The organism is Pseudomonas sp. P9_31, assembly GCF_034008235.1.
Classification (GTDB): domain Bacteria; phylum Pseudomonadota; class Gammaproteobacteria; order Pseudomonadales; family Pseudomonadaceae; genus Aquipseudomonas.
The window spans coordinates 1898908-2011048 of the sequence record NZ_CP125375.1; the positions used below are offsets into that span (position 1 = coordinate 1898908).

109 protein-coding genes and 1 pseudogene (2 of these 110 running past the window's edge) are annotated in these 112141 nt (G+C 58.7%); 69 read left to right on the plus strand and 41 right to left on the minus strand.

What is annotated here, in order from left to right:
* From pheA to QMK51_RS08720, 22 genes are all read left to right on the plus strand, one after another.
* Positions 1 to 518, plus strand: the end of a protein-coding gene (pheA, locus tag QMK51_RS08615; RefSeq protein ID WP_007899727.1) for a prephenate dehydratase. It extends 577 nt beyond the left edge of the window; 518 of the gene's 1095 nt are visible here — the last part of the coding sequence; its start codon lies beyond the left edge, outside the window; it ends in the stop codon at positions 516 to 518.
* Between the two features lie 12 nt (positions 519 to 530).
* Positions 531 to 1643: a histidinol-phosphate transaminase gene (gene hisC / locus QMK51_RS08620; RefSeq protein ID WP_320393748.1), complete on the plus strand. Its 1113-nt coding sequence runs from the start codon at positions 531 to 533 to the stop codon at positions 1641 to 1643.
* Positions 1644 to 1671: 28 nt separating this feature from the next.
* The gene (locus QMK51_RS08625) at positions 1672 to 3879 is read left to right on the plus strand and encodes a bifunctional prephenate dehydrogenase/3-phosphoshikimate 1-carboxyvinyltransferase (RefSeq protein ID WP_320394493.1); all 2208 of its coding nucleotides are present in this window, start codon (positions 1672 to 1674) and stop codon (positions 3877 to 3879) included.
* Entirely contained in the window at positions 3876 to 4565 is a 690-nt protein-coding gene (gene cmk / locus QMK51_RS08630) for a (d)CMP kinase (RefSeq protein WP_258699690.1), read from the plus strand. Before QMK51_RS08625 ends, cmk begins: the two co-directional genes overlap by 4 nt.
* Before the next feature lie 120 nt (positions 4566 to 4685).
* Entirely contained in the window at positions 4686 to 6377 is a 1692-nt protein-coding gene (gene rpsA / locus QMK51_RS08635; RefSeq protein ID WP_258699691.1) for a 30S ribosomal protein S1, read from the plus strand.
* A 216-nt stretch (positions 6378 to 6593) separates the two neighbouring features.
* Positions 6594 to 6872: a hypothetical protein gene (locus QMK51_RS08640; protein ID WP_258699692.1), complete on the plus strand. Its 279-nt coding sequence runs from the start codon at positions 6594 to 6596 to the stop codon at positions 6870 to 6872.
* A 150-nt stretch (positions 6873 to 7022) separates the two neighbouring features.
* Positions 7023 to 7319: an integration host factor subunit beta gene (gene ihfB / locus QMK51_RS08645; RefSeq protein ID WP_020299643.1), complete on the plus strand. Its 297-nt coding sequence runs from the start codon at positions 7023 to 7025 to the stop codon at positions 7317 to 7319.
* Between the two features lie 27 nt (positions 7320 to 7346).
* Positions 7347 to 7586, plus strand: a complete 240-nt coding sequence (locus QMK51_RS08650; RefSeq protein WP_320393749.1) for a LapA family protein — start codon at positions 7347 to 7349, stop codon at positions 7584 to 7586.
* A 226-nt stretch (positions 7587 to 7812) separates the two neighbouring features.
* Positions 7813 to 8889 (plus strand): dTDP-glucose 4,6-dehydratase, encoded by a 1077-nt coding sequence (rfbB, locus tag QMK51_RS08655; RefSeq protein ID WP_258699694.1) that lies wholly within the window; start codon positions 7813 to 7815, stop codon positions 8887 to 8889.
* Complete coding sequence (gene rfbD / locus QMK51_RS08660; RefSeq protein WP_320393750.1) at positions 8886 to 9779, plus strand: dTDP-4-dehydrorhamnose reductase; 894 nt, start codon at positions 8886 to 8888, stop codon at positions 9777 to 9779. The genes rfbB and rfbD overlap by 4 nt, the downstream gene beginning before the upstream one ends.
* Positions 9776 to 10666 (plus strand): glucose-1-phosphate thymidylyltransferase RfbA, encoded by an 891-nt coding sequence (gene rfbA / locus QMK51_RS08665; RefSeq protein WP_258699696.1) that lies wholly within the window; start codon positions 9776 to 9778, stop codon positions 10664 to 10666. Before rfbD ends, rfbA begins: the two co-directional genes overlap by 4 nt.
* 56 nt (positions 10667 to 10722) lie before the next feature.
* Positions 10723 to 11646, plus strand: coding sequence for a glycosyltransferase (locus tag QMK51_RS08670; protein ID WP_258699697.1), 924 nt, complete (start codon positions 10723 to 10725; stop codon positions 11644 to 11646).
* Positions 11643 to 12605, plus strand: a complete 963-nt coding sequence (locus QMK51_RS08675; RefSeq protein WP_320393751.1) for an SDR family oxidoreductase — start codon at positions 11643 to 11645, stop codon at positions 12603 to 12605. The genes QMK51_RS08670 and QMK51_RS08675 overlap by 4 nt, the downstream gene beginning before the upstream one ends.
* Positions 12602 to 13603, plus strand: a complete 1002-nt coding sequence (locus tag QMK51_RS08680) for a glycosyltransferase family 4 protein (RefSeq protein WP_320393752.1) — start codon at positions 12602 to 12604, stop codon at positions 13601 to 13603. The genes QMK51_RS08675 and QMK51_RS08680 overlap by 4 nt, the downstream gene beginning before the upstream one ends.
* A gap of 165 nt (positions 13604 to 13768) precedes the next feature.
* Positions 13769 to 14659, plus strand: a complete 891-nt coding sequence (locus QMK51_RS08685; protein WP_320393753.1) for an ABC transporter permease — start codon at positions 13769 to 13771, stop codon at positions 14657 to 14659.
* Positions 14649 to 15854, plus strand: a complete 1206-nt coding sequence (locus QMK51_RS08690) for an ABC transporter ATP-binding protein (protein WP_320393754.1) — start codon at positions 14649 to 14651, stop codon at positions 15852 to 15854. The genes QMK51_RS08685 and QMK51_RS08690 overlap by 11 nt, the downstream gene beginning before the upstream one ends.
* 2 nt (positions 15855 to 15856) lie before the next feature.
* Positions 15857 to 16621: a TylF/MycF family methyltransferase gene (locus QMK51_RS08695; protein ID WP_258699702.1), complete on the plus strand. Its 765-nt coding sequence runs from the start codon at positions 15857 to 15859 to the stop codon at positions 16619 to 16621.
* A complete protein-coding gene (locus QMK51_RS08700) occupies positions 16621 to 17247 on the plus strand; it encodes an acyltransferase (RefSeq protein ID WP_258699703.1) in 627 nt (208 codons plus the stop codon). The genes QMK51_RS08695 and QMK51_RS08700 overlap by 1 nt, the downstream gene beginning before the upstream one ends.
* A 502-nt stretch (positions 17248 to 17749) precedes the next feature.
* Positions 17750 to 20173 (plus strand): hypothetical protein, encoded by a 2424-nt coding sequence (locus QMK51_RS08705; protein ID WP_320393755.1) that lies wholly within the window; start codon positions 17750 to 17752, stop codon positions 20171 to 20173.
* A 217-nt stretch (positions 20174 to 20390) separates the two neighbouring features.
* A complete protein-coding gene (locus QMK51_RS08710; RefSeq protein ID WP_258699705.1) occupies positions 20391 to 21335 on the plus strand; it encodes a glycosyltransferase in 945 nt (314 codons plus the stop codon).
* A complete protein-coding gene (locus tag QMK51_RS08715; RefSeq protein ID WP_320393756.1) occupies positions 21332 to 22462 on the plus strand; it encodes a glycosyltransferase in 1131 nt (376 codons plus the stop codon). Before QMK51_RS08710 ends, QMK51_RS08715 begins: the two co-directional genes overlap by 4 nt.
* Positions 22463 to 22610: 148 nt before the next feature.
* Positions 22611 to 23498, plus strand: a complete 888-nt coding sequence (locus QMK51_RS08720; protein ID WP_320393757.1) for a glycosyltransferase — start codon at positions 22611 to 22613, stop codon at positions 23496 to 23498.
* Between the two features lie 59 nt (positions 23499 to 23557).
* On the opposite strand, the gene QMK51_RS08725 is transcribed toward QMK51_RS08720, so the two are convergent.
* Positions 23558 to 24553, minus strand: a complete 996-nt coding sequence (locus QMK51_RS08725) for a glycosyltransferase family 2 protein (protein ID WP_320393758.1) — start codon at positions 24551 to 24553, stop codon at positions 23558 to 23560.
* Positions 24554 to 24851: 298 nt separating this feature from the next.
* Between QMK51_RS08725 and QMK51_RS08730 the strand changes: the two genes are divergently transcribed.
* The 6 genes from QMK51_RS08730 (at position 24852) to QMK51_RS08755 (ending at position 31196) form a co-directional block, all read left to right on the plus strand.
* Positions 24852 to 26846 carry a nucleoside-diphosphate sugar epimerase/dehydratase gene (locus QMK51_RS08730; protein ID WP_320393759.1) on the plus strand — a complete coding sequence of 665 codons (1995 nt, stop codon included), beginning with the start codon at positions 24852 to 24854 and terminating at the stop codon, positions 26844 to 26846.
* 113 nt (positions 26847 to 26959) lie between these two features.
* Complete coding sequence (locus QMK51_RS08735) at positions 26960 to 27295, plus strand: helix-hairpin-helix domain-containing protein (RefSeq protein WP_320393760.1); 336 nt, start codon at positions 26960 to 26962, stop codon at positions 27293 to 27295.
* Positions 27296 to 27502: 207 nt separating this feature from the next.
* The gene (locus tag QMK51_RS08740) at positions 27503 to 28297 is read left to right on the plus strand and encodes an SDR family oxidoreductase (RefSeq protein WP_320393761.1); all 795 of its coding nucleotides are present in this window, start codon (positions 27503 to 27505) and stop codon (positions 28295 to 28297) included.
* Positions 28298 to 28329: 32 nt separating this feature from the next.
* On the plus strand, positions 28330 to 29604 hold the full coding sequence (fabF, locus tag QMK51_RS08745) for a beta-ketoacyl-ACP synthase II (RefSeq protein WP_320393762.1): 1275 nt from the start codon (positions 28330 to 28332) through the stop codon (positions 29602 to 29604).
* Positions 29605 to 29674: 70 nt separating this feature from the next.
* Positions 29675 to 30328, plus strand: coding sequence for a GntR family transcriptional regulator (locus QMK51_RS08750; RefSeq protein WP_320393763.1), 654 nt, complete (start codon positions 29675 to 29677; stop codon positions 30326 to 30328).
* Positions 30329 to 30344: 16 nt separating this feature from the next.
* Positions 30345 to 31196 (plus strand): urea carboxylase-associated family protein, encoded by an 852-nt coding sequence (locus tag QMK51_RS08755; RefSeq protein ID WP_320393764.1) that lies wholly within the window; start codon positions 30345 to 30347, stop codon positions 31194 to 31196.
* Positions 31197 to 31294: 98 nt separating this feature from the next.
* Here the strand turns inward: QMK51_RS08755 and QMK51_RS08760 are convergent, their stop codons facing one another.
* Entirely contained in the window at positions 31295 to 31462 is a 168-nt protein-coding gene (locus QMK51_RS08760; RefSeq protein WP_080932608.1) for a DUF2897 family protein, read from the minus strand.
* A 144-nt stretch (positions 31463 to 31606) separates the two neighbouring features.
* Positions 31607 to 32971 carry an ethanolamine permease gene (gene eat / locus QMK51_RS08765; RefSeq protein ID WP_320393765.1) on the minus strand — a complete coding sequence of 455 codons (1365 nt, stop codon included), beginning with the start codon at positions 32969 to 32971 and terminating at the stop codon, positions 31607 to 31609.
* 474 nt (positions 32972 to 33445) lie between these two features.
* On the opposite strand from eat, the gene kdpF reads away from it, so the two are divergent.
* From kdpF to QMK51_RS08795, 6 genes are all read left to right on the plus strand, one after another.
* Entirely contained in the window at positions 33446 to 33535 is a 90-nt protein-coding gene (gene kdpF / locus QMK51_RS08770) for a K(+)-transporting ATPase subunit F (protein WP_007899818.1), read from the plus strand.
* 8 nt (positions 33536 to 33543) lie between these two features.
* Positions 33544 to 35238, plus strand: coding sequence for a potassium-transporting ATPase subunit KdpA (gene kdpA / locus QMK51_RS08775; RefSeq protein WP_320393766.1), 1695 nt, complete (start codon positions 33544 to 33546; stop codon positions 35236 to 35238).
* A gap of 10 nt (positions 35239 to 35248) precedes the next feature.
* Positions 35249 to 37306: a potassium-transporting ATPase subunit KdpB gene (gene kdpB, locus QMK51_RS08780; protein ID WP_320393767.1), complete on the plus strand. Its 2058-nt coding sequence runs from the start codon at positions 35249 to 35251 to the stop codon at positions 37304 to 37306.
* Between the two features lie 212 nt (positions 37307 to 37518).
* On the plus strand, positions 37519 to 38064 hold the full coding sequence (gene kdpC, locus QMK51_RS08785) for a potassium-transporting ATPase subunit KdpC (protein ID WP_320393768.1): 546 nt from the start codon (positions 37519 to 37521) through the stop codon (positions 38062 to 38064).
* A 159-nt stretch (positions 38065 to 38223) separates the two neighbouring features.
* Entirely contained in the window at positions 38224 to 40875 is a 2652-nt protein-coding gene (locus QMK51_RS08790) for a sensor histidine kinase KdpD (RefSeq protein WP_320393769.1), read from the plus strand.
* Between the two features lie 48 nt (positions 40876 to 40923).
* Entirely contained in the window at positions 40924 to 41622 is a 699-nt protein-coding gene (locus QMK51_RS08795; protein WP_320393770.1) for a response regulator, read from the plus strand.
* Between the two features lie 143 nt (positions 41623 to 41765).
* Here QMK51_RS08795 and QMK51_RS08800 read toward each other — a convergent pair whose 3' ends face one another.
* Positions 41766 to 42806 (minus strand): patatin-like phospholipase family protein, encoded by a 1041-nt coding sequence (locus QMK51_RS08800; RefSeq protein WP_320393771.1) that lies wholly within the window; start codon positions 42804 to 42806, stop codon positions 41766 to 41768.
* 221 nt (positions 42807 to 43027) lie between these two features.
* Here QMK51_RS08800 and QMK51_RS08805 point away from each other — a divergent pair, with 221 nt between their 5' ends.
* The 3 genes from QMK51_RS08805 (at position 43028) to QMK51_RS08815 (ending at position 45166) form a co-directional block, all read left to right on the plus strand.
* Entirely contained in the window at positions 43028 to 43306 is a 279-nt protein-coding gene (locus tag QMK51_RS08805) for a hypothetical protein (protein WP_258699722.1), read from the plus strand.
* 46 nt (positions 43307 to 43352) lie between these two features.
* Positions 43353 to 44120: a CHAD domain-containing protein gene (locus QMK51_RS08810; protein ID WP_320393772.1), complete on the plus strand. Its 768-nt coding sequence runs from the start codon at positions 43353 to 43355 to the stop codon at positions 44118 to 44120.
* Positions 44121 to 44344: 224 nt separating this feature from the next.
* On the plus strand, positions 44345 to 45166 hold the full coding sequence (locus QMK51_RS08815) for a thioesterase family protein (protein ID WP_320393773.1): 822 nt from the start codon (positions 44345 to 44347) through the stop codon (positions 45164 to 45166).
* On the opposite strand, the gene QMK51_RS08820 is transcribed toward QMK51_RS08815, so the two are convergent.
* From QMK51_RS08820 to QMK51_RS08830, 3 genes are all read right to left on the minus strand, one after another.
* A complete protein-coding gene (locus QMK51_RS08820; protein WP_258699783.1) occupies positions 45167 to 45535 on the minus strand; it encodes a terminase in 369 nt (122 codons plus the stop codon). It lies immediately after the preceding gene.
* 217 nt (positions 45536 to 45752) lie between these two features.
* Entirely contained in the window at positions 45753 to 47234 is a 1482-nt protein-coding gene (locus QMK51_RS08825) for a methyl-accepting chemotaxis protein (protein ID WP_320393774.1), read from the minus strand.
* Positions 47235 to 47439: 205 nt separating this feature from the next.
* Entirely contained in the window at positions 47440 to 48249 is an 810-nt protein-coding gene (locus QMK51_RS08830) for a TatD family hydrolase (protein ID WP_320393775.1), read from the minus strand.
* A 235-nt stretch (positions 48250 to 48484) separates the two neighbouring features.
* Here QMK51_RS08830 and QMK51_RS08835 point away from each other — a divergent pair, with 235 nt between their 5' ends.
* The 3 genes from QMK51_RS08835 to QMK51_RS08845 all read left to right on the plus strand — a co-directional run bounded on the left by QMK51_RS08835 (position 48485) and on the right by QMK51_RS08845 (position 51012).
* A complete protein-coding gene (locus QMK51_RS08835; protein WP_320393776.1) occupies positions 48485 to 49906 on the plus strand; it encodes a transglycosylase SLT domain-containing protein in 1422 nt (473 codons plus the stop codon).
* Between the two features lie 103 nt (positions 49907 to 50009).
* Positions 50010 to 50444, plus strand: coding sequence for a DoxX family protein (locus tag QMK51_RS08840; protein ID WP_258699788.1), 435 nt, complete (start codon positions 50010 to 50012; stop codon positions 50442 to 50444).
* Between the two features lie 259 nt (positions 50445 to 50703).
* A complete protein-coding gene (locus tag QMK51_RS08845; protein WP_258699789.1) occupies positions 50704 to 51012 on the plus strand; it encodes a class I SAM-dependent methyltransferase in 309 nt (102 codons plus the stop codon).
* A gap of 18 nt (positions 51013 to 51030) precedes the next feature.
* Here the strand turns inward: QMK51_RS08845 and greB are convergent, their stop codons facing one another.
* Genes greB through QMK51_RS08860 form a run of 3 tightly spaced genes read right to left on the minus strand, consistent with a single transcriptional unit; the run spans position 51031 to position 54754 of the window.
* The gene (greB, locus tag QMK51_RS08850) at positions 51031 to 51528 is read right to left on the minus strand and encodes a transcription elongation factor GreB (protein WP_258699790.1); all 498 of its coding nucleotides are present in this window, start codon (positions 51526 to 51528) and stop codon (positions 51031 to 51033) included.
* A 38-nt stretch (positions 51529 to 51566) separates the two neighbouring features.
* Entirely contained in the window at positions 51567 to 54071 is a 2505-nt protein-coding gene (locus QMK51_RS08855) for an ABC transporter permease (RefSeq protein ID WP_320393777.1), read from the minus strand.
* Complete coding sequence (locus QMK51_RS08860) at positions 54071 to 54754, minus strand: ABC transporter ATP-binding protein (protein ID WP_007899869.1); 684 nt, start codon at positions 54752 to 54754, stop codon at positions 54071 to 54073. Before QMK51_RS08860 ends, QMK51_RS08855 begins: the two co-directional genes overlap by 1 nt.
* A 10-nt stretch (positions 54755 to 54764) precedes the next feature.
* Between QMK51_RS08860 and QMK51_RS08865 the strand changes: the two genes are divergently transcribed.
* The 3 genes from QMK51_RS08865 (at position 54765) to QMK51_RS08875 (ending at position 56981) form a co-directional block, all read left to right on the plus strand.
* Entirely contained in the window at positions 54765 to 55370 is a 606-nt protein-coding gene (locus tag QMK51_RS08865; RefSeq protein WP_258699792.1) for an arylesterase, read from the plus strand.
* A gap of 56 nt (positions 55371 to 55426) precedes the next feature.
* Positions 55427 to 55720: a hypothetical protein gene (locus QMK51_RS08870; RefSeq protein WP_007899882.1), complete on the plus strand. Its 294-nt coding sequence runs from the start codon at positions 55427 to 55429 to the stop codon at positions 55718 to 55720.
* A gap of 289 nt (positions 55721 to 56009) precedes the next feature.
* Positions 56010 to 56981 carry a L,D-transpeptidase family protein gene (locus QMK51_RS08875; protein WP_320393778.1) on the plus strand — a complete coding sequence of 324 codons (972 nt, stop codon included), beginning with the start codon at positions 56010 to 56012 and terminating at the stop codon, positions 56979 to 56981.
* 123 nt (positions 56982 to 57104) lie between these two features.
* Here QMK51_RS08875 and oprI read toward each other — a convergent pair whose 3' ends face one another.
* Positions 57105 to 57356, minus strand: coding sequence for an outer membrane lipoprotei OprI (oprI, locus tag QMK51_RS08880; RefSeq protein ID WP_003172710.1), 252 nt, complete (start codon positions 57354 to 57356; stop codon positions 57105 to 57107).
* A gap of 632 nt (positions 57357 to 57988) precedes the next feature.
* Here oprI and QMK51_RS08885 point away from each other — a divergent pair.
* Positions 57989 to 58270, plus strand: coding sequence for a GNAT family N-acetyltransferase (locus QMK51_RS08885; protein WP_007939987.1), 282 nt, complete (start codon positions 57989 to 57991; stop codon positions 58268 to 58270).
* Between the two features lie 65 nt (positions 58271 to 58335).
* On the opposite strand, the gene QMK51_RS08890 is transcribed toward QMK51_RS08885, so the two are convergent.
* Both QMK51_RS08890 and QMK51_RS08895 read right to left on the minus strand, forming a co-directional pair.
* Positions 58336 to 59412, minus strand: a complete 1077-nt coding sequence (locus tag QMK51_RS08890) for a 3-deoxy-7-phosphoheptulonate synthase (RefSeq protein ID WP_320393779.1) — start codon at positions 59410 to 59412, stop codon at positions 58336 to 58338.
* Between the two features lie 185 nt (positions 59413 to 59597).
* Positions 59598 to 60041 carry a PilZ domain-containing protein gene (locus QMK51_RS08895; protein WP_320393780.1) on the minus strand — a complete coding sequence of 148 codons (444 nt, stop codon included), beginning with the start codon at positions 60039 to 60041 and terminating at the stop codon, positions 59598 to 59600.
* Between QMK51_RS08895 and QMK51_RS08900 the strand changes: the two genes are divergently transcribed.
* The 5 genes from QMK51_RS08900 (at position 60040) to cysB (ending at position 63998) form a co-directional block, all read left to right on the plus strand.
* Positions 60040 to 60426 (plus strand): thioredoxin family protein, encoded by a 387-nt coding sequence (locus QMK51_RS08900; RefSeq protein WP_258699796.1) that lies wholly within the window; start codon positions 60040 to 60042, stop codon positions 60424 to 60426. The genes QMK51_RS08895 and QMK51_RS08900 overlap by 2 nt on opposite strands.
* A complete protein-coding gene (locus QMK51_RS08905; RefSeq protein WP_320393781.1) occupies positions 60423 to 61379 on the plus strand; it encodes a putative 2-dehydropantoate 2-reductase in 957 nt (318 codons plus the stop codon). Before QMK51_RS08900 ends, QMK51_RS08905 begins: the two co-directional genes overlap by 4 nt.
* Before the next feature lie 25 nt (positions 61380 to 61404).
* On the plus strand, positions 61405 to 62310 hold the full coding sequence (locus QMK51_RS08910; protein ID WP_320393782.1) for a 5'-nucleotidase: 906 nt from the start codon (positions 61405 to 61407) through the stop codon (positions 62308 to 62310).
* A gap of 97 nt (positions 62311 to 62407) precedes the next feature.
* Complete coding sequence (locus QMK51_RS08915; protein WP_258699799.1) at positions 62408 to 62911, plus strand: universal stress protein; 504 nt, start codon at positions 62408 to 62410, stop codon at positions 62909 to 62911.
* Positions 62912 to 63023: 112 nt separating this feature from the next.
* Positions 63024 to 63998 carry an HTH-type transcriptional regulator CysB gene (cysB, locus tag QMK51_RS08920; RefSeq protein WP_007899921.1) on the plus strand — a complete coding sequence of 325 codons (975 nt, stop codon included), beginning with the start codon at positions 63024 to 63026 and terminating at the stop codon, positions 63996 to 63998.
* Between the two features lie 3 nt (positions 63999 to 64001).
* Here the strand turns inward: cysB and QMK51_RS08925 are convergent, their stop codons facing one another.
* Both QMK51_RS08925 and QMK51_RS08930 read right to left on the minus strand, forming a co-directional pair.
* Positions 64002 to 64484, minus strand: coding sequence for a transcription elongation factor GreAB (locus QMK51_RS08925; RefSeq protein ID WP_258699800.1), 483 nt, complete (start codon positions 64482 to 64484; stop codon positions 64002 to 64004).
* Between the two features lie 14 nt (positions 64485 to 64498).
* The gene (locus QMK51_RS08930; RefSeq protein WP_258699801.1) at positions 64499 to 64897 is read right to left on the minus strand and encodes a hypothetical protein; all 399 of its coding nucleotides are present in this window, start codon (positions 64895 to 64897) and stop codon (positions 64499 to 64501) included.
* A 123-nt stretch (positions 64898 to 65020) separates the two neighbouring features.
* Between QMK51_RS08930 and earP the strand changes: the two genes are divergently transcribed.
* Together earP and QMK51_RS08940 are read left to right on the plus strand one after the other, a co-directional pair.
* Positions 65021 to 66163 carry an elongation factor P maturation arginine rhamnosyltransferase EarP gene (gene earP / locus QMK51_RS08935; protein ID WP_320393783.1) on the plus strand — a complete coding sequence of 381 codons (1143 nt, stop codon included), beginning with the start codon at positions 65021 to 65023 and terminating at the stop codon, positions 66161 to 66163.
* Positions 66164 to 66211: 48 nt separating this feature from the next.
* On the plus strand, positions 66212 to 66781 hold the full coding sequence (locus QMK51_RS08940; protein ID WP_223483792.1) for an elongation factor P: 570 nt from the start codon (positions 66212 to 66214) through the stop codon (positions 66779 to 66781).
* Positions 66782 to 66966: 185 nt separating this feature from the next.
* On the opposite strand, the gene QMK51_RS08945 is transcribed toward QMK51_RS08940, so the two are convergent.
* The 4 genes from QMK51_RS08945 to QMK51_RS08960 form a co-directional block, all read right to left on the minus strand.
* Positions 66967 to 67980 (minus strand): alpha/beta hydrolase, encoded by a 1014-nt coding sequence (locus tag QMK51_RS08945; RefSeq protein WP_320393784.1) that lies wholly within the window; start codon positions 67978 to 67980, stop codon positions 66967 to 66969.
* Positions 67981 to 68014: 34 nt separating this feature from the next.
* Positions 68015 to 68434, minus strand: a complete 420-nt coding sequence (locus tag QMK51_RS08950) for an organic hydroperoxide resistance protein (RefSeq protein WP_008009416.1) — start codon at positions 68432 to 68434, stop codon at positions 68015 to 68017.
* 354 nt (positions 68435 to 68788) lie between these two features.
* Positions 68789 to 69250 (minus strand): MarR family winged helix-turn-helix transcriptional regulator, encoded by a 462-nt coding sequence (locus QMK51_RS08955; RefSeq protein ID WP_192344150.1) that lies wholly within the window; start codon positions 69248 to 69250, stop codon positions 68789 to 68791.
* Between the two features lie 69 nt (positions 69251 to 69319).
* Entirely contained in the window at positions 69320 to 70276 is a 957-nt protein-coding gene (locus tag QMK51_RS08960; protein WP_258699805.1) for a LysR family transcriptional regulator, read from the minus strand.
* A 125-nt stretch (positions 70277 to 70401) separates the two neighbouring features.
* Between QMK51_RS08960 and QMK51_RS08965 the strand changes: the two genes are divergently transcribed.
* Positions 70402 to 71136, plus strand: a complete 735-nt coding sequence (locus QMK51_RS08965) for a sulfite exporter TauE/SafE family protein (protein WP_258700689.1) — start codon at positions 70402 to 70404, stop codon at positions 71134 to 71136.
* Here QMK51_RS08965 and QMK51_RS08970 read toward each other — a convergent pair.
* The gene (locus QMK51_RS08970; RefSeq protein WP_105343280.1) at positions 71126 to 71980 is read right to left on the minus strand and encodes a LysR substrate-binding domain-containing protein; all 855 of its coding nucleotides are present in this window, start codon (positions 71978 to 71980) and stop codon (positions 71126 to 71128) included. The genes QMK51_RS08965 and QMK51_RS08970 overlap by 11 nt on opposite strands.
* A 96-nt stretch (positions 71981 to 72076) precedes the next feature.
* Between QMK51_RS08970 and QMK51_RS08975 the strand changes: the two genes are divergently transcribed.
* On the plus strand, positions 72077 to 72292 hold the full coding sequence (locus tag QMK51_RS08975; protein ID WP_258699807.1) for a DUF1127 domain-containing protein: 216 nt from the start codon (positions 72077 to 72079) through the stop codon (positions 72290 to 72292).
* Positions 72293 to 72356: 64 nt separating this feature from the next.
* Complete coding sequence (locus tag QMK51_RS08980; RefSeq protein ID WP_320393785.1) at positions 72357 to 73586, plus strand: winged helix-turn-helix domain-containing protein; 1230 nt, start codon at positions 72357 to 72359, stop codon at positions 73584 to 73586.
* Positions 73587 to 73717: 131 nt separating this feature from the next.
* Here QMK51_RS08980 and QMK51_RS08985 read toward each other — a convergent pair whose 3' ends face one another.
* Positions 73718 to 75064, minus strand: coding sequence for a class II 3-deoxy-7-phosphoheptulonate synthase (locus tag QMK51_RS08985; RefSeq protein WP_258699809.1), 1347 nt, complete (start codon positions 75062 to 75064; stop codon positions 73718 to 73720).
* Positions 75065 to 75212: 148 nt separating this feature from the next.
* Between QMK51_RS08985 and QMK51_RS08990 the strand changes: the two genes are divergently transcribed.
* Positions 75213 to 75968, plus strand: a complete 756-nt coding sequence (locus QMK51_RS08990) for a spermidine synthase (protein ID WP_258699810.1) — start codon at positions 75213 to 75215, stop codon at positions 75966 to 75968.
* A gap of 138 nt (positions 75969 to 76106) precedes the next feature.
* Here QMK51_RS08990 and QMK51_RS08995 read toward each other — a convergent pair whose 3' ends face one another.
* Positions 76107 to 76898 carry a crotonase/enoyl-CoA hydratase family protein gene (locus QMK51_RS08995; protein WP_320393786.1) on the minus strand — a complete coding sequence of 264 codons (792 nt, stop codon included), beginning with the start codon at positions 76896 to 76898 and terminating at the stop codon, positions 76107 to 76109.
* A gap of 386 nt (positions 76899 to 77284) precedes the next feature.
* Here QMK51_RS08995 and QMK51_RS09000 point away from each other — a divergent pair.
* Positions 77285 to 78992: pseudogene (locus QMK51_RS09000) on the plus strand (DEAD/DEAH box helicase).
* A 186-nt stretch (positions 78993 to 79178) separates the two neighbouring features.
* Here QMK51_RS09000 and QMK51_RS09005 read toward each other — a convergent pair.
* Complete coding sequence (locus QMK51_RS09005) at positions 79179 to 79946, minus strand: class III extradiol ring-cleavage dioxygenase (RefSeq protein ID WP_320393787.1); 768 nt, start codon at positions 79944 to 79946, stop codon at positions 79179 to 79181.
* 103 nt (positions 79947 to 80049) lie between these two features.
* Between QMK51_RS09005 and QMK51_RS09010 the strand changes: the two genes are divergently transcribed.
* The gene (locus tag QMK51_RS09010; protein ID WP_258699813.1) at positions 80050 to 80706 is read left to right on the plus strand and encodes a thiopurine S-methyltransferase; all 657 of its coding nucleotides are present in this window, start codon (positions 80050 to 80052) and stop codon (positions 80704 to 80706) included.
* 189 nt (positions 80707 to 80895) lie between these two features.
* Here QMK51_RS09010 and htpX read toward each other — a convergent pair whose 3' ends face one another.
* Together htpX and QMK51_RS09020 are read right to left on the minus strand one after the other, a co-directional pair.
* A complete protein-coding gene (htpX, locus tag QMK51_RS09015; RefSeq protein WP_007940016.1) occupies positions 80896 to 81783 on the minus strand; it encodes a protease HtpX in 888 nt (295 codons plus the stop codon).
* 316 nt (positions 81784 to 82099) lie between these two features.
* Positions 82100 to 83311: a pyridoxal phosphate-dependent aminotransferase gene (locus QMK51_RS09020; protein ID WP_258700690.1), complete on the minus strand. Its 1212-nt coding sequence runs from the start codon at positions 83309 to 83311 to the stop codon at positions 82100 to 82102.
* A gap of 226 nt (positions 83312 to 83537) precedes the next feature.
* Here QMK51_RS09020 and msrB point away from each other — a divergent pair, with 226 nt between their 5' ends.
* The 3 genes from msrB to QMK51_RS09035 all read left to right on the plus strand — a co-directional run bounded on the left by msrB (position 83538) and on the right by QMK51_RS09035 (position 85015).
* The gene (msrB, locus tag QMK51_RS09025; protein ID WP_258699814.1) at positions 83538 to 83933 is read left to right on the plus strand and encodes a peptide-methionine (R)-S-oxide reductase MsrB; all 396 of its coding nucleotides are present in this window, start codon (positions 83538 to 83540) and stop codon (positions 83931 to 83933) included.
* 138 nt (positions 83934 to 84071) lie between these two features.
* Positions 84072 to 84557, plus strand: coding sequence for a glutathione peroxidase (locus QMK51_RS09030; protein WP_258699815.1), 486 nt, complete (start codon positions 84072 to 84074; stop codon positions 84555 to 84557).
* A complete protein-coding gene (locus QMK51_RS09035; protein WP_258699816.1) occupies positions 84554 to 85015 on the plus strand; it encodes a MarR family winged helix-turn-helix transcriptional regulator in 462 nt (153 codons plus the stop codon). The genes QMK51_RS09030 and QMK51_RS09035 overlap by 4 nt, the downstream gene beginning before the upstream one ends.
* On the opposite strand, the gene QMK51_RS09040 is transcribed toward QMK51_RS09035, so the two are convergent.
* Positions 84999 to 87320 (minus strand): response regulator, encoded by a 2322-nt coding sequence (locus QMK51_RS09040; RefSeq protein WP_258699817.1) that lies wholly within the window; start codon positions 87318 to 87320, stop codon positions 84999 to 85001. The two genes, QMK51_RS09035 and QMK51_RS09040, sit on opposite strands and share 17 nt — an antisense overlap.
* 166 nt (positions 87321 to 87486) lie before the next feature.
* Here QMK51_RS09040 and QMK51_RS09045 point away from each other — a divergent pair, with 166 nt between their 5' ends.
* Complete coding sequence (locus QMK51_RS09045; protein WP_320393788.1) at positions 87487 to 88377, plus strand: ATP-binding protein; 891 nt, start codon at positions 87487 to 87489, stop codon at positions 88375 to 88377.
* Positions 88374 to 88856 (plus strand): GAF domain-containing protein, encoded by a 483-nt coding sequence (locus QMK51_RS09050; protein ID WP_320393789.1) that lies wholly within the window; start codon positions 88374 to 88376, stop codon positions 88854 to 88856. Before QMK51_RS09045 ends, QMK51_RS09050 begins: the two co-directional genes overlap by 4 nt.
* Here the strand turns inward: QMK51_RS09050 and QMK51_RS09055 are convergent, their stop codons facing one another.
* The 3 genes from QMK51_RS09055 to QMK51_RS09065 are packed head-to-tail and all read right to left on the minus strand — an operon-like array spanning position 88857 to position 95729.
* Entirely contained in the window at positions 88857 to 91802 is a 2946-nt protein-coding gene (locus QMK51_RS09055; RefSeq protein WP_320393790.1) for an HD domain-containing phosphohydrolase, read from the minus strand.
* A 49-nt stretch (positions 91803 to 91851) separates the two neighbouring features.
* A complete protein-coding gene (locus tag QMK51_RS09060) occupies positions 91852 to 95094 on the minus strand; it encodes a transporter substrate-binding domain-containing protein (protein ID WP_320393791.1) in 3243 nt (1080 codons plus the stop codon).
* A gap of 8 nt (positions 95095 to 95102) precedes the next feature.
* Entirely contained in the window at positions 95103 to 95729 is a 627-nt protein-coding gene (locus tag QMK51_RS09065) for a response regulator transcription factor (protein WP_258699822.1), read from the minus strand.
* Between the two features lie 103 nt (positions 95730 to 95832).
* Here QMK51_RS09065 and QMK51_RS09070 point away from each other — a divergent pair, with 103 nt between their 5' ends.
* From QMK51_RS09070 to QMK51_RS09095, 6 genes are all read left to right on the plus strand, one after another.
* Positions 95833 to 96120 (plus strand): hypothetical protein, encoded by a 288-nt coding sequence (locus QMK51_RS09070; RefSeq protein WP_320393792.1) that lies wholly within the window; start codon positions 95833 to 95835, stop codon positions 96118 to 96120.
* 237 nt (positions 96121 to 96357) lie between these two features.
* Complete coding sequence (locus QMK51_RS09075) at positions 96358 to 98151, plus strand: primase-helicase family protein (RefSeq protein WP_320393793.1); 1794 nt, start codon at positions 96358 to 96360, stop codon at positions 98149 to 98151.
* On the plus strand, positions 98141 to 98512 hold the full coding sequence (locus QMK51_RS09080; RefSeq protein WP_320393794.1) for a hypothetical protein: 372 nt from the start codon (positions 98141 to 98143) through the stop codon (positions 98510 to 98512). Before QMK51_RS09075 ends, QMK51_RS09080 begins: the two co-directional genes overlap by 11 nt.
* A gap of 452 nt (positions 98513 to 98964) precedes the next feature.
* Positions 98965 to 99189, plus strand: coding sequence for a hypothetical protein (locus QMK51_RS09085; RefSeq protein ID WP_320393795.1), 225 nt, complete (start codon positions 98965 to 98967; stop codon positions 99187 to 99189).
* A 74-nt stretch (positions 99190 to 99263) separates the two neighbouring features.
* Positions 99264 to 99449 carry a YodC family protein gene (locus QMK51_RS09090; RefSeq protein WP_320393796.1) on the plus strand — a complete coding sequence of 62 codons (186 nt, stop codon included), beginning with the start codon at positions 99264 to 99266 and terminating at the stop codon, positions 99447 to 99449.
* Between the two features lies 1 nt (position 99450).
* The gene (locus tag QMK51_RS09095) at positions 99451 to 99717 is read left to right on the plus strand and encodes a DUF6953 family protein (protein WP_320393797.1); all 267 of its coding nucleotides are present in this window, start codon (positions 99451 to 99453) and stop codon (positions 99715 to 99717) included.
* Positions 99718 to 99781: 64 nt separating this feature from the next.
* Here the strand turns inward: QMK51_RS09095 and QMK51_RS09100 are convergent, their stop codons facing one another.
* The 9 genes from QMK51_RS09100 to QMK51_RS09140 are packed head-to-tail and all read right to left on the minus strand — an operon-like array spanning position 99782 to position 107008.
* Entirely contained in the window at positions 99782 to 99922 is a 141-nt protein-coding gene (locus QMK51_RS09100; RefSeq protein WP_320393798.1) for a hypothetical protein, read from the minus strand.
* Between the two features lies 1 nt (position 99923).
* On the minus strand, positions 99924 to 100166 hold the full coding sequence (locus tag QMK51_RS09105; protein ID WP_320393799.1) for a hypothetical protein: 243 nt from the start codon (positions 100164 to 100166) through the stop codon (positions 99924 to 99926).
* Between the two features lie 12 nt (positions 100167 to 100178).
* The gene (locus QMK51_RS09110) at positions 100179 to 101129 is read right to left on the minus strand and encodes a hypothetical protein (protein ID WP_320393800.1); all 951 of its coding nucleotides are present in this window, start codon (positions 101127 to 101129) and stop codon (positions 100179 to 100181) included.
* Positions 101126 to 101668 (minus strand): hypothetical protein, encoded by a 543-nt coding sequence (locus tag QMK51_RS09115; RefSeq protein ID WP_320393801.1) that lies wholly within the window; start codon positions 101666 to 101668, stop codon positions 101126 to 101128. The genes QMK51_RS09110 and QMK51_RS09115 overlap by 4 nt, the downstream gene beginning before the upstream one ends.
* Positions 101661 to 101900 (minus strand): hypothetical protein, encoded by a 240-nt coding sequence (locus tag QMK51_RS09120; protein WP_320393802.1) that lies wholly within the window; start codon positions 101898 to 101900, stop codon positions 101661 to 101663. The genes QMK51_RS09115 and QMK51_RS09120 overlap by 8 nt, the downstream gene beginning before the upstream one ends.
* Entirely contained in the window at positions 101897 to 105340 is a 3444-nt protein-coding gene (locus tag QMK51_RS09125) for a hypothetical protein (RefSeq protein ID WP_320393803.1), read from the minus strand. Before QMK51_RS09125 ends, QMK51_RS09120 begins: the two co-directional genes overlap by 4 nt.
* 6 nt (positions 105341 to 105346) lie before the next feature.
* A complete protein-coding gene (locus tag QMK51_RS09130) occupies positions 105347 to 106282 on the minus strand; it encodes a hypothetical protein (protein WP_320393804.1) in 936 nt (311 codons plus the stop codon).
* Positions 106283 to 106316: 34 nt separating this feature from the next.
* Positions 106317 to 106553 (minus strand): hypothetical protein, encoded by a 237-nt coding sequence (locus tag QMK51_RS09135; RefSeq protein ID WP_320393805.1) that lies wholly within the window; start codon positions 106551 to 106553, stop codon positions 106317 to 106319.
* A complete protein-coding gene (locus QMK51_RS09140) occupies positions 106550 to 107008 on the minus strand; it encodes a hypothetical protein (protein ID WP_320393806.1) in 459 nt (152 codons plus the stop codon). The genes QMK51_RS09135 and QMK51_RS09140 overlap by 4 nt, the downstream gene beginning before the upstream one ends.
* Before the next feature lie 616 nt (positions 107009 to 107624).
* On the opposite strand from QMK51_RS09140, the gene QMK51_RS09145 reads away from it, so the two are divergent.
* On the plus strand, positions 107625 to 108347 hold the full coding sequence (locus QMK51_RS09145) for a recombinase family protein (protein WP_320393807.1): 723 nt from the start codon (positions 107625 to 107627) through the stop codon (positions 108345 to 108347).
* A 451-nt stretch (positions 108348 to 108798) separates the two neighbouring features.
* Here QMK51_RS09145 and QMK51_RS09150 read toward each other — a convergent pair whose 3' ends face one another.
* The 3 genes from QMK51_RS09150 to QMK51_RS09160 form a co-directional block, all read right to left on the minus strand.
* Positions 108799 to 110118 carry a tyrosine-type recombinase/integrase gene (locus QMK51_RS09150; protein ID WP_320393808.1) on the minus strand — a complete coding sequence of 440 codons (1320 nt, stop codon included), beginning with the start codon at positions 110116 to 110118 and terminating at the stop codon, positions 108799 to 108801.
* Positions 110119 to 110545: 427 nt separating this feature from the next.
* Positions 110546 to 110947: a response regulator gene (locus QMK51_RS09155; protein ID WP_320393809.1), complete on the minus strand. Its 402-nt coding sequence runs from the start codon at positions 110945 to 110947 to the stop codon at positions 110546 to 110548.
* A 171-nt stretch (positions 110948 to 111118) separates the two neighbouring features.
* Positions 111119 to 112141, minus strand: partial view of a deoxyguanosinetriphosphate triphosphohydrolase gene (locus QMK51_RS09160; RefSeq protein WP_258699824.1) — the 3' portion only. Its footprint extends 309 nt past the window's final position; only the last 1023 of its 1332 coding nucleotides appear in the window; the start codon falls outside the window, past its right edge — the gene reads right to left on this strand; it ends in the stop codon at positions 111119 to 111121.

The following is a 112141-nucleotide window of genomic DNA, read 5'->3' on the forward strand; positions in this document are numbered from 1 at the left end:
TCTATTCCCACGCTCAGTCCCTGGCCCAGTGCCGCAAGTGGCTGGACGCCCATTACCCGAATGTCGAGCGCGTGGCGGTGTCCAGCAACGCCGAAGCGGCCAAGCGGGTCAAGGGTGAGTGGAACTCGGCGGCGATTGCCGGCGACATGGCGGCAGGCTTGTACGGGTTGACCCGTCTGGCCGAGAAAATCGAGGATCGCCCGGACAACTCCACGCGATTCCTGATGATCGGCAGCCAGGAAGTGCCGCCGACCGGCGACGACAAGACCTCGATCATCGTTTCCATGAGCAACAAACCCGGCGCGCTCCACGAATTGCTGGTGCCGTTCCACGACAATGGCATCGATCTGACACGGATCGAGACCCGTCCGTCGCGCAGCGGTAAATGGACCTACGTGTTCTTCATCGACTTCGTCGGCCACCACCGCGACCCGCTGGTCAAAGGTGTGTTGGAAAAGATCAGTCAGGAAGCAGTGGCACTCAAAGTGCTGGGTTCCTACCCGAAAGCAGTTCTCTAAGGGCGGTAGCAAATGAGTGGCAACTTCCTCGCTCTGGCACAGCCGGGCGTGCAACAACTTTCGCCTTACGTTCCGGGCAAGCCTGTGGACGAACTGGCCCGTGAGCTGGATCTCGATCCGGCCAGCATCGTCAAACTGGCGAGCAACGAGAACCCGTTGGGCGCCAGTCCCAAGGCGCTGGCAGCGATTCGCGAAGCGCTGGCCGAGCTGACCCGCTATCCGGATGGCAATGGCTTTGCGCTCAAGACCCTGCTGGCCGAGCAGTGCCGCGTCGAGCTGAGCCAGGTGACGCTGGGCAACGGCTCCAACGACATTCTGGAGTTGGTGGCGCGTGCCTATCTGGCGCCGGGCCTGAACGCGGTGTTCAGCGAGCATGCGTTTGCGGTCTATCCGATCGTGACCCAGGCCGTTGGCGCCCAGGCAAAGGTGATTCCGGCCAAAGATTGGGGGCATGATCTGCCGGCCATGCTGGCCGCGATCGATGCCGATACCCGCGTGGTGTTCATCGCCAACCCGAACAACCCGACCGGGACCTGGTTCGACGCCGAAGCGCTGGATGAATTCCTGCAGGACGTACCGGAGCATGTGCTGGTGGTGCTGGACGAGGCCTACATCGAGTACGCCGAAGGCGGTGACTTGCCGGATGGTCTGGATTATCTGGCGGCCTATCCGAACCTGTTGGTGTTGCGCACCTTCTCCAAAGCCTATGGTCTGGCATCGCTGCGAGTCGGTTATGGCTTGTCCACTGTCGTGGTCGCGGATGTGCTGAATCGCGTGCGGCAGCCGTTCAACGTCAACAGCCTTGCATTGGCCGCTGCTTGCGCGGCGCTGCAAGACACCGATTACCTGGCAGAAAGCCGTCGTCTGAATGAATCCGGCATGCTGCAGCTGGAAGCGGGTTTCCGTGAGTTGGGGCTGAGCTGGATTCCATCCAGAGGCAACTTCATCTGTGTCGATCTGGGTCGTGTTGCTGCTCCGGTATTCCAGGGGTTGCTGCGCGAAGGTGTGATCGTGCGTCCGGTGGCCAACTATGGCATGCCGAACCACCTGCGCATCACCATCGGTTTGCCAGCGGAAAACAGCCGCTTCCTTGAGGCGCTGACCAAGGTTATGGCTCGTGGTTGATGTCACTGCACTGCAATCTGCTGAACCTATGATCGGTCGCCTGGTGGTGGTCGGTCTGGGGTTGATCGGCGGTTCGTTTGCCAAGGGCTTGCGCGAAAGCGGTTTGTGCCGCGAAGTGGTCGGGGTCGATCTCGACCCGCAGTCGCGCAAGCTGGCGGTCGAGTTGGGTGTGGTGGATCGCTGCGAAGATGACCTGGCGAAGGCTTGCCAGGGCGCTGATGTGATTCAGCTGGCGGTACCGATTCTGGCCATGGAGAAGTTGCTCGCGTTGTTGGCGGGCATGGATCTGGGGCAAGCGATTCTGACCGACGTCGGTAGCGCCAAGGGCAATGTGGTGCGCGCGGCGACCGAAGCGTTTGGCGGCATGCCGACGCGTTTCGTGCCGGGGCATCCGATTGCCGGTTCCGAGCAGAGCGGGGTGGAAGCCTCCAATGCCGAACTGTTCCGTCGCCATAAGGTGATTCTGACGCCGCTGGATCAGACTGATCCGGACGCCCTTGCCGTGGTCGACCGGCTGTGGCGCGAATTGGGTGCCGACGTCGAGCACATGCAGGTCGAGCGTCACGACGAAGTGTTGGCGGCAACCAGCCATTTGCCGCACTTGCTGGCGTTCGGTTTGGTCGATTCGTTGGCCAAACGCAATGAAAATCTTGAGATCTTCCGTTACGCTGCGGGCGGTTTCCGCGATTTCACAAGAATCGCCGGTAGCGACCCGGTCATGTGGCACGACATCTTCCTCGCCAACCGCGAAGCTGTCCTGCGCACACTCGATACATTTCGCAGCGACCTCGACGCCTTGCGCGACGCGGTCGATGCAGGGGATGGGCACCAATTATTGGGCGTGTTCACGCGCGCCCGGGTTGCCCGCGAGCATTTCAGTAAAATCCTGGCCCGCCGGGCCTATGTGGACGCTATGAATTCCAACGATCTGATTTTCCTGGCACAACCTGGTGGCCGCCTGACTGGGCGGATTCGTGTACCGGGCGACAAATCGATTTCCCACCGCTCGATCATGCTCGGTTCCCTGGCCGAAGGCGTCACCGAAGTGGAAGGTTTCCTCGAGGGCGAAGACGCCCTGGCGACCCTGCAAGCTTTCCGAGACATGGGCGTGGTCATCGAAGGCCCGCACCACGGTCGTGTGACCATTCACGGCGTCGGTCTGCATGGCCTGAAGCCTGCGCCGGGCCCAATCTATCTGGGCAACTCCGGCACCTCGATGCGTCTGCTGTCTGGCCTGTTGGCTGCGCAGAACTTCGACAGCACCCTGACTGGCGACGCTTCGCTGTCCAAGCGTCCGATGAATCGCGTGGCCAATCCGCTACGTGAAATGGGTGCAGTCATCGAGACCGCCGCTGAAGGCCGTCCACCGATGACCATTCGTGGTGGCAACAAGCTCAAGGGGCTGACTTACACCATGCCGATGGCCAGTGCCCAGGTTAAATCCTGCCTGCTGCTGGCAGGTCTGTACGCCGAAGGCAAGACCACCGTCACCGAGCCGGCCCCGACCCGCGACCACACCGAGCGCATGCTGCGCGGCTTTGGCTACCCGGTGACCGTCAACGGCGCCACCGCCTCGGTCGAGTCCGGCCACAAGTTGACCGCGACCCACATTGAGGTGCCGGGCGATATCTCGTCGTCGGCGTTCTTCCTGGTGGCGGCGTCGATCGCCGAAGGTTCGGAACTGGTGCTTGAGCACGTCGGCATCAACCCGACCCGTACCGGCGTGATCGACATCCTGCGCTTGATGGGCGCTGACATCACCCTGGAAAACCAGCGTGAAGTCGGCGGCGAGCCGGTAGCGGATCTGCGCGTACGGGCAGCTAAACTCAAAGGTATCGAGATCCCTGAGGCACTGGTGCCACTGGCCATCGACGAGTTCCCGGTGCTGTTCGTGGCCGCTGCGTGTGCCGAAGGGCGCACCGTGCTGCGTGGCGCCGAAGAGCTGCGCGTGAAGGAGTCGGACCGGATCCAGGTCATGGCGGATGGTTTGCTGGCGTTGGGCGTCAAGTGCGAGCCAACCCCGGATGGCATCATCATCGATGGCGGCCAGATCGGCGGCGGCGAAGTGCACGGTCACGGCGATCACCGGATTGCCATGGCGTTCAGCGTGGCTTCGCTGCGCGCCACCGCACCGATCCGCATCCATGATTGCGCCAACGTTGCGACCTCGTTCCCGAACTTCCTCGCGCTGTGTGCGCAGGTCGGTATCCGTGTTGCACAAGAGGCTCAGTCGTGATCAGCATCGCACCGGTCATCACCATTGATGGGCCAAGCGGCTCTGGCAAGGGTACTGTCGCCGGAATGCTGGCCAAGCGCCTGGGTTGGAACCTGCTGGATTCCGGTGCGCTTTATCGATTGCTGGCTTTCGCGGCGCATAACCATGGCGTCGATCTGACCAATGAGGAATTGCTCAAGAAGCTCGCCGCTCATCTGGATGTGCAATTCATTGCGGCGACCGACGGTCAACTGCAGCGCATTATTCTGGAAGGTGATGAAGTCAGTGATGTCATCCGTACCGAAAGTATCGGCTCGGGTGCCTCGCAGGTCGCGGCGTTGCCCGCCGTTCGTGAGGCGTTGCTGCAGCGCCAGCGGGCCTTTCGAGAATCGCCGGGTCTGGTGGCTGATGGCCGCGACATGGGTACGGTGGTATTTCCCGACGCGCCATTGAAGATTTTCCTCACGGCCAGTGCCGAGGAGCGTGCGCGCCGCCGATACTTGCAGTTGAAGGGCAAAGTCGATGGTGTTAGTCTGTCGAGTCTGCTAGATGAGATACGTGCGCGCGATGAGCGTGACACCCAGCGAGCGGTAGCCCCGCTCAAGCCGGCGGCTGACGCCATACAGCTGGATTCCACGGAATTGTCCATCGATCAGGTGCTGGAACGCATCATGAGCGAGATCGCCATTCGCGATATCGCCGGGTGACCAAGAAGCGACCCAGGGGACCAGTCATAGTCCTGCGTTGTTTCTTTAAATGAACGTAACCCACATCGTCTGGGATGTGGAGATGGGCGTATCCTTCGCCCTTATTCAACAGGAATTAAAATGAGCGAAAGCTTTGCGGAACTCTTTGAAGAAAGCCTAAAAACCCTGAACCTTCAGGCAGGCTCCATCATCACCGGTGTTATCGTTGATATCGATTACCAGGCTCGCTGGGTAACCGTTCACGCTGGCCTGAAGTCTGAAGCACTCATCCCGCTTGAGCAGTTCTACAACGACGCTGGCGATCTGACTATCAATGTCGGTGACGAAGTTCACGTTGCTCTGGACTCGGTTGAAGACGGCTTTGGTGAAACCAAGCTGTCCCGTGAAAAAGCCAAGCGCGCTGAATGCTGGATTGTTCTGGAAGCAGCCTTCGCAGCCGAAGAAGTGGTCAAGGGCGTTATCAACGGTAAGGTTAAAGGCGGCTTCACTGTCGACGTTAACGGCATCCGTGCGTTCCTGCCAGGTTCTCTGGTTGACGTCCGTCCAGTGCGCGACACCACGCACCTGGAAGGCAAAGAGCTGGAATTCAAGGTCATCAAACTCGACCAGAAACGCAACAACGTTGTCGTTTCCCGTCGCAGCGTCCTCGAAGCCGAGAACTCCGCCGAGCGTGAAGCTCTGCTGGAATCCCTGCAGGAAGGCCAACAAGTCAAAGGTATCGTCAAGAACCTCACTGATTACGGCGCATTCGTCGATCTGGGTGGCGTCGATGGCCTGCTGCACATTACCGACATGGCTTGGAAGCGTATCAAGCATCCTTCCGAAATCGTCAACGTTGGCGACGAGATCGATGTCAAGGTTCTGAAGTACGATCGCGAGCGCAATCGTGTTTCCCTGGGCCTCAAGCAGCTGGGCGAAGATCCATGGGTCGCTATCAAAGCCCGTTACCCAGAAAGCACTCGCGTTACCGCTCGTGTAACCAACCTGACCGACTACGGCTGCTTCGCTGAGCTGGAAGAAGGCGTTGAAGGTCTGGTACACGTTTCCGAAATGGACTGGACCAACAAGAACATCCACCCTTCGAAAGTCGTACAAGTCGGCGACGAAGTGGAAGTCATGGTTCTGGACATCGACGAAGAGCGTCGTCGTATCTCCCTCGGCATCAAGCAGTGCAAATCTAACCCATGGGAAGATTTCTCTGGCCAGTTCAACAAGGGCGATAAAATCTCCGGCACCATCAAGTCGATCACCGATTTCGGTATCTTCATTGGTCTGGACGGCGGCATCGACGGTCTGGTTCACCTGTCCGACATCTCCTGGAACGAAGTGGGCGAAGAAGCCGTTCGCCGCTTCAAGAAGGGCGACGAGCTGGACACCGTTATCCTGTCGGTTGACCCAGAGCGCGAGCGCATCTCCCTGGGTATCAAGCAACTGGAAAGCGATCCGTTCTCCGAGTACGTTCAAGAGAACGACAAAGGCGCCATCGTTAAAGGCATCGTGAAAGAAGTTGACGCTAAAGGCGCCATCATCACTCTGGCCGACGATATCGAAGCGACTCTGAAAGCCTCTGAAATCAGCCGTGACCGCGTTGAAGACGCGCGCAACGTTCTGAAAGAAGGCGAAGAAGTAGAAGCCAAGATCATCAGCGTTGACCGCAAGAGCCGCGTAATCCAGCTCTCGATCAAGTCGAAAGACGTTGAAGACGAGAAAGAAGCCATCCAGAGCTTGAAAGACAAGCCTTCGGATAGCATCGCTGCTGGTCCTACCACTCTGGGCGACCTGTTGCGTGCACAAATGGAAAAACAGAACTGAGTTCTGTCAGACCATAGAAAAAGGGCGACTTCGGTCGCCCTTTTTTGTGTCTGTGATTTGGTTAATCCCAAGCTTGTTGATGCTGCAATATTTCTTCGTGAAACCAATGATATGCATGAGTTGTCTGTTTCTTTATACAGGTTAATCGTCTATTCAGGGCTAGGCTTAGTCTGAAGTGAACGGCCGCTGGGTAATGCTCCCGGCATAAGGAAGTGAATGAACAAGCTCATTGTCGTGATAGCAGTAATGACATTGGCGGGCTGTACCACCAGCGCGAAGACTCATGCGGTGCGTGGCGTCAGTGGCATAGAGATCGATTGTTCGGGATTGGGCTCGGGATGGGAGAGGTGTCACAAGCGAGCGGCCAGGGAGTGCAAGGGCGCAGGTTATAAAGTCGTCGTAAGGTCCGATGATGCGAAGGAGGAGGATGAGTTCCCTTTCGGCTTCAATCCCGCGGGTTATCTGACGCGCACCATGCTGGTTATCTGCAGATGACTGTGGGGGTTGAGCGGTGTTCCGGTGCTCTGAAATTGGGCATCTCATTGCCGGGAAATATATGTCAAGAACTCGGGCTGTTCAAATTCCTCCGGGCATGCTAAAACCTTTGAAGCGCTGATCTAGCTGCTTGAAAAAGAAGGGAAAAATATGACGAAGTCGGAGTTGATCGAACGAATTGTCACCCATCAAGGGCTACTCTCATCCAAGGATGTGGAGCTGGCCATCAAGACCATGCTTGAGCAAATGTCCCAATGTCTGGCCACTGGTGATCGAATCGAGATCCGTGGTTTTGGCAGCTTTTCCTTGCACTATCGCGCGCCGCGCGTAGGTCGCAATCCGAAAACCGGTCAGTCCGTCAGTCTCGACGGCAAGTTCGTACCTCATTTCAAACCGGGCAAAGAACTGCGTGATCGCGTGAACGAGGAAGAGGAGGAGGGGTTTTGACAGCTGCTGCACTTCAAGGAGTCGCTGATGCGTAACCTCAAGCGCGTACTTCTCGCTATATTTGTCCTGTTGCTCGTTCTGGCGATCCTGGCGTTCGTTCTTGAGAACCAGCAGGGTGTGTCGCTGTTGTTCCTGGGGTGGTCGGGCCCACAGTTGCCGGTGTCGCTGATCATGGTGATCGCGCTGCTGGTCGGCATGGTGGTCGGGCCGATTCTCGGCTGGTTTCTGGGGCGTACATCCAGAGCCTCACGCAAGCGCCTTACCTGATTGTGACAAACCCTTTGTGTGTATCGAATTTGTGTCGCAGCTTGTCCATATCCATTAGTAAAACCTTCATTAAGCTGTAAAATGCTGCGCTTGATCGATAGGGCATTCCCTAATCGGTTCAGACTGACTCTGTCAGAAGCCTCGGCGAACTTGATGGCTTTTGCATTCATGGATTCGACAGTGCGCGGTTGGCGGCCCTGTCAGTAACTTAAGGGTATGGTTTCGCGTGAAAATTCTAGTAACCGGCGGCGCCGGATTTATCGGCTCGGCAGTCATTCGTCATATCATCTCCAGCACTGCCGACTCTGTCGTTAACGTCGATAAACTGACTTATGCCGGTAACCTTGAGTCGCTGGCTGAAGTCAGCCAGAACTCGCGTTACGTGTTCGAGCGCGTCGACATCTGCGACCGTGATCAAGTGGACCGTGTCCTGCGTGAGCATCAACCGGATGCCATCATGCACCTGGCCGCAGAGTCCCACGTTGACCGCTCGATCTCCGGTCCGTCTGAATTCATCCAGACCAATATCATCGGTACTTACACCTTGCTGGAAGCTGCACGCCATTATTGGGCTGCACTGGATGATGCGCGTAAAGCCAACTTCCGCTTCCACCATATTTCCACCGACGAAGTCTACGGAGACCTCGAAGGTCCGGAAGACCTTTTCACCGAAACCACGCCGTATCAGCCAAGCTCGCCGTACTCGGCCAGCAAGGCCAGTTCCGATCACCTGGTTCGCGCCTGGGCTCGTACTTACGGCCTGCCGACCCTGGTTACCAATTGCTCGAACAACTATGGCCCATGCCATTTCCCTGAGAAGTTGATCCCGCTGATCATTCTCAATGCGCTGGAAGGCAAGCCGCTGCCGGTCTACGGCAAAGGTAACCAGGTCCGTGATTGGCTTTACGTCGAAGACCATGCCCGTGCACTGTACAAAGTCGTGACCGAAGGTGTGATCGGCGAGACCTACAACATCGGCGGCCATAATGAGAAGCAAAACATCGAAGTGGTGCATACCCTTTGCGCACTGCTCGACGAACTGCGTCCAGACTCCGCTCATCGTCCACACGCCAGCCTGATCACCTACGTTCAGGATCGCCCGGGCCACGACCAGCGTTACGCGATCGACGCCAGCAAAATCCAGCGCGAGCTGGGTTGGACACCGGAAGAGACCTTTGAAACCGGCATCCGCAAGACCGTCGAGTGGTACCTCAACAACACTGAGTGGGTGGCTCACGTGAAGAGCGGTAGCTACCAGCAATGGATCGACCAGAACTACGCGGATCGTTCGGACAACGCATGAAAATCCTCCTGTTGGGAAAAAACGGCCAGGTAGGCTGGGAGCTACAGCGCTCCCTGGCGCCGCTTGGCGAGTTGATCGCCCTGGACCGTCACTCGGTCGATGGTTTGAGCGGCGACCTGTCTGACCTTGATGCCTTGCGTGCGACGATTCGTCAGGTCAAGCCCGATGTCATCGTCAACGCTGCGGCCTACACTGCGGTCGATAAAGCTGAATCCGAGACTGAGCTGGCCGATCGCGTGAACGGTCAAGCCAGCCGGATCATGGCTGAAGAGGCAGCATCCCTGGGTGCCTGGCTGATTCACTATTCGACCGACTACGTGTTCAGCGGTGAAGGCTTGAAACCATGGCAGGAGGCAGATGCTGTCGCCCCGGTGAATCACTACGGCGCCAGCAAACTGGCCGGCGAGCAAGCGATTACTACCTCGGGCTGCAAGCACCTGATCTTCCGTACCAGCTGGGTCTATGGCGCGCGCGGCAACAACTTTGCCAAGACCATGCTGCGTCTGGCCAAGGATCGCGACACCCTGAGCGTCATCGCCGACCAGATAGGCGCCCCGACCGGCGCAGATTTGATTGCCGATGTGACGGCGCTGGCCATTCAGCAAGTCATGCAGCGTCCTGCACTGGCGGGCCTGTATCACCTGGCAGCCGCTGGCGAAGTGTCCTGGCACGGCTATGCCAGTCATGTGATTGGTTTTGCCAAGGCCATCGGTGAAGAGCTCGCCGTCACGGCGATCAATCCGATAGACACAACCGCCTACCCAACACCAGCGCGTCGCCCTCTGAATTCCCGGTTGAATACTCAGAAGCTGCGCGACAATTTTTCTCTACACTTGCCGGATTGGCAAAGTGGTGTCACCCGAATGCTTAGGGAAGTTCTGAATAAATGACCACGACAAATCGTAAAGGCATCATCCTCGCTGGTGGTTCGGGCACTCGTCTGCACCCGTTGACCCTCGGTGTGTCCAAGCAGATGCTGCCGATCTACGACAAGCCGATGATCTTCTATCCGCTGTCGGTGCTGATGCTCGCCGGTATGCGCGAAATCCTGATTATCTCCACCCCTGAAGACTTGCCGTGCTTCCGTAAGTTGTTGGGTGACGGCAGCCTGTACGGCATCAAGCTGACGTATGCCGAGCAGCCTAGCCCGGACGGCTTGGCACAAGCCTTCATCATTGGCGAAGAATTCATTGGCAAGGATCCTTGCTGCCTGATCCTGGGCGACAACATCTTTTACGGTCAGCACTTCTCGGACAACCTGCGTTCCGCCAGTGCTCAAGAGCACGGCGCGACTGTATTTGGTTACCACGTGTCGGATCCGGAGCGTTTCGGTGTGGTTGAGTTCGACGCTTCCGGCCGTGCCTTGAGCATCGAGGAGAAGCCGCTGAAGCCTAAATCCAGCTATGCGGTGACTGGCTTGTACTTCTACGACAACCAGGTCGTCGAGATCGCCAAGAACATCAAGCCATCCGAACGTGGCGAGCTGGAAATCACTGACGTTAACCGCGCGTACCTTGAGCAGAAAACCCTCAACGTTGAAATGCTCGGCCGAGGCTTCGCCTGGCTGGATACCGGTACCCATGATTCACTGCTGGAAGCCAGTCACTTCGTGCATACCATTGAGCAGCGCCAAGGCCTGAAAGTGGCGTGCCTCGAAGAGATCGCCTATCACAATGGCTGGATCACAGCCGAGCAGTTGAGTACTCAGGCTGATGCCCTGAAGAAGACGGGCTACGGTCAGTATCTACAGAAACTCCTGGACTCGCCTTCCCACTGATTCGACGGCTCAAACCTTTCGAACAGTAGCGATTAACCGGTCCAGGCAGGAATGGCATGCCAGTAAAACATCCCAAGGTTGCAGTTTTGCTGGCTGCCTACAATGGCATGCAGTGGATCGAGGAGCAGTTGGCCTCGATCCTCAGTCAGTCAGCTGTCGACGTAACCGTTCATATCAGTATCGACCCTTCCACCGATGGTACCGAGGCTTGGTGCGCGGCTTATGCCGCTCAGCACCCAAGCGTTATCGTGCTGCCCGCTGCTGGCACATTCGGTGGGGCTTCGCGCAACTTCTTCAGGTTGATCCGCGATGTTGATTTTGATGAGTACGAGTTTGTCGCCTTTGCCGATCAGGATGACGTATGGCACGCGGATAAGCTTCAGCGCGCGACCGATGCGATTCAGGCTCGTAAGGTAGATGCCTACTCCAGCAACGTCACCGCTTTTTGGTCGAACGGCAGGACACAGTTGCTGGACAAGGCCCAACCTCAGGTTGCCTGGGACTTCTTGTTTGAAGCGGCTGGGCCAGGTTGCACGTATGTGATGAGCCAGAAAATGGTGGTGCTTTTAAAGGCGTCCATGTTGGTTAATTGGGCTGGCTTGCAAGGTGTGAGTTTGCATGACTGGTACTTCTATGCCTTTGCGCGCAGCCGTGGCTTCAAGTGGTTTATCGACCCGCAGCCGTCCATGCAATATCGCCAACACGAGCGAAATCAGGTTGGGGCCAACACGGGTCTCAGTCCTTTGATTGCACGCTACAAGACGATTCATGACGGCTGGTGGTTCTCCCAGGTCCGGCTAATTGCATGTCAGGTAGGACTGGATGCTGATCCTTTCGTTCGGCGTTGGCTACGTCTGGGGCGCAGGCAGTTATTGAGGCTCTCTTTAAGTGCCTGGAAGTGTCGCCGGCGCGCGCGGGATAAAGTGTTCTTCTTTTTGATTTGTTGGACTACTGCATTGATCGGAAGTAAATCCAAATGAGCGGTCCGCGGGTTTTAGTGACAGGCGCGACGGGGTTTGTCGGCGAGGCCGTGGTCTTCAGGTTGTTGCTCGATAAGAAGTTCACTCCCGTCGCCGCTGTTCGCGCAAGCACACGATTGAGCGGTTTGTGCCGGGTCGTTCCCTTCGATCTCGATCTGCCGACTGCTCTGCCTGTACTGGAGGGCGTTGCCGTCGTCATTCATTGTGCGGCCAGAGTGCACGTCATGAGCGAAACGGCTGTGGACAGCCTCGCAGCGTTTCGTAAAGCCAACGTCGAGGGGACTGTCCGGCTGGCCAGGCGTGCGGCGGAGTCCGGCGTGAAACGTTTTATTTTTATCAGCTCGATCAAGGTGAATGGCGAAAGTACAGGTCGCAACATGCCTTTCAAGGCGACGGATTTGCCTGCGCCAATCGATCCTTATGGGGTGTCCAAGCACGAGGCAGAGATTGCGTTACGGCAAATCAGCCTGGAAACCGGGATGGAGGTTGTTGTTATCCGTCCGCCTCTCGTTTACGGGCCGGGTGTCAAAGCCAATTTCCTCAGCATGATGCGTTGGCTGGATCGCGGCGTGCCTTTGCCATTGGGCGCCATTGATAATCAGCGCAGTCTGGTTGCACTCGGAAATCTCACGGACCTCGTGGTGGCCTGCATTGACAGCCCTGCCGCCGCCGGTCAGGTCTTTCTGGTTAGCGATGGCGAAGACCTGTCCACTACCCAGTTGCTGCGCCGTATGGCGTTTGCGTTGGGCAAAGTCGCGAGACTGCTGCCAGTGCCCGTGGGGCTGTTGAGAGTGGTGGCCTCGATGATGGGCAAGTCAGGGGTTGTCGAGCGGTTGTGTGGTTCTTTGCAGGTGGATATCCGGCACACGCGTGAGGTGCTTGGGTGGCATCCGCCTGTCAGTGCAGAAAGGGCTTTGCGTCAGGCGGCCGATCATTATCGGGATAAACAGACAAGATGATTTTTGCGTTATTGGTGGTGGTGTTTGCCGTTTCATGGGGGTTGACCCGGGTTTTGCGCCGGTATGCCTTGTCCCGAAGTCTCATGGATATTCCGAACGAGCGTAGTGCTCATTCGGTTCCCACGCCCCGCGGTGGCGGCGTATCAATCGTTGTCGCTTTTTTGCTCGCGCTTCCGGTCCTGTCGTTGTTGGGGGTGTTGCCCCTGCCTGCGCTGATGGCATTGGTTGGGGCGGGCGTTCTGATTGCGGTGATTGGCTTTGCCGACGACCATGGCCATATCGCTGCGAGGTGGCGGTTGCTGGGGCACTTTATCGCGGCGGCCTGGGTGTTGTTCTGGCTCAATGGGCTCGCACCCATTTCTTTGTTGGGCGTTTCGCTGGATCTGGGGTGGGTCGGTTCCATCCTCGGGGCGATTTATCTGGTCTGGATGCTCAATCTCTATAACTTCATGGACGGCATCGATGGTTTGGCCAGCGTTGAAGCCATCACCGTGTGCCTGGGAATATGTCTGGTTTATGGGGTTGCTGGCACGGCTGAGTTGGTATGGGCGCCGTTGATGCTGGTTGTGGCCGTTGCAGGTTTCCTGTGCTGGAATTTTCCACCTGCCCGGATCTTCATGGGCGATGCGGGGAGCGGCTTTCTCGGCATCATTCTCGGAGCAATGGCGCTTCAGGCGGCCTGGAGCAAGCCGGAACTGATCTGGAGCTGGTTGATTCTGCTGGGGGTTTTTATTGTCGATGCGACATGGACGCTCGTTCGGCGCCTGATCGGCGGAGATAAGGTGTATCAGGCCCATAGCAGCCATGCCTATCAGAAAGCGGCACGTCGTTGGGGTCATAAAGCGGTGACGATAAGTGTGGCAGTCATCAATGTTGTTTTTCTGCTGCCGCTTTCGATCCTGGTTGTACTCGGCCATTTTAATGTCGTGGCGGGGATGTGTATGGCGTATGCGCCACTTGTTTGTGCTGCGTATTTGTTAAAGGCGGGCAGGGCGTAAGCATAGGTTATGCGGCGTATGGGTATTGTCTCATTAGTGATCGAGACGGATCAGAACTCGGCTCGTTAAAACGGGTGGGCTGGCGGGTTGGGGAGGGGGCGGGCTTGGGAGTTGCGAGTGGTGCAGGCTGATGAATAGTTCAGTCGTGTGGTCGGGATCCTCTGTATGGCAGGGTGTGATCATGCTCGCTTTTTGGGCAGTGTTTCCTTATACTCCCGCGCTTGTGAATATTTGAACTGGATATTTTTTGTATCCTTTTTTGGGGTTTTTATGAAGTTCGCAGAGTGCTTTAGGCTAGCATGGGATTTGGCAAGACGCGACTTGCAGGCTAAATACAAAAGATCTTTTCTGGGTATCTTTTGGATGGTTTTGACGCCGCTATGTTTGTTGTTTGTTTATACTGTTGTCTTTGGCGGCATATTAAAAGTAAGTTGGACTGAGCCTGGCTCTAATGTTTCTGTTGGTTTTGTATTGCCATTTTTTATTGGCTTGTCAATCTATTTGCTGATCTCCGATGTTGTCAATTCATCTACCGTGATTTACGCAAGTAAAAGAACTTATGTCGTCAAGTCACCCTTTCCTTTGTGGGTGCTCTGGCTTGCGAACCTCATGCGTGCCTATGTCCACGGTGTGATATACGCTGCAATGGTGTTGGTTTTGTGCTTGGCATTTTCTGTTGTCAGTTTGAACGGCGTTGCCTGGGCGGTGGTCTTGTTAGCGCTGTCGTTGGCTATTATTTCCGCGGTTTCTTTGATTTTATCGATGATTGGGCCTTTTATAGGGGATATTTCAGAGGCCGTAAGGCTGTTGATGCGCGTGCTTTTTTACGCTGCTCCTATCTCGTATCCAGTCAGTCTTGCACCTGAAGCGTATCGTTTCATTCTTTGGCTTAATCCGCTGACCGTTATAATCGAACCCATAAGGGAAGCCTTGGTATTTGGTAAGGGGCCTTCTCTGGTTGTGTTTCTTTCTCTTATGTCGTCGGCGCTTGTTTTAAGTATGTTTTCTGTCTGGCTATTTAACAGAATCAAAGGGGTGGTCGCCGATGTCGTCTAATGTTGAGCGCAATCGCCTGCTTCTTGAAGCGTCAAACATAAGCAAAAGCTATGCAAGTTCCTTGCGCCCAATGGCTGTCTTTCTCGATGCGCTGCTGAAGCGAACGTCAACGGGGGTGGGTGGTAAAAAGGTTCTTGATGGCATTAGTCTCGATGTCCGCAGTGGCGAAACGGTGGGTATCATCGGGCGCAACGGTGCCGGCAAGTCGACGTTGCTTGGTATTTTGGGCAATGTGATCGAGCCCACTGAGGGGCAGGTATCGCGCTACGGCCGTATCGCCACATTGCTTGGCCTCACTGCCGGCTTTAACATGAGTTTTACCGGTAGAGAAAACGCCTATCTTTTTTGCAGTATTCAAGGCATCAACAAGCAAGGCACTGATCGCAGGATAGCTGACATCATAGCGTTTGCCGATTTGGGTGAGTACTTTGATCAGCCTATGCGAACCTATTCGTCTGGGATGCAGTCTCGCCTTGCTTTCGCTTGCGCGGTTCATGTTGATGCGGACCTGATCATTATCGATGAGACGTTGGCTGTCGGCGATGCAAACTTTCGTATGAAGTGCTATGACCGTATCAGGCAAATGCGTGATTCGGGTCAGACCTTCCTGCTGGTGACGCATAACCAGAATTTGCTAGCGAATTTTTGTACCCGGGCTGTCGTCATTGAGGGCGGTAAAAAAATCCACGATGGATCCGTCTTTGAGGCCATTGAGGTGTACAAGAGTGTGCGAAGCGAACAGCACCCGAAAGCTCGGCCGGTGGGCAAGTCGGCGAACAGTAAGGGCTCCTCGGCTCCTGAAATGATTAAGGATTTTTCCTTGGAATATAAAGCTCATACAAATCAGTATGTGTTCAAGGCTAAATTTTCAGCTACCAGTTCGGCGGAGTGTATAGCTTTTAACTTTGGTATCAGAAACAGTTCTGGTATTACTGTTTGTTCAATTGATGGGGCGGAGTGCGGTCCACTTCTGCGTGATGTGGTTGAAGGGGATGAGTACCACTTGGAGTTTTCATTTAATAACTACTTGCTCGGTGGGAAGTATTTCTTGAGCTATATTGTCAATGAAGTGGTAGGGGATGCCGCGGTGCCGCTAGAGATGTCGCAAAACTTTTTTAATTTCGATGTTGCTTCGGTGTCAGGCCAGACTGGCATCGTTGACTTGGGCTTGGCCCTTTCCAGTTCGAGGGTATAAAAATGTCCAATAACGGTACCGTGAAGAAAAAGAAGCTTAAATTCAATGCTTCGCTTGAGTTTCCACATGTTCCGCCATTTCCCGATGTTTTTTTCGAGCGGGTTCCTGTGCTTCATGGCTTTCAAATAGCCATTGCCAATTTTCTCCGCAGTGAAAAGCAGAAAAAGAAAGGCAATCCCTGGGGTGATTTTTTCTGGAATAAAGGTGTCCGCAGGCTCTCCAGGTTCAATGCAGTGGAATGCGGTGTATTTACAGGTAGCAGCCTTGTGGCGTGCGCAAAATATGCGCATGAGAGCGGTATACCTTTTAAAATGCTGGGCCTGGATACATTCACCGGCCTGCCACCTCTTTCGGATCAAGACAAGCTGTTCGCGCCGACTGATGCGGGTTATCTGAATAAGACTGTATTTACCGAGACCTCTCTTGCCGGGGTTCAAGCTCTGATAGATCGGGCTGGCTTGGGGAGCTCCGTCGAGTTACACGAAGGCCTTTTCAGTCACTCACTGCCGTTGCTGGAAGAACAGCGATATCACTTCGTTAATATCGATTGTGATTTGTTCGAGCCACACATTGAGTGTTTGGAGTACTTCTACCCTCGTATGGTTCGGGGTGGCGTGATCTTTTTTGATGACTGCAACTCTGTAGAGTACCCGATGGCGGGCAAGGCTATCGATCAGTTTTTTAAAGATAAGCCTGAGACACTCGCTCAAATCCGATACGGGGATGATGCGCCAAACAGGACGAAAGCATACGTAGTAAAATATTGATGAACAGCATTCTGTCCAAGATAAGGCGGTTCTTTTCTTCCTCAAGTAAAATTGAGGAGGAAGCATCCGTCTCATTTGCTGAAGGTGTTCAGGTTGCGCCGGATGCTTTTTTTGACGGGTGCCTTTCAAATATCGTGATTGGAAAGAGGGTGGTCATAAAGTCCGGCGCGCGACTGATTTGCACCAACGCTGATTCAGCCATTGTTATAGGCGACGGAAGCATACTCCACCACGGCGCTATTCTGGACACCGGACCAGGGGGGCGAATAGAGTTGGGTAAATCCAATTCGGTTAACCCCTATTGCGTACTTTATGGCCATGGCGGGCTGAAAACCGGGGACTATGTGCGGATTGCCGCGCATACCGTTGTCATTCCTGCCAATCACATTTTTGACGATCCTACAGTGCCTATCGCCAAGCAGGGCCTCACTCGAAAAGGCATTCAGATGGGCAGTGACATATGGATCGGGACAGGGTGTCGTATTCTGGATGGGGTCACGGTTCATGATGGTTCCGTTATCGCTGCGGGATCGGTTGTCAATAAAACCGTTGATCGGGGGGCCATCGTGGGTGGTGTGCCTGCAAAAGTGATCAAATATCGTCCTGGCTTTGATAAGCCGGATTGACAAAAACTGTCAGCATCCCATAGGCCCCATCTATTCAAAAATAGTTGGTGTGCCACATCAGGCTATACTGATGAGCAATTCCTCGGCCGCAAGGTTCCTGGTCTTCGGCCGACGCCGCCCATCGTGGGCGGTAAAAGGCGTGTCAGTCGCACATAGAGTTCTTGGTCGTTGGCTCTGGCCTTGTCGAGCAAGCTGGTCTGTTTGACGCATGTCATGATCTGCGGATGAATATCGTTCAGAATGCCTTGCGTCAAAAAAAGCCCGCGAATCGGTAGGTGTTCGGTAGAATGCGCGGTTATGACTCGCGTCCGGATTGAGCTTGCGCTGCATGGGCAGACCCTCTGATTCAGGTCGTGAGCGTGGCACTGCGGGCCCGTATTTATGCGTGGGCGCGGATTGCCGTGTCTCTTTTTCATCGGTTTTTTTGTTTTTATTTATTAGCCGGTCCGTTTGTTATTGCATTGACCGAAGGGCGGGGAAGTGTTCAGAGATGGGAAGTCTTATGGATAGACGTCAGATAAACGTGGGCTGGTGCGTTGCCTCACTGTCGCTCGACATGGCCAGTGTGCGCTACCGGGCATTGCTTCCTTTGTTGGCGCTCGAAGCGCAAGGCTTTATCTGCAGTCTGTTTACCAGTCGAGGTCCTGTCAATCTTGAAAGCCTTGATGCCCTTGTCGTCGTCAAAGCCTTTTCTCTTGAAAGCCTTGCATTGGTTCAGCGTGCCCGGGCACTGGACATGCCCGTCATCATCGATCTGTGTGACAACGTTTTTGTGCCTGGTTATGGCAAGGGGCCATTGGGCACGCATGGCGAAATGTTCACCAGAATGGCCCAACTCGCAACTGCCGTCGTGACAACCACCGAACCTTTGGCAGACGTTATAAAGGCTCATGTACCGGGCGTTGTCGTGCACGTCATTCCCGATGGTCTGGCTTCGGAAACGGTAACGGACGCAGGCAGCAAGCTCATCGAAGACGCCAGGGCGATTGAAAAATCCATGGCTTCATCCTTGTGGCGCAGCCGGTTGAAGAAGTTGTCGAATGAGTTCAAGGATTCAGGAGTCATCTACACGCTCAAGCGCTTGCTGGAAAAACAACTGCAACGCGTCAGAAAAAAGCGTGGCAGGGATGGTTCGGTCGCGACGGTCATGGCCATTGCGGGGGCACTCTTGCGCCCGTTCCGGAAACAAATGGCCGGCTTAAAAAAGGCCCCGGTCGTCGCTGCTCCCGCGCTGCGCCCCGTCATTTCAGATGCGCTGCCCCGCGATCCGTCGAACACCATGTATTTGCTGTGGTTCGGTAATCACGGCGCCGATTACGCCGACTTCGGCATGCTGGACTTGCTTCTCATCCAGGATGCACTGGAAGCAATCGCGCTGGAATATCCGGTTGAGCTTGTGGTGATCAGCAACAATGCTGCCAAGTACGAGCGCTTTATCAAGCCGATGGCAATTGCTTCACGCTATGTGGAGTGGTCGATCAACGTTGTAGACGATTGGATGGCTGTTTCACGGGTTGTTCTGATCCCCAACTCTTGCGATCCATTCAGCGTCTGCAAGTCCGCCAATCGAACGGTTCATGCCCTGACCCAAGGCACTCCTGTCGTCGCTACCGCAACGCCTGCACTGTCGCCGCTGGCTGGCAGCATCATGACCGGTGATTTTTTGCAGGGGCTGCGTCGTTATCTGTCGAGCGCCGAAAATGGTCGCAAGGACATAGCACTCGCAAGGACGCTGATTGAGCAGCACTTCAGCTCTGCTGTCATTGGCTCTCTGTGGCGGGATGCGCTGCAATCGGTCATCGCCCAACGCTCTGGCGCAGCAGACGTCCACGAAGCGGAGGTCCTTGTGGTACTGCACCTGGTCCAGGATCTGGATCTTGCGCTGCCCATCATCCTTGAACTCAAACAGCGCGAGATAGCAGTACAAGTAGTCTGCAGCCACGCATTGCTCAAGGCTTCTCCTCGAGTAATGAAAACCCTGTCACTTCATCGGATCAATGTCCGGGTGGTGTCGGCTGCCGAGCCATTGTCTTCATTCCGCTTCGGTTCCCGGACCAGAGCGCTGCTGACGGTGTCGGAAACCAATCTCAGTCCTCATCTATTCAGTCGCACGCTTACCGAAGCGGCGAAGGCCGCCGGCATCATGACCGCGACCTTGCAACATGGGCTCGAGAATGTGGGGTTGACCTACAGCGACGAGATCCATTCGATAGACCGGATCAATTTCGCCGCCGACAGGATCTACCTTTGGGGCGGGCTGGACACGTTGCACGCAGATATCAGCGCAGCCACTCGCGCAAAATGCGTTGCGATAGGTTGCTCCAAGGTTGGCCGGGATGAACGCGCCGATCTGGATGCGTTGATCGCTCCCGAGGCCTGTGTGATCGGTGTCTTCGAAAACCTGCACTGGCATCGTTACTCTGAAGAGTATCGACAATTTTTTCTTGAGGGAGTGACCGCGCTGGCGGAGCAATTCCCTTCTGTCACCTTTTTGATCAAGCCTCATCATGCGGGCCTGTGGCTGACTTCCCGTTACAAAGGAGACAAGCCCGTCGGCTCGAACCTGATCATCGCCGATCCCAAGCAGGCTGAATGGGAGCGTTATACCGCTGGCGGCCTGTTGGGTCGAATGAAAGCGGTCATTACCAGCCCCTCTACCGTGGCCCTAGATGCTGCAGCGCGGGGGTTGCCGGTTGCGGTGGTCAAGGGAGATCTCGACACTGAAACCTATGCCCCACTTTATACCATCGAGCAGATGGCGAACTGGTCCGCGTTCATCGAACGCGTTCTGGATGAAAGCCAAGCGCCAGAGCTCAAGCATCTTTCCGAGTGCTTTGTAAACCGTATGGTCTTGGAAGGCGATGCCGCCGCCCGATTGGTTGACGACTTGCTCTCTACGTCAATTCTTAATGAAGTCAGTTCTTGAAGGTAGCAGCCGATGCGCATCTCGGGAATAAATGACAGCACCTATAAAATAACCGGACAACTTCGAGCCGGTGATATTCGCTATGCGTGCTCCAGCAACGTCACCCCTGCAGAGCCTTGGACCAGAGCTTCAAATGAGTATCCGGTCCACTATAGGCATCTTGTACGATGGTCGATAGTTGATTTTCAGAGTGCTAACGTTTTAAGAGGAATTTCCCATGGTTGATGGTGACGAAGTAATACGGGTATATGTAGGTGTCGATCGTTCGCAATTGCTCGCCGTTCCTGTTCTTGAATACTCCATCAAACGCCACACGACTGCAAATGTTGAAGTCATTCCGATGTTGGATCTCCCGGTTCCCGAGCCACTGGATCCGCGCAATGGTCAACGTACCGGTTTTTCATTCAGTCGTTTCTGCATTCCAAAGCTTTGTGGCTACAAGGGCAAGGCCATCTACATGGACGCAGACATGTTGGTGTTTCGCGATATTCGTGAGTTGTGGAACATTCCGTTCGACGGTGCGAAAATTATAATCCAGCAAGAAGTCAAGTTTGCCGAAGCGTCGACCGACAAGGTCGGGGCGCCGAAAACTCGCAAGAAACAATGCGCCGTCATGCTGCTTGACTGCGAAAAGCTGGACTGGGAAATTGAAACCATCGTTCAAGAAATGGATGAGGGCAAGTACAATTATGACCAGCTAATGTGGGAGTTGATCATTCTCGAGGAAAAATACGTCAAGTATGGCGTGCCTTTTGAGTGGAACAGCCTCGAGCATTTGGATAAAGACACTCGGTTGATTCATTACACCGACGTTTATACTCAGCCTTGGTCTGCTTGTGCAAATAAAAATGCCTGGCCGTGGTTCGCGGAAGTTCGGTTGATGCTTAAAAATGGGGCGTTGACCGAGGCGGAAATCCAAAAAGAGATCGACCTTGGTTATTTCCGACCTTCATTGATTCGTGATATCAAATATCGTCATCTTATTCCCTCGTTTCTCCATAGTCTTTGGGATAAGAAGAATGCGGCTCGGGACAAGCTTGCCGGCTATGTTCCTCATAAAGCCGTTTACGAAGCCAAGCGGCGCCGTCAGCAGGTTATCAAGGACTACGAAGCCAGGCTCCCAGCCAGCGACTCTAACGGGCAAAAGGCTTCAAACGCATGATTACGTTGCTCAAGGCGCTTTTCAAAAAGCGCCATATCATCGCGCCGAATGAGTTTGATGTCCTCCTCGACGGGAACCCGAAGGGGAGGAATATTCTTATATTCACAGAGCAGGTGAATGCCACGTATTTCATTAGCTTTGATATCCCTCTGCGCGAGATGCATCAGCGAGGAGAGGTCAATGTCGCTGTGGTGTCGCAAAAACTGGTTTCGCAAAAGGGGGCTGGTTGCTGGGAACAGTGGAACGATAGCTTTAAACCTGAGTTGGTCATATTTACTCGATATGGTCAACCGTTTGGTTTGGATATACTCAAGTTCTTTAAAGCACAGAATGTTCCCGTTATCTATCACATTGATGATAACTTGCTTGAACTGCCCCCTTCTCTAGGGGCTGAAATTCAGAAACGTCAAGGCGCTAAAGACGTCATTGATGCGCGTCGAAATCTGCTGGCGCAATGTGACCTGATTTATGCGTCGACCCCTCACCTTGCCGAACTGCTCAAAAGTCTGTTTCCGATGCAGCATGTTTTTACTGGAGAATATTTTCCGTACATGGGGCAGCGGGTGACGGTTAATCGACAAGAACGGCAGTACCAGACTATTGGGTATATGGGATCAAAAGGGCACCAGGAAGATCTGAATTTGGTGGTTCCGGTGCTGGAACGATTACTCGAAGAGCGGCCAAAATTGCACTTTGAAGTATTCGGGACGATACAGATGCCCGATCGTCTTTTGCGCTTTGGAGACAGGGTGAAAAGCCATAAAGTCAACAAGTCTTATACTGAGTTTTTATCAGTCCTGGCTGGGTTGAATTGGGATATCGGTCTCGCTCCATTGGTCAATGAGGAGTTCAACCTTTGCAAGGCTCCCACGAAGTTTCTTGAATACACTGCCGCCGGTATTCCCGTGGTGGCTTCGAACATTCCGGTTTACAGCATGATCATTCCGGAAGGTGCTGGGGTCTTGGTAAATGAAGATTGGTATTCAACGTTGGCACTCTATCTTGACTCGGAAGGCGCTAGAAAACGGCTGGTTGAGATAGCTCAGGCTTATTGTTCTGAGCGCTATTCGCTTCATAAGCTTGAACAACAATTAACCACGATTTTTGATACGGTCAGCGTATGTTGAGGTCTCATGGAATTTTTTGAGGCGGTTGCAAGCGTTGAATAGTTTTAGGGCGTAGGAATAATTGAGGCGCCGAATGGTTGAATTGGGGGTTTGGCGCCGCGTTGTCTTAAGTGCTTTTTAATTTGTAGTTTTGCAAGGTGTTGTGAGAATGGGAAATCGGACCGCTGTCGCACCTGTACGGGTTTTTGTAGCCGCCACTCCGGCGGAATGGCTGCCAATGCGGGTGCTGGAATTCTCGATCCGGGAGCGGTCTTCCCTGCCGGTCGAACTGTCGGCGATTTATAGCCATCAGCGACCAATACCGCAGCCTAAAGGTATGGAAAACCGGGCGCGTACACCGTTTTCGTTTCAGCGGTTCCTTATCCCGGAGTTGTGTCAGTTCAAGGGGCGAGCCATTTACATGGACGCCGACATGCAAGTCTTTGAGGATATTGAAGGGCTTTGGAATCAGCCGTTCGGCGACAATCATCTGTTGACGGTGGCAAGCGGCACCCAGGGGCGCCGTTCGCAATTCAGCGTCATGGTCCTGGACTGTGAGCAGCTGGCCTGGAATATCGAAGACATCGTTGCGGATCTGGACAGCGGGGCACTTGAGTACCGCTCATTGATGTTCGAGATGAGCGTCGCGAAACAGGTTGGCTACTCGGTGCCGGTGACGTGGAACTCTCTGGAGCACTACTCGGCCGGACAGACGTCATTGCTGCATTACACCGACATGAACACTCAGCCATGGGTGTCTCTTGAGAATCCCAATGGCCATGTCTGGATGGCATGCCTTAGAAGAGCCATCGCAAGCGGCTTTATCAGCCGTGCCGAGGTTGCCAGGGAGGTTGCCCAGCATCATGTAAGGCCTACGCTGTTGGCCCAGATCGACGCAGGCATGGATCGTACTTCTGAGTTGAGCGTCACTGCGGTGATTCGTGATCTTGCATTTCAGGCGCCTTATCACAAGTTGGGCAAGAAATGGCTGGGTCGACTCAGAACCCGCACGTTGTATTACGTACGTCTGTGCCGATACATCATTAAAAAATTGTAAGCGGTGCGGGCAGCGTTTTTTTGAAGAGGGCACCTTGTATCGGTGCCCTTTGTGTCGATTTAAATCTTGTTCAGGCAGATGGCCAGAATGAGGCTGATGTTGCCCGCCAGGGTCTGGCGATAAACACCTGATTTTTTCATGAGGCGAAACCTCTTGAAAATAGAGCTTTGACGCCCTTGTCTGAAGTCATTCAATGTCTGCCTATTCACCGGGGTCAGCTCCCCTTCAAGCAACTCAAGAATCTGCACATTCGAATCACTCCAGCGGCTGAAGCGTCCGTCGATCAACTTACCGATACGTATCATGCGTTCTTTGAAGCCGGAGTTGGCACCGATGACATTGCCACCGTGCTGGCGATAGTCCAGCGTCGGCTCTGAATCGTAGATGACGTTTCCACCACAGGCTGTCGTCAAAAGATAGGTAAGCCAGTCGTGCGCAACGATGGTCATGGCGTGTGGAATCTTGTTCAAGAGGTCCCGTGCTGCACCATTGAGGAGCATAGTATTGGCACCGGCGATGCTTTGGATCAGCGCATTCTGGAAGACCGGGGTTCGTTTGAAGTCGGGTGAAAAACCAATGATTTTCCGGTTTTCATCGATCAGGCGAGTGCGGGAGCAGTACAGGGCCGGCAGATGGGTGGGCAACGACTCCAATTGTCGGATGCTTCTTTCCAGCTTGTTATTGAACCAGATATCGTCCTGATCGCTGAATGCGAAAAAGTCAGCTTTTATATTCTCGTTTCTTACCAGCGACATGAAGTTTTCAGCAAAACCGGCGCGTGGACCGCTGAACACTTGTATGCGTTGCGTGTTGATCAGGTCCTGGTAATTTTCCAGCAGTGCAAGGGTTCCATCGGTAGAGCCATCATCAGAAATGTATAGCGTCCATTTTTGATGGGTCTGGGCAATGAAAGAATCAATTTGCTCTTTGAGAAATGTGTAGCCGTTAAACGTGCACAGAAGTATCGCTACTTCAGGAGAGGTCGGTGAATTCCTCGAGTTTTCGACGAATAGCTCAGCGTCTGATCTACCGGACAGGGGCGGTTGCTGGTCCATGCGTCCTCGCATCGTGGGTTTAAAAATAGCATTGTCAGTGTGTAAAAAAAGACTGATGCCTACTTGACATCATCCCGAGTGATAGAACCGGCATCGGGGATGCGCACAGGACGTGCATTTTATCTGTCTGGAAGGTTTAATCTCTACTCTTTTACGCTCTACTAGCGACTAGAGTGAATGCGCGATGCGCGCCCGGGCACCTGGCGCCTGCTTCGCTTGTCGAAGGAATTGTTCTGTGACTGTGGTGCAATCCCTGCATGGTTTGGACTAACTGAGATCAAAAATGGAAGGAAGGGGAATGGACAGACTGCGGATATTCCTTTTGGGAATGCCTCGTCAGAGAAAGCGACTGATTCAGGTGATCATGGACGTGTTCCTGGTCTGGATCTCGCTGTGGGGTTCGTTCGTGGTTCGTTTGGGTATAGACGACCTGCTTGAGCCTCTGAGGGCTCACCTGTGGTTGTTTCTCAGCGCGCCGGTGATTGCGATTCCTCTGTTCATTCGGTTTGGCATGTATCGGGCAGTCATGCGCTACTTTGGCAATGATGCGCTGATTGCCATTATCAAGGCGGTCAGCCTTTCTGCGCTCATCCTGGCGGTGGTCGTTTTCTGGTATAGCAACCACCAGGCCGTCGTCCCGCGTTCCATCATCTTCAATTACTGGTGGCTAAGCCTCGTCATCATCGGCGGCCTGCGCCTGTGCATGCGCCAATACTTCATGGGCGACTGGTTCACCGCCGCCCAGCACGTACCGTTCACCAATCGCGACGATGGTCTGACGAAAGTCGCCATCTATGGTGCGGGCGTCGCAGGTAACCAGCTCGTAGCGGCACTTCGCATGGGCCGGGTGATGCGCCCAGTGGCCTTTATCGACGACGACCCCAGTATCGCTGATCGCTCTATTTCGGGTTTGCAAGTCTACAAACCCAGACACATCCAACAAATGATCGACGTCACCGGCGCCCAGGAAATCCTCTTGGCCCTGCCGTCATCTACCCGCGCACGACGCCGGGAAATTCTCAATCTGCTGGAGGCTTACCCCCTTCACGTGCGAAGTGTTCCGAACTTCACCGATCTGGCCAGCGGTCGGGTCAAGGTTGAAGACATTCAGGAAGTGGATATTGCCGATTTGCTGGGCCGGGATGCCGTGCCAGCCCAGGCCGATTTGCTCGAGCGCTGTATCAAAGGCAAGACAGTGATGGTCACTGGCGCTGGCGGATCGATCGGTTCGGAGCTGTGCCGGCAGATTTTCTCCCTTGGCCCGACCACGCTTATTCTGTTCGAACACGGCGAGTTCAACCTCTACAGCATCCTGTCGGAACTGGAGCAGCGCGGCTGCCGTGATTCGGTGTCGGTCAAGTTGCTGCCCATCCTCGGCTCCATCCGTCACCCGCACAAACTGCTCGATGTGATGAAGACCTGGCGCGTGGATACCGTTTATCACGCGGCCGCTTATAAACATGTGCCAATGGTCGAGCACAATATCGCTGAAGGCGTGCTCAACAATGTCATGGGTACCTTGAACACCGCTCAGGCTGCCTTGCAGTCGGGTGTGGCCAACTTCGTGCTGATCTCCACCGACAAGGCCGTACGCCCGACCAACATCATGGGCAGCACCAAGCGTCTGGCGGAGTTGACCCTTCAGGCCCTCAGTCGTGAACTCGCCCCGGTACTGTTCGGTGACAAGGCTAACGTATCCAGGGTCAACAAAACCCGTTTCACGATGGTCCGCTTTGGCAACGTGTTGGGATCGTCCGGTTCGGTGATCCCGTTGTTCCACAGCCAGATCAAGTCCGGTGGGCCATTGACGGTCACGCACCCGAAAATCACCCGCTACTTCATGACCATTCCCGAAGCCGCGCAGCTGGTGATCCAGGCCGGTTCCATGGGGCAGGGCGGCGACGTGTTCGTGCTGGACATGGGCGAACCGGTGAAGATTGTCGAACTGGCGGAGAAGATGATTCACCTGTCCGGTTTGAGCATCCGTTCCGAGCGAAATCCCCAAGGCGATATTTCGATCGAGTTTACGGGCCTGCGTCCGGGAGAGAAGCTCTACGAAGAGTTACTGATCGGCGATAACGTTGCAGCGACGCCACATCCGATGATCATGACCGCCAACGAAGACCATTTGCCCTGGGACGTGCTCAAGGGCCGTTTGACTGAGCTGTTGTTGGCTGTCGAGGAGGATGATTACTCCCGCGTGCGCCAGCTCCTGCGCGAAACGGTCAGCGGCTACACCCCCGACGGTGAGATCGTCGACTGGATCCACCAGCAACGTCGCCTCGAGCCCTGATTGTTTCACATCCTGTAACGGACACATTTTTGACAGCTCCATCACATCGCCTAAGTTTGGGAGGCAGCTTCGGAAAAGCTGCTTCTTCCAATTGATGTCATGGAGCTTCATTTATGCGTACTGGCTATTTCTACTCTCTGGTTTTTGCCCTGCTCACCAGCGCCTCCATTGCGGCCATCGCTGCGCCGACGGCTGCGCCAGAGGCTGCCAAGGCTCCCTTGATGCTGGACGTTGCCGCCAAGGCTCTAACCGCCAAGGTCGATCTCAATGGGGCCGATGCGTCGACCCTGCAACGTGAGTTGTCCGGGATCGGTGAGGCGAAGGCCAAGGCGATTGTTGCTTATCGTGAGAGTAATGGGCCATTTTCGTCTGTCGACGAATTGCTGGAAGTGAAGGGGATCGGCAAAGCCATTCTGGACAAGAATCGCGAGAGGCTGGAAGTGAACTAAGCTTGTAAGTCCACGCCAAGAGGCCGGTCATTGACCGGCCTTTTTTGCTTATTGCCGCAGCGAACCACCTGGCACCTTCCATCGGAATGCAAAAAATTACGGCTATCATATGTCGTATGTATTATGCCTATAATAAAATCGTCATTCGCTGAAGCACCCTGATATTCGGGCCTTCGCCTTCCTCAAGTATCCTCCAGGAGCACTGTCATGAATTCTGTCCAGACCCAAGGTACGGCCCTTGTCACCGGTGCTTCTTCCGGTATCGGTGCGGTTTACGCGCAACGGTTGGCGGCGCGTGGTTTTGATTTGTTGCTGGTGGCCCGTGATCAGGAACGGCTGGAGGCTGCAGCGACCAAGTTGCGCGCCGAGCATGGTGTTCAGGTGGAGGTGCTCAAGGCGGATCTGACGCAAAAGGATGATGTATTGAAGCTTGAGCAGCGTCTGCGCAGCGATTCGAGTATCAGTCTGTTGCTCAATAACGCCGGTGTCGCGGCGGATGGTTTGCTCGCCAACGCCGACATGGATCAGCTGGAGCGTTTGATTCAGTTGAACGTCACCACGGTGACGCGGCTGGCCTCGGCAGCGGCGGCCGGTTTTTCCAAGGCCGGTCGCGGGACGATCATCAATATTGCCTCCGTGGTGGCGTTGATTCCTGAGCGGTTCAACGCGACGTATAGCGCGAGCAAGGCTTATGTGTTGAGCCTGACTCAGTCGTTGAACGCCGAGCTTGCGGGCACGGGGGTACAGGTTCAAGCGGTGTTGCCGGGCGTAACGCGTACCGAGATCCTGGAGCGTTCCGGTATCGATGCGACCCAGATTCCGGCGGACATGATCATGGAAGCGGGGGAGATGGTCGACGCGGCGTTATCGGGTCTGGACCAGGGTGAGTTGATCACCATTCCTTCGTTACCGAATGCTTCCGAGTGGGAGGCTTTTATGGCGGCGCGTCATGCGATGGCGCCGAATCTGTCCAGAAGCACGGCCGCAACGCGCTACAAGTGAGGCACCATGAATCGGCTTGAGGTATTTGCGTTATGAGTAATCGTCGAGTGGTGGTCACGGGCATGGGCCTGGTGTCGCCGTTGGGTAGTGGCGTCGAAGCGGTTTGGGCGCGTCTGTTGGCCGGGCGCTCCGGGTTGCGGGCGTTGCCGGACGAGGTGGTTGTCGATCTGCCGGCCAAGGTCGGAGGCGCGGTGCAAACCCTGGCGGAAGATCCCGAGGCGGGTTTTGATCCGGATCGGGCGACGTCGCCCAAAGAGCAGAAGAAGATGGACCGCTTCATCCTGTTTGCCATGGAGGCGGCGCGTCAGGCGCTGGAGCAGGCCGATTGGCAAGCGCTGGATGCCAATGCCCAGGAGCGCACGGCCACCATCATCGGCTCGGGCGTGGGTGGTTTTGGCGCGATTGCCGACGCGGTGCGCACCACTGACAGCCGTGGCCCGCGACGTTTGTCGCCGTTCACCATCCCTTCGTTTCTGGTCAACCTCGCGGCGGGGCATGTGTCGATCCAGCACGGTTTCAAAGGCCCGTTGGGGGCTCCGGTAACGGCGTGCGCGGCCGGGGTTCAGGCGATTGGTGACGCGGCGCGGTTGATTCGATGTGGCGAGGCGGACATTGCGGTGTGTGGCGGTGCGGAGGCGGCGATCGATCGTGTCAGCCTCGCCGGGTTTGCGGCGGCTCGAGCCTTGTCCAGCGGTTACAACGACACACCGGAGCGCGCCTCGCGGCCGTTCGACAGTGGCCGCGATGGCTTTGTGATGGGCGAGGGCTCGGGCCTTCTGGTGATCGAATCCCTGGAGCATGCCCTGGCGCGGGGGGCTCAGCCATTGGCCGAGCTGGTCGGTTACGGCACCAGCGCCGATGCCTATCACCTGACCGCGGGGCCGGAGGATGGCAGTGGCGCGCGTCGGGCGATGTCGCTGGCGTTGGCCCAGGCGGGCATTTCGCCGGCGCAGGTGCAGCATCTCAACGCTCACGCGACCTCGACTCCGGTCGGGGATTTGGGGGAATTGGCGGCCATCAAGTCGTTGTTCGGCTCGGACAATAAGATAGCCGTGACATCGACCAAGTCCGCGACCGGGCATTTGCTCGGCGCCGCTGGCGGGATCGAGGCGATCTTTACCCTGTTGGCGATCCGCGATCAGGTTGCGCCGGCGACGCTCAATTTCGATAACCCGGATCCGGCGGCGCAAGGGGTGGACATCGTTCACGGTCAGGCACGTCCGATGGCCATCGAGTACGCGTTGTCCAACGGCTTCGGATTTGGCGGCGTGAACGCCAGTGTGTTGTTCAAACGCTGGGAGGGCTAGTTCACAGGGATGGCACGAATAGTGATTACTCATTCGCTGACGATTGTTGAACAATCACGAGGCATTGAGTATGAGCAGCGGACTGTCCCTGGCCGACCACATCACATTGGAGTTACGCGCTGACATCATCGGTGGTCGTTTGCTGCCTGGCATGGCGCTGGTGGAAAACGATCTGGTGTCGGCTTATAACGCCTCGCGAAACACGATTCGCGAGGCGTTGCACCGTCTGGGGCAGGAAGGGCTGACCCGTTATGTCCGCAACAAGGGCGTGATGGTGCGCAGGCTGGGAGTCGATGATGTGCGCGATCTGTTCAAGGTCCGTCGCACTCTGGAACTGCAAGCCATCAGCGCCAGTCAGCCACTGCGTGAGTATCAGTCCGACCGGATGCTCGAAGCCCTGGAGGCCACCGAGTTGGCCCGGGAGCGTGAGGACTGGCGCGCGGTCGGCACCCACAGCCTGGCATTTCACCAACACATCGTCGGATTGCTGCGCAGTCCATTGTTCGATGAGTTCTTCACCAACGTCGTTGCGCAACTGCGCCTGGTGTTTTGCACCGCTCCCGATGAATCACGTTTTCAAGCGCCCTGGCTGGCGCGCGACCGGCAGATACATGACTTGTTGGCCGACGGTGACAAACGTGCGGCAGAGGAGGCCATGGGCCTTTATCTCGACGACTCCGAACAGCTCCTGTTGCAGATGCTTGCTCCTTCTTCCCATCACTGATCGAGGATTTTGTGCCATGTACAAAGACTATCCGGCGGCCTATCAAGTCAGCAAAGGCTCGGCCTTGCAGGTGGACACAGCCTTCTACGAGAGAGTCCGGGACAAAAAGGAGGGGCGCACGCTTATCGAGCAGTTTGAAGTGCCGATCCGCACCGGCCGCGCCTGGAATGTGCCGGCGGGGCATGTGTTCAGGGTCACGACGCCTGTCGGCCCGCAAGTCGGAGACTTCAATGTCTGGAATGCCCACGACCCGCGCGAACGCTTGTGGGCCGCGCGGACCCGGCAGTTGCAAGGGGCGCATGTCAGCACCCATGACCGGCTCTGGTCGAACCTGCCCTTTTTACGACCGCTGGTGACCATTACCGACGACAGCCTGGCGGGTTACGGCATCGACGAACATGGCGGGCGTTTGCACGATTTGCTGGGGACGCGCTGCGATCCCTATGTGAACAAAATGCTCACGGGCGAGGATTTCCATCATCACTGCCACTCCAATCTGACTCGCGCAGTGTTGCCCCATGGCCTGACCGAGTTCGACGTGCATGATGTGCTGAACATTTTTCAGTGCACCGGCCTGAATCACGACGACATGTACTTCATGAAAGCCTGCCCGGCACAGAAGGGCGATTACCTGGAGTTCTTTGCCGAGATTGATTTGCTGTGCGCGCTCTCGACTTGCCCGGGTGGCGATTTGTCACTGGCCATGTGGGGACCGGATGCACAGGACCCGCTGAGCGTGTGTCGCCCGCTGGGGGTGGAGATTTATCGGTTGGAGGATTCGTTGCTTGAGGGCTGGAGCCAGCCGGAGCGTGCGGCTTACAAAGGGTTGCATGGCTTGCACATTGCCAAGGCCGATTGGGAAAAATAAGAGCTAATAGCAAGAGCAAAAAGACCGCAGCCTTCGGTAGCTCCTACAGGGAAACGCATATTCCGCGTAGGAGCTGCCGAAGGCTGCGATCTTTTGATCTAGCGGTCCTGCGCATCCTTGGCATCCGCTTCCGCGTTTCGTTCGGCGACGCGTTTACGTTGCTCTTCAGTCAATTCGACCTTGTCGGCGGTGTCGCGCAGCATCATCAAACCGCCAACGATCGAGCCTATGGCAACGATCAGAATCAACCAGGCATACCAAGGCATAGGAGTTCTCCTTAAGGGCAAACCGGTGGGCAAGGGTTTCGCCAACCGATCGTGCTTACCACTTTTGAGCGATCAATTTTCGCAGTGGTTCCATTCTATGCCTGATATGCCGTAGCCGCCGCACAACCTTGACACGGCGACTGTTTAAAGTCCCGTCAACATCGCATCCGCCGGCGCATCGGCACGTAGTTGCGCGGTGAGCATGAAGTACACGAAACCCACCGCCATGAATCCAAGGAAGATCAACCCGATCAAGGTGTTGAACCAGGCCATCGCCACCAGGCAAACCACCGCCAGCACCAGCGCAATGAATGGCAGCAACGGGTAGCAGGGTGCGCGGAAAGTGCGTTCCAGGTTCGGTTCGGTTTTGCGCAGTTTAAACAGGCTGAGCATGCTCATGATGTACATCACGATCGCGCCGAATACCGCCATGGTGATCATCGCCGCCGTCAGTGTCATGCCGCCGAGGTTGATCAGGCCGTCGCTGTAGATCGCCGCGATGCCGATCACACCACCGGCGATGATTGCCCGGTGTGGGGTCTGGAAGCGCGACAGTTTGGCCAGGGAGGCCGGCAGGTAACCGGCCCGGGCCAGCGCAAAGAACTGCCGCGAGTAGCCGAGGATGATCCCGTGGAAACTCGCCACCAGGCCAAACAGGCCGATCCACACCAGCATGTGCAACCAGCCGGAGCTTTCGCCGACCACGGCTTTCATGGCTTGTGGCAGCGGATCGTTGATGTTCGACAGGGTGCGCCAGTCGCCGACACCACCGGCAAAGAACATCACGCCCATCGCCAGTAGCACCAAAGTCAGAATGCCGCTGATGTAGGCCTTGGGAATCGTGCGTTTCGGGTCCTTGGCTTCTTCGGCGGCCATGGCGGCGCCTTCGATGGCCAGGAAGAACCAGATGGCAAACGGAATCGCCGCGAACATCCCGGCAATCGCCGGCGCACTGAACACATCAGAACCGGCCCAGCCATTGAGCGCGAAGTTACTGAAGCTGAACGCCGGGGCGACCACGCCCATGAATACCAGCAATTCCACAACCGCCAGCACGCAGACCACCAGTTCGAAGGTAGCGGCCAGTTTCACGCCGAGGATGTTCAGGCCCATGAACACGATGTAGGCGCCGACCGCTGCGTGTTTCGGGTCGAGGGCAGGAAATTGCACGTTCAGGTAGGCACCGATCGCCAGGGCAATCGCCGGTGGGGCGAAAACGAATTCGATCAGGGTCGCCAGCCCGGCAATCAATCCACCTTTTTCGCCAAAGGCGCGGCGGCTGTAGGCAAAGGGACCACCGGCATGGGGAATCGCCGTGGTCAGTTCGGTGAAACTGAAGATGAAGCAGGTGTACATCGTGGCGACCATGAACGAGGTCACCAGAAAACCGAGTGTGCCGGCCACGCCCCAGCCGTAACTCCAGCCGAAGTACTCACCGGAAATCACCAGCCCGACCGCGATACCCCACAGGTGCAGCGTGCCCAGCGTGGGTTTGAGTTGTGTGTTCATGTGTTGCCCCCTGAACGGTTTGGAAAAGCTCGGGGGAGGGCGTGTGCAGCGGGCGTGCCATTTTTCAGATGGGCGTCGTAAAGCGCTGGAAGCTGTCGTATCGAGGATGTTCGCGGCTGGATGGGCGCTTTTTGTGCGCCAGTTGGGGGCGTTGTCGGCCGTTATGCCGTCTTCGCGGGCAAGCCTCGCTCCTACAGGGGACGGTGGTGCATCGACAAACGCATATCCTTGTGGACCGCCATCGCGGGCAATCCCGCTCCCACAATGGAATGCGTTTGCCCGGAAATCACAAAAACCTGTGGGAGCGGGCTTGCCCGCGATGAGGCCCGCCCGAACACCGCTGTAACAAAGCCATAAAACCCACTCTTTACGCATTCTTTATGCCCCGCCACCTCCCTCGATCTCGCGCCTTTACAGCCTCCCTGCAGACAATCACTCCACACGCGGCAATACGCCGTAACACGGAGAACTTCCATGAGCGTTCTGGACGGAGTGTCACTGCTATTGGCAGTGGGGCTGTTCATTTATCTGTTGGTTGCGCTGTTGCGCGCGGACCGGAACTAGGAGCGGCTATGCACAGTTATGACTATTGGCTGATCCTCGCCTTCTTCGCCGTGGTGCTGATTCCGGCACCGTTTCTGGGGCGCTTCTACTACAAGGTGATGGAAGGGCAGCGCACCTGGCTTTCGCCGATTCTTGGCCCGGTGGAGCGTGGTTGCTATCGGGTGGCCGGCGTCGATCCGCAGGCCGAGCAGAGCTGGCAGAAATACACCCTGGCCTTGCTCGCGTTCAACCTCGCGGGCTTTTTGCTGTTGTTCGCGATCCTGCTGTTTCAGGACCACTTGCCGCTGAACCCGCAAAACCTGCCGGGTCAAGAGTGGACGCTGGCGTTCAACACCGCTGTCAGCTTCATGACCAACACCAACTGGCAGGCTTACAGCGGCGAAGCATCCCTGAGCTACTTGAGCCAGATGGTCGGCCTCACCGTGCAGAACTTCGTCAGCGCCGCCACTGGTTTGGCGGTGTTGGTTGCGCTGTGTCGCGGCATTGGTCGCAAGTCGACCAAAACCCTGGGCAACTTCTGGGTCGACATGACTCGCGCCACCCTCTACGGGCTGTTGCCATTGTGCTTACTGCTGGCGCTGTACCTGGTGTGGCAGGGTGTGCCGCAAACCTTCGCGCAGTATGTGAATGCCGTGACCATGCAGGGCGTCGATCAGGTGATCCCGCTCGGCCCGGCTGCCAGCCAAATCGCGATCAAGCAACTGGGCACCAACGGCGGTGGCTTCTTCGGCGTCAACTCGGCGCACCCGTTCGAGAACCCGACGGCGTGGAGCAACCTGTTCGAAGTCGCCTCGATCATTCTGATCCCGGTGGCACTGGTGTTCACTTTTGGCCATTACGTGAAAGACCTGCGTCAGAGCCGCGCGATCATCGCCTGCATGCTGGCGTTGTTTTTGATCGGCGGTGCGACGTCGTTGTGGGCTGAATATCAACCCAATCCGACCCTGGCCAACGTCGCCGTCGAACAGACCGCGCCGCTGGAAGGCAAGGAAGCGCGCTTTGGCACCACCGCCACCGTGCTGTGGTCGGTCACCACTACCGCGGCGTCGAACGGTTCGGTCAACGGCATGCACGACAGCCTCAACCCGCTGAGCGGCATGGTCGCGATGGTCAACATGATGGTCGGCGAAGTGATCTTCGGCGGCGTCGGCGCCGGGCTCTACGGCATGTTGCTTAACGTGCTGATCGCGGTGTTCCTCGCCGGGCTGATGATCGGCCGCACCCCGGAATACCTTGGCAAGAAACTGCAAGCGAAGGAAGTTCAGTTGCTGGTGGTGACCTTGTTGGTGATGCCGGTGGGCGTGCTGGTGCTGGGGGCGATTGCCGCCAGCTTGCCTGGCCCGGTGGCGGCGGTGAGCAACCCCGGCGCTCACGGTTTTAGCCAGTTGCTTTATGCCTACACCTCGGCCAGTGCCAACAACGGTTCGGCGTTTGGTGGCTTCGGGGCGAACACCGCGTTCCACAACCTGATGCTGGGGCTGGGCATGTTGATCGGGCGCTTCGGCTACATCCTTCCGGTACTGGCCCTGGCCGGCAGCCTGGCGATGAAGAAAACCGCCCCTATCGGTCAGAACAGCTTCCCGACCCATGGCCCGCTGTTCGTGACCTTGCTGACCGTGACCATTTTGCTGGTGGGTGGTTTGACCTTCCTGCCGACTTTGGCGCTGGGTCCTATTGCTGAACACCTGAGCCTGGGCTTCTAAGGAGTCAATGATGAATATGCCCGCAACGAAAGCCGCCGTCGTCAAGGCGCCGGAACAACCGAAAACTGCGATCTCGGCCCTCTGGCGCCCGGCGCTGGTGCAAGCGTTCGTCAAGCTCGACCCACGGCAATTGCAGCGTGCGCCGGTGATGCTGGTGGTGGAACTGACCGCGATCCTCACCACCGTGCTGTGCTTCATTCCCGACACTGCCGTGTCGACCTTCGTCGCCGCGCAAATCGCGTTGTGGCTGTGGTTCACCGTGCTGTTCGCCAACTTCGCCGAAGCACTGGCCGAAGGTCGCGGCAAGGCCCGCGCAGACAGCCTCAAGGCCGGCAGCGAAGGCTTGAGCGCCCGGCGCAAAAATGCCAATGGCAGCTTCCAGGTGGTGCCCGCCACCAGCCTGCGCAAGGGCGATGTGGTGCGCGTCGAAGCGGGGGAGATGATTCCCGGTGACGGCGAGGTGATCGAGGGCATCGCGGCGGTCAATGAAGCGGCGATTACCGGTGAATCGGCCCCCGTGATTCGCGAGTCCGGCGGCGACCGCTCGGCCGTCACCGGCAACACTCGATTGGTGTCCGATTGGCTGCTGGTGCGCATCACTGCCAACCCCGGCGAGTCGACCCTGGACCGCATGATCGCGCTGGTCGAAGGCGCCAAACGCCAGAAAACCCCCAACGAAGTCGCGCTGGATATCCTGCTGATCGGCCTGACCCTGATCTTTCTGCTGGTGGTAGTGACCCTGCAACCGTTCGCCCACTTCGCCAACGGCAACCTGCCGCTGGTGTTCCTGGTGGCGCTATTGGTGACGCTGATTCCGACCACCATTGGTGGCTTGCTGTCGGCCATCGGGATTGCCGGTATGGACCGCCTGGTGCGACTGAACGTGATCGCCAAATCCGGTCGCGCCGTGGAAGCGGCGGGTGACGTACACGTCCTGCTGCTGGACAAGACCGGCACCATCACCTTCGGCAATCGTCGCTGCTCCGCGGTCTATGCCGCGCCTGGCGTCAGCGCCAGGGAACTGGCCGAAGGTGCGTTGTTCGCTTCCCTGGCCGATGACACGGCTGAAGGCAAATCCATCGTCGACTACCTGCGCGGCCTTCACCCGCAACCCGAGCCGTCCGCCGAGCTGCTGACCGCTGTGCCGTTCAGCGCGGAAACCCGCCTGTCCGGTGTCGACTATCAGGGCCGGGTCTATCGCAAGGGCGCGGTGGATTCGCTGCTGGCCTTCGTCGGCCTGAAACGCGCCGATCTGGCAGCACCTCTGTCCCGGGAAATCGACAAGATCGCTCAGAGCGGTGGTACGCCGTTGCTGGTGTGCGCCGACGGCAAATTGCTCGGTGTCATTCACCTCAAGGACGTGGTTAAACCCGGTATTCGTGAGCGTTTCGCCGAGCTGCGCAAACTGGGGATTCGCACCGTCATGGTGACCGGTGACAACCCGCTGACCGCCGCCGCGATTGCCGCCGAAGCGGGCGTGGATGATGTGCTGGCCGAAGCCACGCCGGAGAAAAAACTGGCGCGCATTCGCCATGAGCAGAACGACGGTCGGCTGGTTGCCATGTGCGGCGACGGCGCCAACGACGCCCCGGCCCTGGCCCAGGCGGACGTCGGTATGGCGATGAACGACGGTACGCAAGCGGCGCGCGAGGCGGCCAACATGGTCGACCTCGACAGCGACCCGACCAAGCTGCTGGATGTGGTGCAAATCGGCAAGGAGTTGCTGGTGACCCGCGGTGCGCTCACCACCTTTTCCATCGCCAACGATGTGGCCAAGTACTTCGCGATCCTGCCCGCGCTGTTCGCCTCGATCTATCCCCAACTGGGTGTGCTCAACGTCATGCACCTGAGCAGTCCGCAGAGCGCGATTCTCTCGGCGATTGTGTTCAACGCCTTGATCATCGTCGTGCTGATTCCATTGGCGCTGCGGGGGGTGCGAGTTCAAGCGGCGAGTGCGGCGGCGTTGCTGCGGCGCAATCTGCTGATCTATGGACTGGGCGGGATTCTGGTGCCGTTCGTGGGGATCAAGGCGATCGACATGTTGCTGACGGCGTTGCATCTGGTTTAGCGGTTGTTGCTTGAGGCAGGGGCTTTTTGTGGCGAGGGAGCTTGCTCCCGCAGGGCTGCGAAGCGGCCCCACCTCAGGCCACCGTGTTTATTCAGGCACAGCGCATTCACCGGGTTTACGACTGCTGCGCAGCCGAGCGGGAGCAAGCTCCCTCGCCACAGGTGATGTGTGCCTTCCGAGTGATGAGTATTCTTCGAATCGAGGATTTTGAAATGTCCACACTGATACGTCCGGCCCTGAGCCTGCTAGTGCTGATGACCCTGATCACCGGCGTCGCCTATCCCTTGGTGGTGACCGGCGTCGCCCAGGTTGCCTTCCCGGACCAGGCCAATGGCAGCCTGGTGCGCGACGCTGACGGCAAGGTCCGCGGCTCGTCGCTGATCGCCCAGGATTTCGTCGGCGACGCCTGGTTCCATCCACGGCCATCGGCCGGTGCCTTTGCCACCGTGTCGAGCAGCGCCAGCAACTTCTCGCCGAGCAATCCGGCGCTGGCCACTCGGGTTATCGACGAGGCCAATAAATTGCAGGTGCCAGGCCAGGGCCCGGTGCCGTTGGCCTTGCTGACCACTTCCGGCAGCGGCCTCGATCCGCACTTGCCACCGGCCGCGATTGCCTATCAACTGGCGCGTGTCGCGGCGGCACGCAATCTGCCGGTGACTACGCTTGAACAACTGCTGGACGCGCACATCGAGCAGCCGTTGGTGGGGCCGCCGGTGGTGAATGTGTTGGCGTTGAATAGGGCGTTGGAAAAGTTGTAAGTCGGTGGCGCTGGCAATCGCGAGCAGGCTCGCTCCCACAGGGGATCTTCGTTGACCACAAATTGTGCGTACGACAGCTATCTAATTGTGGGAGCGAGCCTGCTCGCGATGACGGCTCAAAGGCACCACATCAACATCTGAAAAAAGAGAGCTTCAAGCATGAGTGACTCCGGCCGCGCCGATGCGCTGTTAGCAGACCTGCCCCGCGATGGCCGTGGCCGGCTCAAGGTGTTCCTTGGCGCGGCCCCGGGCGTCGGCAAGACCTACGCCATGCTGCAAGCTGCCCACACTCAACTGCGTCAGGGCGTGAAAGTCATGGCCGGGGTTGTTGAAACCCACGGCCGCGCCGAAACCGAAGCGCTACTCGCGGGTTTACCGCAGCAACCGTTGGTGCGCTCGGAATACCGCGGTGTGATGCTCGAAGAAATGGACCTCGACGGCTTGCTCGCCGCCAAACCGAAACTGGTGCTGGTCGACGAACTGGCCCACAGCAATGCCCCCGGCAGTCGTCACACCAAACGCTGGCAAGACATCCAGGAGCTGCTGGCCGCCGGCATCGACGTGTTCACCACGGTCAACGTCCAGCATCTGGAAAGTCTCAACGATCAGGTGCGCGGCATCACCGGCGTACAGGTGCGCGAAACCCTGCCGGACTGGGTGTTGCAAGAAGCCTACGAACTGCTGTTGATCGACCTGCCGCCGCGTGAATTGCTGGAGCGTCTGCGCGACGGCAAAGTCTACGTGCCGGAGCAGGCGCGGGCGGCCATCGATGCATTCTTCACCCAGACCAACCTCACCGCCCTGCGCGAACTGGCGATGCAAACCGCTGCGGCTCAAGTCGATGACGATCTGGCCCAGGGTTATCGCCAGTTGGGACAGGCCGCACCGGCCGTGCGCGGTCGTTTGCTGGTGGGGGTCGATGGCGATGCTCAGGCCGAGCGTCTGGTGCGTCACGCCAGTCGCGTCGCCCAGCGCCGGCATCTGCCGTGGAGCCTGGTGCATGTGGACAACGGCCGCGTGCGCGACGAGCAGTCGCGCCTGCGCCTGCAAAACGCTCAGCAACTGGCCGAACGCCTCGGGGGGGAAGTGGTGTTGCTGCGCGCCGGTGAGGTGGTGAAAACCTTGATCCAGCACGCCGCCGAACGTCGCGCCAGTCTGATATTGGTGGGGCAGTCCCGCCAGCGTTTGCGTCGACGGTTGTTCGGCGGTGGTCTGGCCTCACGTTTACTGCGTGATGCCCGCGGGCTGGAAATCAACGTGCTCGACAGCGATCACGAACAGCATCAGCCGCGCCAACGCTCGGCGCAATCGCTGGTCTGGTTCGACTACGCGTTGGCGCTGGTGGCGACGCTGCTCGCCAGTGCCCTGGCTTGGGCGGTGTCGAGCGTTTTGCCGTTGCCCAACATTTCGCTGGTGTTCCTCGCGGCGGTGTTGCTGGTGGCGGTGCGCAGCAGCCTCGGCCCGGCGCTGGCCTGCGCGGCGCTGTCGTTTCTGACCTATGACTTTCTGTTCATTCCACCGAAATTCTCATTTGCCATCCAGCGCGAAGAAGACGTGCTGACCTTGCTGTTCTTCCTGTTGATGGCGGCCCTCACCGGCAACCTGGCGGCGCGACAACGGCGGCAATTGCAGGCGTTGCGCGACACTCAGGAAGAAACCAGCGAACTGCTCGACCTGTCGCGCAAACTCACCGCCGCCACCGACCGTCAGGCGGTGGTCAGCGCTGCGGCGCAGCACCTCAATGGCTGGACCGACCTGAAACTGTGCCTGCTCAATCGCGATGGACAGAGCGGCTGGAAAGTCGAAACCGGTGGGCCGCTGGAGTTTTCCGAAGCCGAGCGCGCCGCCGCCGATTGGGCCTGGCAACACGACCAACCGGCCGGCGCGGGCACCGGTACCTTGCCGTTCGGGCGCTGGTGGTGGTGGCCGTTGTCGGTGGACGACGGGCCGCTGGCGCTGCTCGGCGTGTGTGCCAAAGAGGGCCAGACCCTGAGTGGCCAGCGTCGGCGTTTGCTGACCGCGCTGAGCCAACCGCTGGCCCAGGCGTTGGCCCGGGCGCAACTGGCCGATGACCTTGAAGCGGCGCGCTTGCATGGCGAAACCGAGCAACTGCGCAGCGCGCTGCTGGCCTCGGTGTCCCACGATTTGCGTACACCGCTGACTTCCATGCGCGGCAGCATCGACAGCCTGCTGGCGCTGGGCGAGGCGATTCCGCTTGCGGACCGCCGCGAACTGCTCGAAGGCACCCGTGATGAAGCCGAACGGCTGGATCGCTACATTCAAAACCTGCTGGACATGACTCGCCTCGGTCACGGCGCCCTGAAGCTGGCGCGGGACTGGGTGTCGCCGGCAGACATCGTCGGCAGTTCGCTCAATCGTCTGCGCGCGGTGCTGGCGTCGTTGCAAGTCATTACCGAAGTGCCGGCCGAGCTGCCGCTGCTCTATGTGCATGCCGCGTTGATCGAACAAGCACTGGTCAACGTGCTGGAAAACGCCGCACGTTTCTCACCGCCCCACGGGCGTCTTGAATTGCGTGCCGGCACCACTGACAGCGAATTGTTTTTTTCGGTGAGCGATGAGGGGCCGGGGATTCCGGAGGAGGAACGGGCGAAGGTTTTCGACATGTTCTACACCGCCGCGCGCGGCGATCGCGGCGGGCAGGGCACCGGGCTGGGGCTGGCGATCTGTCAGGGCATGGTCGGTGCCCATGGCGGGCGGATCAGCATCGCCGACGGTATTGAAGGGCGCGGCACCTGCATCACGCTGCACCTGCCGTTGCAGACTCAGCCGGGATTGGACAGTGAAGCCTGAACCCGCCTGCGCTACTCTCTTGCCACCTCTTTGTGTTGATGTGAATTCATGAGCCAGACCGCGACCATTTTGGTCATCGACGACGAACCGCAGATCCGCAAATTCCTGCGCATCAGCCTGGCCTCCCAAGGCTACAAAGTGCTGGAAGCCGGCACCGGCACGGAAGGCCTGGCCCAGGCCGCGTTGAACAAACCCGACCTGCTGGTGCTCGACCTCGGCCTCCCGGACATGGACGGCCAACAGGTGCTGCGCGAGTTTCGCGAATGGTCGACGGTGCCAGTGCTGGTGCTCTCGGTGCGCGCCAGCGAAGGGCAGAAAGTCCAAGCCCTGGACGGTGGCGCCAACGACTACGTGACCAAGCCGTTCGGCATCCAGGAATTTCTGGCCCGCGTGCGCGCCTTGTTGCGTCAGGCACCGACGGGAGAGGCCCAGGAAGCGGCGCTCTATTTCGGCCCGCTCACCGTGGACCTGGCTTATCGCCGGGTGCTATTGGACGGCGCCGAAGTGGCGCTGACGCGCAAGGAATACGCCGTGCTGGCGCAACTGGCACGGCACCCGGGGCGGGTCATCACCCAGCAGCAATTGCTCAAGGACATCTGGGGGCCGACCCACACAGAAGACAGCCACTATCTGCGGATAGTGGTGGGGCACTTGCGACAGAAACTGGCGGACGATCCGACTCAGCCACGGTTCATCGTCACCGAGGCGGGGGTTGGGTATCGGTTGTTGAGTGAGGGTAGCCTTTAGGTTTTGTGGTGAATTTTCTGGCCCCATCGCGAGCAGGCTCGCTCCCACATTTGATCTTCGGTGGACACAAAATTTGTGTATCACTTAAATCCCTGTGGGAGCGAGCCTGCTCGCGATGGGGCCCTTTGATTCACCCGAGAACCTCAAGATTCCCGCTCATTCTCATACCGATCCAGCGTATCGCGCGCGATCTCGCGCCCCAGCGCGATCAACTCCGGCGCCTTGTAAAACTCGAAAAACCGGCACACCCGCTTGGGCACGTTGATCAGGATATCCGGCGGATACCCGGCAATCTTGTACTGCGCCAATGACGTCTGCATCACCTCGAAACTCTGGTTGATCAGGTCCAGCAAGGACGCCGGCCCCACATTGTCGATGATGATCGACCCGGTGGCGGACTTTGGTGCGCCATTGCTTTCCGGGGCCGCCGCCGGTTGCTGGGCTTGGGGCTCGGCGGATTCGATCCACGGGTTGATCTCGGCGGCTTCTGCCATCAACGCTTCTTTTTCCAGCAGCAGCAATTGTTCGGCCTGTTTACGGCGGAATGGCATCTTCGAACCCAGCGAGTTGATCAGGCTGTCGAACCGAGACCTGAACGCCGCGGGGCGCTGAATCACCGGCAATTGATAGTGACGCTGGTTGGTGGAGTTGAGGTTGACCGCGATGATCAGGTCGCAATGGCTCGACACCACTGGCACGATCGGCAACGGATTGAGGATACCGCCGTCCACCAGCATTCGATTGCCCTGCATCACGGGCGTGAACAGGCTGGGAATCGCCGCCGAGGCGCGCATGGCCTGGTGCAGACAACCTTCCTGGAACCAGATTTCCTGCTGGTTGGTCAGGTCCGTGGCCACGGCCGTATAGGGAATGCGCAGGTCTTCGATATTGATCTCGCCGACGATCTTGCGGATCTGCCCGAAGACCTTCTCCCCGCGGATCGCGCCCAGGCGAAAGCTGACGTCCACCAGACGCAACACGTCGAGGTAATCCAGGCTCTCGATCCAGTCGCGATAATCGTTGAGTTTACCGGCGGCATAGATCCCGCCGACCACCGCGCCCATGGAACAACCGGCGATGCAGGCGATGTCGTAGCCGCGCCGTTCGATTTCTTCAATGACGCCAATATGGGCGTAGCCCCGGGCGCCACCCGAGCCCAACACCAGTGCGACACGCTTTTTCATGAATCGACCTCTCTGACAAGGCTCAACAATGCACCCATCGAGGGGCACGCTTCAATCGCTACGGTCGTTCGACAGGGCCAGTGCGTCGTTTTTTGATACTCCGGGAAGGTGAATGGGTATTCTCGCGAGCGCTATAGTTTCCACAGCAGGTACAAGGCACTTTTCCCGCGCCAGAGCGGTCTTACCTGCACGACTGTTTACCTATCTTTGAGGTGTGAGTGATGAAAGCCTGGATCTGTGTGCCGATGATTGCCCTGGCACTGGCCGGTTGTGCCGGTAAAACCGCTTACCGTGACAGCTGCGGTAGCCAGCTCGACGCCGCCTGGCATGAACTGGACCTGGCCAAGGTCGAGGGCTTCGCCGGGACCGTCAGCTACTCCAAGGCGCTGTCGTTGCTGACTGGTGCCAAGACCCAGCAGCAATTCGAAGCCTACGAGGGCTGCTCCAGGAAGGCCGAGAAGGCCCGCTTCTACATTCGTGAGTCCCGCGCCGGCCGTTGAGGCATGATGGAGCGTACTTGGGGCAATTCGATTCAGGGAGCACGCGATGTCGGCCTTGGTTGATCGGTTGGTGGCTCATGTAGTGGGCCTGGAGGTCCGTTTGCTGGCCTGTCAGGCTCGCTTGAGTGTCCGTACCGACTCGGAAGCGCTGCACGACCTGCGCACCACTGTGCGCCGGTTGCGCAGCCTGCTGCGGCCCTTGCGCGGTTTGCCCGGGGTCGAACAGCTGGAGGCGGCGTCGTCCCGGGTCGGCCAACTGACCACACCGTTGCGCGATCGTGAAGTGCTGGCGGCGTACTTGCTCCAGCACGATCAACCCGAGGCCGCGCACCGGCGCATGGCGCGGATGGCCGAGGCTTATCCAGCGGTGGCGACGAGCCCGGAGCTGGCACAGTTGCTGATGATCCTTGACGCGTTTCCGCGTTTCCTGCGGGCCTCTCAGCGCCAGGGCTTGCTCAAGGGCTTGCGCAAACGCATCGAAAAACGCTTGGCCAAACAATGGAAGAAACTCGATCAGGCCCTGCATGACCCGGCCCATGACCGCCATCGTCTGCGTCTGCTGATCAAGCGCGTGCGCTATGGCATCGAAGCCTACCCCGAACTGGATCGTTTGCCGGAAGCGGCCCTGCCCAGACTGAAGTCGGCCCAGGCGGCGTTGGGCGATTGGCACGACAGCTGGCAGTGGCTGGCCCGCGCCCGGGAAGAGCCCGATTTGCAGCCGTGTGTTGCCACCTGGAAAACCACCATGGCCAAGGCCGAAGAGCGCGCCGACCGCGTTCTCGACAAACTCAGCGCCGCCTGCTTCAAATCCTGAACCCCCCACAAACCCAATGTGGGCTTGCTCGCGAAAGCGGTCTGACATTCAACATAGGCGTTGAATGTTGTGCCCTCTTCGCGAGCAAGCCCGCTTCCACATTAGTTTGTGTGTTCCTGTCAGGTACGGCTCATCTGTCAGTGATTTTGGCCGGAATAAGCGCTGTGCCTGCCTTGCGGGCTGGTTAAGATCGCTCCATCCATTTCCCTGTCTCTGAGGTTCCCATGCGCTTTTCCGATCTGCTCGACGCTGTTCGCAGCCAGCCGCAGGAAGTGTCTATTCCGGCCGAATGGGGCCAGGGGCGGGCGAGTTTTGGGGGGCTGATAGCCGCCTTGCAGTACGAAGCCATGCGCGCAAAAGTCCCGGCGGATCGCCCGGTGCGCTCGCTGGCAATCACCTTTGTCGGCCCGGTCGAGCCCGATGTGCCGGTCAGTTTTGAAGTCGATGTATTGCGTGAAGGCAAAGCCGTCAGCCAGGTGCTGGGCCGGGCTCTGCAGAAGGGGCAAGTGGTGACGTTGGTCCAGGGTAGCTTCGGTGCCTCGCGACCGTCCGAAGTGGTCGTCACGGCCAACCCGGCTCCCGAGATGAAGCACTGGGACGACTGCCAGGAACTGCCGTACCTCAAAGGCGTGACCCCGGAATTCATGCGTTACCTGGCCATGCGCTGGAGTGTTGGTGGCATGCCGTTCACCGGTAACAAATCACGGGACATGGGGGGATGGGTGCGCTTGCGTGGGGATGGGGATGGGGATGGGGATGGGGAGGGCGAGGGCGAGGCGGTCAGCGAGGCGCATATTCTGGCGCTGGTCGACGCTTGGCCGCCGGCCTTGTTGTCGCACCTGAAGAAACCGGCGGCGGGCAGCACGCTGACCTGGACCATCGAATTCGTCCAGCCGTTGCTTGCGTTGAGCACGCTGGACTGGTGCAAGTACCTGGTGGACATCGAGCATGCCGCAGACGGCTACGGACACGCCGCCGCGAAACTGTGGAGCGAAGACGGTCAGTTGATCGCCATGAGTCGGCAGACCGTCACGATTTTCGCCTGATCAGCGATGGCGACGGTGCCGCTCACGCCAGGCGCGCCACCAGCCGCCACTGAAGAAAAATCGTGGGAAGGTCAGGAACTGCTCGACCAGCAAGCGTGATACGGCGTCTTTGCGATCACTGAATGGTTCGGAGGCTTGCGCCTCCAGGCTGTGACCGTGACGCTGCAGGCCCAGGGCGGCGAGCAGGCCGATGACACCGATCGCGACGCTCGCCAGATCCAGGCTGAACACCCCCGAGACCATCAGCAAAAACGCCACGATGAACAACGGCACGGCAATCAGGTGCAACACCAGATTGGTCGGGTGCTGGTGATTGTGCGGGTACGCTCGCCATTGCCAGGCGGGAAGGTTGGGGTGACGTTTACCCATGATGCTTATCCTTGGTTCGTTGAGGCTCATGAACAAAGGATAGGTCGGGCGAAAGCCGTCGGCGAATCAAGGCTGGCTATCGAAGTGATAGGGGTCATGGGCAATATTGATGTTGACCGGGCTGACGCCTTCGCGGGCAAGCCCGCTCCCACAGGTAATGCGCAAATTTTGAAATAGCGCTAATCCTGTGGGAGGGGGCTTGCCCGCGATGGGGCCGTCACAGTTTCAGCTGCCCGATGGCCTTGCTCAATTCCCCGGCCAACATCGCCAACTCATTGCTGGTGATCGCCGAATTCACGGTCTGCTGCACGGTGTTCTCGGTCACGTCGCGAATGCTCACCACCGCCCGATTCATTTCTTCGGCCACATGACTCTGCTGCTCGGCCGCCACAGCGATCTGCGTATTGCTTTCACGCATCTGCGCCACCGCACCGGTGATTTCGGCCAGGGCCACACTGGCTTCCTGAGCCTGCTGCATGCAGTCGTCCGCCTTGTACGAACTTTCCTGCATAAAGTCCACTGCGTCCCGAGTGCCGGCCTGCAGCGCTGAAACCATGGTGGTGATCTCGTCGGTGGACGCCTGGACGCGTTTGGCCAGGTTGCGCACTTCATCGGCGACCACCGCAAAGCCGCGCCCCATCTCACCGGCCCGGGCCGCTTCGATGGCGGCGTTAAGGGCCAGCAGGTTGGTCTGTTCCGCGATGCTGTGGATCACGCTGACCACGCCGTTGATCTTCTGGCTGTCTTCGGCCAGTCGCTGAATCATCTCGGCCGTTTGCTGCACGCCGGTGGACAACCCGCCAATTGATTTCTGTACCCGCGTGACCACTTCCTGGCCGCTGCCGGCCAGGGTGTCGGCGGTTTGCGAGAGGTCGCGGGTGGCGCTGGCGTGTTGGGCGATGTGATGGACGGTGGCGGTCATTTCGTTGATCGCCGTGGCGGCTTGATCGGTTTCGCTTTGCTGACCGAGCATGCCGTGACGCACTTCGTTCATGCTCGAGGCCAGCCGCGCGGCGCCGACATCCAGTTGCCGGGCGGTGCTGGCGACGGTGTTGACCACCCGCTGGTAACCGGCCTGCATGGCATTGAAGGCGTTGGCCATCTGCCCGACTTCATCCTTGCAAGCCAGTGGCACACGGGCCGACAGGTCACCGCTTTTCTCGACGTGGAGCATCACGTCTTTCAAGGTGTTGAGCTGGCTGAGCAGGAAGCGGATCAACAGTTGCGACGCGCCGAGCATGGCCAGCATCAGGATGAACACCGCCACTGCGTAGTGAGTGAAGCGTTCGCTGAACACCTGGCTCAGGCTTGGACCGTAGGCAATCACCGCGACCTGTTGACCGTCGGGGCGAGTGAACACCTCGGCGCCCATCAACGGATTTTCCCCGAACAGCGGCATGGCATTGATCTCTACCCAACCACGGGTATCGGTCAGCTCCAGCAGCGGTTGTCCGTTCAGCAACGGCGCCTGCCCGCGACTGAAAGCCAGCAGGTTGTCGGCCTTGGGCAGCGGCTGCCCGGCAGGCCAGGCGTTGAGCAATCGCGCCTGGGCCTGGGCCGAAGCCTGGGCGGCGTGGCTGCGGGCCTGTTGTTCGAGCTGCACGGCGTACAGCACCAGCAACAGGGTGGTGACGAAGGCGACGGCGTTGACCGCCCAGAATTTGTATTTCAGCGAGATGTTGCTAAGCCAGGCACCCATGGAGGTCTTCTCTGATAGCGGAAACAGTTTTGGCAAGGTGCCATTATTGTGCCGCTATTCAGGGATTCAGATGTTGATGCAGGTCAACGAGCGCAGCCTATCCAAATGTGGGAGCGAGCCCGCTCGCGATAGCGGTCTGTCAGCAACATGAATGCTGCAGGTGCCACCATCGCGAGCAGGCTCGCTCCCACAGGGGGATGTGTGGTTATTGGGGGATTGAGGGCAGACCGAAGAATGTCCGTGCGCATGCTGTGGTGTGGTTCGCCAGGTCTTCCAGGCTTTCACCGCGATGCAACGCGACTTCACGCAACACTTCGGTCAGATACGCCGGCTCGTTGCGACCGTTCTTCGGCTTGGGTCGCAGACTGCGCGGCAGCAGATACGGCGCATCGCTCTCCAGCATCAAGCGCCCGCGTTTAATCTCTTTGACCAACGGATGCAGGTGCGTGCCCCGGCGCTCGTCGCAGATCCAGCCGGTGATGCCGATGTGCAAATCCAGGTCGAGATAGCTGAACAGCGCCTTTTTTTCACCGGTGAAGCAGTGCACCACGGCAGCCGGCAATTGATCGCGATAGTCGCGCAGGATCTCCAGCAACCGTTGGCTGGCGTCGCGCTCGTGCAGGAACACCGGCAGTTGCAGCTCGACCGCCATCGCCAGATGCTCTTCGAGGACTTTTTCCTGCTGCGGGCGGGGCGAGAAATCACGATTGAAATCGAGGCCGCATTCACCCACGGCCACCATGTTCGGTTCCTTGAGCAAACTGCGCAGACGCTGGGCGCTGTCGGCGTTCCAGTCACTGGCCGAGTGTGGATGAATGCCGGCCGTGGCGAACAGCCGCTGAGCGCTTTCGTCCAGTTGCAGGCACAGCTCCAGGGCCTGTTCGCTGCCCTCGACGCTGGTCCCGGTGAGCACCAGTTGGCAGACCCCGGCAGCATAGGCGCGGTCGAGTACAGCCCGGTGTTTGTCGGCAAAACTGGGGTTGGTCAGGTTGACGCCGATATCGATGAGTTGCATGGTGCTACCTCGGACCAAAGGCCGGAAAGCATATCAGAGCTGTAGATTTATAAGAAAAACCAAGAACTACAACGAGTTAAAGCTGTCTGTTGAGGCCGCGAGACAGGTTGGGTTGGTAGAAATGCCATCACTGTGCCACTCTCTCGCACTTTGCCAGCGCTTCCAGCGCTCTGTTTCTGTCGCCCGACATCATGAAATCACCATGAAGTTGGCCAGTATTCTTTCCGGAGAGTGGATGACACGTCCCTCGGTTTTGCTACTGCTGTGTTGTTCGTTGCTGCTGCCGATGCCGGTGGTTGCGCGTCTGGCCGGGCCGTTGCAAGCCGTGCCCGCGGCCAAGGTCCGCGACCTGTCGGAGATTCGCAGCAGTCGCGTGCTGCGGGTACTGGTCAACCAGAGCCGCAACAGCTCCGGCGAAGTCCAGGGCCAGACCATCGGCGTCGAATACCATCGCCTGCGGGCTTTCGAGCAATACCTCAATGGCCATGCCCGTGACGGCCAGGAGATCACCCTCAAAATCATTCCCAAAGCCAAGGATCAACTGCTCGGCGCGTTGCAGCGCGGGGAGGGGGATCTGGTCGCGCCGGGGGAATTGCTCGATCCGCAATCGGGCCACGCGGTCAGCGCCAGTGAACCGATTGCCAGCAATGTGCCGTTGCTGTTGGTGGGGATCAAAGGCGAACGACATTACACCCGTCTCGAACAACTCTCGGGCAAAACCCTCGCGCTGCCCACCGGCAGTGCCGCCGGGGATGCGGTCAGTCAGATCAATCAGAAGCTCGCATTGCACAAATTGCCCCCGGTGAAGATCGAGTGGGTCGATCCAAGTCTGGCCGTCGAGGACGTGCTGGAAATGGTTCAGGGCGGAATCTTTCATCTGACGATCGTCGAGCAACCGATTGCCGAGCGCTGGGGCAAGATCCTGCCCAAGTTGCGCTTCGATCGACAGGTCCTCATCAGCGAGCCGGGCGAGGAATACTGGTTCGTGCGCCGCGATGCCTCAATGCTGCGGGCGAGCATCGATCGCTTCCTGACCACCTACAAGAAGCCGTCGGACCAGGATGCAGCGTTCCTGCGGATCTACCGGCGCCTGTATCAAGTGCACTATCCCCTGGCCAAGGCCGATCGGCAGTGTCTGGAGAAACTTCGACCGGTGCTGCAAAAGCACGCTGACGCCGAGGGCATGGACTGGCTCAATCTGGCGGCCCTGGCCTTCAAGGAATCGGCGTTGCAACCCAACGCCAGAAGCGGCAGCGGCCCCACTGGCCTGATGCAAATCACCCCGTCCGCTGCCCAGCGGGTTGGCGTCAGTAACATCCAGAATCTCGACGCCAATGTGCAGGCCGGGGCCAAGTACCTGGCGATGATTCGCCGCAAGTTTTTTGCCAGCCCCAAACTCAACGAGCGCGAGCGTATGGCGTTTGTGCTAGCGGCCTACAACATGGGGCCGGAGCGGGTCCAGGGCATGCGCGCCGAGGCTCGGCGGCGGGGCTTGAATCCTAACCAGTGGTTCTTCCAGGTCGAGCGTATTGCCATGGAGCAAGTGGGAATGGGCGCTGTCAGCTATGTTAATAGCGTGAACAAGTATTACCTGGCGTTCGATCGGGAGCGGGAGTCGTTGGAGCCCCAGGGGCAGAAAGTTGCCTCACGGAAATGATCGGCTAAACTGATTGTTATGGTGCGTTTTTTGCGCTTTTAACATGAAATTATCTGATTAATATGGCGGCCAACCAACACACACTCACAATGGATGACACAGCATGAGCACACTGATCAACAAGGTACTGTCTACCCGCGCGGGCTACGGCCTGACGATTCTGCGGATCTTCGTCGGCATCATCTTCGCGGCCCACGGCTCACAGAAACTCTTTGGCATGTTCGGCGGTTATGGCATTGCCGGTACCGCGCAGTACATGGAAAGCATCGGATTGGCGCCGGGTCACCTGATGGCGATCCTGGCGGGTGGTACCGAGTTCTTCGGTGGTCTGGCACTGATCATCGGCCTGCTGACGCGCCCGGCGGCGCTGGGGCTGAGCTTCCTCTCGCTGGTTGCGATCTTTTCGGTGCATATCAGCAACGGTCTGTTCATGGCCAACAACGGTTATGAATTCGCCCTGGCCTTGCTCGGCGGCAGCCTCGCGGTACTGATCGAAGGTGCAGGCAAGCTGTCGGTAGACCGCGCCATCACCAACTGACCGCTCTGGTTCAACGAAAAGGCCAGCATTGTGCGACGCACGTGCAGGCCTTTTTTGTTGCTGGTGATTCTTGACACTGTCCGGTCAGCTTCTCTAGGATGCTGCCCATGCGCCGATTTAAACAGCTACTTGCGGGGCGCCAGGTGACTCATTCAGTTGCCGATAGAAGCTTGGAACAGGCTTCGAAATACCGCTAAAGCGCTGGTTCGGTGTTGCCTCTCACCTGCCATGCAGACTTTTGAGGCAGAGACACGACACAATGAATGCATTAAGCCCTGTTGTACGCCCCGCGCCGATCACGGCACACCTCACCCAACGCAATCCAAAAATCCTGCTTGGCGGTAAACATCAGCCGACGCTGTTGCGTTACCTCGATGGCTGGCCACGTCGCACCGGCGGGCCCGCAGCCTTCCTCATTCAGTTTGTCGACGACGGCGAGTCACTGGCACGGTTTGCCAATGACAGCTTCGATCTGGCGGTGATTCAGGCGCCCAGCGCCGAAGATGCGCCTGAAGTGATCAGGCAGCTCACTCGCGTCGCGCGCCAAGGGCTGATTGCCCGCCGTTGAGGCTCAGAGCGCCGCGGCTCAAAAATACTCGATCGCCACGATATACACGCACTGCTCACCGGTTGGCGTCTGCACGCGCACTTCGGCGTCCAGCGCCTTGCCGATCAAGGCGCGGGCCAGCGGCGAGTCGATGCTGATCAGGTTCTGTTTCAAATCCAGCTCATCCGGGCCGACGATGCGATAGCGCGACTCTTTGCCGTCCTCATCTTCAATCGTGACCCAGGCGCCAAAGTAGACCTTGTTCGGATCGCTGGGCTTCTCGCTGACGACCTTGAGGGCTTCCAGGCGTTTGGTCAGAAAGCGCACGCGACTGTCGATCTCGCGCAACATCTTTTTGCCGTAGGTGTACTCGGCGTTTTCCGAGCGATCGCCCTGTGCCGCCGCCTCGCTGACCGACTGCGTCACTTGCGGTCGGCGTACATGCCATAGCTCATGAAACTCGGCCCGCATCCGCGCTTCACCTTCGGGGGTGATCAGCGCGGTGCCAGCGGTGCGGGGAGGGCGATAACGGCTCATGGCAACTTCTTGTGGTTGAGTACTTGGGTCTGAGTTTATCAACCCTCGCGCAAGACTGTCAGCGGGCTGGCGTTCAAGGCGCGGCGGGTGCCGAACACACCGGCACCGCCGATCAGCACGGCGCCGATCATCGGCAACACCAACAGCCATGGATGCGGATGCCAGGGCAGGTCGAAGGCGTAGCGGTAGAGCACCAGGCTCACCAGTTCCGATCCCAGTGCAGCCAATAACCCGCTGACCGCGCCGAGCAAACCGAACTCGATCCTCCGGGCAGTGACCAGCAACTGCCGCTCGGCGCCTAGTGCTCGCAGCAACGCGCCTTGGCGAATGCGTTCATCGAGGGTTGCCTGCAAGCCGGAGAACAACACCGCCATCCCCGCCGCCAATACGAACAACAGCACGTATTCCACCGCCAGGGTCACTTGGGCGAGGATGCTTCGCAGCTGCTCCAGCAAGGCTTCGACTTGCAGAATGGTCACTGCCGGAAAGCTGCGGGACAGGTCGACGATCTGCTGATCGTGGCCGGCTGCCAGATAGAAGCTGGTCAGGTAGGTCGCCGGCAAGTCCTTCAGGGTGCCAGGCTGGAAAATCATGAAAAAGTTAGGCTGGAAGTTGTCCCAGTTGATCTCCCGCAGGCTGGTGACTTTCGCCTCCCGATTGACCCCGCCGACGGTAAACACCATGTGGTCGCCAAGCTTGAGTTTGAGGCTTTCGGCGACTTTACCTTCCACCGATACACCGGGTATTTCATCCGTCGGTTGCTGCTCCCACCAGTTGCCGACGGTGAGTTTATTGCCGGCCGGCAGGTCTGCCGCCCAGGTCAGGCTCAGGTCGCGTTGAATGGCTCGATCACCGGCCGAGTCCTTGCTGACGATGTCTTGCACCGGTTCGCCATTGATGCTGATCAGCCGTCCCGGCACTACCGGGTACAGCGGCGCCGATTGGGCCGACAACGCCATCAGTCGATCGGTAAAGGCCTGTTTGTCCGCCGGCAGAATGTTCAGGGCGAAATAGTTCGGGGCATTTTTCGGCAACTGGTTTTGCCAGGTGTCGAGCAACTCGCCGCGCAGCAAAGCGATCAATGCCATGGACAGCAGAATCAAGCCGAAAGCCAGGGACTGACCCGCCGCCGCCAGTGGATGACGCAGCAATTGACCCAGCCCCAGACGCCATGGCAATGAGGCGCGCGCGAGCATCCGGCGCAGGCTCTTCAGTAGCAGCAAGAGCAAACCGCCCAGCACCAGCGCCGCGATCACACCGCCGCCCAGCAGGGCGAAGGTCAGCACCAGATCGAGGCTCAGGCGCCACATGATCAGGCCGAGGGCGCCCAATGCCGCGCCATAGACCATCCAGGTGCTGGACGGAATCGGCAGCATGTCGCGACGCAACACCCGTAACGGCGGCACTCGACCCAAAGCGGCGAGTGGCGGCAGGGCGAAACCGGCGAGCGCGACCAGCCCGGTGCCGATCCCGGCGATTGCGGGAAACAGGCCTCCCGGTGGAACATCGGTCGGTAGTAAATCACGTAGCAGCGCAAACAGCCCGAGCTGTGCCAGCCAGCCAAGCAGGGCGCCGCTGATGCTGGCGAGCAGTCCGAGTACCGTCAGTTGCAGGCTGAACAGCACCATGGTTTCCCGACGGGACAGGCCCAGGCAGCGCAGCAACGCGCTGGCATCGAATCGGCGGGTGGCGAAGCGTGTCGCCGACAACGCTACCGCGACACCGGACAGCAGCACCGCCACCAGACTGGCCATGTTCAAATAACGCTCGGCCTTGCCCAGGGCGCCGCCGATCTGCCGATTGCCATCGCGGGCATCCTGGATGCGCTGGTTGGCGGCCAGGCCGGGCTTGATCAGTTGACGATAGGTTTCCAGCGCCTGGGCGTTGCCGCGCCAGAGTTCGCGGTAACTGACCCGGCTGCCGGGTTGCACCACGCCGGTCGCCTCAAGGTCGCTAAGGTTGATCAGCACCCGTGGCGTCAAACTGTAGAAGTTGCCGGCGCGATCCGGTTCGTAGGTCAGCACCCGCATCAGTTTCAGGGTTTTCATGCCAACGTCGATGCTGTCACCGATCTTCAAGTCCAGCGCGGTCAGCAGTCGTGCTTCGACCCAGGCTTCGCCGGGTTTCGGACCGCCACCGGGCTCTTGCGGCGCGAAGGGTGCGGGGGCGCTTTTCAGTTCGCCACGCAACGGGTAGACGTCATCGGCGGCTTTGATGCTGGACAGCTGAATGCCGTTGTCGGTGGCGATGACGCTGGAAAACTCCACCACCTGAGCGTGCTCAAGGCCCAGCTCTGTGCCACTCCTTACCTGTTCCGGTCGTGCCGGTGAGCTGCCTTCGAGTACCAGGTCGGCACCGAGAAACTCGGTGGCGCGTAGCATCATCGCGCCGTTCAGGCGGGCACCGAAGTAACCGATGGCGGTACTCGCCGCCACGGCCACCAGCAAGGCGAAAAACAACACGCGCAACTCACCGGCGCGGGCATCGCGCAGCAGTTGGCGAATGGCGAGACTGAAAAGGCGCAACAGCGGCAAGCGTGCCATCAAGGCTCCAGAGGGGCGACCAGCAGGCCGGCTTCAAGGCGGATCAGGCGCCGGCAGCGATGAGCCAGGCGTTCGTCGTGGGTTACCAGCACCAGGGTCGTGCCGCTTTCCTGGTTGAGTTCGAACAGCAGATCGCTGATGCGCTCGCCGGTGTGGCTGTCGAGGTTGCCGGTGGGTTCATCGGCGAACAGCACGTCGGGTTCTGCGGCAAATGCACGGGCAATCGCTACGCGTTGCTGCTCGCCACCGGAGAGCTGGCGTGGCGAATGGGTAAGGCGTTGACCCAGGCCGACCCGTTGCAGCAGTTCGGTGGCGCGCTCACGGGCGTCTTTGCGGCCATCGAGTTCCAGCGGCAGCATGACGTTTTCCAGGGCGTTGAGGCTGTCGAGCAGTTGAAAGGACTGGAAGACAAAACCCACATGCTCGGCGCGGATGCGCGCGCGCTGGTCTTCGTCGAGATTGCTCAGGCCTTGGCCGGCGAGAGTGACTTCGCCGCTGCTCGGCAGGTCGAGACCGGCCAGCAGGCCGAGGAGGGTGGATTTGCCGGAACCGGAGGCGCCAACGATGGCCAGGCTGTCGCCCTTGTTCAGTTCCAGGCTGAGTTCGTGCAGGATAGTCAGTTCACCTTCCGCGCTGGGAACCACTTTGCTGAGGTTCTTCGCGGTGAGAATGCTTGCGCCCATGGAGAATCCGATGCGTGTGTGGTTTTTGAGTGCTGGCCTGGCCTTGATGTGCATGGCCCAGAGCGCAGCGGCGGGTACCGTCCTGATCGTTGGCGATAGTATCAGCGCCGGTTTCGGCCTGGATACCCGGGTGGGGTGGGTGTCGTTGCTCGAGCAACGGCTCAAGCGCGAAGGTTTCGACGATAAGGTGGTCAATGCGTCCATCAGCGGCGACACCAGTGCCGGAGGCCGGGCGCGCCTGCCGGCGCTGCTTGCAGAGCATAAGCCTGAGCTCGTTATCCTCGAATTGGGGGGCAACGATGGGCTGCGCGGAATGCTGCCAACACAATTGCAACAAAATCTTGCGTCGATGATCGACAGCTCCCGCGCCAGTGGCGCCAAGGTGTTGTTGCTCGGCATGCAATTGCCGCCCAATTACGGTGTGCGTTACACCCGGGCCTTTGCCGAGGCCTACACCAAAGTGGCCGACGAGAAAAAAATCCCGCTGGTGCCGTTTTTTCTCGACGGCGTGGGCGGTCATCCGGACCTGATGCAATCCGACGGCCTGCACCCGGCGGTGGGGGCTCAGGGCAAGTTGCTGGAAAATGTCTGGCCGACACTGAAACCGCTGCTTTGACGCTTTTCTAGCGGCGGTGTTTCGGCTAAGGTGGCGCCCCCGATTTGGAGCCCCCGATGCCGCGTCCTGCCTGGTCCCTTTTTGCTTATCAACTGATCGAGCCTGACGAACAGCTGGATCTGTTCGCCTGCCAGGAAGTGCGGGTACATCTGGTGACCCGTCAGCTGGAACTGGGCGGCTCGGCGGACCGAACCTTGTGCGGCAGCCTGTTGCCGGCGCAACCGCGCTGGTCGAGCGTCGACCGTACTGTGTTCCAGGACCAGCGCCTGTGCTCGCTGTGCCGGGCCATTCTGGAATCGCAAAAACGCGGCACCTCGCCGATCTGGCCTGAGTTGCGGTTCGAGCTTTAGGGTCCTGTAGCGAGGGGGCTCCTGTGGCGAGGGAGCTTGCTTCCGCTGGACTGTGAAGCAGGCCTGAATTCCGATCACCGGGGTTCTACAGTAAAAACGCATTTACCGGTTTCACGACGGCTACGCCGCCGAACGGGAGCAAGCTCCCTCGCCACAGACAAGCTCCCCCACAGGCAAGCCCCTCACCGCAGATCCCCCAACCACAGGTCTTTACGTCTCCCCGAAATAACGGGCGGCGGTGTACAATCGTGTTTTTATACCCTTGTCGATCATGCGAAGGATTTTCCGGATGTTGCCGCGCTTTCCCGCCGTCACCCGCTGCTTGTCTCTTGCCGCCCTCTGCGTGGCGGGTCCCGTTGCAGCATTGGAGCTACCCCTGCCACCGCCCGGTGAAGACATCATCGGCCAGGTGCAAGTGATCAAGGCCAAGTACGAAGACACCTTCGCCGACCTTGGCACCACCTACGATCTGGGCTATTTGGAAATGGTCGCGGCCAACCCCGGTGTCGATCCATGGTTGCCGGGCGCAGGTACCGAAATCGTGCTGCCGACCCGCTTCATCCTGCCGCCGGGCCCCCGTGAAGGCATCGTCATCAACCTGGCTGAATACCGCCTCTACTACTACCCGAAAGGCCGGAACGTGGTGTACACCTTCCCGCTGGGTATCGGCCGTGAAGGCTGGGGTTCGCCGATTGCCCACACCAGCATCATCGCCAAAACGCCGAACCCGAGCTGGACACCTCCAGCGTCGATCAAGGCCGAGCACGCGGCCGATGGCGACCCACTGCCGAACGTGGTGCCGGCTGGCCCGGACAACCCGCTGGGGCCGTTCAAATTCACCCTGGGCACTCCCGGCTACCTGATCCACGGTTCGAACAAGAAATTCGGCATAGGTATGCGCACCAGCCACGGCTGCTTCCGCATGTTCAACAACAACGTGCTGGAAATGGCCAGCATGGTGCCGGTCGGGACGTCGGTGCGCATCCTCAACGACCCGTACAAGTTTGGTCTCAGTGGCGGCAAGGTCTATCTGGAGGCGCACACACCGCTGGATGACAAGGGCAACCCGTCGGTGGTCGACAAGCACACCGCAGTGATCAATGCGATGCTCAAACGTGAGGACATCACCAACAACTTGCGCATGAACTGGGATGTGGTGCGTGATGTGGTGGCCGCTGAAGATGGCCTGCCGGTGGAAATCGCCGTGCCGAATACGTCGGTACCGATGGTATCGAGCGCGCCAATCGACCTGCAGCAGTAACGTGTTAAAGCAACCCGCCGATGCAGGCCGCATCGGCGGGTTTTTTATGGCCGGCAGAAACTGCGGGCCATAAAAAAGCCGACCCATAAAATGGGTCGGCTTGATAACAATCCCGAAGGATTATTACTTGCGGCTAGCTTTTTCCAGCATGCGCAGAGCACGCTCGTTAGCTTCGTCAGCAGTCTGTTGTGCTTTTTGAGCAGCAGCCAGAGCTTCATCAGCTTTACGGTAAGCTTCGTCTGCACGAGCCTGGGAGCGAGCTGCTGCGTCTTCAGTAGCAGTCAGACGTGCTTCGGTTTCTTTCGATACGCTGCTGCAACCGGTAGCCAGAACTGCGGCCAGAGCCAGAGCAGAGAATTTCAGAACGTTGTTCATCGTGTTCCCCTTCAAGGACTTTCTATTAAGTAGCTATCTCCTCAGAGTGAGGAAATAGCCGGCGTACATACTACCCATTACTTGTAGTAAGTAAACTGACGTAGCGCAAGAAGCAAAAAAAATTGTAGGCGTTGATTCTTTTTCGAGCAACTTTTAACTGCATTGTATAAAAAATACCCAGCTGCGAGGCCCGAACTGAGCGAGCCGCCGGGGAAAAGTTCCCCGAGTCGGCAGCTGTTTTTCAGTCTTGGCTAAAGTCTGTCTAGATGGAATCGTCCACACTTTTGTTCGAATTTTGCGCAGCCGCTCTCATATCTTTATCCATGTTGAGGTGACTTAAACAAAGGGCGCTCGTCTTAAGTCTCAATATCCGGCAATGTTCAGGCTTCGACCCGGCAAGACACCGGTCAAGCCGTCCCTGCATCACCCGGAGCAGCACCCGCCTGCCAGCATGACGAGTGTCCCTTGAGCATTTCTGCCAATGGTGCCTACTATTTGATACGTGCCTGGTTGTGCGAGATTGGTGCGGCTTTTCTCGGTGTCCATTCAGGCACGGGGTGGCGTAGATGTTCCTTCGCCGGAAAAACATCGGTAAGGTAGGGGTCAGAATTAAAGACCCGCGAGGAGTAGTAATGAGCGAGGCGTTGTCCATCCACCATGACCAGGCTGGTCATCAGTTCGAGACCACTGTGGACGGTTATCGTGCCTACCTGACCTATATGGATCTGGGGAAACAGACCCTGGATATCTATCGCACCTTCGTGCCCAACGCACTGCGTGGTCGCGGCATTGCGGCGGCATTGACCGAACAGGCACTGCAATACGCTGATGAAATGGGCTACACCGTCATTCCATCGTGCTCCTACGTGGAGCGCTACATGGAGCGTCACCAGCGGCATGCCGCCAAGCTGTGAACAAAACGAACGCATAAAAAAACGCCAGGTTTAAGCCTGGCGTTTTTTTATGCGTGAAACGGCGATCAGCTGCGATTGCGTTTGGGCAGCACGTCCTTGAGCTTGGCGTGCATGCTGCGCAAGGTGTTTTCGGTGGCGGTCCAATCGATGCAGGCATCGGTGATCGATACGCCGTATTGCAGGTCGGCGAGGTCTTTAGGGATCGCCTGGCAGCCCCAGTTCAGGTGACTTTCGACCATCAGGCCGATGATCGACTGGTTGCCTTCGAGGATCTGGTTGGCGACGTTCTCCATCACCAGCGGTTGCAGGGCCGGGTCTTTGTTGGAGTTGGCGTGGCTGCAATCGACCATGATGTTCGGTTTGATCTTCGCCTTGTTCAGCGCTTGCTCGCAGAGGGCGACGCTGACCGAATCGTAGTTCGGCTTGCCGTTACCGCCACGCAATACCACGTGACCGTAGGCATTGCCCTTGGTGGTGACGATCGACACACCACCTTCCTGGTTGATGCCCAGGAAACGGTGCGGGCTGGAAACCGACTGCAGGGCGTTGATGGCCACCGTCAGGCCGCCATCGGTGCCGTTCTTGAAGCCGACGGCCGAGGACAGGCCGGAAGCCATTTCACGGTGAGTCTGGGATTCGGTGGTGCGCGCGCCAATCGCCGACCAGCTGATCAGGTCCTGCAAGTATTGCGGGGAGATCGGATCGAGGGCTTCGGTCGCGGTTGGCAGGCCCATCTCGGCCAGGTCCAGCAGCAACTGACGACCGATGTGCAGGCCATCCTGAATCTTGAACGAGTCGTCCAGGTACGGATCGTTGATCAAGCCTTTCCAGCCGACGGTGGTGCGTGGCTTCTCGAAATACACGCGCATGACCAGATACAGGGTATCGGACACTTCGGCTGCGAGTACCTTCAGGCGTTCGGCGTATTCGTGGGCAGCCTTGATGTCATGGATCGAGCACGGCCCGATCACGACGAACAGGCGGTGGTCGGTGCCATCAAGAATGTTGCGAATGACTTCGCGGCCCTTGGTGACGGTGCGCAGGGCAGTGTCGCTCAGAGGGATATCACGCTTGAGCTGATCGGGAGTGATCAGGGTCTCGTTGGAGGCGACGTTAAGGTCGTTGATCGGTAAATCAGCCATCGTTTACTCGTCAGGTCACGGGTGCCGGCCGCCAGCGATCCCCGCGCGGCGGAGCACAGCAAATTTAAGCGCGTCGGGGAGTCGAACCTTAGCGCGTTACACCGTGGCTCGACAATGGGCAGACACTGGTTTAGGGGGCATTCTCAGTGAGTTTCCCCGCCGGGGAAACAAATTGAGAACGCCCCCTAACCCATCACTGGCTGTGCAAATGCCTGGCGAACCGTGTCGTGGGAGAACTCGTCGGCGTGCTGCTGGACCCATTCGAGCGCCAGGCTCTCATTGCTCTGCTGTTCGCTTTGGAGTTCATGCTGACGGCAGTAACGTTCGATCTGGCAGACCTGTTCACCCATCCGCGCGCAAAATAGCGTCTGTTCGTCGATGAAGGCGATCCCCACCAGATAGCCGCGTTTTCGTCGCAGACACCACGCCACATAGCCCAGATAACAGACTGTGGTGCTCAGGGTCGGCATGCGCACTTCGAGTGCCGTACCCCGTCGCCACGCGCGGTGGTAATTGCAAGCCATGCCGCCGAGGCTGATAGTGTGCAGCTCTTGCCGCGAAATACACTCATGTTTGAGCAACGTTAATTCGACGGGCACATCGTCAGGATGAGGAAGATAACGTCTCATGAACACGGACTCCCTGTGTCGGCCATCTGACATCGTTTCTCCCAGTATAGTGGTCGAATCGGAACTGACCGATTTCGACGCCGACCAACGGTTGCTGGCGATGAGCGGCATTTCACTGGTGATTTTTACCAGCGTCGGCTGCGCCAGTTGCCGTTTTGCCCGTGAGCAGTTGCCCGGGCTCGATCTGATGGTCGATCGGCTGTGCTGGATCGATGCAGGGAACAATGGCGGGGTGGTCGAGCGTTATCGGGTCTTTCATTTGCCGGCGCTGTTTGTGGTGCGCGACGGTGAGTTCTTCGGGGCGCTACAGTCGCGTCTGACCCGCACGGCACTCAACGAGGCCTTGGGCCAGGCGCTGAGTCGACAAGCAGAGGAGTTGCCATGACAGGCACAGTGGCCAGGCCGACGATCGGCATTATCGGGACCGGCGCTATCGGTGGTTTCTACGGGCTGATGCTGGCGCGTGCCGGCTTCGATGTGCACTTTCTGTTGCGCAGTGAGTTTTCTGCGGTGGCCGAACGCGGCTTGCATCTCGACCATGCGTCGTTGGGCCCGCTGACCCTGAACCCGGTCCAGGCCTATTCGTCGGCTGCCGACATGCCGCCCTGTGACTGGCTGCTGGTGGGCGCCAAGACCACCAGCAATGCAGGCCTGGCGCCGGCCATTATTCAAGCCGCGGCGCCTGATGCCAAAGTGCTGCTGCTGCAAAATGGCCTGGAGGTCGAAGACAGCCTGCGTGCGTTGCTCCCCGATTCGCTGCACCTGCTCGGCGGACTTTGTCTGATCTGCGTGCATCGCGCCGGCCCTGGCGTCATCACCCATCAGGCGCTCGGTGCCGTGAATGTCGGCTACCACAGCGGCCCCGCCGCCAATGAACAGGCGCGCATGAGCATCGTCGAGGAGGGCGCCGGGTTGTTCCACGCTGCCGGCATCGACGCCCAGGCCATGCCGAACCTGCACCAGGCGCGCTGGCAGAAACTGGTCTGGAATATCCCCTACAACGGTCTGTCGGTGCTACTCGGGGCCAGCACCACACCGTTGATGGCGGATGTCGACAGCCGCGCGCTGATTCAGGCCTTGATGGCCGAAGTGGTTCAGGGGGCCAAGGCCTGCGGCCATGACATGCCGCCGGATTACGCCGACTATCTGTTCATGATGACCGAGAAAATGCCCGACTACTGGCCGAGCATGTACCACGACTTTTTGCACAAGCGGCCGCTGGAGCTGGACGCGATCTACGCTCGGCCACTGGCTGCGGCGAAGACGGCGGGATGCGAGTTGCCGCGAATCGAAGCTTTGTATCGCAGCTTGAGTTTTATCGACCGACGTAATCACTGAGTCGGTCAAAAGAAAGGGGAAGGGCATGGCAAATGTCATAGACGACAAACTGGTGCTGGCGATTTCTTCGCGAGCGCTGTTCGATTTGAGCGAGAGCCACAAGGTCTATCTGTCGAGCGGCGTCGAGGCCTATCGGCAGTACCAGATCGAACACGAAGACGAAATTCTCGAGCCCGGCGATGCATTCCCGTTGGTGGAAAAACTCCTGAACCTGAACGCCAGTCTCGGCCGTGCCCGGGTCGAGGTGATCCTGGTGTCGCGCAACAGCGCCGACACCGGCCTGCGGGTTTTCAACTCGATTCATCACTATGGCCTGGCGATCTCGCGCGCGGCATTTGTCGGCGGGCGCAGTCCTTATCCCTACCTCAAGGCCTTTGGCTGCGACCTGTTTCTTTCGACCCACGCCGACGATGTGCGCAGTGCGCTGGATGCCGGTTTCGCCGCAGCGACTATTCTGTCGGGCGGTGCCAGTCGCGCCGCCAGCGATGAACTGCGCATTGCTTTCGACGGTGACGCGGTGCTGTTTTCCGACGAGTCGGAGCGGGTTTATCAGTCGGGAGGTCTTGCGGCGTTTCAGGCGAGCGAGCGTGAGGCAGCCCGCGAGCCTTTGCGTGGAGGGCCGTTCAAAGGCTTCCTAGCAGCCCTCAATTTGTTGCAGCGCGAGTTTCCCGATGACGCCTGTCCGATCCGCACCGCACTGGTGACCGCACGATCAGCGCCGGCCCATGAACGGGTGATCCGTACCTTGCGCGAGTGGGACATCCGTCTGGACGAATCGCTGTTCCTCGGCGGCCTGACCAAATCGGCTTTTCTCGAAGCCTTCGCCGCCGACGTATTTTTCGACGATCAGGCCGGCCATTGCGAGCTGGCCCGCGAAGTGGTCGCCACCGGGCACGTGCCCCATGGCATCAGTAACGAACCGTCGGTTTAAAGCCCAGCGGTTCAATGGGTTTGCGCCGGACGCCGCACTCGCCACGGCACTGCTAAGCTGAATCAATCTCCGCCATGTTGGCATTTGAGGAGGTCATATGATTCGTTCGATGCTGTACGCCACTGACTTGGGTCTGTACGCACCATTGGTGATGCAGCATGCCTTGGAACTGGCTCGAACATTCAATGCCGACTTGTACGTGGTGCACGCGGTAGAGCCTATGGGGCTGTTTGCTGAATCCGTGTTGCAGAGTTACCTCGACGAGAAGTCCTTGAACGAATTTCACAGTCAGGGTCTGAACACGGTGATCGCCAATATCCAGCAACGAGTGCTCGACAACTTTCGCGAAGAACTGGGGGATGAAGGCGAGCAGGATTTGCAGCGGATTCAAGCGGTGCGGGTGCTGCAGGGCGATCCGTCACAGGTGATTCTCGATCAGGCGCAGAAACTCTCTGTCGATTTGCTGATCGTAGGAAGCCACAGTCATGGCGCCGGGGCGGAAACACCGTTGGGCCGGACCGCTGCGCGCGTGTTGCAACTGGCCAGGGTGCCGGTCTATCTGGTGCCGTTGGTGGAGCGTCGCCGCAAAGAGGATCGCTAGAACTCGAATAATGGCATTTTGATAAAAAGTTCTAGATTTATTCATCAAACCATTAATATAGTTATATACCGTCGCTGATGCCCGTGGCGTCTACCTGCTTTGAGGGATTCATATGAAGCTTCAACAATTGCGCTACATCTGGGAAGTGGCGCACCACGACCTCAACGTTTCCGCTACAGCCCAAAGCCTCTACACCTCGCAACCGGGCATCAGCAAGCAGATCCGTCTGCTGGAAGACGAATTGGGGGTCGAGGTTTTCGCCCGCAGCGGTAAACACCTGACTCGTGTAACCCCGGCGGGTGAGCGCATCATCACCACCGCCGGTGAGATCCTGCGCAAGGTTGAAAGCATCAAGCAGATCGCCCAGGAGTTCTCCAACGAGAAAAAGGGCACTCTGTCGATCGCCACCACTCACACTCAGGCGCGTTATGCATTACCGCCGGTGATCAGCAATTTCATCAAGCAATATCCGGACGTTGCCCTGCACATGCACCAAGGGTCGCCGATGCAGATCGCCGAGATGGCCGCTGACGGCACCGTCGATTTCGCCATCGCCACCGAAGCCCTGGAGTTGTTCGGTGACCTGGTGATGATGCCGTGCTACCGCTGGAACCGCTGCGTGGTTGTGCCTCAGGGCCACCCGCTGACCAAGCTGTCGAAGCTGACCCTCGAAGCCCTGGCTGAATACCCGATCGTGACCTACGTGTTCGGTTTCACCGGCCGTTCGAAACTCGACGAAGCCTTCAGTCATCGCGGCCTGACACCAAAAGTGGTGTTCACCGCCGCCGACGCCGACGTGATCAAGACGTATGTTCGCCTGGGTCTGGGCGTGGGTATCGTGGCGAAAATGGCGGTCGACACCAAGCTCGATAGTGATCTGGTGGTGCTCGATGCCAGCGAGTTGTTCGAATCCAGCATTACCAAAATCGGTTTCCGTCGTGGCACGTTCCTGCGTGGCTTCATGTGCGACTTCATCGAGAAGTTCGCGCCGCACCTGACCCGCGAAGTCATGGCCAAGGCCATTCAGTGCCACAACAAGCAGGAACTGGAAGAGCTGTTCGACGGTGTCGAACTGCCGGTCCATTAATCCTCAACAGACCTCGGTAACAGCAAACTGTTGCCGAGCACCCGCCACCAGAATCTCCACTTCATCCCCTTCGAACTTGCCCAGCAGGCTTTTGCCCAGCGGCGAGCGAGGGGTGATGACGGTAATCAGTTGCCCCACCAGATCAACCTTCAGCCCGGCCGCGTCGGGGGCCAGGAACAGCCATTGTTCGCGACCCTTTTCGTCTTCCAGGCCGAGCAGGGCGCCGACTTCGATACCGCGCCGGTCGTCATAAGGCCGCAATGTCAGGTTCTGGCAAAGGCTCAATGACTGCCTGATTTCTTCCACCCGTCTGGCCTGTCCGGCCGCCAGATAAGACGCCTCCAGCCCCAGAGTGTCGTACTTGTTCTCGGCGATGTTTTCTTCGTGGGTCGCGGTTTCGTAAGCGGTTTGCGCGGCACGCTCGGCGATGTCGAGATCGATCCGCAGCTTGTCGATGATCAGTTGGTGGACGGTCGGCTTGTGCATAGAGAGCTTCATGATCAATCGCAGAATTGCACGACGTTGGCGCGGCTTTTTTCGCTCGGCGCGGTCTGGTCCTGTTGCAGCCAGAACTGGCATTTTGGATTGGCCAGATTGTGTTTGCTGCTTCTGGCCTGTTCCACCATTTGCTGCTGCTCGTTCCTGCGCAGGTGTTCCTCGTACTGTTCGAACATCGGGTTTTGCGGGGCGGGTTGCTCAATCACCGGCGGCTTGGCCAGTTGCTCCACCGCTTGGGCCAAGGGCGCCAATTGCTCGTTGAACAACAGGCGCCAGGCGAGCCAGCAAGTCAGTGCGATTGCGATGAATCCCAGCCACAAGCCAAGGGCAATGCTGCCGGTCAGTCGCAGCGCATTAAACTGGATCGGCAAGGGACGGCGCGGGTTGGGACGGTAGGGCATTACTGCCTCCTGGCGGGTGGTCGCGGGGGAGTGCGATTGTCGCACGAAGATTAATCGTCGTCGGCTCTTCTGCACGGGGTAATTTATGCGGACAATCGGCGCCTTTGCCAACGGGAGCCTGGAATGCCTGAAATGAAAACCCGCTGGGATATTTTTTGCACCGTGGTCGACAACTTTGGTGATATTGGTGTGACCTGGCGCCTGGCCCGACAATTGGTGGCCGAACATTCAGTGGCGGTGCGCCTGTGGGTCGACGACCTGCGGGCCTTCGAACGGTTGTGTCCAGAAATCGACATCCGCGCCGCGCAGCAGTGGCAGCAGGGTGTCGAGGTGCGACAGTGGTCAGCGGACTGGCAACCCACCGAAGCCGCAGATGTCGTCATCGCCGCGTTCGCCTGCCAGTTGCCGAGTGCTTACATGGAGGCCATGGCCGAACGGGAAAAGCCGCCGCTGTGGATGAACCTCGATTATCTGAGCGCCGAAGACTGGGTCGTCGGTTGTCACGGCTTGCCGTCGGTGAAGTACAAGAATGTGCAGAAGTTCTTTTTCTTCCCGGGCTTTCGCAAGGGTACGGGTGGCTTGCTGCGTGAAAGCGGATTGCTCGAGCGGCGTCGGCAATTTCAGCAAAGTCCGCAAGCTCAGCGAGCATTCCTGCAAGGCTTGGGTATTGATCGCGCGTCAAACGCGCAGCTGATCTCGTTGTTTGCCTACGAAAATACCGGGCTGGCCAGTTGGCTCGACGCCATGGCTGCCGATTCGGCGCCGACTCATCTGCTGGTGCCCGAAGGGCGGATTCTCGGCGACGTCGAACGCTGGCTCGGGGTCAACGGGCTGACAGTCGGTGCGGTGCATGTGCGCGATGCCTTGACCGTGCAAGTGCTGCCGTTCGTCCGACAGGATCAATACGACCTGCTGCTGTGGAGCTGCGATTTCAACGCCGTGCGCGGCGAAGATTCTTTTGTTCGCGCCCAATGGGCAGGCCGGCCACTGCTCTGGCACATCTATCAGCAGGACGAAGATATCCACCTGGACAAGCTCGACGCCTTCCTCAACCTGTACACCCAAGGCCTGTCCAAGCCTGCCGGCGAGGCGATCAGCGGTCTATGGCGGGCATGGAATGCAGGTGAGACAATGGCCGAGCACTGGAAATCAACCCGCAAACACTGGCCGGAACTGGAAAAACATGCCGAAGCGTGGTGTCTGGAACAAGCCTTGCAGGCAGATCTTGCCGCAGCGCTGGTACAGTTTTACCTAAATTGGATATGATACGCGGCCTAGATTTTTGTAAATCCCATCCAAATTCGGATATTCGCAATGAAAACTGGTAAAGAACTGAAACCCGGGATGGTGATCCGTCTCGAAAACGATCCTTGGCTGGTTCAGAAAGCTGAATTCACCAAGTCGGGTCGTAACAGCGCGATCATGAAGACCAAGCTGAAGAACCTGCTGACCGGTTACAAGACCGAGATCGTTTACAGCGCCGACGACAAACTGGACGACGTAATCCTCGACCGCAAAGAAGCGACCCTGTCCTTCATCAGCGGCGACTCCTACACGTTCATGGACACCACCGACTACACCATGTACGAGCTGAACGCTGAAGACATCGAAGCCGTTCTGCCTTTCGTTGAAGAAGGCATGACCGATGTATGCGAAGCGATCTTCTTCGAAGAGCGTCTGGTTTCCGTAGAACTGCCGACCACTATCGTGCGCGTAGTTGACTACACCGAAGGTTCCGCTCGCGGCGACACTTCCGGCAAGGTGATGAAGCCTGCCAAGCTGAGCAACGGTACTGAGCTGCAAGTTGCTGACTTCATCGAAATCGGTGACAAGATCGAGATCGATACCCGCGAAGGCGGTTCCTACAAAGGCCGTGCTAAATAAGCACAGCCTCAGGAATGAAAAAGCCCGACCATTGAGTCGGGCTTTTTTGTGCCGGTTGAAATGCAGCTTCAAGAACAACGATGAACCCTTGTGGGAGCGAGCCTGCTCGCGATGGCGGCTTCACATTCAACAAAGATGTTGACTGATCTACCGCTATCGCGAGCAGGCTCGCTCCCACAGGTTTTTTATTTCAAGTGTTGCTTGAGCTCTTCGGACGCTTGAAGCATCGCCGAACGCACCGCGGGCACCTGGCTCACCACGTTGAGCAAACCGTAGTCGTGGATCATGCCGTTGTAGCGAACCGCGGTGACTGGTACGCCAGCCTCGTCGAGTTTGCGGGCGTAAGCTTCACCTTCATCGCGCAAGACATCGGCGCTGGCCGTCTGCACCAGAGCGGGTGGCAGACCCTTGAGTTGCGTGGTGGTTGCCCGCAGCGGTGAGGCGTAGATCTCGTTCCGCTGTTTGGCATCAGTGGTGTAGTTGTCCCAGAACCACTTCATCATGTTTTTGGTGAGGAAATGCCCCTCGGCGAACTGGTTATAGGACGCCGTTTCAAAGCTGGCGTCAGTCACCGGCCACAACAACACCTGGAACCTGATCACCGGCGTGCCCTTGTCTTTGGCCATCAGGGCAACCACGGCCGCCATGTTGCCGCCGACGCTGTTGCCGGCCACGGCCAGGCGTTTGCCGTCGACGTTGATCTCTTTACCGTGCTCGGCCACCCACTTCGTCGCGGCGTAGGCCTGGTTGATCGCCACCGGGTAATGCGCCTCCGGCGACGGGGTGTAATTGACGAACACCGCCGCCGCGCCCGAACCCGTTACCAGGTCCCGCACCAGCCGTTCGTGGGTCGGGAAGTCCCCCAGCACCCAGCCACCGCCGTGGAAGAACATGAACACTGGCAGCTCGGCCTTGACCCCGGCCGGCCGAACGATGGTCAGGCTGATCGGTTGGCCGTCGACCTGGATGGTCTTCTCACGGACATCGGCTTTTGGCCGCGTCAGCTTCACCCCGGCCTGCGCACCCACCAATACCGCGCGGGCATCGGCAGGGCTGAGCTGTTCCATCGGTTTGCCGGTGCCAGCATTCAACACGTCGAGGAACGCCTGGGTGTGGTGTTCAACCCCGTCGCCTGCAAACGCGCTGTTGATGGACAGGGCGAGAAGGGTGCCGGTCAATACTTTGCTCAAAGTGCTCACGTTCATCTCCTGGTTCGGGCCTGGAAATCAGCGGTTAGACGGTAACGTGCAGGCGCACATCGACGTTGCCACGGGTGGCGTTGGAGTACGGGCAGACTTGGTGGGCGGCTTCGACCAGGCTTTGTGCGTCGGCTTGTTCAAGACCCGGCAGGCTGATGTGCAAGTCGATGTCCAGACCGAAACCGCCAGGGATCTGGCCGATGCCGACATGGGCGGTGATCGAGGCGTCGTCCGGGATTTTGCGTTTGGTCTGGCTGGCGACGAATTTCAGTGCGCCGATGAAGCAAGCGGAGTAACCGGCGGCAAACAGTTGTTCAGGGTTGGTCGCCGCGCCGCCGGCACCACCGAGTTCTTTCGGGGTAGCGAGTTTGACGTCGAGGACGTTGTCGCTGGAGATTGCACGACCGTCACGGCCGCCGGTGGAGGTTGCGATTGCGGTATAGAGCGTTTGCATGGTGTGAGCCTCGTTCTGGATTTGAATTTTTGCGCTAAATGTTTGCGCGCTAAGTAATAGCGAAGAGAATGTAGCTCGCAAATATTTAGTGCGCAATATAAATTTTGAAGAAAATTTGACCCGAAATAGGCGTGCGCGATTAAAAGTCTTGAGTTAGAGCTGTCGAGGCGGGATTTTCGCGGGGAATTTTTTTCGAGGACCGGGTTGGAAAAACGGATTTTTGAGAGCGCTACAAAACAAATGTGGGAGCGAGCCTGCTCGCGATAGCTGTGTGCCAATCAACATCAATGCTGAATGTCACTCCGCTATCGCGAGCAGGCTCGCTCCCACAAGGGGTTCGTGGTGTTTTGGAGGTTAGAGGCTGTCTTGCAGGTGACTGCGCAGCGCTTGAAGATCCGCTTGCAGCTTCTTCAACTGTTCCAGTGTTTGTCCGCTGGCACCGAGAATGCACTGAGGAATGCCACGGGCCTTGTCTCGCAACGCATGGCCTTGCTCGGTGAGCTCGACAATCACCACCCGTTCGTCTTCACGGCTGCGGGTGCGGCTTAGCAGGCCTTCGGCTTCCAGGCGCTTGAGCAACGGGGTGAGGGAGCCAGGATCGGTCAACAGCCGGGTGCTGATTTCGCCGACCGTCAATCCATCCTTTTCCCACAACACCATCATCGCCAGATACTGCGGATACGTCAGGCCCAGCGCTTGCAGCAGCGGCTTGTAGACCTTGGTCATCAGCAGCGAGGTGGAGTGCAGGGCGAAGCAGACCTGATTGTCCAGCAGCAGGTCGTCACAGTTGTCCGGGTTGTTGCGCTCGGTGTTCATTTCAAAGCCTTGATCAGTGATCGTCATGAATCTAGCGGGCGAATCTTTAATGCGCCAGATAATTCTGGACTAGTGGCGGTCCAGATTGGTTTGCAGCGCCAGATCCCACGGTGGGATGGGGCTGAAACGGGTCTTCAGGTATTCCAGCAACAAGCGGCTGCGCGAACTGGGTTGCTGCTCCAGGCGCAACGCATAAATGCCGGTGCTTTCCGGTTTTGGCAGGCCGTTTTCGCAGAACAGCGGCAGCAGTTCGCCGCGTAATAAGTATTCGCTGGCCAGCCAGGTCGGCAGATGCGCGATGCCCAACCCGGCCAGTGCGCCGCAGACCAGCGCCTCGGCATTGTTGGCGCTCATGCGGATTCGTGCAGGCCGGTGCAAGTGCATCTGCCCATCCCGCTCGAAGCGCCAGGCGAACGGCGGAGCCAGGCCTTCCCAGTCGAGACCATCGTGGTCGACCAACTGCGCCGGATCGGTCGGCACCCCACGGCGTTGCAGATAATCGGGGCTGGCGCAGGCGATGCGCACCATGCTCGCCAGCGGGGTGGCCACCAGCCGAGTGTCGGCCATTTGCCCGGCACGCAGCACCAGATCGACCTTGCCCAGGTTCGAGCCCTGCATGTCGACAAAGCTGTCGATCAGGTGCAATTGCACGTCGAGCCCTGGGTAAAACGTCAGGAAATCGGCAATCGCCGGCGCCAGGTGTCGTCGTCCGAACGCTGCCGGTGCGTCAACCCGAATCAAGCCTTCCGGCGCGTTGCTCAGGGACACCGCTTCCGCCCGGGCCAGCCGCAGTTCTGCGACGATCCGCCGCGCGCGCTCGGCAAAGGCCAAACCGGCCGGAGTAGCCCGTACCGCGTGGGTGCTGCGAATGAACAACTGGCTGCCAACGGCGCTTTCCAGGCTGTCGATGCGTCGCGCCACCGCCGATGGCGTCAGTGGATGGCGGCGGGACGCGGCGGAAAAGCTGCCACTTTCCAGCACATCGAGAAACAGGCCGAGTTGTTCAGTCAATTGATTGGGATTCATGGCTTCGTCAACGCTTGTGCGAATTTGGCACAGCCATTGTGCGTTGCTGTGCGTTTCCCCGCCAGAGCCGACTGCGTAGGATGAACGGCCTGACAAGAGGAAAATCGCCTGTGATTGAGTTCGTGATGTATCTGGTTTTTGGTGCTGCCTTGGGAACCCTCGGCGGGCTCTTCGGCATCGGTGGCGGGTTGGTCGCAATCCCGCTGCTGGGTGTGTGGTGCGGTCTTGATCAACAGATTGCCCAAGGCACGGCGTTGGTGATGGTGGTGCCGAACGTGATGCTGGCGCTGTGGCGCTATCACCAGCGCAATCGCATCGAATTGCGGCATGCGCTGCCACTGGCCTCGATGGGGTTTTGCTTCGCCTGGATCGGTTCGATCTGGGCGGTGGGTATCGATGCGCAAACCATGCGCTTGGGCTTCGTCGCTTTCCTGATCGCTCTGTCCGCCTACAACCTGATGCGAATGTTCACCACCAACGCACCGGCCTCTTCGCAGATGCGCTATTCCTGGCCGTGGCTGGGCGTGCTCGGCGCGGCTTCCGGGACGATGGGCGGACTGTTTGGAGTGGGCGGGGCAGTGGTGGCAACGCCGGTGTTGACCAGCCTGTTTGGTACCACTCAAGTGGTTGCCCAGGGCTTGTCGCTGGCACTGGCATTGCCAAGTACGGGCGTCACCTTGATGACCTACGCGGTGCATCATCAGGTGAACTGGACGATCGGTCTGCCATTGGCGGTCGGCGGATTGATGAGCATCAGTTGGGGCGTGAGAATTGCCCACGCATTGCCGGAGCGGCTACTGCGCGGGTTGTTCTGTGGTTTTCTGGTGTTCTGTGCGGTGATGCTCGCTTTTAAAGTTTGAAACCTTCGACGATGTGCTCGGCCAGACATTCGGTGATCGGCGAAGGGTTGTTCAGGTTGCGGATCAGCATGATGCTGCCTTCCGGCAACAGGGGCAGGCCCTGATCGGCGCCGAGGATGCGCATATCCGGCGTGATCAGGCTTTCCAGTTGCGCGGTGATGGCCAGGCCCGCGCTGACCACCGCCATCAATGCCGACAGGCTGGAGCTATTGTAGGCAATGCGGTAATCGCGGCCCATGGCGTCCAGAGCATTGCACGCCCAGGCGCGGCAGAAACAATCGCTGTTGAACATCGCCAGCGGCAACGGTGTTTGCTCGTGGGCGTTGAAGCATTGGGCCTCGGCCCAGACAAAACGCTCCTTGCGCAACAATTGGCCGATCTCGTTACCCGGTTCGCGGGTGACGATGGACAGGTCCAGGTCTTGGCGTTGCAACAGTTGCCGGGTCGATTCGCAATGAACTTCGATCTGGATCAGTGGGTAAAACTGCGCGAAGCGCGACAGGATGCCTGGCAGAAAGCGCATGACGTAATCGTCGGGGGTGCCGATTCGTACTGTGCCGACCATGTGCGGCTCGCGCAGGGTATTGAAGACTTCGCTGTGGAGTTTGAGGATACGCCGCGCATAGCCCAGCAATACCTGGCCTTCGGCGGTCAACTTGACCTGGCGTCCGTCGCGTTCGAACAGCTGGCGCTGCAATACGTCCTCTTCGAGGCGCTTCATCTGCATGCTCACCGCGGACTGGGTGCGGTTGACCATTTCACCGGCGCGGGTGAAGCCGCCCTGGTCGGCGATCGCGACGAAGGTACGCAGAACATCGGTGTCGATACTGGGGTAAGCGGACATCCATCAATCTCCGAGATGTATTCCATCAGAAACATTCGTTGGATTGATCTTATCGCTAGCGCGAGACTTGAGCCATCCCTAAAGGAGGGCTACACGATGAAAGGTCACAATGAGCATGTAACGCAAGAAAAATTCTCAATCCACGCGGTATCCGATCTGCTGCACAAGTTTAGTCGCTGGTACGAACTTCACCGTGAACGTGAATTGCTGGCGGGTTTGAGCGACGAAGCACTGAAGGACATCGGCGTGACCCGTGCAGATGTTGAACATGAGGTGGTAAGACCATTCTGGGATGATCCGATGCATAAATGATCATTCCATCGCTACACAAACCGCTTCCGGGTGAGGTAGGTTGCGAGCAGACAAGGAGATGCTCATGCCCGCCACACTGTCCTTTTCCCTCAAACAGGCTCGGCGTCTGGCGCTGGCCGCCCAAGGGTTCAACGGGCGCCAGCCGCTGGCGGCGATCAAACCGGTTCAGCTCAACCGGTTGATCGAGCGCCTCGGCATTCTACAGATCGATTCGGTCAATGCGTTGGTGCGTTCGCACTACCTTCCGTTGTTTTCCCGTCTTGGCAATTACTCACCCGACTTGCTCGATCAGGCTGCCTGGAGTCAGGGGCGTCGGCGCACGTTATTCGAGTATTGGGGCCACGAAGCGTCGTTGCTACCCTTGTCGATGTTTCCCCTGATGCGTTGGCGCATGCAGCGCGCGACCCGCGGCGAAGACATCTATCAGCAACTGGCGCGCTTCGGTCGTGAACAGCAGGACACGATTCGCCGCGTGCTGGCGTCGGTTCAGGAACTCGGTGCGCTGGGGGCGGGCAGTTTGTCGACCCGTCAGGAGCGGGCAGGGCCTTGGTGGGACTGGAGCGCCGAAAAGCATGCGCTGGAATGGCTGTTCGCCGCCGGCGAAGTGACCGTGGCCGGCCGGCGTGGGTTCGAACGGCTTTATGATTTGCCGGAGCGGGTCATTCCCTCGGCGATTCTCCAGCAGCCTTTGCTCAGTGAGGCGCAGGCCCAGCGCGGGCTGTTGCTGCATGCCGCCACGGCGTTGGGCGTCGGTACGGAAAAGGACCTGCGGGATTATTTTCGCTTTAGCCCGGCAGACAGCCGACCGCGGCTGGCGGAGTTGGTCGAGGAGGGCGATCTGCTGGTGTGTGAGGTTGAAGGCTGGCGGCAACCAGTCTATTGCCCGGCTAAGCCGAAGGTGCCGCGCAAGGTCGAGGCCAGTGCGCTGCTTTCACCGTTCGACTCGCTGATCTGGGAACGCAGCCGTACCGAGCGATTGTTCGATTTCCGTTATCGGCTGGAGATTTATACCCCGCAGCACAAGCGTATCTACGGCTATTACGTATTGCCGTTTTTGCACCATGAGCGGATTGCCGCACGGGTCGACTTGCGCGCCGAGCGAGCATTGGGTCGGCTGGCGGTGCACGCCGTGCATGTGGAAGCGCCGGGGCTGGATGAGGCGGGGATGCTGGCGTTAGCGGTCAATCTGCGGCAGATGGCCGATTGGTTGGGGCTGGCGCAGGTTCAGTTGAATTGCCCGCGGGCGAGTGCGGCAAGATTGCGGGTGGCATTGGCACAGATTGAGGGCGATTGAACCGACGCTATCGCGGGCAAGCCCGCTCCCACAGGAGTCGCGCCAGACACATGATTTGTGAACGACGCGGTCATTGTGGGAGCGGGCTTGCCCGCGATGGCGGTCTGTCAGGCAATAAAAAACCTAATGACTCACCGCCGAACCTGCTTCAGGGTTTCAGCAATCAAAAACGCCAACTCCAGCGACTGATCGGCATTCATCCGTGGGTCGCAGTGGGTGTGGTAACGATCCGACAACCCATCCTCGGTAATCGGCCGCGCGCCGCCGATGCATTCGGTGACGTTCTGCCCGGTCATTTCGATGTGGATGCCGCCGGCATAACTGCCTTCCGCTTCGTGAACCTGGAAGAACTGTTTCACCTCGCCAAGAATCTGCGCGAAGTCGCGGGTCTTGTAGCCGCTGCTGGCCTTGATGGTGTTGCCGTGCATCGGGTCGGAACTCCAAAGCACCTGCTTGCCTTCGCGTTGCACTGCGCGAATCAGTTGCGGCAAGTGATCGCCAACCTTGTTCGCCCCCATCCGCGCAATCAGGTTCAGGCGACCCGGGTCGTTGTCCGGGTTGAGCACGTCGATCAAACGAATCAGGTCTTCAGGGTTCGTGCTCGGACCGACCTTCACGCCGATCGGGTTGTGCACCCCACGCAGGAATTCGACGTGAGCACCGTCCAGTTGGCGGGTGCGGTCGCCGATCCACAGCATGTGGGCCGAGCAGTCGTAGTAGTCGTTGGTCAGGCTGTCGCGACGCACGAAGGCTTCTTCGTAGTTCAGCAGCAACGCTTCGTGGGCGGTGAAGAAACTGGTTTCACGCAGTTGCGGCGAACTGTCCATGCCGCAGGCGCGCATGAAGGCCAGGGTTTCATCGATGCGATCAGCCAGGTGGCTGTATTTTTCGGCCAGCGCCGAGTTGGCGATGAAGTCCAGGTTCCACTTGTGCACCTGATGCAGGTCGGCAAAACCGCCCTGGGCAAAGGCGCGCAACAGGTTCAGGGTCGCGGTGGACTGGTGATAAGACTGCAACAGGCGGTCCGGGTCCGGCACACGGCTTTTTTCGTCGAACCCGATGCCGTTGACGATGTCGCCACGGTAGGCCGGCAGCGTCACGCCGTTGATGGTTTCATCGTTGGCCGAACGGGGTTTGGCGAACTGGCCGGCCATGCGTCCGACTTTGACCACCGGGCAACCGGCGGCGAAGGTCATGACGATCGCCATTTGCAGCAACACTTTAAACGTGTCGCGAATTTTCGCGGCGGAGAACTCAGCGAAGCTTTCGGCGCAGTCGCCGCCCTGTAACAGAAACGCCCGGCCCTGGGTCACTTCGGCAAACTGACGGCGCAACTCCCGGGCTTCACCGGCAAACACCAGCGGCGGATAGCTCGCCAGGGTTTGCTCGACGTGCAGCAAATGCGCCGCGTCGGGGTATTGAGGTTGTTGCTGGATCGGCAGGGCTCGCCAGCTGTCAGGGCTCCAGGGTTGGCTCATTGCAGTCTCTAGTGTTTTACGCTCGGACGGTTATGTTATCAGCAATTAGTGCGTGACCTGTTCCCGTCGCTTCGCGGACAATCGTGCCTTTGCCGCTTTATGTTGCGGTTTATTGCGTTGCCGGGGCCGGTAACGATCAGGAGACGAAATGACTGAGGAGCGCGTCGAGCATCTGCTCGCCGAGGTACAGGATGAGTTCGGCGTGATTCGCGTGCTGGAAGTGGCCGATTACCGTTTTCTGGAGTTCGGTGACGCCATCGAACAGAGCTGCGTGTTCACCGCCGACCCGAGCTGGCTCGAGTACGATTACACCCGGGCGATGCTGATTGGCGCGCTGTGCCACGAACAACCGGACAGCGCGCTGTTCCTCGGGCTTGGCGCCGGCACACTGACCCAGGCCTGCCTGAAGTTCCTGCCGCTGGAAGATGTCGAAGCCATCGAGCTGCGTCCCGACGTGCCGCGGCTGGCCATCGAATACCTCGGCCTGGATGATGATCCGCGGCTGTATATCCGCGTCGGCGATGCGCTGGAGTTGCTCGATACGGCTGAACCGGCCGATCTGATTTTCGTTGATCTCTATACCGATGTCGGGCCCGGTGTCGGGCATCTGGCCTGGAGCTTTCTGGAAAACTGTCAGAAACGCTTGAATCCGGGTGGCTGGCTGGTGATCAACCAGTGGGCCACCGACGACGGCAAACCGCTGGGGGCGGCGTTGTTGCGCGGCCTCTATCATCGGCATTACTGGGAACTGCCGGTGAAGGAGGGCAACGTGATTCTGATCGTGCCATCGGAGCTGGACCAGGCGCTGGACATGGACGGGCTGATCGCTCGCGCTGAAGGTCTGGCGCCGCGATTGGGGTATTCGTTGCAGTCGTTGATCAAGGATATTCGGCCGGCGACATAAGGCGTTGCCTGTTCGGGCCCCTTCGCGAGCAAGTCCGCTCCCACAGTTGACCGAGTAGAAGCGCAAATTTGCGACCGACAAAGATCGAATGTGGGAGCGGGCTTGCTCGCGAAAGCATCCTGCTCGTCAATACATGCCTCAAAGCCCTTTGAATACGCCCGGCCGCTTCTCGATCATCGACCGCACACCCTCCTTGGCATCCTCGCTATTCAGCAGTTTCTTCACCAGTGCCGGCAATGCCTGGGCCGCCGCCGTCTCACCCTCATAGCGCGCCTGCCGGGCAGACATCAACGTTGCCTGAACCCCCAGCGGCGCCTGTCGGGCAATCCGCTCCGCCAACTCGACCGCCCGTGGCAACAAGTCCTCGCTGGCCATGACTTCCTGCACCAGGCCCAGATGCAAGGCGTCATGCGCGTCGAATTCATCGCCGGTCAGCAACCAGCGCATGGCATTGCCCCAGCCAGCGACCTGATGCAGACGCAAGGTGGCGCCACCGAACGGGAAGATCCCGCGCTGCACTTCCTTCTGGGCAAAGCGGGTGTTGCTGGCGCACAGGTTGATGTCGGCGGCCAGCATCAACTCGATACCTACGGTCAGGCAGTAGCCTTGCGCCGCGACAATCACCGGTTTGCTGACTCGGGGGCCGGTGAACACGCCCCATGGATCGCAGCCACCGGGCGGTGGCTGCCAGCCTTCGGCCAGGGCCGTGCCGGTGCTGACCAGATCGAGCCCCGCAGTGAAATGCTCGCCATGGCCGAACACCACCGCCACCCGCGCTTCACTGTCAGCCTCGAACTCGCCATAGGCCAGGCTGAGTTCGTTGAGCAGGTCGAGGTCGAAGGCATTACGTTTGGCCACCCGATCCAGGCCGATCATCAGGACATGACCGTGCCGTTCACGGGTTACACGACTGGGGCTGGGCTGATTCATGGAGCGTTTCCTCGGTGGGGAGGGGGGATATGAGACCGAAGGTCTGCGTCACCACGGTGAACCGTTTTAGCGCCATCGCCAGCAGGGCCGGGCCTTTGCAAAATAGACTGTCGCACGATAATCCGCAAAGCCTGTGACACAACGGTGTACGCGGGGTTTTTCCGATAAAAAAAGCTCCCTTTTTTGGCGAATTCCGGTATAGTGCGCGCCGGCCTTTAACCGGGCCGCGTTTAGGTAGCGCAATTCCCCGAAGCCAGCTTCGGCTGCACGTCCCCAGCGGACTCTTCCTTGACGATTCTTTTCATTCATTCGTTTTCGCAAATCCCCGCCGACAAAGCTGCCAGGGCGACTCTTGAGTCTCAACACGGCATGTGCAGCTTTGGAGCATGGGTCTTTGCGGATGCACTTAGAGGCAGACCCATGACCCAGGAAATCGGCGGCTTCGCCGCTCTTGAACTTCACCCTAATATTGTCGCTGCAGTAGTCGCTACCGGCTATGAAGAGCCTTCGGCCATTCAGCAGCAGTCGATCCCGATCATTCTCGCCGGTCACGATATGATTGGCCAGGCGCAAACCGGTACCGGTAAAACCGCTGCCTTTGCCCTGCCGATCCTGCACCGCATTGATCCGTCCAAGCGCGAGCCGCAAGCTCTGATCCTGGCCCCAACTCGTGAGTTGGCGCTACAAGTTGCAACCGCTTTCGAAACCTACGCCAAGCAAATGCCGGGTGTAACTGTTGTGGCTGTCTACGGCGGCGCGCCGATGGGCCCACAATTGAAAGCAATCCGTAATGGCGCACAGATCGTTGTCGCCACTCCGGGTCGTCTGTGCGACCACCTGCGTCGCGACGAAAAAGTCCTGGCTACCGTGAACCACCTGGTTCTAGACGAAGCGGACGAAATGCTCAAACTGGGCTTCATGGACGACCTGGAAGTTATCTTCAAGGCCATGCCGGAAACCCGTCAGACCGTATTGTTCTCGGCCACCTTGCCGCAATCGATCCGTGCCATCGCCGAGCGCCACCTGCGCGATCCGAAGCACGTGAAGATCCAGAGCAAGACTCAGACCGTTACCGCGATCGAACAGGCTCACCTGTTGGTTCACGCTGACCAGAAGACCTCTGCCGTTCTCAGCTTGCTGGAAGTGGAAGATTTCGACGCCCTGATCATGTTCGTGCGCACCAAGCAAGCGACCCTGGACCTGGCCAGTGCCCTGGAAGCCAAAGGCTACAAAGCCGCTGCGCTGAACGGTGACATTGCTCAGAACCAGCGTGAGCGCGTGATCGAATCCCTCAAGGATGGCCGTCTGGACATCGTTGTGGCGACCGACGTTGCCGCTCGTGGCCTGGACGTTCCGCGTATCACTCACGTGTTCAACGTTGATATGCCGTACGACCCGGAATCCTACGTTCACCGTATCGGCCGTACCGGCCGTGCCGGTCGCGAAGGTCGCGCACTGCTGCTGGTGACTCCTCGTGAGCGCCGCATGCTGCAAGTGATCGAGCGTGTTACCGGTCAGAAAGTGGCCGAAGTTCGCCTGCCGGACGCTCAGGCCGTTCTCGATGCCCGCATCAAGAAACTGACCAACAGCCTGTCGCCACTGGTCGCTGATGCCGAATCGACTCACGGTGATCTGCTGGATCGTCTGACTGCCGACATCGGTTGCAGCCCGCGTGCCCTGGCCGCAGCCCTGCTGCGCAAGGCTACCAACGGTCAAGCGCTGACCCTGGCCGCGATCGAGAAAGAACGTCCACTGGTGCCGAACAATGCACCGCGTGGCGATCGTCCAGAGCGTTCCGGTGATCGTCCGGACCGTGGTGACCGCGAGCGTCGTGCTCCGATCCCGCTGGCTGAAGGCCGTGCTCGTTGCCGTACCGCGCTGGGTGCGCGTGATGGTATCGCTGCCAAGAACCTGCTGGGCGCCATCCTCAACGAAGGTGGTCTGGCGCGTGAAGCTATCGGTCGCATCCAGGTGCGTGACAGCTTCAGCCTCGTCGAGCTGCCGGAAGATGGTCTGGAGCGTCTGCTGACCAAGCTGAAGGACACTCGCGTTGCCGGTAAGCAGTTGAAGCTGCGTCGCTATCGCGAAGATTGATCCGCTCTCGGGCTGATTGATCGCACATAAAAAATCCCCGACAGGTTCGGGGATTTTTTTGTCTGCTGTTTTGTTCATGGCTGTTGAGCGGCGTCGTCCCCATCGCGAGCAGGCTCGCTCCCACAGGGAAACGCATTCCAATGTGGGAGCGAGCCTGCTCGCGATGAGGACGCCTCGGTCTACCTGTCAGCCAAAGCGATAAATATCCATACCCAACGCCCCCATGGTGAACCCCTGATGCGCAATGCTGAACTCACCCCCGGCCGCGCGGGCAAAGTACAGCGGCAGCAGATGCTCGTCGCTCGGGTGGTTGCGCACAGCGTTCGGGGCTTGCTGACGATAGTCGTGCAACGCGGCTTCGTCGTTCGCTTCGAGTTTTTCGATCATCCAGTCGCGGAACGCCTTGGCCCAGGGTTCGACGCTTTCCGGGCCGGCGTGCCAGTCCAGTTCCCGCAGGTTGTGGGTGATGCTGCCGGAGCCGATCAACAGCACACCGTGTTCGCGCAGGCTGGCCAGGGCATGGCCGATGCGGGTTTGCAGGGCCGGGCCGCCACGGGTGGGCAGTGAGACCTGCACCACCGGGATATCGGCCTGCGGATACATCAATGACAAGGGTACCCAAGCACCATGGTCGAACGGTCGCTGGGTGTCGATGCGTGCAGGCAGGCCGTCGGCCTTCAGCAGCTCGACAACCTGCGCCGCCAGTTGTGGATTGCCGGGTGCCGGGTACCGCACCTCGAACAAGGCCTGGGGAAATCCGCCGAAGTCGTGCCAGGTTTCAGGTCGGGGATTGCCGCTGACCAACAGTTCGCTGCTTTCCCAGTGCGCGGAAACCATCACGATGGCCTTGGGTTTCGGCAATGCGGCGGCCAGACGAGCGAGGGCCGGTCCGCTGGCGCCGGGTTCCAGGGCTAGCATGGGGGAGCCATGAGAGATATACAGACTGGGGAACATGAATGAGCTCCTGAGAGTAAGATGGCACCATCTTCAGTCAGATCATTGATCTAAATCTAATATAAGTTTTAGGGTCTTTTGATCGAGTTTTTCGGGGTTAATTATGCAGCCGGAGTTTTGGCACAAACGATGGGCGTCGAATCAGATCGGCTTTCATCTGCCGGAAGTGAATCCTTATCTGCAACGGTTCTGGCCAGCGTTGAGCCTGGAAGAGGGCGCTCGCGTGCTGGTGCCGCTGTGTGGGAAAAGTCTGGATCTGTTGTGGCTGGCGCACCGAGGTCATGAGGTCTTGGGGATTGAACTGTCGGAAAAGGCCGTGGAGGACTTCTTTAATGAGCATCAATTTGACCCGGACGTCAGTGAGCAGGGGCCGTTCAAGGTCTATCGGGCGGGGTCGATCGAGCTGTGGTGCGGTGATTTCTTCGAGTTGACGGCAGGCGATGTCGCCGATTGCAGCGCGCTGTACGACCGCGCAGCGTTGATCGCCTTGCCGCCGGCGATGCGTGAGCGATATGCCGAGCATCTGAAGCGGATTCTTCCGAAGGATTCTCTGGGGCTATTGATTACCCTGGATTACGACCAGACGCAGATGGATGGGCCGCCCTTCGCAGTGCTGGATGATGAGGTGCAACGGTTGTTCGGCGATGTGTGGGCGCTGAAGATTCTGGAAGACCAGGACGTCCTGGGTGAGAGCGGGAAGTTTCTCGACGCCGGTGTCACGCGGCTTGAAGAGCGGGTTTATCGGGTTTCCAGCCATTAAGGTGTGTTGAGTTTGTTGGCCTCTTCGCGGGCAAGCCCGCTCCCACAGTTACCGAGTGATCTGAATAGACGCGGTCCACTGTGGGAGCGAGGCTTGCCCGCGAAGAGGCCCTGATGAACACGGCATTAATCAAACAGACAAAAAAAGGCCCGCATTCACTGCGGGCCTTTTCTTTTAGTGCGGAGCCTGTCAGCCCCGACGACGCAGTGCATCGATGCGTTCTTCCAGCGGTGGGTGGCTCATGAACATACGGGCAAACCCTTGTTTGAGGCCACCGTTGATGCCGAAGGCATTCAGGGTGTCCGGCATGTGCACCGGCAGCCCTTGCTCTGCACGCAGACGCTGCAGGGCACCGATCATTGCGCTGGTGCCGGCCAGGCTTGCGCCGGCTTCGTCGGCGCGGAATTCGCGTTTGCGCGAGAACCACATGACGATGGCGCTGGCCAGGATGCCCAGAACCAGTTCGGCGAAGATGGTCGCCACGTAATAGGCGATGCCCTGGCCTTCTTCGTTCTTGAAGATCACCTTGTCGACAAAGTTGCCGATGATCCGGGCGAAGAACATCACGAAGGTGTTCACCACGCCCTGGATCAACGCCAGGGTGACCATGTCGCCATTGGCCACATGGCCGATTTCGTGGGCCAGAACGGCTTTCACTTCATCCGGCGAGAAGCGCTCGAGCAAGCCCTGGCTGACTGCGACCAGTGCATCGTTCTTGTTCCAGCCGGTGGCGAAGGCATTGGCTTCATAGGCCGGGAAAATACCGACTTCGGGCATCTTGATTCCGGCTTCGCGGGACAGTTGCTCGACGGTTTGCAGCAGCCATTGCTCGTGCCGGGTGCGCGGCTGGCTGATGATCTGGGTGCTGGTACTCATCTTCGCCATCCACTTGGAGATGAACAGCGAGAACAGGGAACCGGCGAAACCAAAGACCGCACAGAAAATCAGCAGCTGATTGAGGTTGAGATCAACCCCGTTGGCCGCCATGAACCCGTTGAAGCCGAAAAGGCTCAGGGTGATGCTGGCAATCAGCACGACCGCCAGGTTAGTGGCCAAAAACAGCAAAATGCGCATCATGGTTGTAGAAATCTCCTCGTGCTAAAGATGTAGCGTACTGCGGGGTATATAAGGTGCTGCACCGGGCTATTCAACAGGGTGACTATTTCAAACTGTGTCCTACGGCAACAGTTTAGCCGTATGAAGGGCATTTCCGACGTCGGCATGGGAAGTGTTTGTCAGCCGATTAACCTCGCAGGCCCCGTCGTTGTTAGACGCGGTCACGAGTCAAGTCGCCAGTCAGCGCTTGTAGCAACAATGTTCGGCAGGGTGCAAAGATATGTTGCTGAATTAATCACCGTGCGACTTTCGCAAGCGTCGCACGGTGACAGGTCACTTACTGGCGGTAGGACTTGAGGAAGTTACCGATCCGGCCAATGGCCTGATCCAGGTCGTCGACCCGTGGCAGGGTGACCACGCGGAAGTGGTCCGGCCATGGCCAGTTGAAGGCCGTGCCTTGTACCACCAGCAGCTTCTCCGAGAGCAGCAGGTCAAGCACGAATTTCTCGTCGTTGTGGATCGGGCAGACTTTCGGGTCGATCCGCGGGAAGGCATACAGCGCGCCCATTGGCTTGACGCAGCTCACGCCCGGAATGTCGTTCAGCAATTCCCAGGTACGATTGCGCTGTTCCAGCAGACGCCCCTGAGGCAATACCAGGTCATTGATGCTCTGGTAGCCGCCCAGTGCGGTCTGAATCGCGTGCTGGCTCGGCACGTTGGCACACAGGCGCATGTTGGCCAGTATATCGATGCCTTCGATGTAGCTCTGGGCGTGGTGTTTCGGGCCGGAAATGGCGACCCAGCCGGAACGGAAACCGGCCACGCGATAGGACTTGGACAGACCGTTGAAGGTCATGCACAGCAGGTCCGGCGCCAGCGAGGCGGTGCAGATGTGCACGGCGTCGTCGTACAGGATCTTGTCGTAGATTTCATCGGAGAACACCACCAGATTGTGCTGGCGGGCCAGTTCCAGCATGCCCAGCAGCACTTCTTTGGAATACACCGAGCCGGTGGGGTTGTTCGGGTTGATGATCACCAGGGCCTTGGTGTTCGGGGTGATCTTGGCCTTGATGTCAGCCAGGTCCGGCCACCAGTTGGCCTGTTCATCGCACAGGTAATGCACCGGGTTGCCGCCCGCCAGGCTCACTGCGGCGGTCCACAGCGGATAGTCGGGAGCTGGCACCAGTACTTCGTCGCCGTTGTTGAGCAAGGCCTGCATCGACATCACGATCAGCTCGGAAACGCCGTTGCCCAGATAAATGTCTTCAATGCCGACGCCTTCCACCTGCTTTTGCTGGTAGTACTGCATCACGGCCTTGCGGGCACTGAACAGCCCCTTGGAGTCGCTATAGCCCTGGGCGGTCGGCAGATTGCGGATCACGTCCTGAAGGATTTCATCCGGTGCTTCGAAACCAAAGGGGGCCGGGTTGCCGATGTTCAGCTTGAGGATGCGATGGCCTTCCTCTTCCAGGCGTTTGGCGTGCTTGAGCACTGGGCCGCGAATGTCGTAGCAGACGTTGGCGAGCTTGTTCGATTTGCTGACCTGCATGGCGATGTATTCCCGAAAATGAACGATCCAGGCGGCGTATGAACGACCGTGCTGGGAATCCTGCGTATTCACACAGGCCTGACGCCTTGGGTGACGGCACTCATAAATCCGTTTGAATGCGCGTGGTCTGGCTGCCAGACTGGCGTTTGACGAGGCGCAATCATACGTGCCGCCCGATCCGTGGAAAAGATACAGATCGGGCTTTTTCAGCTGCTGAGGTGTGATGATGGAAAAGTTGGAAAAAACCCTGGAAGAATGGCGGGCCATGCTCGATCCGGAGCAGTACAACGTTTGCCGCCTCAAGGGCACCGAACGACCGTTCTCCGGTAAGTACAACGACAGCAAAGTCGACGGTGTTTACCACTGCATTTGTTGCACCGCACCGCTGTTCGACTCAAAGACCAAATTCGATTCCGGCTGCGGCTGGCCGAGCTTCTACGCGCCGATCGGCGACAGCGCGATGGTCGAGATCCGTGATGTCAGCCACGGCATGATCCGCACTGAAGTGGTCTGCGCCAAATGCGATGCGCACCTTGGGCATGTGTTCCCGGACGGTCCGCCGCCCACTGGCCTGCGTTATTGCATCAACTCGGTGTGCCTGGACCTCGTTCCCCGCGGGTAGTCCACTTCTGCGTAGGAGCTGCCGAAGGCTGCTCCTACCTCGATGGGGGCGTTTCAGGTATCGATCGATTTATTAAATTGCACGCAATTCAATTGCTCGCTATGTTTGGCCTTTCTTCTTCCTCTCGGAGTTCGTGCCATGAGCGACAGCCTGCTGAGCATCCCTTGCACCACCATCAAGGGTGAGCAAAAGACCCTGGCCGACTTCGCCGGCAAAGCGGTACTGGTGGTCAATACTGCGAGCAAATGCGGTTTCACCCCACAGTACAAAGGCCTCGAAGAGCTCTGGCAGACTTACAAGGATCAAGGCCTGGTGGTGCTCGGCTTTCCCTGCAACCAGTTCGGCAAGCAGGAACCAGGCAACGAGGGGGCGATTTCCGAGTTCTGCGAATTGAATTACGGGGTGAGTTTCCCGCTGTTCAAGAAGATCGAAGTCAACGGTGCCGGCGCTCATCCTCTGTTCGTTCAGCTGAAAAAACGCGCACCGGGCGTGCTGGGTTCCCAAGGCATCAAGTGGAACTTCACCAAGTTCCTGATCGGCAAGGACGGCCAGCTGGTCAAGCGCTTTGCTCCGGCGACCAAGCCGCAGGACCTGAGCCGCGAGATCGAAGCCCTGCTCAAATGAACACGTTGTCAGTCGATTCCCTGAAGCTCGACAGTCAGCTCTGCTTCAAGCTGTACGCCGCTTCTCGGGCGGTAATCCGCGCTTACAAGCCGATGCTCGATCAGTTGGGCCTGACCTACCCGCAATACCTGGCGATGCTGGTGTTGTGGGAATGGCAGGAAGTGGCGCCCGAGCAACCGACGGTCAAGGCGCTGGGCGAACGCCTGGCGCTGGATTCCGGGACCCTGACGCCGCTGCTCAAGCGTCTTGAGCAACTGCAGCTGGTACAGCGTCAGCGTTCGGCGCGCGATGAGCGTGAGGTGCATCTGAGCCTGTCGCTCACCGGCAAGGCCTTGCGTGATCAGGTCGGGCCGCTCAAGGCTCGTCTGTTGTGCGATAGCGGCGTGGATCTGGATCGCCTGAATGATCTGCGCGATGGCCTCGATCACCTGTTGGGGCAAATCAAAGCGCTGTCGTAGTGGGTATCCACAAGTCGAGCAGGGCCGCCAGTTCTTCCCGGCGGAAGGGTTTGGCCAGGTAGTCGCTCATGCCCGCCGCACGGCAGCGTTCGCGTTCTTCGGACATGGCGTTGGCGGTCAGGGCGACGATGGGCAGTTGAGGCCAGCGCCCGCTGCGACGGATTTGCCGACTGGCTTCATAGCCGTCCATCACCGGCATGTTGCAGTCCATCAACACCAGATCGAATTCGCTGTGCTCAAGCTGATCCAGTGCTTCGGCACCGTGGGCCGCGACGCTCACCTCGCAACCGAGTTTGCCGAGCATGCCCTTGGCCACCAACTGATTGACCGGGTTGTCCTCCACCAACAGGATGCGCCCGCGTCGCTGGGGCGAAAGGACTTCGACCCGGGCGCCGTTGATCGCCTGGAGTTCCGGCTGCAAGATCCGTCGCAATGTCTGGTAAAGCGCGTTGCGCGCCAAAGGCCGCGCCTGCTGTTGCAAAGGCGCCAGAGCATTGGTTTGCTCACTGGGCAGGAAACTGCCGTAAGCGGTCACCAGCAGAATCGGCGCGGTGAAGGTAGGGCGCAGGCCAAACAGGCATTCGGGACAGTCGGTGATCAGCACGTCCGGCTCCAGACCGATCAACCGGTCATCAATGGAACGCTGTTGATAGTCGAGCCCCCATTCGGGTAACAGACTCTTCAACAGTTCCGCCAGACCGCTGCTGGCGGCGGTAATCGCGATGATGTTGCCTTGCAGAAGTGCCGGGGCGATGGCCTGGGTGTGGCAGGGCAGCGGCAGGTCGGCGCAGAACTGGCTGCCGAAGCCTGGTTCCGAGCTGATCGTCAGACGCCCTTGCATGGCTTCGCAAAGGTTGTAGGTCAGCGCCAGGCCCAGGCCGGTACCGCCGAATTGCCGGGTAATGCCGGCACCGGCCTGGGTGAACGGCTGGAAGATTTTGACTTGCGCGTCCTGGGCGATACCGATGCCCGTGTCGCAGACTTCGATTCGCACGCCATCCTCGAACGTTGAAAGACGCACATCGACCCGCCCGAAGCGGGTGAACTTGAGGGCATTGGACAACAGGTTGCTGACGATCTGGCGGACCCGGGTCGGATCACCGAGCACCAGTGCAGGAAACTTCGGATCGATCAGGCACGCCAGTTCGACGCTGGGCGCGGCGTTCTGGGACAGCAGGTTGGCGGTGTCTTCGATCAGCGAGCCGAGGTCGAATGGAATGTGTTCGAGTTCGAGCTGGCCAGCATCGAACTTCGACAGGTCGAGAATATCGTTGAGCAGTTCCACCAGCACTTTGCCCGAGTCGTGGGCGATGGACAGCTGTTGCTGCTGTTCTGCATTGAGCGGGCCGTCCAGCGAGAGCGCGATCATCCCCAGCAGACCGTTGAGGGGTGTGCGGATTTCATGGCTCATGTTGGCCAGGAACACCGAGCGTGCTTCGGCCATGTCCAGGGCGGTCCTGCGGGCGACTTCCAGTTCATCGTTTGACTGGCTGAGTCGAGTGTTGATCGCCTTGAGTTCCGCTGTGCGAGCCGAGACGATGTTTTCCAGTTGCGAGAGGTAGTCGGTCAGGCGATTTTCAGCGTTGCGCCGTTGCTGGATTTCGGTGGCGATGTTTTCAAATTGCTGATTGGCGACCTTGACCAGGACCCCGATTTCATCGTTTTCATGCCCCGTCGGACACTCCAGCCACGTCGGTTCCGCGCTGCGCGGATCACGGCCACTGAGCTCGCGGATGACCCGCACCAGCGGTTTGGTCAGCATTACGTAAAACAGCGCCAGCAAAATGCCCGTGAGGATCAGGCTGCGTGCGAAGCCATTGAGCAGGGTCACTTCAGCCCGGCGCAGGAAGCGGCTGCCGAAGGTGTAGGTATCGACTTCCAGGTGCAAGGTCCCGAGGGATTCGTCCGGCAAGTGGTCGAGGTACAGGCGGTCTTCGAACTGTCGGTTGGCGCCGAACAGGAAGTCGCTGAGCATCCTGTAATTGTTTTCCAGGCCCGGGCGTTTGACGCTGGCCAGCACGGTATTGTTGTTGTCGGTCAATTGCACGCTGATGATCGCCGGAGAGCGCAGGAGCCCCATGGTCAGCTCCTGGGCGAGTTCGGCGTCGATGTTGTAGGCGATGCGGGACGCGGGGTTATGGCTGATTTCCAGCAAAGACAGTATTTCGCGGTTGATGGAGGCGTCTTCGCTGGCATAATCGATGCCAATTTGCACCAGGCTGAGCAGCGTGCCCAGTATGAAACCGACCAGCACCGTAAGCCGGGCTTGCTTGTACGACAGCCGGTGGCTGAACTTGATATCCATGGGATGTTGAACCACTTCCGTTTCCCTTCGCTGCTCAAGCATAGTCGATCATCACTGGATACCGATGTTCTCGCGAAACACCTGTACGGGGTACAGGCCGGGCATCGGCCCCTGCGTTTCGTCGCTGTACCGCCATCATTACTGTGAACGTGCCCGAGGAGAAGACGTGGATTCCCGATTGAATGCTTTTCTTGAACGCGCCGATGCCGTTCTGGCCCGTATCGAACCGCTGCTGCCCGCGCCGCGGCAGGCCATCGACTGGACGCACTGCCTGGCCGCGCGCTGGCAACGCGAGGGGCGCAACGGTTTTCTGTTGCCGTTGCAAGTCAGCCTCGATATGCGCCTGTCCGACCTGATTGGCGTTGACCGGCAACTTGAGCAACTGGGCCGAAACACTCAACAGTTTCTCGATGGCATGCCCGCCAACCACGCTTTGCTCTGGGGCGCGCGAGGCACCGGTAAATCGTCGTTGGTGCGCGCCTTGCTGTCGGAACACGCCAGGAGCGGCCTGCGGCTGATCGAGATCGAGCGCGATCACCTGGCGGACTTGCCGCGCGTGGTCGAGCAGATCGCCAGGCTGCCCCAGCGTTTCGTGCTGTTCTGTGATGACCTGTCGTTCGAGTCGGGCGAGGGCGATTATCGCGTGCTCAAAAGCGTACTCGATGGCTCCCTCGAGCAGGCACCGGACAACGTTCTGCTGTACGCCACTTCCAACCGCCGCCATCTGGTGCCGGAAAAGGAAAGCGATAACGAAAACTGGAAAAGGGTTGATGGCGAGCTCCATCCCAATGAGGCGGTGGAGGACAAGATTGCACTGTCGGACCGTTTTGGTCTGTGGCTGTCATTCTATCCGTTTACTCAGGAGCATTTCCTCAACGTTGTCGAGCACTGGATCGGCCAACTGGCCGACAAGGCCGGCCTTGAGTGGCAGCGTGACGAAGCGCTGGACATCCTTGCGGTGCGCTGGGCCACGGGCCGGGGTAATCGCAACGGACGTTGCGCGTATCAATTTGCCCGCTATTGGGTCGGGCTAAAGTTGCTGGAGCATAAGGCATGATCGATTTGCAAAAGAGCGGCCAGGGCCTTGAGGGCTACGGCATGCTGGGTGCGCAGTTGGAATCGTTGCTGGCGGACGAGCGTGATTTTATCGCCAACGCCGCGCAATTTTCGGCGTTTCTGTTCAACCAGCTCGATGACCTGAACTGGGCCGGTTTCTACCTTAATCGCAACGAAGAACTGGTGCTTGGCCCGTTTCAGGGGCAGATCGCCTGCGTACGGATTCCGTTCGGTCGCGGCGTGTGCGGGGCGGCGGCGGCCACCTTGCAGACTCAACGGGTCGAAGACGTACATGCATTCCCCGGGCACATCGCCTGCGACAGCGCTTCGAACAGCGAGCTGGTGGTGCCGCTGGTCAAGGACGGTCGACTGATCGGCGTGCTGGACCTCGATAGCCCGAAACTCGCGCGTTTTACCGCTGACGATCAGGCCGGGATCGAGCAGCTGGCGGCGATTTTCCTGCGCCTGACCGATTGCTGATCAGGCCGTCAAGCCGGCCTTGATCAGCAGGCTTGACGGGTCGACGGCATCGATCTGTCGTGGATCGAGGAAGCGACTGGCGTACTGCAAGTAAACTTCGTCATTGATGAACAGCCCGAACAACTCGGGGTCGATGTGAGCGTCGCGGCACATGGTGGCCATGATGCTCAGCGCTTCGCTCAAGGACTTGGCCTTCTTGTAGGGGCGATCGGCGGCGGTCAACGCTTCGAAAATATCGGCAATCGCCATCATCCGCGCCGGCAGGCTCATGTCTTCGCGCTTCAACCGTTTCGGATAACCGGAACCGTCCATTTTTTCGTGGTGGCCACCGGCGATCTCCGAAACGTTGTTGAGGTGGCCGGGGAAGGGCAGGTGGCTGAGCATCAGGATCGTCTGCACCATGTGGTGATTGATGACGTAACGCTCCTCGCGGGTCAGGGTGCCTCGGGTGATGCTCAGGTTATAGAGTTCGCCCCGGTTGTACTTGTAGCGCGGCACGTCGAGCTTGAACCCCCAAGGGTTGTCGGCCGGGATCAGTTCGCTGTCGGCGCGCTCAAGCAGATGCTCGGGTTTATCCGCCAACAGCGGCTCGCTGACCGGCAGGGGCGCCGCCGGGGTCCGGGCCTGGCGCCGGTTCTCTTCCCACGAAACACCAAGCCGATCATCCAGGGTTCGGGTCCAGGTGCGTTGGGCGATGGTGTTCAGCCGTTGCAGATCGGCCTCGGCCATGGCCTCGCTGCCCTGGTTGCAGCGGGCTACGAACGCGAAATCATCGTCCAGCGCCGCCAGGTTCGCATTGCGCAATTGCCCCAGATGCGGCTCGTCACCCCCCAGGGCGATGGCCTGCCAATAGTTGATCCAGGCGTCACGCTTGAGGACTTCGAAGCGGGTGCGAATTTCATGGATGCGGTCGTTCAGGGTCTCAAGCTTCGTGGCTTTGTCGACCACGTATTCAGGGGTAGTGACTTTGCCGCAGTCGTGAAGCCAGGCGGCGATATGCAGGGCTTCCCACTCATCTTCGGTGGGCTGATAGCTACTGAAAGCCGGGTCCTGACTGGCCGCGGCAGCCTGCGCCAACATCAGCGTCAGTGCCGGCACCCGCTGGCAGTGCCCGCCGGTATAGGGACTCTTGGCATCGATTGCGCCGGCCAGCAATTGAATGAAGGAGTCCAGCAGTTGTTTCTGTCTGGCTTGCAGACGCTGACTTTCGATGCTCACGGCGGCTGCGCCGGAAACCGCCTGGAGAAACGCGATGCGATCGGGGCGAAGTTTATCCAGGTCATCCTGCGTGCCGCTGTCGGTCAGCAGCAGGACCAGCAGGCCCACGGTTTCGTTATGACGATTGTGCAGCCGAATACCGATCAGATGAACCCGTGGGCACTCCAGCGCGAGCAAAACCTTCTGCAAATCCCCCGCCTGTTCGAAACCCAGAGTGGTGACAACATTGTCGGCGGTTGACAGCGTCTGCAGCCATTGAGGGCTCTGCGGCTCCTGAGGACTGTGTCCTTGAAGGTCGAATGACGGCAATGCCTGTGAGCTACCGTTGATAACCAGAGCATGAGGCTCCACACGGTCGTCATCATTTTCACGCAGGTAGAGCAGACCGGCCTGGGCCTGGGCGATCTGCACGGTTTCAAACAACACCCGTTGCAGCAAGGGGGCGAAACGGGTCTCGGCGCTCAGGCTGTCGGTGATCCGGAAAAAGCTCGCCAGGGTGTCTTTCATGCGCGCCATCGACACGCTCAGTTGGTCGACTTCAAGCACCGGCGAGCGACGGGTGGCCGGAAAATTGAAATCGAAACTGCGAATCGCATCGGCTTCCTGCACCAGGGCATGCAAGGGTTTGACAAGGACTCTCGAGGTCAGCCAACCCATGGGCAGGCACAACAGCAGTGTCGCCAGGGTAATCAGCGCGCCTTGCCAACGCATGCGGTAGGCGTCGACGAGCAATTCGTCCTCCGGCACCAGTAGCGCCAGCTGCAGTCCCTGCGGGCCACCCTCCTGCATGCTGCTGCGCGCCACGATCCATTGACGACTCGCGGCGTTCAGGCGATTGACCTCGGGGGGGCTGCTGAGCAGGGCCGCGAGGCTGGGGCTCAGGTCAGCGGCTTTGATCAGCCGGGCAGTCTGGTCGTCGACGATCAGTTTGCTGCTGTCGGGGTAGGCAATGGCATCTCCCTCGGCGTCGAACAGAACAATTTCGGTACTGGGGGTCACCACATGTTTGGCCAAGGTCGCCGACAGTTCAGCCAGCGTAAGGTCGGCCCCCATCACCGCATGCTCGCCACTGCGCCGGGCCAGAGTGGTGCCGACGTTGTGGGTGGAGAAAAAAAGATAGGGTTCGGTGGTGATCTGATCACGCTCGCCGCGGGCGCTGGAGAACCAGGCGCGGCTACGGGGATCGTAGGTTTCGTCGGGGTTGTCCTGGCGGCTGATGAGGGCCAGGTTCTGATCGAAAAACAATGATTGGGAGTGGGCCTGACCGCTGCTTGGGTGCTCGATGCTCCATACCTGATACGCCGCGGTGTCCGGTGCCTTGACTTGCGTTTTCAGGGCGTCGGTGCGCAGGGGACGCACCATGAAAAAGTCACCATTGCCGTAGCCCAGGTACAGCGAGGCCAGATCGGGGTTGTCCTGGAGCGATTGGCTGAAGGGCTTGAGCAACACCAGGCGCTGCTCAAGGTCGGGCGCCTGGGTCGCCGGATTGTCCGCCAGCAAGCTCAGCAGATGACGAATCGGCTCATAGGTGCGATGCAGGTCCAGACGGACATCCTGCTCGATGCGGTTGAAGAGCTTTTCGCTGCTGGAAAGAATGATCTGGGTGGTTTGCCGATAATTGAAAATGCCCAACACCACCCCGGTCAGCAACAACAGGAAGGTGAACATCACACTGATATGGATGTGCAGGGGAAACCGGCGTTGATCCGGGCGCAGTGGGTTGGGCATTGCAGCTTTCTCCATGATGATGAACACACTGCTCAGCCTTCAAGCATAGTTAACGCTCTGTCATTGTGCTTTTGTCGTGGTGCCCCATCTGTTGGTGCAATGCTTGCTCCAGTTCGAGCATGGCACGCACCATGGACTTGCTGCAATCGGCCACTTCGTCGTAGTGGAGCCTGTTATTGCAAGCCTTTTCGAGTGCCTCGCAGCTGTCGATCAGTCGGGAGGCCTGGACGATTCTGGCTGCACCTTTGATTTTGTGGGCGATGTCCAGGAGTGACTGCCGGTCCTTTGATTGGGACAACGCCAGCAGAGTTTGCCGGTCCAGGCGGTTGCTGCTCAGCAGTTCGGTCAACAATCGTCGGTTCAGTGTCGGGTTGCCTCCGGTCAACAGGTGCAGCCCTTCCAGACTGAAGGCCGGGTTGCGGACCGTCGGCGTAATGCCTTCGATCCATTGGTTCAAGGTTGTCAGACTGAGGGGTTTGAACAGGCAATCGTCCATCCCGGCTTGTTTGCAGCGTTGTTTTTCCTCTGGCTGCGCGTTGGCGGTAAAACCCAGAACGGTACAGGGAGGGCGCTGCATGTGCTGTTCATGTTGGCGAATGGCACGGGCCATGTCATATCCATTCATGATCGGCATGTTGCAATCGGCAATCACCAGGTCGAATGGCTGAGCCTTCCATGCCTCGAGCCCCGCCTGACCATCCGCTGCGACGTTGAACCGATGCCCCAGAAATTCCAGTTGCTGGCACATGAGCAAGCGATTGGCCGGGTGATCATCGACCACCAGAACGTTCAAGGGGGCAGTGCTGGGGTGAATGTGCGGCTCGGCAATTTCCGGCATCCGTTCAGGTGGCAGGGTTGCCAGATTCAGCGAAACCCGGACCTGCGTGCCGACTCCCGGCTGGCTGCTCAATTGCAGGCTACCGCCCATCATTTCGCACAGATTACGGCTGATCACCAGGCCCAACCCCGTACCGCCTCTGGGTAACTGTCCGGCGTTTTCGGCCTGAGCGAAAGGCTCGAACAGCCGTTGTTGATCCTGCTCGCCGATCCCCGCGCCACTGTCCTCAACCTGCAACTGCAACAGAACCCGGTCGGGCTCGTCGGTCGGTTGCAGCTCGACGCTGATCCTGACCTGACCCTGTTGCGTAAACTTGATGGCATTGCTGACCAGGTTGGACAGCACCTGCTTGAAGCGCATCGGGTCCAACAGGACATCGGTCGCCGGTTTGGCTGGGTTGAATTCCAGTTGCAGTTCGAGATTTTTCTGCCGGGCCAGTCCGTCGAAGATCCGCACCACCGAGGCTACGCTTTCAGCCAGATTGACGCGTTCCGGGCTCAGGCTCAGACGCCCGGATTCGATACGCGCAATGTCGAGAATGTCCCCGATCAGCTCCAGCAGATCTTTCGCCGAGTTGTACGCGACCTCGATGGCCGGTCGATCCGCATGGCTATGATCAATCCGTTTGAGAGTCAGTTCGAGCATGCCGATGATTGCATTCATCGGCGTGCGGATCTCATGACTCATGGTCGCCAGAAAGGTACTTTTGGCTCGGTTGGCTTCATCGGCACGCTCTTTCGCCGCCTGTCGCTGTTTTATCTGGCGTCTCATATAGGCGTTCCAGGCAACGGATATCAGCAATAACACGCCGGCACCGGTAACGATCTGATAGAACACTCGGTGATAGTTGCGCCAGGTACTTTGCGAGGCCGCCGAATAACCACGCCAGCGGTTGTTGATGATGCCCAGCTCTTCCGGTGCGATGCTCAGCAGTGCCTTGTCGAGGATGGCATTCAGTTCTTTGGCGTCGCGCCCGGTAGCCAGGGAAAACGCCGCCTGTTGGGTGCCGATGGTGGTGCTGATCTGAAGTGCCTGCTCGAAGATTCGCGATGAGATGAAGTAGTTGGCGATCACCAGTGAGTTCACCGCACCTTCTGCCTGTCCTTCGGCGAGCAACTCCACGGCACTGAACGTGTCCGGGGTTTCAATCAGGTGGATTCGCGGAAACTCGCTGCGCAGGTAATCCACCAGTGGATTGCCCTGGGCAATGGCCAGACGTTTGTCTTGTAGTTGCGTGAGGTTTGTCGGGCTGTCGGCCGCTTTGCGTGTCAGCAGGACAAAGGAGTTTTCCAGATAAGGGCGGCTGAAGTTCAACATCGTTTCACGCTGTGCGCTGGGGAGCAGGGCGGCGATCAGGTCGGCCTGATGGTTGCCGATTTGCTCGATCATCTCGTCATCGCTTCGGCTGCGCTGGATCTCGAAGCGTAAACCGGTACGCAACCTGATCAGCTCGAGCAGGTCGGCCGTGACACCCCGAAAGTTGCCGTCACTGTCAAAAAACGTCAGGGGCGCAAACGCTTCATTGACCACCACCCGCACGACCGGATGTTGCGCCAGCCAGCGTTCTTCGCGGTGGCTGAGTTGCAGTTTGTGATCGGTGAGAAGAATGTCGCTGCCGGCACTCCAGCGTTTGGCGATGTTTTCTCGCTCGCTGGTGGGGATGGCCTTGAGTACCGCGTTGATGATCCCGAGCAGATCCGGGTTGTCCTTTTGCACGGCAAAGCTGAAGCCATGGGCTTCGTGTTTACCGAAGTTGGCCATGCGGATGTTGTTCAGATACCCCTTGTTGATCATGTAATGGGTGGAAATGGTGTCACCGAGAAAAACGTCGGCCTGGTCGAAGGCAACCGCGTTGATTGCATTCTGGTAGGACGGGTAGGACGTGATGATTGCCTTCGGATACAGCGCCCTGACCTCATCCAGAGGCAGGTAGTGATACACCATGCTAAGCCGCAGGCCGGCAAGACCATCGGTCAGCGACCTGGTTTCTCCTTCTCGTGTCACCAGTACGGGTTGATCCGCCGCATAAGGTATGGACAGCGCAATGTCGGCATTGTCGGCCTCGAACCCATTGGCGGTGCCGAGCATGTCGACCTGGCCTTTTTCCAGCGCCTCGATCGCGGCCCCTCGGGACGCGAAGCGCTGAACTTTAATGGGCAACCCCGTAACGTTGCCGAGGATGCCTGCGTAATCGGCGGTGAAACCTTCGTAGTCTTGGCCACTGAGGGTCAGGTCGAAAGGAGGATAATCCGGGGCCGACGTACCCAGGATCAATTCACGTTTGTCTTTAACCCATTGTCGTTGTGAAATATCCAGTTGGACTTCCATGTGCCCGGCCGTTGAGCGACTGAGCAAGGTGTAGTTTTCGCTGGTCGTCTGCGCCGCGAGCACCGAGGTGCTCAGGCATAAACCCGCGACCGTGAGTTTTAGATAATCCTTCAAACGACTGGGCATCCTGTTTCTCACACTAACGCGTTACGTTTTGCCATGTCGATGAGTTCAACCAGGGATTTGGCTTTGAGTTTCTGCATGAGTCGTTTTTTATAGGTGCTGACAGTCTTGTTGCTGAGAAACATGCCCTTGGCAATTTCCTTGTTGGTACGACCTTGGGCAAAAAGTTGTAATACCATCAGCTCTCGATCGTTAACGGATTTGAATAGTTCCAGGTCAGCCCACCTTGCGTCGTCACTACGAACAGGGTTCAAGGCCTGGCTGGGGAAGTAGTTGTAACCTGATAAGACCGCTTTGATCGCACTCACCAGTTCACTGAGTTCTTCCTGTTTGCATACATACCCCGACGCACCGGATTGCATGCAGCGAATACCGAAAAGTTTTGGGCATTGTGCGGTTAATATCAGTGTTTTTAATGGTGTACTCATTGCGTTGAAACGGGAGAGCACTTCCAGCCCATCCAGTTTGGGGATACTGATGTCGAGGATGATCAGGTCGGGCATGCATTCGCGCACCATCTGCATGGCATCGACGCCATTGTCAGTTTCGCCCACGACTTTGTAACCTTCATGTTCCAGCAGCATTCGAACGGCAAGGCGGATGACAGGGTGATCGTCGACAATAAAAACGGAGTTCATAATCAACTGCGGCACATGTGCAAACAGGCGCTCTAAACCAAGGCTCCTAAAGCTGGCCGCTCGATGATGTACCCCGAAAGCTACCCCGGAAGGAGTATCTGAAATGAGCAGAGCCCGCACCCGAGAAGTCGTCGCAACCGTCGATGTCCTGATGCCCCCGGAAGACGTGATGTACGCGCTGGGCATCGGCAGCCGCACAACTCTGGACAAATACGTCGCCGCTGGCTGGCTCAGCGCTCCCGTAGAGGTCGGACCACCACGACGCAACGGGAGCGCTGGTCGTGTCGCCTGGCTGAAGAGCGAGGTGGACGCTTTCATTCTCGCGCGTGCGGCTGCGCGTCCTGTGGCTAGCCCGTTGGCGGCCTTCGACGGTGCCAGTCAACCCGCGTAATCAGATCGAAGTTTCTGGTGGGGCAGGCAAAAGAAAGCCCCGATGAGTTGACGCTCGACCAGGGCTTAAGGGGTATTTCCGATGAGTAATTGTAGCTCAACCGCGTCCGCGAGTCACCGACTCCCGACGCCGTCCATTTTCGACCTTGCCGACCAATTCCGGGCTAAACGAAACGCAGTCCCATCGGTGCTGGCAACGCCTGCGCAATCGATCACAGGTACAGCGACCACTGCTGCCGTGTCCTTCAACGCGGACCCACAGCCAGCGGCCAACGAACCCATAGAGTGGAAGGCTGACGCCTGGTTATCAGCCTTCAACGCCGCTCTGGACGCCGACGACAGCGACCAGCAGGACGCACTTGCCGCGATCGCCAGCCAGGCCATGGAAGACGCACAGCAGCGTGGCGACGTCGACCGTGTCCGCTCGATCAGTGCAGCCGCTGCCGAAGCCAGAAACGCCCGCGACGAGTCCCAGCAACAGGCGGAGGACGAAGCCCAGCCGCCCCTTGTGCCGAATATCGAAGTACCGTTCGGCACAAGCGCGACAGTTCTGCCTTTGACGTCTGTAAGTGCTGGCCGGCATGTGACATCACAACCCACCGATCGACTCCCCAAGGCTGGAGACATCGACCTTGAGTCCCGTGAAATCCTCCGCTACATCAGCGAAGATTTTGTGTTGCTGGCCTCCGGCGGCAAGGTCGTTGCCTACCACATCGAAAGCGGCGACACGTTCTGTAAGGAAGGTCTGCGTCAGTATTGCGCCAAGCACTACGGCGGCATCCAGATACTGACTGCGGACAAGGACGGCAACACGACGTGGAAGCAGGCGCCCGCTGGGGACGTCTGGTGGCAGTGGAATGAGCCCGACCGCCGAGTGGTTCGTCGTATCGTCATGGAGCCGACCAGCAAGGCCGCATTTCAGGACGCCGATGATTGCCCCGACGTGTTCAATCGCTGGCATCAGCTCAAGGAGACGATGGCCGAGCGCAACCCGAGCGCTACGGCCGACGACATCGCCATCCTGGTCAATCATCTGATGTACCTGGCAGGCGGTGACGTCGTCGGCGTGACCTTCTTCCTGTGCTGGCTGGCACAGTTGTATCAGACACCAGAGATCAAGATGCCAACCGCCGTCCTGCTGTACTCGCAACAGGGCCGGGTGGGGAAGAACTTGCTAGGCCGGCTCATTTCGAAGGTGTTCGGCGCCCCCCTGGTATTGACCAGCGGCAGCAGCAAGATCCTGACGTCGAAGTTCAACGACAGCATTTTGCACAAGCGCATCATCTTTATTAACGAAGTGCGGATCGGCCCCAAGGACAAGGACGCGGTTGAGGAATTCAAGAACACCATTTCAGAGCCAACGATGCAGTTCGAAGGCAAAGGTGTAGCGTCCAAGGAAATCAAAAACATCGCCCACTACATCATCACCTCCAACCATGGTGACGCGCTGCCGCTGATGGAGAAGGACGGGCGCATCGCAGTGCTGCGCTGCCTGGCCGACCGTCAGAGTGACCAGTACTACAAGGAGCTGATCGACTGGATCGACGGGCCAGGGGCGCCAGCGCTGGCTAACGTTCTGGCTAACTGGGAATTCCCTTCCGATTGGGACGCACACGCACCAGTGCCGCAGACCGACGCCGCTCGAGCAATGCAGAAGGCTGCACGCGGGCACGGCATCAACTGGCTTGAAGAGCGTATCGCCGGACGCGAAGGCCCCTTCGCCAAGCAGCTCGTACGCTGCCAGAGCATCTTCATTCAGTTGGCGGGCGTCCCCACCTATGAATCGACCATGAAGGCCTACGGCATCAGCCCCCAGACACTGCCGGGCATGCTGGTCAAACTCGGATTCAGACAGCTATTTAAGCCCGACAAAGAGGGCAAACCCTCGACCAATCCAAACCGCAAATGCTGGTGCTCGGACAATCCTGACTGGTGGGACCAACGACCCGACACCGTGTGGACCGACTACATCAAAGACGGCATCGCTCCTGAGGGTATGCCGCCGTTCGAGGGTGAAGACGATGAAAATTGACTGGATTGAATGGGTAGGGCGCGGGATGCAGCTCGCGCTCGTTGTGCTGGTGGTCGGCGGGCTATATCAGTGGTCAGCCGAGGCAAGCCGGAAACGGGAGGCTCTATGCGGCGTGGCGCTGTCGCATGTGGAGAACCTGAACACCGCCGCGCTGGCGGCGGCTGCGGGCGTATCCGTAGAACGATACGCCGAGGCCGAGTACGCGGTAGCCATGAGTGGCAGCGCGGCAAAGGCAGATAAGTGGATTGCGCTGTGGTCGGAATGGTACGACCGGATACCGGCTGATGCCCGGCGGGAGGTCCGTAATGCACAGTCGGCGGCAGACGACGCCTGCGCTGAACCTGAATACAACGACTACTGAACCCGGCCAGATGCACCAAGCATCACACCACCGATGTCCTGAGCCTTACTTGCACACAATGAGCATGGTCCTGGTTATGACCGATCCGCCGTACAAGCTGTATTGGCCACCCCCGACCACGCTCCCTGTGTCGCCAGATCTTTCTAAGACCTCATACCCGCGCGCACCACATAAAGACCCGGCCTTTTCGAGGCACCTACCCCAACTCAACGCACTCCCAGAGCACTCAATGCTGAACCCCTCGCGACCGTCGGGGGTATAGGTCTTAGAAGACATGGCACACCCGTCGAGTATCAGTGTGACGCCCAGCAAAGCGAGACTCCGTTTCATGCGCTCTTGCTCCATGCACTAAAGGCTGAATGATCGCCGTCGATGTATCGGGAAGGAGCATAGCTGGATATCTGTCACGGCATGCTGCTACGCTTTCGGTTTTCTCGAACGGAGTCGAAGCAATGCCAGCACCTGAATACTCTCTCCCTGACGTCCTTGAACGTATGCACGAAAACCAGCAGGCCCTTGAGGCCGCGCTGATGGAGCTGACGCTGCTGGCTGAGCAGCAAGGCAATGCGGAGGTTGGTGGAAATATTCGCGGTGCTCTCGAGACGATCGCTCAGAACGCTGGGCACATCAAGCAAGGCCTGGCCAAGCTGACGCTTCAGCACCGCCGTGATGACTGACAGCCGCATTGAACTTCGTTCAACCGACGGGCTACTATCGACATGCCAATTGGCTATCACATAGGGAAAATGTTATGCCGCAGCAGCCTGCTTTTAATGTTGGGGATATCGTCAAGCTCAAGTCTGGCGGCCCGGACATGACGGTCCAGATTGTCCCGGAAAAAAGTGAGAACTACCGGTGCCAGTGGTTCGCCGGCAAGAAGTTGGAATTTGGTTTCTTTCAGTTTGAATCACTGAAGCCGGTTGAGGCCGAGCAGTAACATGGACGCCAGAGACGTCGCCGGCTGGATGCTTGCACAAGTTGAGGAGGACGGGTGCGTCTACCAAGATGACGTGGTTGATCACGTCGTCAGGGCCAATTCTGAAGAACTGCTTCGCGAAAACAGCGACGGCAACCTTGTGTTGGGTATCACTGTGCTAAATGCGTTCAAAAAACTGACCCCTGAATCAGTCGTATGGGTCAGACCAGACCGCTACTGGAGGTGGCGCGTTGCAGAGGATGAGCCAGGGCGCGACGCTCGCGGCTGACACTTACCCGCTAAAAGCAAAGGCCACTCTCGCGTGTGCCCCTTGTCGTTTGTGCCGCACACCGTCAATCATCGAACGGTTGCTTCGGTGCCTTCTTCTGGCTGGGTTGTACGTCCTTCGTCGGTAGCTCCGACTTCGTCCGTGGGAAGTACGTCTCCTGAGTCGGGATCGGTTTCTTGGTCACGCCGTCGCGCTTGTCGATCATTTCACACCTCACTATCAGTGCCGCTGGCACAGTTTGCATGGACTGGAAAGCCCAGTTCTTCACGTAGTGTCTGTTCGATATCTTGCATGCTTGACCGCTCCGCTACCGCCCAAAACCCCACGCGAAACCCTCTAAGCACCGAACGCTGACGCTTCTTCGATTCTTCGCTGACGCGACTCGCCTCGATGTCGATCTGCAGGTCGCGCAGCACCTTCTGGATCAGCAGGCTCTTGTGTATGGTCATGACCCACCTCCGTTAGAACGCAGGCCCTTGCGAGCTGCTGCCCTTCATGCTGTTCCAGAACTTGTCGAACTCGGCCTCGCTCATTCCAGAGATGTCCGACGCGCTGACCGCCCCTGTTTCGTCTGGGGCGCGGGGCGAGCCGCCGAGGTTGGACAGGCTGGTAGGTGGCTCACGACGCGGCGCCTGACGGGCAGTCTTGAAGCCCATTGCCTGTGCGCGCTGGTAGATATGGCTGGCTGGGTCGATATTCTGCGCCTGGCATTGCCGGGTGAACTGGATCAGCGCAGCGGTCTGCACGTTCTGAAGCTGCTCCGGCGTAGCGTCGGGGTGTTGCTGGCGGATGTTCTGCGCGACAGCCTGCTGCACGAAGGTGGCGGCCTCCGAGTAGTCAGGAAACTGCTGCATGGCGCGGGATTCGGACTCGACCAGCACAGGCGTGACCTCGGCAACTCCACGCTGGAACTGCACTTGCACGCTTTCCTGCTGCTGTTGAGCAGGGTTCTGCAACCGCTCGAGCGCCTGATTGAACTGGATCTCCTTGGCCCGGATGAATCCTATAGGGTCGATCTCCGGGTCTGGGATTTCCGCTTCCTGTTGGGCCTGGAGCTGTTGTTGCTGTGCGGCCTGCTGCTGTGCCTGGAACTGCTGCATTTGTTGCTGGTACGCTGCGAGCTGCACCTCCAGATTCTGCCGTTTTTGACGCTCTTCCTGGAGCGCCGCCAGCGGGACTTTCTTGTTACGCTGCTGGGTTTGCTCTTGCTCGATCTCGCGCTGCTCAGCTGCTTCGCGGGTATCGTCCACGTCATTGTTCACGCTGATGTCTTTCTCGGCCTGCCATGCTTCCTGCTCGGCCAGATCATTGGCGAGGCTGTCAGGCATATCGTTGCCGACGTCATCCATTCCGGTGGTGTTGGTCAGCTCAGCCGCAAGGCTTTGGCTCAGATCTTCGTTCTCGGTGCTCATGCTCTTGATCCTCGCGATGGGTTGCGTTGTGGTTTGGCACTGGGTACTGGGCCTGCATTCGCCGGTTTGGCTGGGGTCTTGGCCGGTGCCAGACCGTAGCGGTCCGCTAGCTCAGCTCTGCCAGCATTCGCCTTGGCAGCGATAGCGTTCTGTTCTACAACGGCAGCCAGTTCACGGGTAAGGCGTTTCACGGTGGCGGCGTGCTCGATGCCGGCTTTGTATTCGGCCAATTCCTCGACGGTCAAAGGCCGGCGGTTGATGTCCGAGCCGGACCAGCCATAGACGCGGCCCGCCCGAACCTTGTTTCGTTCGGCCAACTGGATACGGCGACAGCCACTTAGCAGCTCGAACTCAGCCTGTGCGGCGTTGCTGCACCGCACCTCTTCAGGCGGATCGACCAGGGTGGCACCGAGGTCAACCAGCGGCTTCGAGAAGGTCACTATATAGCCGTCTCTGTCGGTGCTGATAGTTGCGCGGGTGGTGTCGATGCACAGAGTTCGGCAGTCTTCGCGGATGTATAACAAGTCAGGATTAAGCATTTTCTTTGACCTCGTTGAGTCTACGGTGTAGGGCTTCCAGCTCTGCTTTGCGGGTCGCGGCCTTGGTTGGGTGAGTAATGGCGCGCAGTCGCTTCTCGGCACCGGCCAACGCTGCTTGTGCGGCGGGTAGCTCAGTGGCCAACATGGATTCAATCGCACGTAACTTTTCAAGTGATGCCGCACAGACTGCGACGACATCGGCGGCATCAACCGCCTGTTGGTTGTGAGTCATTTTCTAAGCCTCTTACGCAAGTTATCGAGGGGGCGGCGGTTGTTCTTCAGCAGCAGTGGCCCGAGCGCCAGTCGCACAGCAGCGCGGGACTTGTCCGACACCTTATCCAGGGCATCGCGCCTCTGATCGTCGTCCATCAGCCTCCACGCCTTGGAGCGAATCAGATGCTTGGCGGCCTTATGGATCAGGGCGCCGGACAGTTCGCTGAACTCGGCCTGTTGCTCTGCCGACAAGGGGAACTCTTCACCCCTCAGGGTCATATGTTTCGGGGCATCGCCCGGCGCCCATCCAATGCGAGCCGCTTCCAGGCGCACAGGGTCGGTGCTTTCCTTGGAGTGGGTCATCGGCGCTATCGCGTTGAAGGCATTGTCGGCGTAGCGGTTATTCGCCATCGGCTCGCCCCAACTGTCTTGGCGTACCGGTACAGACTCACGAAGCCCTGGCACACGCGCCTTCATGGCGTCCAGGAATGAATCAGGTTTGCGGGCGTACTCGTCCTGGCGTGAGGCCATACCACTGAGCAGCGCGTTGGGCTGTAGCACCGATGCTGCTGTACGACTGAGGAAGCTGCCCGCGTAGCGATCCGGGTCCGAGAGCGCTTGGGAGAGACCTTCGACGCCCTGCATCCAGGTCTTGGAGACGATGTTCTCGGCGAATGAAGCGACCAACTTGAGCGCTACTTTCTCGGCGTCTTGGCCCTTCCAGTCCATGTGCGTCATGTCGGACGCGAGGCCCGCCCACGCTGCGAAGGGGTCGAGGCGGTTGTATCCGTGCCACGTGTCCCCGACCTTCACAGAGAAGGGCTGATTACCTGCGGCGAGCCAGGCGTCGCGCTCTTTGTTATCGCTGGGACCTGCACCGGTCAAGTAACCCGCCTGTGCCAACAACCCCGCGCCGATCATGGCCTGAGTGCCAGACATCATCTTTGCGAGCGCCATTTCCTGTTTGGCACCGCCTGCCCGGATGTCGCGCCACACGCTTGGGTACAGGACACCTGCGGGCGAACCTTTGAGAACCCGACTGATCACGTTCATCGGCGTGCGGACGAAGGGGACGATTACGTTCGTCCAGGGAACGGCGGCTTTCACAGCGAGCACTTTCGCAGCGATTGGGCCAGCGGCCTGGTTGAAGGTTGACTCTCGCGCATAGTCGCCCGCGTCTTCGATCATCTGCGGGGTTGGATCGTTGGCGAGCTGGTCTATCCGTTTGCTGACGGTCATGCCCTGCGGGAGACTACCGGACTTCTTCTCGGCGAGGGCGGCGCGGTGCGCCAGTGCCCTAACCTGCGCTTCGTAGGCGACCGTTGCAAAATAGGCGTCCTCGGCACCGAGGGCGCGGAACGGCAGCAGCGCGACGTTATCGCCCACCAATTTTGCCGTTCCGAGTTTTCCAGGCATGGTGCGCTGCGGGAGGCTGGATTGTTCCAACTTGCCGGCGCCGAGCATCGGCGATTCACCCGTGGCGAACGCCCGACCGGTTGCGCCGATTGCTTTCATTTGCCCACGGATCGCACCGGAAAGCAGAGCGAGCGGCTCTGACCACATGGTCTCGCCCTTGAGGCCGAACAGGCGCTTACCGCCCGCCAGCACAGCGGCGTTCATCCGATCTACGGTGTTCAGGCCGACCATACCCGTGTTGCCGGCCATGTTGGCGACGTGCGTTGTAGGGTCGTACAGCCAACCAGCTTTGATGTAGTCGGTGATGTGGTTGCCCTTGCGAATCACTTTCGCTGCGTTGGCGAGGCCGCCCGACTGGATCGCCGCGCCGATGGCCTTGGCCAGATCGTCTGCGCCGGATACGCCGCCAACGCTTTCGAGGATCGCCAGTGCCTGCTTATGATCGAGCGTTGTACGGCGCAATGCAGCCATGGCCCGACCGGCTTCGGCCTTCGCGCCGAGCAGTTCACCCGAAGCGTGACGCATCCCCGCAAGGTCGGTGACAAACTGAGCCTTCTCTAAATCAGTGGCCTGACCCTTGGCGATACGTTGTTGTAAGTCCAGGACGTTAGTCATCTGGGCTTGTACGGCAGAATTAACGGCGCGGAATTCCTCGGCGTTGAATGTCTGCCCCAGCTTGCGGCCATGGATCAAGGCATTCGCACCGTCGAGGCCTATCAGGTTGGCTAGCTGGGTCTGTTCTGCGTTACTGACGACACCGCGACGGCGGGCTTCTACGTCGGGTTCCACAGGGCGTAACAGGTCGAGCGCTTGGGTTCGGCGCTCACCCTGCAAGCCGAGATTATCGAGCGTCGCGCCTATATCGACACTGCCTGCGAACGGCGTTTTCGGCACAGGTTGCGCTGGCGCCTGTTGCTGATTCATCGCGGTCATGACTTGGGCGTGCAAGCCCTGTGGTACGGCGGTAGGTTGCGCTTGCGGCATGCCCTGTTGCTGTTGCGTTGGCATTGGCACAGGGGCTGGCTGCGGGGCGTTCATGTTCGGGCGGCGGAGGCTGGCAGCGCCACCCATGACACCACCCAATATCGCGCCTTGGCCAGCTGCGTTGCTGACGCCTTCCATTGCTGGTCGGTCGGTTGCCAGGTTGGTCAGAACTTGTTGTTGTCCTGACTGTGTTAATTCTTCTAGAGACTCAATGCCCGTACCAACCAGTGCGCGATTAACGAACCCCTTGGCCACATCCACGCCCTGCTGACCGGCTAACAATGAGTCGATGTCATTCACGCCTAACTTACGGCCGATACGCGCACCGGCAGCACCGAGCAGTCCGGTTAAGCCGCCTGACAGCAGGGCAAAGCCAGTTTGACCAGCAGTAAGGTCGCCCGTCTGCTGTACCGTCTGTGCGGCCTGTTGACCCGCTGCGAACAAGCCTTCGCCTGTACCTGCGCCTATCGCTCCGGCCATACCTGGCGCAGCGCCGAACGCCCTGGCACCGAGTGCGGCGCCCCTGCCAGCGACACCTCCGACCACCATCGTCGGTACGGATTCGATGACCTGGCCTGCGGTGTACGCCGGGTTTTGCAGCATTGCCGCAACCGTAGGACCGAAGCCCTTGGCGTTCGCGACTTCATCGCGCTGGTGTTTGCCCTGCGGCGACATCTCGCTTTCAAGTACCTGACGGGCTGCTTTGGAGTCCAGACCGTGCTTAGCGAGCCACGGCGTGACCGCGCCCCCGCTCAGGATGTCGCCAAGGCCTGCGCCCGCATCGAACAGGTTGTAAGCGCCGCGCCCGACGTTGCCGCCGATGTCCGTCACCCATTGGCCGGCTGTGCGGTTGGGCAAATCGGTTTGTCCTTGCGGTTGCGCAGCTGTGAGCGCCCCGGCCATGCCACCGACTAGCGCTGGCGGATCGGCCTCAAGCGGATCACCGAACGAACTGAGCGGATCACCAAAGGCTGACGTGGCCTGCGCAGTAGGCACAGGCGGGCTCGCCACGGCTGCCGGCTCGTCGTCGATTTCGTCACCGAACGCACTGAGGGCCATGATTCGTTACCGCCCTTTCTTCGTGGCGACACGACCGGTCGCCGGGTCGATGTACTGACTACCCGCTGGTAGTGCGTCATATTCGGCCTTGGTTTTCGGCGCGGCTGGCCCGCGTGCCGTCGGATTGCTGCCACTACCATGCAGGAGCAACTCGGCACCTTGGCGGGCTGGCGGTGCGCCGGTTGCGTCAGCTCCCGGAAGGCCTGGCACTGCGGGACCGGGACCGGCGTTGTCGTCAGGCGCTGCCCCACCACCCAGCAGCGCGGCCAGCTCATCAGTAGACGCGCTGCGCTTGAACGGTTTTCCGTAAGGTCTGTAAGTGCCCGACGCAGCGTCGAATATGTGCCGCTGCACCAGGTTGTCAGGACCGCCCAACGGCTCGTCCAGAGTTTGCCTCGGGGCGGCGACTTTCGGTCTGTCGGCCTCGGCGGCAAGACGCGCTTGCGACTGCGCGAACTGGCTGGCGGACTGCGCTTGTTGCTGTTGAAATTGTTCGGCCATGCGCTGCTGTTGCTGCTGTTGCATCTGCAGCATGGCAGCGCGGTGCTCCTGCAGACCGCCCATGCTTTGGGCTTTCGTGACGGCATCGAGCGGCAAGCCAAGTTCGGCCATCTGGCGACTGAGCGGGTCAAGTTTGGCGAGCAGCTCAGGGTTCTGGAGCGCCGCTTGCTCACGCTGCGTCAGGTCCTGTTTGCGCTGCGCATCCTGGGCACGGGACTGACTCAGGGCGAGGGCGTTTTGCGCCATCGCTTGCTGGTAAGCGGCTTGTTGCTGCTTCGCTTGCTGCTGCTGCATGCCAGCGAAGGCCTGGCCCATGCGGGCACCGCCGCCAGGGTTGCCGGCCTGCGGGCCGCTGGCCATCAGTAACTGTGTGCCAAGCTGGCCGAGCGGTGTATTGAGCCCTGCAAGCCCTGCGTTGATTGCCTCTAATATCGTGGCCATTTCGAAACTCCCCCCGGCACCGGCCGGCGATCAATCAATGCAAAGTGGGTTGAGTCGCGGCCTTCTCGGCCACGGCTTCGGTGATCAGGTCTTCGTGCGCGCCGAACAGCGGCACATACACGGCAGGCGCAGACATCCACGCCGGCTGGGCTAGCGGCGCGACAGCACCGGACAGGCCGTAGTCAGGCAGCCCGAAACCTGCGCTGTCCTGATCGTCGGCAGCGGCCAGCACACAGCCGAGGGTTTTGAAAAGCGGGGCGACGTTGCTCATTGGAATTCTCCAGGCGCGGTGTGGGTGTTAGGGCGGGGCTGACGTTTGGCACGCCGTACCTGGAGCGCTGTCTGGCCGTCGACGAGAGCGGCGCGAACCTTGGCGTCCAGCTCTGGCGTCAATTGGCCGTGGTCACGGGGCACGACTTCGAGGGCACCGTCGATTTCGAACAGGGTGTGGGCATCGTAGAAGCGGGCCATCGGCGATTTCCTCTTACGCAGGTTGGCGCTCAAGGCCACCCGTAGGCGGCACTCGGCGTCTGTCAGGAAACTGGTTTCGTTCAGGATGAAATCGGCGATCTGTGCGAGGTCGTAGGCCTTCGCAGGTCTGCCACCCAGCGGGCTGGCGGACGGCACATCGAAGGCCCCCGGCAGTTCAGCGCGGCGCAAGGTGAAATAGGAGGGGTCGAGCCCTGCGAGGCTGGCCAGCTGCTGCGTGGTGATGATGGTTTGCATGTCCCCGACCTCCCCAGTCAGGTTTCTGGTGAGATCCAGACTACTCCTGATATTTCGATTCGGTCTATAGCTGCGCGACGAACGGTATATTTGTTATTGGACATTTAAACGTTTACGTGATATGGAGAGCGCTAAGCACAGTGTTAAAACAGGCAGCTTTAGCAAAGTTAGCGGCGGAACTTTAAGGGGCTTAATTTAAGCGGGAGGCTTTAGCACAGCGTTCTTAGGCAGATTACGGCTAAAATTTTGCGGGGGAATTTTTGGGAAAATAGGCAGGAGTCTGGATTTTTAAAAAATAGTATTGGGATCTCAGACCCATATACGTGCGTGACGCGCAGCTAAAGAAACGGTACCCGCCACCCCCACCGGGGTCGATTCAGCCGCCCTGGCAGCCCCCTGGCAGCCCAGCCAGCAGCCGTCCCTTCTGCCTCCTCTCTCCGCCTCATCGTCATCAAGTCGAACGATCTGATTGTGTGCGGGCGGGGCGCAATGATTTCAGGGCATGGCCTGTTTTCCTGGGGTTTATTCCCTTTTGTCGGAGTGTTGTCATTTGCATGGACACTTGAACAAACTAATGACAATATGGTTGTGCACACCTACAGATGAGGGTCATGCCATGAACGTTGTTGCGTATCTCCGCGTATCCACCGGGAAGCAGGAGAGCTCAGGCTTGGGCCTCGAAGCCCAGCGTGAGTACATCCACAGGGCGGCAGAGCAGGAGGGCTGGAACATTGTCGGCGAATACACCGACGCCGTTAGCGGATCGGTGCCCCCGCTTGAGCGCACTCAGTGCGGCGTAGCGCTGCGTAGTGGCATACCCCTAGTGGTGGCAAAGCTCGACAGGCTGTCGCGTGACGTCGAGCACATCGCGGGCGTGATGAAGCGCTACAAGTTCATGGTTGCGACCATGCCCCAGGCCGACGCCTTCCAGCTCCATATTTACGCGGCACTGGCGGAGCAGGAGCGTGCGTTCATCCGGGCGCGGATCAAGGATGCGCTAGGGGCGCTGCAGCACCGCGCAGACAGTGGGGATGCAGCCAGCCAGGAAAAGATAGCTCGTCGCTCTGAGGCGTTGGCCAAAGGTAGCAAGGCGCCCACTGCGGCCAGGATGATGGAAGCCAAGGCGCAGCGGGTGGACCAGCACAGGGAGGCAATCAGGCCTCACCTCAAGGCTTGCCTATATGATGGCGCGAGTACGCTGCAAGGGGTCGCGGACTGCCTCAACAAGAAGGGGCAGGCGACCAGTCGAGGCGGCGAGTGGAGTCCGACGACGGTGCGCCGGTTGATGCTGGCGCTGGAGCTTTCGTTCGGCACAGTACAGCGGGCGATGCGGGAGTGACGATGACTGTCTATTCTTCCAGTCAGAAGAGTCTATTAGCCCTGTATTAGCCTAATAAAGAGCTAATACAGGGCTGAAAGTGCCGGAATAGAGCGGTCAGCACAAAAGTCGTTGTTACCTTTATTACCTGGGATGCACTCTGGCGCTTTTACACTTTTACAGCACATATACAACTCGTCTATACGAGTTCATTCGCTATTTTATACTTCTACTACTAGAGAGAGTAATAAAGGTAATAAAGGGGATAATCACCTTGTGCCAAAGCGCTCTGCCCCGGACTCATCCGCTTTTATCACCTGTGCCAGCAGCCCTAATAATTCAGCGGCCCGAGGTAATAAAATTCAGCCCCTTGTGCCAAACAGCGCTAAGAATTCAGTGCTTATAACAATCTAAGCTATACCTATTTCCTGACTCAAAGATCAGATTAGGCGCCGTCACCCACCAAAAGCTGTCATTTCGAGTACCCGAGGCCGGTCACCTTTTCCCAAAGCCCTTCGATGTAGTCCGCCCAGGCCTGCATGGCCAGCCGCCGTTGGTCCAGCAGCTGTGCCCTGGCGTATGTCGCCCCCAGCGCCCCAGGCATACGATGCCCCAGGCAGAGTTCCAGCACGATCGGATCTAGCTTCAGCTCCCCATGGCCTAGGCTGCGGAACGAACTGCGAAAACCATGACTGGAAACGGTGCCACGCTCGTAGCCCAGACCTGTACGTATTCGTACCAGCAGGGTGTCGGCGGAGATTGGCACGCCGAACTTCCCCGACGATGGAAACACCCAGGTCGGTGGGGCAGTGGCTTCGCTGGCGGCGGTTTTACCGAAGGGTGCGGTGTTGGGTATGCCCCTCCTGTTCAGCAGTTGGCTGTGCTCCTGGAGCGCACGCAGTTGGGCGACAGCCTGGTCGGGTAGGGGGACGATCAGGAGTTGTTTGGTCTTGGGCACCACGAAGCGCCACTCGGCCTTCTCGAGGTCTACCTGTTCCCACTTCATGGAAGTGAGTTCGGCGGGGCGCACAGGTAGTAGCACCAGCAACCACAGTGCCGAGATCACGCTGTCGTTGTAGGCTACGAAGTTGTTCAGGCGGCGCAGGAACTCGGCCAGCTCCTCTTCTTTTTCCAGTGCTGCGTGGTGTTTGGTCTTGTGCTTCTTCAGCAGCCCTTCGCGCCCTACGGCGACGTTCTGGCTGACCAGTTCGTGGTCCATGGCGTGGCCAAGGATCATTCGCAACAGGGTCAGCGAATAGCGCGCCATGGTGGGGGAGGCGGCCAGACGTTCCAGAACCGTCCTGACGTGGCGGACAGCGATTTCAGCCACCGGCACATCGCCAACTACAGGGTACAGGTGGTTCTTTAGTGCGCCCCGGTGGCCTGACAGGGTCTTCGGTGCCAGGTGCGAATTGAATTCCAGCCACTCTTCGGCGACCTTTTGGAAGGTGTTGGACTCCCTTGTCCGCTGCTCTTCCTTCTTGGCTGCCTCCTTTGCTGTCTTCGCCCTTAACGGGTGTATTCCCACGGCCACAGCCTCCCGCGCATCTTGTGCCAGTTGTCGTGCCTGGGGGATTGAAACTTCAGGATATTGGCCGACGGCGAGCAACCCCTCTTTGCCGTCCAGTGAGAACTTGAATCTCCACAGTTGTGAAGTACTGGTAACTTGCAAAAATAGACCTTTGATAGTGCCCTCGGAATATTTGCCGGGCTTTTCCAGTTCTTTAATAATGGCCGCGATACTCTCGTCACTGTCGGCCTTGCGCCTGGTTGGAATGTTGGTTGCTGGCATGGGGTATCCGGAGGCTGGGAAAGGGGGTGGATACCCCAAAAGTACCCCATTATTTGGTAGCGAACAACGAAAAAAAGGGGTATGTTGATAAACAATGAAGCGTAAAACCCAATGTATATAGGGGTTTCGGCACAAGATACCGAAATCGCCAGTGATACCGGGACTTCATAATCAAATCCCATACGTGCACAAATAAAGCGCGCACCTTAGCTCAGTAGTTGAGGGGCCGCATGAGCTGACAGGCCTGTAGCAGCAATATAGGAAAAATCCTACAGCCGAAGAAGAATTGGGCTACGTGTCAACTAGGTTTTGCATGAGGAAGGGTGAAAGTTTGCTAGGGGCAGTCAAGAGGCAGGAAGCGTTGGGCTATAAGTTTTAATCTGTATGCTTGTCATGGTTTTAGTGTGTGTGAGTTTTCGTGTTTTTATCATGAGGCCAAGGTCAACAAGTCTCTAAAGTCTGATTGTTTCAATGGCTTGATCAAGTAACCCAGCAAGGGCAATCCATGTTCGTTGGCCATGGTTTTAAGTTTGTCCAGCTCAACGGATGTCAGGCTGCTCAAAAGTATGGCCTGTCTGATCATTCCCCGGTGACTGGCGAACTCGATCAAGTCAAGGCCTGGAAGGTCTGGCAGGCATTGGTCGCACAGAAGAATATCGAACGGTTGCGCAGCCTTGAGCATTTGTTGCAAGGCGCCTTCGGCACTGTCAGTGGTGGTCAGTTGGGTGAAGCCGTAACTCTCGAGCAGGTATTGAGTCGCTCTCAGCTGAAATGGATGATCTTCCACCAGCAATATGTGCCAATCGTGTTTGAACGTAGGAGTTTTCATGCTTCATCTGTCGAGCAGTGGGTGTGCAATTGTTTCGCGAGACGGCCGAACAATCGATCAGTCAGCTCTGCACAAGGTGTAGGGCGATTCTGTCGATGTTGAAATACAGATGAATGTCGAGACATTCGATCAGCCGTTCAGACGTCGCTGACGCGGCTGATCGATGCACTGTTATCCGTGGCTTGAACGACCGGTCATTTCCAGCGCCATTTCACTGGCATAGCTGTCGGTCATGCCGGCGATGAAATCAATCATGCGTAAGAACGAGGTATGTAAAGGGCCATGGGGATCGGGCGCATTGTTGCCCAGCAGGTCGAGTATGCGGCGGTTCTTGAAGGATGGCGTACGACCGTTGTGCTGCTCAAGTGCTGCACCGCAAAAAGCGTTGAGCAGGATTTCCAGGGTGGTGTAGGCGCCGATTTCGTGGAGCGTCTTGCGTTTGTCCTGGAAGATTTTTTTGCGCGCCATGTCCTTGGCATTCAAGACGCAGCGTTTGGCAGGGCCATGCATGTGTTCCACAAGGTCGCCCGGCAGCGTGCCGGCCAGCAGCGCATCCTGTTGCTCGACGAAGGCTCGGGCCGCTGCGTTGGTCAGGTGTTCGATGGCTTTGCCTCGCAGGATCGCCAGTTTGCGCCGACGCGAATCCTGTGGACCGAGCTGGCGATAGGTTTCCGGGAGATCGTCACCCACCAGATCCAGCAGCAGGGACTCGACTTCGGCGTACTCCAGCAACTCCATCTCCAGGCCGTCTTCCAGATCGATCAGCGCGTAGCAGATGTCGTCGGCGGCCTCCATCAGATACACCAGCGGATGGCGCGCCCAGCGCTGTTCCTCCAGTTGGGGCAGGCCGAGTTTTTGAGCGATCTGTTCCAGCAGCGGCAATTCGCTCTGATAACAGCCGAACTTGTGCTTCTTGTACCCCAGTGAGTCGGCGTGCCGAGCAGTCCACGGGTATTTCAGGTAGGTGCCCAGGGTGGCGTAGGTCAGCCGGGTACCCCCTTCGAACTGATGGTATTCAAGCTGGGTGAGCACCCGGAAACCTTGGGCATTGCCTTCGAAATTCAGGAAGTCATTGCGTTCGGCTTCGCTCATTGCGTCTAGCCAGCCACGGCCTGCGGCCTGCTGGAACCAATGGCGGATCGCGTCTTCGCCGGAGTGGCCGAAGGGTGGATTGCCGATGTCGTGGGCCAGGCA

Excerpts from the sequence above, each read along its gene's own strand:
- hisC (WP_320393748.1), top strand. The coding sequence starts at position 531 with ATGAGTGGCAACTTCCTCGCTCTGGCACAGCCGGGCGTGCAACAACTT.
- QMK51_RS08625 (WP_320394493.1), top strand. The coding sequence starts at position 1,672 with ATGATCGGTCGCCTGGTGGTGGTCGGTCTGGGGTTGATCGGCGGTTCG.
- rpsA (WP_258699691.1), top strand. The coding sequence starts at position 4,686 with ATGAGCGAAAGCTTTGCGGAACTCTTTGAAGAAAGCCTAAAAACCCTG.
- QMK51_RS08640 (WP_258699692.1), top strand. The coding sequence starts at position 6,594 with ATGAACAAGCTCATTGTCGTGATAGCAGTAATGACATTGGCGGGCTGT.
- ihfB (WP_020299643.1), top strand. The coding sequence starts at position 7,023 with ATGACGAAGTCGGAGTTGATCGAACGAATTGTCACCCATCAAGGGCTA.
- QMK51_RS08650 (WP_320393749.1), top strand. The coding sequence starts at position 7,347 with ATGCGTAACCTCAAGCGCGTACTTCTCGCTATATTTGTCCTGTTGCTC.
- rfbD (WP_320393750.1), top strand. The coding sequence starts at position 8,886 with ATGAAAATCCTCCTGTTGGGAAAAAACGGCCAGGTAGGCTGGGAGCTA.
- rfbA (WP_258699696.1), top strand. The coding sequence starts at position 9,776 with ATGACCACGACAAATCGTAAAGGCATCATCCTCGCTGGTGGTTCGGGC.
- QMK51_RS08670 (WP_258699697.1), top strand. The coding sequence starts at position 10,723 with ATGCCAGTAAAACATCCCAAGGTTGCAGTTTTGCTGGCTGCCTACAAT.
- QMK51_RS08675 (WP_320393751.1), top strand. The coding sequence starts at position 11,643 with ATGAGCGGTCCGCGGGTTTTAGTGACAGGCGCGACGGGGTTTGTCGGC.
- QMK51_RS08680 (WP_320393752.1), top strand. The coding sequence starts at position 12,602 with ATGATTTTTGCGTTATTGGTGGTGGTGTTTGCCGTTTCATGGGGGTTG.
- QMK51_RS08685 (WP_320393753.1), top strand. The coding sequence starts at position 13,769 with ATGGCAGGGTGTGATCATGCTCGCTTTTTGGGCAGTGTTTCCTTATAC.
- QMK51_RS08690 (WP_320393754.1), top strand. The coding sequence starts at position 14,649 with ATGTCGTCTAATGTTGAGCGCAATCGCCTGCTTCTTGAAGCGTCAAAC.
- QMK51_RS08695 (WP_258699702.1), top strand. The coding sequence starts at position 15,857 with ATGTCCAATAACGGTACCGTGAAGAAAAAGAAGCTTAAATTCAATGCT.
- QMK51_RS08700 (WP_258699703.1), top strand. The coding sequence starts at position 16,621 with ATGAACAGCATTCTGTCCAAGATAAGGCGGTTCTTTTCTTCCTCAAGT.
- QMK51_RS08705 (WP_320393755.1), top strand. The coding sequence starts at position 17,750 with ATGGATAGACGTCAGATAAACGTGGGCTGGTGCGTTGCCTCACTGTCG.
- QMK51_RS08710 (WP_258699705.1), top strand. The coding sequence starts at position 20,391 with ATGGTTGATGGTGACGAAGTAATACGGGTATATGTAGGTGTCGATCGT.
- QMK51_RS08715 (WP_320393756.1), top strand. The coding sequence starts at position 21,332 with ATGATTACGTTGCTCAAGGCGCTTTTCAAAAAGCGCCATATCATCGCG.
- QMK51_RS08720 (WP_320393757.1), top strand. The coding sequence starts at position 22,611 with ATGGGAAATCGGACCGCTGTCGCACCTGTACGGGTTTTTGTAGCCGCC.
- QMK51_RS08725 (WP_320393758.1), bottom strand. The coding sequence starts at position 24,553 with ATGGACCAGCAACCGCCCCTGTCCGGTAGATCAGACGCTGAGCTATTC.
- QMK51_RS08730 (WP_320393759.1), top strand. The coding sequence starts at position 24,852 with ATGGACAGACTGCGGATATTCCTTTTGGGAATGCCTCGTCAGAGAAAG.
- QMK51_RS08735 (WP_320393760.1), top strand. The coding sequence starts at position 26,960 with ATGCGTACTGGCTATTTCTACTCTCTGGTTTTTGCCCTGCTCACCAGC.
- QMK51_RS08740 (WP_320393761.1), top strand. The coding sequence starts at position 27,503 with ATGAATTCTGTCCAGACCCAAGGTACGGCCCTTGTCACCGGTGCTTCT.
- fabF (WP_320393762.1), top strand. The coding sequence starts at position 28,330 with ATGAGTAATCGTCGAGTGGTGGTCACGGGCATGGGCCTGGTGTCGCCG.
- QMK51_RS08750 (WP_320393763.1), top strand. The coding sequence starts at position 29,675 with ATGAGCAGCGGACTGTCCCTGGCCGACCACATCACATTGGAGTTACGC.
- QMK51_RS08755 (WP_320393764.1), top strand. The coding sequence starts at position 30,345 with ATGTACAAAGACTATCCGGCGGCCTATCAAGTCAGCAAAGGCTCGGCC.
- QMK51_RS08760 (WP_080932608.1), bottom strand. The coding sequence starts at position 31,462 with ATGCCTTGGTATGCCTGGTTGATTCTGATCGTTGCCATAGGCTCGATC.
- eat (WP_320393765.1), bottom strand. The coding sequence starts at position 32,971 with ATGAACACACAACTCAAACCCACGCTGGGCACGCTGCACCTGTGGGGT.
- kdpF (WP_007899818.1), top strand. The coding sequence starts at position 33,446 with ATGAGCGTTCTGGACGGAGTGTCACTGCTATTGGCAGTGGGGCTGTTC.
- kdpA (WP_320393766.1), top strand. The coding sequence starts at position 33,544 with ATGCACAGTTATGACTATTGGCTGATCCTCGCCTTCTTCGCCGTGGTG.
- kdpB (WP_320393767.1), top strand. The coding sequence starts at position 35,249 with ATGAATATGCCCGCAACGAAAGCCGCCGTCGTCAAGGCGCCGGAACAA.
- kdpC (WP_320393768.1), top strand. The coding sequence starts at position 37,519 with ATGTCCACACTGATACGTCCGGCCCTGAGCCTGCTAGTGCTGATGACC.
- QMK51_RS08790 (WP_320393769.1), top strand. The coding sequence starts at position 38,224 with ATGAGTGACTCCGGCCGCGCCGATGCGCTGTTAGCAGACCTGCCCCGC.
- QMK51_RS08795 (WP_320393770.1), top strand. The coding sequence starts at position 40,924 with ATGAGCCAGACCGCGACCATTTTGGTCATCGACGACGAACCGCAGATC.
- QMK51_RS08800 (WP_320393771.1), bottom strand. The coding sequence starts at position 42,806 with ATGAAAAAGCGTGTCGCACTGGTGTTGGGCTCGGGTGGCGCCCGGGGC.
- QMK51_RS08805 (WP_258699722.1), top strand. The coding sequence starts at position 43,028 with ATGAAAGCCTGGATCTGTGTGCCGATGATTGCCCTGGCACTGGCCGGT.
- QMK51_RS08810 (WP_320393772.1), top strand. The coding sequence starts at position 43,353 with ATGTCGGCCTTGGTTGATCGGTTGGTGGCTCATGTAGTGGGCCTGGAG.
- QMK51_RS08815 (WP_320393773.1), top strand. The coding sequence starts at position 44,345 with ATGCGCTTTTCCGATCTGCTCGACGCTGTTCGCAGCCAGCCGCAGGAA.
- QMK51_RS08820 (WP_258699783.1), bottom strand. The coding sequence starts at position 45,535 with ATGGGTAAACGTCACCCCAACCTTCCCGCCTGGCAATGGCGAGCGTAC.
- QMK51_RS08825 (WP_320393774.1), bottom strand. The coding sequence starts at position 47,234 with ATGGGTGCCTGGCTTAGCAACATCTCGCTGAAATACAAATTCTGGGCG.
- QMK51_RS08830 (WP_320393775.1), bottom strand. The coding sequence starts at position 48,249 with ATGCAACTCATCGATATCGGCGTCAACCTGACCAACCCCAGTTTTGCC.
- QMK51_RS08835 (WP_320393776.1), top strand. The coding sequence starts at position 48,485 with ATGACACGTCCCTCGGTTTTGCTACTGCTGTGTTGTTCGTTGCTGCTG.
- QMK51_RS08840 (WP_258699788.1), top strand. The coding sequence starts at position 50,010 with ATGAGCACACTGATCAACAAGGTACTGTCTACCCGCGCGGGCTACGGC.
- QMK51_RS08845 (WP_258699789.1), top strand. The coding sequence starts at position 50,704 with ATGAATGCATTAAGCCCTGTTGTACGCCCCGCGCCGATCACGGCACAC.
- greB (WP_258699790.1), bottom strand. The coding sequence starts at position 51,528 with ATGAGCCGTTATCGCCCTCCCCGCACCGCTGGCACCGCGCTGATCACC.
- QMK51_RS08855 (WP_320393777.1), bottom strand. The coding sequence starts at position 54,071 with ATGGCACGCTTGCCGCTGTTGCGCCTTTTCAGTCTCGCCATTCGCCAA.
- QMK51_RS08860 (WP_007899869.1), bottom strand. The coding sequence starts at position 54,754 with ATGGGCGCAAGCATTCTCACCGCGAAGAACCTCAGCAAAGTGGTTCCC.
- QMK51_RS08865 (WP_258699792.1), top strand. The coding sequence starts at position 54,765 with ATGCGTGTGTGGTTTTTGAGTGCTGGCCTGGCCTTGATGTGCATGGCC.
- QMK51_RS08870 (WP_007899882.1), top strand. The coding sequence starts at position 55,427 with ATGCCGCGTCCTGCCTGGTCCCTTTTTGCTTATCAACTGATCGAGCCT.
- QMK51_RS08875 (WP_320393778.1), top strand. The coding sequence starts at position 56,010 with ATGTTGCCGCGCTTTCCCGCCGTCACCCGCTGCTTGTCTCTTGCCGCC.
- oprI (WP_003172710.1), bottom strand. The coding sequence starts at position 57,356 with ATGAACAACGTTCTGAAATTCTCTGCTCTGGCTCTGGCCGCAGTTCTG.
- QMK51_RS08885 (WP_007939987.1), top strand. The coding sequence starts at position 57,989 with ATGAGCGAGGCGTTGTCCATCCACCATGACCAGGCTGGTCATCAGTTC.
- QMK51_RS08890 (WP_320393779.1), bottom strand. The coding sequence starts at position 59,412 with ATGGCTGATTTACCGATCAACGACCTTAACGTCGCCTCCAACGAGACC.
- QMK51_RS08900 (WP_258699796.1), top strand. The coding sequence starts at position 60,040 with ATGAACACGGACTCCCTGTGTCGGCCATCTGACATCGTTTCTCCCAGT.
- QMK51_RS08895 (WP_320393780.1), bottom strand. The coding sequence starts at position 60,041 with ATGAGACGTTATCTTCCTCATCCTGACGATGTGCCCGTCGAATTAACG.
- QMK51_RS08905 (WP_320393781.1), top strand. The coding sequence starts at position 60,423 with ATGACAGGCACAGTGGCCAGGCCGACGATCGGCATTATCGGGACCGGC.
- QMK51_RS08910 (WP_320393782.1), top strand. The coding sequence starts at position 61,405 with ATGGCAAATGTCATAGACGACAAACTGGTGCTGGCGATTTCTTCGCGA.
- QMK51_RS08915 (WP_258699799.1), top strand. The coding sequence starts at position 62,408 with ATGATTCGTTCGATGCTGTACGCCACTGACTTGGGTCTGTACGCACCA.
- cysB (WP_007899921.1), top strand. The coding sequence starts at position 63,024 with ATGAAGCTTCAACAATTGCGCTACATCTGGGAAGTGGCGCACCACGAC.
- QMK51_RS08925 (WP_258699800.1), bottom strand. The coding sequence starts at position 64,484 with ATGCACAAGCCGACCGTCCACCAACTGATCATCGACAAGCTGCGGATC.
- QMK51_RS08930 (WP_258699801.1), bottom strand. The coding sequence starts at position 64,897 with ATGCCCTACCGTCCCAACCCGCGCCGTCCCTTGCCGATCCAGTTTAAT.
- earP (WP_320393783.1), top strand. The coding sequence starts at position 65,021 with ATGCCTGAAATGAAAACCCGCTGGGATATTTTTTGCACCGTGGTCGAC.
- QMK51_RS08940 (WP_223483792.1), top strand. The coding sequence starts at position 66,212 with ATGAAAACTGGTAAAGAACTGAAACCCGGGATGGTGATCCGTCTCGAA.
- QMK51_RS08950 (WP_008009416.1), bottom strand. The coding sequence starts at position 68,434 with ATGCAAACGCTCTATACCGCAATCGCAACCTCCACCGGCGGCCGTGAC.
- QMK51_RS08955 (WP_192344150.1), bottom strand. The coding sequence starts at position 69,250 with ATGAACACCGAGCGCAACAACCCGGACAACTGTGACGACCTGCTGCTG.
- QMK51_RS08960 (WP_258699805.1), bottom strand. The coding sequence starts at position 70,276 with ATGAATCCCAATCAATTGACTGAACAACTCGGCCTGTTTCTCGATGTG.
- QMK51_RS08965 (WP_258700689.1), top strand. The coding sequence starts at position 70,402 with ATGTATCTGGTTTTTGGTGCTGCCTTGGGAACCCTCGGCGGGCTCTTC.
- QMK51_RS08970 (WP_105343280.1), bottom strand. The coding sequence starts at position 71,980 with ATGTCCGCTTACCCCAGTATCGACACCGATGTTCTGCGTACCTTCGTC.
- QMK51_RS08975 (WP_258699807.1), top strand. The coding sequence starts at position 72,077 with ATGAAAGGTCACAATGAGCATGTAACGCAAGAAAAATTCTCAATCCAC.
- QMK51_RS08980 (WP_320393785.1), top strand. The coding sequence starts at position 72,357 with ATGCCCGCCACACTGTCCTTTTCCCTCAAACAGGCTCGGCGTCTGGCG.
- QMK51_RS08985 (WP_258699809.1), bottom strand. The coding sequence starts at position 75,064 with ATGAGCCAACCCTGGAGCCCTGACAGCTGGCGAGCCCTGCCGATCCAG.
- QMK51_RS08990 (WP_258699810.1), top strand. The coding sequence starts at position 75,213 with ATGACTGAGGAGCGCGTCGAGCATCTGCTCGCCGAGGTACAGGATGAG.
- QMK51_RS08995 (WP_320393786.1), bottom strand. The coding sequence starts at position 76,898 with ATGAATCAGCCCAGCCCCAGTCGTGTAACCCGTGAACGGCACGGTCAT.
- QMK51_RS09005 (WP_320393787.1), bottom strand. The coding sequence starts at position 79,946 with ATGTTCCCCAGTCTGTATATCTCTCATGGCTCCCCCATGCTAGCCCTG.
- QMK51_RS09010 (WP_258699813.1), top strand. The coding sequence starts at position 80,050 with ATGCAGCCGGAGTTTTGGCACAAACGATGGGCGTCGAATCAGATCGGC.
- htpX (WP_007940016.1), bottom strand. The coding sequence starts at position 81,783 with ATGATGCGCATTTTGCTGTTTTTGGCCACTAACCTGGCGGTCGTGCTG.
- QMK51_RS09020 (WP_258700690.1), bottom strand. The coding sequence starts at position 83,311 with ATGCAGGTCAGCAAATCGAACAAGCTCGCCAACGTCTGCTACGACATT.
- msrB (WP_258699814.1), top strand. The coding sequence starts at position 83,538 with ATGGAAAAGTTGGAAAAAACCCTGGAAGAATGGCGGGCCATGCTCGAT.
- QMK51_RS09030 (WP_258699815.1), top strand. The coding sequence starts at position 84,072 with ATGAGCGACAGCCTGCTGAGCATCCCTTGCACCACCATCAAGGGTGAG.
- QMK51_RS09035 (WP_258699816.1), top strand. The coding sequence starts at position 84,554 with ATGAACACGTTGTCAGTCGATTCCCTGAAGCTCGACAGTCAGCTCTGC.
- QMK51_RS09040 (WP_258699817.1), bottom strand. The coding sequence starts at position 87,320 with ATGGATATCAAGTTCAGCCACCGGCTGTCGTACAAGCAAGCCCGGCTT.
- QMK51_RS09050 (WP_320393789.1), top strand. The coding sequence starts at position 88,374 with ATGATCGATTTGCAAAAGAGCGGCCAGGGCCTTGAGGGCTACGGCATG.
- QMK51_RS09055 (WP_320393790.1), bottom strand. The coding sequence starts at position 91,802 with ATGCCCAACCCACTGCGCCCGGATCAACGCCGGTTTCCCCTGCACATC.
- QMK51_RS09060 (WP_320393791.1), bottom strand. The coding sequence starts at position 95,094 with ATGCCCAGTCGTTTGAAGGATTATCTAAAACTCACGGTCGCGGGTTTA.
- QMK51_RS09065 (WP_258699822.1), bottom strand. The coding sequence starts at position 95,729 with ATGAACTCCGTTTTTATTGTCGACGATCACCCTGTCATCCGCCTTGCC.
- QMK51_RS09070 (WP_320393792.1), top strand. The coding sequence starts at position 95,833 with ATGAGCAGAGCCCGCACCCGAGAAGTCGTCGCAACCGTCGATGTCCTG.
- QMK51_RS09080 (WP_320393794.1), top strand. The coding sequence starts at position 98,141 with ATGAAAATTGACTGGATTGAATGGGTAGGGCGCGGGATGCAGCTCGCG.
- QMK51_RS09085 (WP_320393795.1), top strand. The coding sequence starts at position 98,965 with ATGCCAGCACCTGAATACTCTCTCCCTGACGTCCTTGAACGTATGCAC.
- QMK51_RS09090 (WP_320393796.1), top strand. The coding sequence starts at position 99,264 with ATGCCGCAGCAGCCTGCTTTTAATGTTGGGGATATCGTCAAGCTCAAG.
- QMK51_RS09095 (WP_320393797.1), top strand. The coding sequence starts at position 99,451 with ATGGACGCCAGAGACGTCGCCGGCTGGATGCTTGCACAAGTTGAGGAG.
- QMK51_RS09100 (WP_320393798.1), bottom strand. The coding sequence starts at position 99,922 with ATGATCGACAAGCGCGACGGCGTGACCAAGAAACCGATCCCGACTCAG.
- QMK51_RS09105 (WP_320393799.1), bottom strand. The coding sequence starts at position 100,166 with ATGACCATACACAAGAGCCTGCTGATCCAGAAGGTGCTGCGCGACCTG.
- QMK51_RS09110 (WP_320393800.1), bottom strand. The coding sequence starts at position 101,129 with ATGAGCACCGAGAACGAAGATCTGAGCCAAAGCCTTGCGGCTGAGCTG.
- QMK51_RS09115 (WP_320393801.1), bottom strand. The coding sequence starts at position 101,668 with ATGCTTAATCCTGACTTGTTATACATCCGCGAAGACTGCCGAACTCTG.
- QMK51_RS09120 (WP_320393802.1), bottom strand. The coding sequence starts at position 101,900 with ATGACTCACAACCAACAGGCGGTTGATGCCGCCGATGTCGTCGCAGTC.
- QMK51_RS09125 (WP_320393803.1), bottom strand. The coding sequence starts at position 105,340 with ATGGCCCTCAGTGCGTTCGGTGACGAAATCGACGACGAGCCGGCAGCC.
- QMK51_RS09130 (WP_320393804.1), bottom strand. The coding sequence starts at position 106,282 with ATGGCCACGATATTAGAGGCAATCAACGCAGGGCTTGCAGGGCTCAAT.
- QMK51_RS09135 (WP_320393805.1), bottom strand. The coding sequence starts at position 106,553 with ATGAGCAACGTCGCCCCGCTTTTCAAAACCCTCGGCTGTGTGCTGGCC.
- QMK51_RS09140 (WP_320393806.1), bottom strand. The coding sequence starts at position 107,008 with ATGCAAACCATCATCACCACGCAGCAGCTGGCCAGCCTCGCAGGGCTC.
- QMK51_RS09145 (WP_320393807.1), top strand. The coding sequence starts at position 107,625 with ATGAACGTTGTTGCGTATCTCCGCGTATCCACCGGGAAGCAGGAGAGC.
- QMK51_RS09150 (WP_320393808.1), bottom strand. The coding sequence starts at position 110,118 with ATGCCAGCAACCAACATTCCAACCAGGCGCAAGGCCGACAGTGACGAG.
- QMK51_RS09155 (WP_320393809.1), bottom strand. The coding sequence starts at position 110,947 with ATGAAAACTCCTACGTTCAAACACGATTGGCACATATTGCTGGTGGAA.